Here is a 115,343-nt window from a genome sequence, read left to right as displayed (position 1 = left end):
GATCACCGTCCGGCTGAACTCGATGTTCTGCACCGTGTCGGAGGACTGGTCTTCAATCAGCAGCTTATCCTCCGGAATCCCGTTGTACTGTAAATATTCGTACATCGCCCGCGCCTCGCTGATCTCCTCGCCCGGACCTTTTCCGCCGGAAAGCACCAGAACCGTGTTCGGATATTCCTCCGAATACTCGATCGCCCGATCCAGACGCTGCTTTAGGGAATTGCTGATCTTGGTGCCGCGCACACGGGCTCCCAGCACGATCACATAGTCCGCCGGCTGTCCCGTCGCCGTAATGGCGCTCCAGCCGATCAAAACCTCCGTGATCACCAGAATCAGAAATCCCGCCGCACATACTGTCCCGACGGAAACGCCGATCCACACGGGGATTCTGCCCTCATGCTGGCTGCCAAACCACCATCCTGCCGCCAGAAGTCCCAAAACGATCGCCAGGCAGGGCCAGATCAGAGCAAATGAAGTCGAAACACCCGAATAAATAACGATTATGATATAATATAACAGGCACAGGACCGCCGTTCCTCCTAAAAACCAAACCATCTGTCATCCTCCTGATGTCCTTCCAGCCGCACCTTTACAAATCCAGCGCTTCGTCCTCACGCCGCAGGATATCCTGCGGCTTTGCCATGCCGCCTAAGTCTACCCAGAGCTGCTGCTTCGGGTGCGGTGCGCTCTCCTGCGCGGTTCCATCCTCAGTAAAGATGCCTTTCACTTCCACACGCAGGTTACGTCCGTCCGGCTTCATGATCTCGATCGTCTCTCCCACGCTGAATTTATTCTTCTGCTCCAGATGAACCAGGCCATCCCCGCGCACAGCGCCGACCGTTCCCAGATAGGTGTACGGTTTTACATAAGTATTGCTTCCGTATACCTGCGACTCGGTACCCGGTTTATGGAAATAAAATCCGGTGATGTATTCCCGGTGGGTACATTTGCGGATCTCACTCTTATACCACTCCATCTTGGACTGGTATTTTTCCGGGCTTTCCAGATAATCGTCGATTGCGATTCGGTAGGTTCTCGCCACGGTTGCCACATAGAGTGCTGTCTTCATGCGTCCCTCGATCTTGAAGCTGTCGATTCCTGCTTCGACCATCTCCGGAATGTGCTCAATCATGCACAGGTCGCGGGAGTTGAAAATATAGCTGCCGCGCTCATTTTCATAGACCGGCATCCACTCGCCCGGTCTTGTCTCCTCCGCCACCGCATATTTCCAGCGGCACGGATGAGTACAGGCGCCCTGGTTCGCGTCGCGCCCCGTCAGAAAATTGCTGAGAAGACATCGTCCTGAATAGGAAATGCACATCGCTCCGTGGATGAAGCTCTCGATCTCCATATCCTCCGGAATATGTTCGCGGATCTCGCGAATCTCCTTCAAGGACAGCTCCCGCGCCGTTACCACGCGCTTCGCGCCCTGTTTATACCAGAAAAGGAACGTCCCGTAGTTTGTATTATTTGCCTGTGTGCTGATATGGATCTCCATCTCCGGGAGAATGCGTCTGGCAATCTCAAAAACACCCGGATCGGAAATAATCAGCGCATCCGGCTTGATTTCTTTCAGTTCTGTGAAATATTCTTCCACACCGGCTAAATCATCATTATGTGCAAAAATATTTGCTGTAATATATACTTTGACGCCGCGCTCATGGGCGAACGCAATGCCCTCTTTGATCTCTTCGTTCGTAAAATTCTTCGCCTTTGCCCGCAGACCAAACGCCTCGCCGCCCAGATAGACCGCATCGGCTCCGTAAAGGACCGCCGTCTTGAGGACGTCCAGGCTGCCCGCCGGGATTAAAAGTTCCAGTTTTCTCATGTTTTTCCTTTCTTTTATCGCTTTACACTTAACGCCACGCCATCCCCGATCGGAATGACAGACGTCTCAAATTCTTTCATGTGTGTCAGTTCATATAAATAATCGCGCATCCGCGTGTGGATCGTCCGGTTGCGGCGCTCGACCGCATAGCGGGATTCCACGATATCGCCGTCCTGTAAGACATTGTCCGACAGAAGAACGCCGCCGGACGGCAGCAGACGCAAAATCTGAGGCAGCCAGTGCATATACTGCCCCTTAGCCGCATCCATAAATATAAAATCATAAGGGCCGGAAAGCGTCCCCAGTATCTCTTCCGCATCGCCTTCCAGTAAAGTAATGCACGGCTCTTTTCCTGCCCTTTCAAAATTGCGCTTGGCAATCGGTATTCTTTTTTCGTACTTCTCAATCGTCGTGATCCGGCAGTTTTCCGGCATCACACGGCTCATCAGTAAAGCCGAATAGCCCACAGCCGTTCCTACCTCCAGAATCGACTGCGGGCGCTTGAGAGCAATCAGTGTTTTCAGAAATGCGGAGGTCTCCCTGCGGATGATCGGCACGCAGTCAGCCAGCGCTTCTTCCTCTATCGAGTCGAGCAGCGGTCCGTTGCCCGCGTCCAACGACTGGATATAGGCGGTAATTCTGTCATTTACTATCACTTTTATCCTCCTCCGGGCTGGCGGCAGAAGCTGCCGCCTCATCCATCTCCTTCAGCATCTCCAGAGAAGTCTGGGCGGTGCTGAACTGATAGGTTCCCGGATATATCTTGTATTCATAAATCTTTGCCTGCAGCACAAAGACCACGCGGCTTTGAATCAAACCGACGCGTTCCAGCGCTTCGCCTGCCTCGGAGGTGCTTTCGCTTTCCTCGATGGTAACCGTTCTCATTCTTCCCGGCTCTGCCTCAACTGCGGTCGGGTTAAATATCTCATGCCCCAGCCAGTAACCCTTCGTTGCGCCCTCATAGAGCAGAAACAGTGTCAGTACCAGAAAAACGATCCGGAACACACTGTCCAGAATTGATACTGCGATATGGGGTTCCCCAGATGTCCGGCTCATATTCCACCTCCGTGCTGCTTTTGCAGTCTTCTACACTTCCATGATGATCGGAAGAATCATCGGATTTCTCTTCATCTTCTTCCATAGGAAATCACTCAGGCTGTCGCGGATAATGTTCTTGATCTTGCCCCAGTCGCTCACGTGCTTCTCAAGACAGCCTTGTACGGCTTCATCCACGATTCTCTGTGCCTCTTCCATCAGATCCTCGGACTCACGCACATAGACGAAACCTCGGGACACGATATCCGGTCCCGCTAAGAGCTGGTTGCTGTATTTCTCCAACGTCAGTACCACAATAATGATACCATTCTGTGCCAGGTTCTGGCGGTCGCGCAGAACGATATTTCCGACATCACCGATGCCCAGACCATCGACCAGGATGCCGCCCGCCTGTACATGGTCGGCAACACGGTAGCCTTCGTCCCCGATCTCGATCACATCACCTGAGCGCATCAGGATGACATTTTCCTTCGGAATGCCCATTGAAATTGCCAGGTTGCGCTGCGCCATCAGGTGGCGGTACTCACCGTGTACCGGAATCGAGAATTTCGGACGAACTAAGGAGTACATCAGCTTGATCTCCTCCTGGCAGGCATGTCCGGATACGTGGGTATCCTGGTTGATAACCTCTGCGCCCTTCATCGACAGCTCGTTGATAACTCTTGCAACGGCTTTCTCATTGCCCGGAATCGGGGTGGAACTTAAAATAACCACGTCACCCGGCATGATCGAAACCTTCTTGTGCAGGTCTGCCGCCATACGGGACAGGGCCGCCAGAGACTCGCCCTGGCTGCCGGTCGTGATAAGGACGGTATCCTCTTTCTTATAATTTTTCAGATGTTCAATGTCGATCAGTGTATTTTCCGGAATATTAATGTATCCAAGTTCGCTCGCCGTGCCGATGACATTGACCATGCTTCGGCCCTCGACCACTACCTTACGTCCATAGTGGTATGCCGTATTGATGATCTGCTGGACACGGTCTACGTTGGAAGCAAACGTCGCAACGATGATCCGGTTGTTCTTGTGCTCTGCAAAAATCGAATCAAAGGTCTTGCCGACGGTGCGCTCCGACATCGTAAATCCCGGACGGATCGCGTTGGTACTGTCACACATCAGCGCCAGCACGCCTTTCTTTCCAAGCTCGGCAAAACGCTGCAGATCCGCCGGTTCACCGAATACCGGTGTGTAATCGATCTTGAAGTCGCCGGTGTGGACGATAATGCCAGCCGGGGAGAAGATCGCAAGCGCCGATGCATCTGCGATACTGTGGTTCGTCTTGATAAACTCAATCCGAAAACATCCGAGATTGATGGACTGTCCGTGCTTTACGACCTTGCGGCGGACGGTCTTCATCATATTATGCTCTTTTAATTTATTCTCAATCAGTCCGATCGTCAGTTTGGTGCCGTATACCGGTGCCGGAACATCGCGGAGTACATACGGCAGCGCGCCGATATGGTCCTCATGCCCGTGCGTGATCACAAAGCCCTTGACTTTGTCAATGTTGTTCTTTAAATATGATACATCCGGGATAACCAGATCGATTCCCAGCATATCGTCGCTCGGGAATGCCATACCACAGTCTACTACAATAATGCTGTCTTCATATTCGAAGGCAGTCATATTCATACCGATCTGTTCCAGACCACCGAGCGGTATGATCTTTACCTTATTATGATTTGTTTCCTTTCTCAATCAATGCACCTCCAAAAATTCAATTTTTAGATTTTTATTCGATATCAACGCCCAGATCGCTCATCAGCTCCGCAAACACCTTGGACATATACTCCAGTTCTCCGTCATCGTCCACAAATTCGTAAGCTGCTTCTGCATCCTCCGGCTTTGATGTATCTCTCAGCAGATAGCACTCTCCATCGCCGTCCTTCGTATCACTTGCCAGCAGATAGGACTCGCCATTTAACTTTGTCTCTTCCAGGACATACAGCTTCACTTCCTCGCCGTTCTCATCCCTCAGTGTGATGCTGTTTTCCATATTGTTCAGTTCATCTAACATTGAATCCATATTTCCCATTCTATGATTCTCCTTCTATTCTTTATTTTCAATCATTGATTTTTATCACTGATAACTTATTCTTCCGCTTTTCCCTGTGCCTGCAGATCTAAATATCCCTGCAAAATCAATACCGCCGCAATCTTATCGATCACGCTCTTCCGGTTTTCCCGGCGCACGCCGCTCTCGATCAGGATCTGCTCCGCCGCATTCGTCGTCAGGCGCTCGTCCCACATAACGACCGGAAGGTTCGTCCGCCGTTCCAGCATCTCTTTAAATGCCAGCGTCTTTTCAACGCGCTCTCCCAGCGTATTATTCATATTTTTAGGATACCCCAAAACAATCGTCCCAACCTCGTATTCCCGGATCAGCTCTTCAATCCGGGCGCAGGTCTGGCGAAGTTTGTTCTCATCCTTCCGTGTGATCGTCTCAATTCCCTGTGCTGTAATGCCTAACGGATCGCTGACTGCCACTCCCGTGGTCTTCGATCCAAAATCAAGCCCCATAATTCTCATATTCTATTTTCTCCATAACAAAACAAGCTGGCAGCCCGTCAGATATTGGACTGTTGTCGCCAGCTGTTTTTACTCTTCCGCTTTTTAATTGCCGTGCTGCATCCACTCTTTACTGAAGCTTCGTCTCAATATATACCTTCACAAGCTCTTCCAGAATTTCGTCACGCTCCACCTTCATAATCAGGCTTCTGGCACTCTTGTGGCTGGTAATATAGGTCGGATCTCCAGACATAATATATCCTACAATCTGATTGATCGGGTTGTAACCCTTCTCCGTCAGCGCTGTATATACCTGTTCCAGAACCTGGCTTGCCTCCAGCTTCTTCTCTTCCTGTACTGCTCTAAAAAACTGTGTATTGCTGATATCACCCATTTTGTCTTCACGTCCTTTTAAATACCCGCCACGATTTGCCACTCTGCTGATCCATGCGTGCAGGTAAATTACTCTTTTTTATTTTACTCTACTTTACCCCATTCGGCAAGTTATTTTTTATCATTATAATCATCCAGGAAATTGTATGTCCAATCGTCCTTGTGGTAACCGATCACAGTCTTTAAGTTGATATTGTGGACACTCTTAAAGATATTTTTCTCGATCACATCGCTCTCCTTGCGGAAATGGGCGATCAATTCCTTCATCTCATCGCGCTTAGAACCGCGTCCGCCTCCGCAGCTCACGCAATTTTCAGTAAAACGGCACGCGCACTGTATAAACTGCAATCCGTTGTAATCGCGCCACGCCTTGACCGCATCTTCCTTGATAAGGTACATCGGGCGGATCAGCTCCATGCCCTCGAAATTCTGGCTGTGCAGCTTCGGCATCATCGTCTCAATCTTGCCGCTGTACAGCATTCCCATGAGGATCGTCTCGATCACATCATCAAAATGATGTCCCAGCGCAATTTTATTGCAGCCCAGCGCTTTCGCCTGTGCATAGAGGTGACCGCGGCGCATTCTGGCACAGAGGTAGCACGGATTCTGCTCGATCGTCGCCACCGTGTCGAAAATATCGCTCTCAAATACCGTCAGCGGAATGCCGAGAAGTTTCGCATTGTCCTGGATGATCTTCCAGTTATCCGCATTGTAGCCCGGATTCATCACTAGAAAAACGGTTTCAAACTGGAATTTTCCATGTTTTTTCAATTCCTGGAAAAGTTTCGCCATCAGCATGGAATCCTTGCCGCCAGAGATGCAGACTGCGATCTTGTCGCCCTCCTGAATCAGATCATAGGTGTTGAGCGCCCGCGTAAACGCCCGCCAGATCGGCTTGCGGAATTTCTTTATAATACTCTGCTCAATTCTCGCCCGTTTTTCCTCTCGATCCGCCTCGGATTCTTCACCCACGAAGCGGGACAGGGAGAGGCGCAGCCACGCGCGGTAACCGCCGTCCACATTGACCGCGTCAAATCCGTCCCCGGTCAGACGACGCACCCACTCCTGGCTCTTCTCACCGGTATGGCACATCACGTACACTGGATGCATTTTGTCTAACCTGGCTGTTTCTTCCTCATACTGCTCTTCCAGCCGGAACGCCGGGAGGCTTACCGCCCCCGGAAATGTTCCGCGCATATACTGGTCCTGCGGGCGGATGTCCACGATCGTCTTCTCCGCATCCTTTAACGCTTCCAGCTCCTCAATCGTAATCGTTTTCATTGTATATTCTCCTGTATCCGTTATCTGCAAAATCCTTTTTAAGAAAAAATGTAAAAAATGTGCCTACCCGTGTGCAGTAACCACAATTCTCATGAAATGAAACAAAAGCACAGGATCCGCGCTGACAGTGCTCTGCCAAACAAACGGGTCCTGTGTTTTTCTGCTGTTTTGTTACCGTTCACGCGCACGTAACCAGTCACTCATTTTCTGTTAATTATAACACTCTCCCTGCATTCTGGGAAGTCCTATTTCTATAATTAGTCTCTTATAATTAGTCTCTTAGTCCTCTGTAAAGAGTGGTGTGGAATAATAGCGGTCACCGCTGTCCGGAAGAATCGCTACGATGGTTTTCCCCTTATTTTCCGGGCGTTTTGCCAGCTCAATCGCACCATGCAGGGCTGCGCCGGAGGAAATACCGACTAAGATGCCCTCTTTGTGTGCCAGAAGTTTTGCTGCCGCAAATGCATCCTCATTCTCCGCCTCGAAAATCTCATCATAAATCTTAGTGTTCAGTACATCCGGCACAAATCCGGCGCCGATACCCTGAATCTTGTGTGCGCCGCCCTTGCCTGTCTTTAATACCGGGGATGAAGCTGGCTCCAGCGCTACGACTTTCACATTCGGGTTCTGGGATTTTAAGTATTCGCCGGTACCTGTCAGAGTTCCGCCGGTACCAACACCTGCGATCAGGATATCAACCTTTCCGTCGGTATCATTCCAGATCTCCGGACCAGTGGTTGCTCTGTGAACCGCCGGATTGACCGGATTGACAAACTGACCGGCTAAGAAGCTGCCCGGTGTCTCTTTTGCCAGCTCTTCTGCCTTCTCGATCGCGCCCTTCATGCCCTTTGCACCCTCAGTCAGGACAATCTCTGCACCGTACGCTTTCAGAATGTTGCGGCGCTCCACGCTCATCGTCTCCGGCATCGTCAGGATGATGCGATATCCCTTCGCTGCTGCGATGGACGCCAGACCGATACCGGTATTGCCGGAAGTCGGCTCGATGATGACAGAACCCTCTTTCAGGACACCTCTCTTCTCTGCATCCTCAATCATGCCTTTTGCAATACGATCCTTCACGCTTCCAGCCGGGTTTAAATACTCCAATTTTACCAGAACCGTTGCTTCCAGTCCCAGCGCTTTCTCAACATTCACAACCTCAACTAACGGTGTGTTTCCTACCAGCCCCAGTGTTCCCTTATAAATGTTTGCCATGATGATTTCCTCCTAATATCTGTGATGATTTTTATATTTTTTAATTTTTATAGATTTCTATAGATTCTTCTTTTTTCCAGAACTCATTTCCAATTTGAAAAACTCGCTCCAAAAGAAGTTTAAAATGCGAAAAGAGCCCATCCTCTATACACATTTCCCACCCGTCCAATCCAGCTTTTCTGCCGCCTGTCCTGCTTGTTTTTCTGTGTACGCGGATGCGCTCTTTCTATATCCTTAACCCTTATGAATAAAAAGATTCACGAAACCCGTTTTCCCCGGAAACCCCGCTTACCGAAGTCCAGCTTTCTGGTTTTCGCGTACACAAATGCGACAACAACATCGATCCATACAGGTACAAACATTGCTGCAACACATCGTATTCATCCAAAAACCATTGACTGCTTTCATGATCTTCACTCCTTTTCTTTTTTCCTATCGACTTAGTAGGCATATTATCACTTTATGCAATATCTGTCAACCCTTTTTTGCCCGTTGTTACTGTTCACGCACGCGTGCCCAGTAACGGAATTTGCCGTGGCTTCGCATTTAAATACGGCAAATTCCTGCTGCCACCACGTTTTCTTACGGCACTTTCGGTTCCAAAAGTGCCCACCCGTGAACAGTAACGATTATTTGCACACTTTGTTACGTTTCTTCATGTCTTTCTTGACAAACGCAGACCGCACCTTTACAATAAAATACCGAACTGATGGGTAAAAAACGTTCAGAAACAGAGCCTGCTATTATTTAGTATAGCACAGTTGTGACTGTGAAGCTACTGACAGAATATATTACAAGGGAGTATCATATGTTAAATTCATTTTCACGAACGGAACTTCTCCTCGGCAGGGATGCCATGGAGCGTTTATCAAAAGCACGCGTTGCCATCTTCGGCATCGGCGGAGTCGGCGGCTATGCGGTGGAGGCCCTCGCGCGCAGCGGCGTCGGCACGCTTGATCTCATCGACGATGACAAGGTCTGCTTAACCAACATCAACCGTCAGATCATCGCAACCACCTCCACCATCGGAAAGTACAAGGTCGATGTCGCTGAGGAACGCATCAAATCCATCAACCCGCATGCGGTTGTCCACACCTACAAGACATTCTACATGCCGGATACCGCGAAGGAATTTGATTTTTCCCAGTATGACTACGTGATCGACGCAATCGACACCGTAACGGGAAAACTGATGCTGGTAGAACAGGCAGAGGCAAGCCACACGCCGATCATCAGCTCGATGGGTGCCGGAAACAAGCTGGATCCGGCTGCCTTTGAGGTAACTGACATTTATAAGACTTCCGTCTGCCCGCTCGCGAAGGTCATGCGGCGTGAGCTAAAAAAACGCGGAATCAAGAAACTGAAAGTGGTTTATTCGAAAGAGAAACCGTTGACTCCGGGCGATGATATGGCAATCTCCTGCCGTTCCCACTGTGTCTGCCCGCCGGGAACCGCACGCAGCTGTACCGCCAGACGGCAGATTCCGGGGAGTATCTCTTTTGTGCCGTCCGTAGTGGGACTGATTATTGCTGGGGAAGTTATTAAGGATCTCGTTGGGGTTCATTGATTGCTTACTGATTAATTTGTTAAGCCGATATATTCTATTTATGTCATTTTTTTTAATTTTATATGTATGTAAAAAACCAATGAATCCCATCTTGGGGGTATCATTGGTTTTTTCGTTTCCTGTCTTTTATTCATTTTCCAGTAAAAGCACCTCTTCATTCAGTGCCTTCGTGAAGATTCCCTTCACCGTCTTATTTTTCAATCCTTCTTCGTATGGCACGGCACCTTTGACATACTGGCGGGTGTGTCCCATCATGTATTTGGTTCCGTCAATCTCGATTGGTTCTTCGAGAAGGATTTCTTCTTCGGTTCCGAGGAAGCGCCCGCGGTATTCTAAGGACTGCTGTTTTTCCAGTGCCAGCAGGATATCGCTGCGGACAGATTTGGTTCCTTCTGGTACCTGATCCGGCATATCGGCGGCGCGGGTGCCTGCGCGGCGGGAATATTTGAATATATGCATCTCGTAGAAATGGATCGTTTTTAAGAAGCGCTCTGTTTCAGCAAATTCTTCTTCGGTCTCACCCGGGAATCCTACGATGACATCGGTCGTGATCGCCGGATTGTCAAATTCTTCCCGCAGAATTTCACAGCACACCTGGTATTCAGCAGCATTGTAGCGGCGGTTCATGCGCTTTAAGGTCGCGTCGCAGCCACTCTGGAGTGACAGATGGAAGTGCGGGCAGATGGTCCGCAGACTCGCCAGCTCTTTGGCAAATTCGCGGGTTACGATACGTGGTTCAAGAGAACCAAGGCGCAGGCGCTCAATGCCCGGAATCTGATCGAGACGTTTGATTAAAGTCAGCAGATTTTCTTTCTGCTCATCCTTGAAATCGACGCCATATGAGCTTAAATGAATACCTGTCAAGACAATTTCCCTGTATCCGGCTTCCGCAATCCCGCGCACCTCGCGCTCGATGTCCTCCGGGCGGCGGCTGCGGACGCGTCCCCTCGTATATGGTATAATACAATAGCTGCAAAACTGGTTGCAGCCGTCCTGTACCTTGATAAAGGCACGCGTATGGTCAGCAATCCGGCGGATATGGAGTTCTTCGTATTCCTGTGAATGTCCGATATCCAGAATCTCACCGCTATTTTCGTGATCTGCAAAATAATCATCCAGAATCTGTACCAGATCTTTTTTCTGGTTATTGCCGACGATCAGATCGACCGCCTCATCTTTTTTTAGCTCCGCGCCTGCTGCCTGCACATAACAGCCGACCGCCACAACAGCCGCCGACGGGTTCATTTTCTTTGCCCGGTGCAGCATCTGGCGCGATTTCCGGTCGGCGACATTTGTCACGGAACACGTGTTGATAATATAAACATCCGCTCCTTCCCGGAACGGCACAATCTCATATCCTGCATCCTCTAAGAGCTGCTGCATGGCTTCCGTCTCATATGAGTTCACTTTGCAGCCCAGATTGTGGAATGCCGCTTTTCTCATTTTTATCTCCTTTAAATTGAATCCTCTCTTGACTTTTGTCAGATTACTTTGTAGTATAAAAGTATTATTGTAGATAGAGGAGGTTTTTTTCATGAAAACAGTTCGTATTTCTTTAAACTCGATCGATAAAGTTAAATCCTTCGTCAACGACTTAGCGAAGTTCGACGTAGATTTTGACCTTGTTTCCGGACGTTATGTGATTGATGCTAAATCCATCATGGGTATCTTCAGTCTGGATCTGTCCAAACCGATTGATTTAAACATCCATTCTGAGAACCAGATTGACGAGATCTTAACGACACTGGCTCCGTACATTGTATAGCAACCATTAGAACGATCGAGATGGTTCTGTTTGAAACGAAAAAAACCGCTGTTAAGCAACGCGCTTTGCAGCGGTTCTTTTTTAGATTTGGAAGAACGGCTCCAGCGGCTTCTCTGGATTATCGTTGTTCCTCCAAATCCTCTATTTTATATGACTAGCACCGGATAACCTCAACCGTATCGATCGCCTCTTTTACCAGCGCATCTATCTTCTCTTCCAGATTGCGCTCGGATTTTTCAATCAGGTGCAGGACCGGCTTGGTAACCGGGTGTTTGGCTACGAAGATGGTGCAGCAATCTTCATACGGCTCGATCGATGTCTCGTAGGTACCGATTTTCAGGGAAATATCGACGATATCCTGTTTGTCGAAACCGATCAGCGGGCGGAAGACCGGAAGTGTGCAGACTGCATTGGTAACCGCCAGGGAATGAACCGTCTGGGATGCTACCTGACCGATGCTCTCGCCGGTGATGAGTCCGAGACAGTCGTCTTTCTTCGCCAGCTCTTCCGCGATCTTCATCATGTAGCGGCGCATGATAATCGTCAGCTCCTCATGCGGGCACTGCTCGTAGATGTAGAGCTGGATATCTGTGAAATTGACTACGTTTAATTTGATCGGACCTGCGTATTTTGCTACCTGCTTTGCCAGATCGACTACTTTCTGTTTTGCACGGTCGCTGGTGTATGGCGGCGCATGGAAATAGGTTGCCTCGATGGTAACGCCGCGTTTTGCGATCATGTATCCTGCCACCGGGCTGTCGATACCGCCGGATAAAAGCAGCATCGCGCGTCCATTGGTTCCGACCGGCATACCGCCCGGTCCCGGAATCACCAGAGAGTATACGTTGATACGTTTTGCACGCAGTTCCACATTTAAAAGAACATCCGGATTGTGTACGTCTACCTTTGTCTCCGGGAATGCGTCCAGGATGACCTCACCGAGATCGCGGTTGACTTCCTCGGAGGTATGCGGATACTGTTTGTTGGCACGGCGGGTGTTTACCTTGAACGTAAAGTGTTTATCTGGGTATGCTTTGTCCACATACTCAACAATCTTCGCTTTCAGGTCGTCATAGCCGTTGTCCTCTAACTGGACCATCGGACAGATCGCCGCAATACCGAATACCTTTTTCAGTGCATCGATGACCTCATCGTAATCAAATTCTTCCGCTGCGGTCGCATAGATACGCCCTGCCTCCTTGGTTACGGTAAATTTTCCATCAAGACGTTTTAACGAGTGATGGATGTGGGACACCAGCGCGTCCTCGAATACATAGCGGTTTTTACCTTTCAGGCCAATCTCCGCATATTTAATCAAAAATGTATGAAACATGGAATTCCCTTTCTACAACAGGCTGTCATTCTTCTGCTTTCCCGCAAAAAAACTGAGCAGCCATTCTTTAAACAGCCATTTTATTTCATCTGGTAACGGCGCAGTACCGGAAGCAGTTCTCCCAGAACGCCGATCGCATAGTTTACTTCTTCCTCGGTATTCAGATCACCCAGACTGAACCGGATCGTCGAATCGAGAAGTTCTTTTTTCACGCCGATTCCCTTTAAAGTACCGCTGATGCCCGGATGATTGGACGAGCAGGCGGAACCGGACGATACATAAACCCCTTTGTCCTCCAGCGCATGGAGAAGTACCTCGCTGCGGACGCCCTCAAAGCTGGCGCTGACGATCTGCGGCGCGTTGGTGCGGTCCTCACTGCCGTTGATGGTGACGCCGCCGAGCGGTTTCAATCCCGCAATCAGGTGCTCCCGGAGTGTATACAGCTTTTCGATGCGTGCATCAAAATCTTTGTACGCCTCGCGTGCTGCCACGCCGAGTCCGACACACCCCGGCACATTTTCCGTACCGGAACGCATGCCTTTCTGCTGGCCGCCGCCAAACAAAATCGGGCGGATCTTGACACCGTCGCGGATATAGAGGAATCCGACGCCCTTCGGCGCATGGATCTTGTGTCCGCTGACGGAAAGCAGGTCAATTCCCTGTTTTTTCGGACGGATCTTATATTTTCCATATGCCTGGATCGCATCGACATGGAACAATGTCTTCGGATTTTTCTTCTTGATGCACTGGCTGATCGCCTCGATCGGCTCTACTGCTCCGACCTCGTTATTGACGTACATCACAGACACCAGGATCGTGTCCTCGCGGATAGCTTTTTCCAGATCCTCCAGAGAAATATGTCCCAGATGATCGACCGGAAGATAGGTCACCTCAAAGCCCATCTCCTCCAGAAATGACATCGTATTGTAGATCGACGGATGTTCCACACCGGTCGTGATAAGGTGTTTTCCGGCTCTGCGGTTTGCCAGCGCCGTGCCGATCAGCGCCGTATTGTTCGACTCTGTTCCGCCGGAAGTAAAGAGAATCTCCTTCTCCTGCACTTTCAGTGTATCCGCGATCGCCTTCTTTGCCTCGCGAATCAAATTTTCTGCTTCCACACCTTTTCTGTGCTTCGCCGCCGCGTTTCCGTAGTTGACGCACATTGCATCAACGACCGCATCCTTTACGCAGTCCAGCACCTTGGTGGTCGCTGAATTATCAAAATAGGCTTCCATTTTTATCTCTATCTCCTTTGTAATTTTCCAATTACACTTCCAACTGCAGCATCAGTGCCGACAGCATACACAAGCCTGCCGTCTCCGTCCGCAAAATTCTCTTTCCAAGCGTTACGATCTCCGCCCCGTTTTCCCTGGCAAGCTCGACTTCTTCGTCCTCAAAACCGCCCTCCGGACCGATGAAAACGGCGATATCCGTACCCGGCTTGACCGACGCCAGCAGTTCCCTCGTTTTCCGAATGCCATCCGCCGACTCATATGGCAGAAGAACCATATCGTACCCGGCTGCCTCTTTGACCGCCTCTTTGTAGGTCATAAGCGGCGCCACCTCCGGGATAAGGCTGCGCTTGGACTGCTTCGCGGCGCTCTCAGAAACCGCATTCCAGCGTTTTCTCTTCGCGTCCGCTTTTTTCGCATCCAGCTTGACAACCGAACGCTTCATGCTGACCGGAACCACCCGGTATGCCCCCAGCTCCACCGCCTTCTGGATGATCAGTTCCATCTTATCGCCCTTCGGAAGCCCCTGGAACAGGTGAATCCGCGCCGGAAGCTCTTTGTTTTCCCATTCTTCCAGAATCTTTGCCGAAACATACTCTGGTTCCAGTTCTTCCACGCGGCAGAAATAGTCACCGCCCTCACGGCTGCTGATCAGAATCTCCTCGCCCGGCTTCATCCGCAGAACATTGCGGATATGGTTGACATCCGCGCCCTCAATCCGGATTTCTTCCGCCCCAATCTGGTGCGGTTCCACAAAAAAATGGTACATGATTATTTCTTCCTCGCTGTGACAGAAACCCACTCGCCCTGATGGGTAATCTCTACAATCTCAAAGGCATCGTTCGCCTCAAATGCCGCCTTGACTGCCTCTTCCTTCATATCAATGATACCCGATGTAATGAAGATACCATTTTTCTTAATATGAACCGGGATCTCTTTCTGCAGCATGATGATAACGTCTGCCAGGATGTTGGCAACCGCAATGTCGTAATACTCGTATTTTACCTCGTCCTGCACTGTTTTATCGTCGATGATGTTGCCCTGTACAACCTTGAACTGCTCCGGTGCAATTCCGTTTGCTTCCAGATTCTCGCCAACGGCTGTGATCGCATTTTCATCCAGATCCGTTCCAAATACGTGTTTTGCGCCCAGTTTTAACGCCGTGATACCTAAGATACCGCTTCCGGTTCCGACATCAAGCACCTCTGAATCCGGTGTCACGTATTTCTCGAGCTGGCGGATGCAAAGCTGCGTTGTCTCATGCATGCCCGTACCAAACGCCGTACCCGGATCGATCTGAATCAGCAGCTTGTCTTTGTGCTCCTCCGGCACTGTCTCCCAGGTCGGCTTGATAAGGATGTGATCGACCGTAAACGGTTTGAAATACTGTTTCCAGTTGTTGATCCAGTCCTTATCCTCCGTCTCGGATTCTGCAAACGTGCAGGCGCCCAGATCGGTAAACGGCTTCAATTCTTCCAGCGCCTCTTTGACTTTCGCCATCATCGCCGGGATATCATCATCCTCATCGAGATAAAAACTTACCTTCGCCACGCCCTCATCCGGCGGAAGCTCCGGCAGAATGTCGATGAACATTCCCTTCGTCTCTTTCTCGGTCAGCGGGATATTGTCCTCAATCTCAATGCCCTCGATGCCGAGTTCATCCAATGTGTAGCTGATGAGATCCACCGCCTCTGTGGTGGTCGTCAGCGTAAATTTCTTCCATTTCATGTTCGTTACCTCTCTTTATTGAAACGACTTATCATCCAAACATTCACATTTCATCACGCAGCTATTTTTGCATCATTTTCACTGTAAATGTATCAAACGGCTGAATCCGCCTAATCGTTCTAATTTTCTTTTCTAATTTCCCAATAAAATCTTCACAAACAGGATCGCCAGCACCACCAGAATCAGCGGGCGCACGATCTTCTGTCCATTTCCCAATACCAGGCCGGAACCGATATAATTTCCTAAAATACTGCAGATCGCCGCAGCCAGTCCCAGCGTGTAAATGATCTTGCCGTGAATCACAAATGTGACAAACGCCGCCACATTAGACGAAAGATTGATCGCCTTTGTCGTACCCGCCGCCTCTTTCATCGTATAGCGCGCCGCTCCTGTGAGCACCAGCAGCAGGAAAGTTCCAGTTCCCGGTCCGTAAAAACCATCATAAATACCGATGATCAGCGCGGATGCCAGCGCAATCAGGAATGATTTCCGCTCCGGCAGGGTGCCCGCCAGCGAATCATCGCCCATTTTCTTATTCCGCATAACATAAAATGCAACAATCGGAAGAATCACGATCATCATATACTGTAAAATCTTATCGCTGACTAACAGAGTCAGGTTCGAACCGATCGAAGAACCGATCAGCGCCGCCACGATAAACCAGACCACCTTCTTAAACTGTATGTAACCGTTTTTGGCAAACCGCCCGGTCGCGATTGCCGTTCCCATCATGGAACTCATTTTGTTGGTTCCGAGCGCCATATGGGTCGGAACCCCGGCGATCAGGTACGCCGGAAGTGAAATCAATCCGCCTCCCCCTGCGATCGCATCCACAAAGCCTGCCAGAAATACCATCGGGCAGACGATTATAAACTGCAGTATCGTGCAATCCATGCTACATCCTCCAAAATTTTCATGCACGCCCAAATTCCTCCTGCCGTCGCAAAACAGAAATCAAAAAGCACTCCGGGCATACATTTCTATTCTTATTGCAAAAACTCCGCCAGTGCATAGGTACTGACATCCAAGCCATATTCAGTCAGGCGGATATGGCTATCTGTCTGGACCGATGCTTCCAACAATCCTTCTTTCAAAAGCCGCTCGATCACCTCGCCGTACACCGCTTCCATCGCCACGCCAAACCGGCGTTCAAACTCTGCTGTCCGGACGCCGCCGGTCAGCCGCAGCCCCAGAAACATAAATTCTTCCATCCGCTCCTGACGGCTCAGTTCGTGTATTTCCTCATACTGCGCGCCCGCTGCCAGCTCTTCTTTCGTAAACACCAGATAACAGTTCAAATCCGCCGTCACCTGAAAGCGTTTCCCGCCCACCAGCGAGGATGCCCCCAGACCAAGCCCCAGATACTCCACACCGGTCCAGTAACCGATGTTGTGGCGGCAGGCATAGCCCGGTCTGGCATAATTGGAAATCTCATACCGCTCATAGCCCAGCTTCGCCAGCGTTGTTTTCGTGTGGTGGTACATATTCCGGTCTGTCTCCTCATCCGGCAGACATTTGCAGCCTTCATACTTCGTCTGTAAACGCTTTGGCATAGAGGCGTAATCGCCGTATTTCTCCAGATCCGCGCACATCTCCCCGTACTCTTCATATAACGGCGTGCCTTCTTCCACAATCAGGCTGTATGCGGAAATATGTTCCGGTTCAAGGTCGCAGACGAACCGCAGAGTCTCCTGCCAACTCTCCTCCGACTGTCCCGGAAGCGCCGACATCAGATCGACATTGATATTGTCAAATCCAGCGTCCCGCGCAGCACGAAAACTCTGTAAAAACTGCTCCCGCGTATGAATCCGCCCTAAAAGCCGCAATTCCTCCTCCGAAGCCGACTGCAGCCCCAGACTCAGGCGGTTGACCCCTGCATTCCGGTAACCTGCTGCCGAATACGGCGTCAATGTCCCCGGATTCGCCTCCATCGTGATCTCCGCATCCGGCTCTACCCGAAAGACCTGCCGGACGGCTGCCAGAATCCGCTCAACCGCCGATGGTGGAAGCAGGGACGGCGTTCCGCCGCCGATAAAGATCGTCTCCACCGTCCGCCCTGTCAGGTTTAGCCGCGGCGCCGCATTTTCAGGGCACTGCCCTGCATCCTCTTCCGGAATGCTTTCAATCTCCCGGATCAGCCGATCCACATATTTTTCCCGCACGCACGCATCGGACGCAAACGAAAGAAAATCACAGTAACGGCATTTGCGGACGCAGAACGGGATGTGTATATATAATTCCATTATTCCTCGTCCAGCTTCAGGACGCTCATAAATGCCTTCTGCGGAATCTCTACGTTTCCGATCTGACGCATACGTTTCTTTCCTTCCTTCTGCTTCTCCAGAAGTTTTCTCTTTCGGGAAATATCGCCGCCGTAGCATTTTGCCAAAACGTCCTTCCGCATTGCCTTGACCGTCTCGCGGGCAATGATCTTTCCACCGACCGCCGCCTGGATTGGAATCTCAAATAAATGACGCGGAATCTCATCCTTGAGCTTCTCGCACATTTTTCTGCCGCGCTCATATGCCGAACCTTCGAATACGATGAAAGAGAGCGCATCCACTTCCTCGCGGTTGACGAGAATATCCAGTTTTACCAGCTTGGATTCCTCGTAGCCCTTTAACTCATAATCAAACGACGCGTAACCGCGGGAGCGCGATTTCAATGCATCGAAGAAATCATAAATAATCTCATTTAACGGAAGTTCATATTTCAGCAGCGCACGGCTCGCCTCAATATACTCCATTCCCAGGTAAACGCCGCGGCGCTCCTGGCACAGCGTCATGATCGCACCGACAAACTCGGTCGTAACCATGATCTCCGCCGACACGATCGGCTCTTCCATATAGGCAATCTCGGACGGATCCGGCAGGTTTGACGGGTTCGTCAGCTCAATCATATCGCCGTTCGTCTTGTGCACCCGGTATACAACGCCCGGCGCCGTTGTCACAAGATCCAGATTGTACTCGCGTTCCAGGCGTTCCTGGATAATATCCAGATGGAGAAGCCCCAGGAAACCACACCGGAAACCAAAGCCCAGCGCTACCGACGTCTCTGGCTCAAAATAGAGCGCTGCATCGTTGAGCTGCAATTTTTCCAGCGCGTCCCGCAGATCCGGATATTTCGCACCATCCGCCGGATAAAGACCGCAGTATACCATCGGCGTTACCTTCTTGTAACCCGGAAGCGGCTCTGCACACGGGTTGTCCAGATCGGTGATCGTATCGCCCACGCGGGTATCCTGCACATTTTTAATACTGGCAGTCACATAGCCAACCATACCGGCTGAAAGCTCTTCGCACGGAATAAACTGACCTGCGCCAAAATATCCAACCTCCACAACCTCGGCAGCCGCTCCGGTCGCCATCATTTTCATGCGTGTGCCTTTTTTGATCGTACCGTTCTTCACACGGCAGAATACGATAACGCCCTTGTAAGAATCATACAGGGAGTCGAAAATAAGCGCCTGCAACGATGCCTCCGGATCGCCCGCCGGTGCCGGGATCTTCTGCACGATCTCCTCCAGAACTGCCTCGACATTTAAGCCGGTCTTCGCAGAAATGCGCGGTGCATCTGACGCCTCCAGACCGATCACATCCTCGATCTCCGCTGCCACGCGCTCCGGATCCGCACTCGGCAGATCGATCTTATTTAACACCGGAATGACCTCCAGATCATGATCCAGCGCCAGATATACATTCGCCAGCGTTTGCGCCTCGATTCCCTGTGCCGCATCCACAACCAGAATCGCGCCGTCGCACGCCGCCAGGCTTCGGGAAACCTCGTAGTTAAAGTCCACATGTCCAGGCGTGTCGATTAGATTAAAAATGTACTCCTGACCGTCTTTCGCCTTATATACCGTGCGGACTGCCTGCGACTTGATGGTAATACCTCTCTCCCGCTCCAGATCCATGTTATCAAGCACCTGCGCCTGCATCTCACGGCTCGTTAAAAGTCCCGTCATCTCAATAATACGATCTGCCAGCGTTGATTTGCCGTGATCGATATGTGCAATGATGCAGAAATTTCTGATTTTGCTCTGATCTATAATTGCCATCCGTTCATTCCTCTCTCTGTATCACTTTGTTTGGCAGCAACATGTTTGCTGCGATATCTTATTTTTATTTAAAATCATCTTTTATAATAAATAACACCTGATCTAAATGAATATACCATTTTTTCATGTACGCCGCAAGTCCTGAAATAGAAAAAGCCTTGACTAAAAGCCTTGCCATTAGCCTGTCAGCACCTGATCCAGAAGCTGCGCCAGCGGATCCATCGCATTGACCGCCTCTTCATATGTATTCGTCTGTGCTCCGACTTCGATCAACGCCGAGCGCGGGCGTAGATGCAGATTGTAACGAAGCCCCTTTAAATAAATCGTCCGCGTAAACCCAGGATATATCTGATCGGCATTCCACTTCATCTGAAAACTGAACGCCAGATTTTCCTTCCGGCAGGGATTTGCCAGATACTCGATCGGTCCGTCCGGCGTTTCGCTGGTACCGTTGAAAAACATGATCTGTGCCGTTGGTTTCCCTTCTATCTGCGTGACTAGATGCGTCTGCTCGCTGACACCGTCCCGGTGCACATCTAAAATCACCTGAATCGACGGGTATTTCTGCAAAAGGTTCGTGACACCCTCGCAGGCATATGTATAGGCACGGCTCCGGTCTAGATGCCCCGACTTCATATCATAGGCAGTTGTATCGTGCCAGACCTGATATCCTTTCGCCCGCAGCCGTTTTGCCAGCTCTTCCCCCAGAGACACCACCGCTCCCTTTCCGTCGCTTCCCGCATAATCTCTATAATTTTCCTGCGAATGGGTATGATAAATCAAGATCTGTGGTCCGTCCGCCTCGTCCTTCCTGATTGTCAGATCCATCGACAAAAATGTCTCTGCGTTCATCAGGCTCCGGTCAATCGACGCCGTCGGGTGGATTGTAAAAAAATGCTGGATCAGATAATCATAATCTTCCAGCTTTTTCCGCAGACGCGGGCTGTCCACCAGTGCGGCAGTATTTGCCCTCTCTGTCTTTTCTCCATTCTTTCCAGCACTATACAGCCTCTCTTCGTCCGTCTCTCCGCCGCCCTGTCTCCCACTTTCATGAACAAGCCCGTTCCATTTTCCAAGTAAAGTTCCATCCACCAGCCTACTCCCGGAAAACTGTGCCAGGAAATCCATATACTCCTGCCGGACTTCCTGTTCTTCCAAATATTTATAATAGGACGGATCGGCTTCTCCCTGCGTCTGTTTCTTCCACCCGGCAAGTCTATGCCTTTTCCCCTCCTCCGAATCTGGTATATCCCGCAAATTAGTCCCCCAGACCGGGTACCAGGACCTTACCACCGCATTCTGCACAGCTGTCCAGATGAATGCACGCATCTTCCAGCCGACTGTCAGCAAAAACAGAACCATCAGGAGCCCGGCTGCCCTCTGCCACCACCGCACCGCATTCATCTCCCTTCTTTCCTGTTCTATCCTATGCGGTTAGCAAAGTGTAGTTTCCTGTTTAGTTCTGTTTTTCAATCTGGCATTTTTTTCAGTGTTATCTTTCTTCCTCCAGCCGTTCCACTGCCCGCCGGATCCCCTCGGCGATTGCTGCGCTCAGCTTGCAGATACGCTCGTCCATGTCCTGCGGGGTCACAAACATCGCTCCAAATTCAGGTTCCAGAAGTTCCCGGATCAGCTCATATTGGCTGTCCGAATCCAGTTCCCGGATGTATTCACCGTACCGGCTGCCCTCTTTTGAGGCGGTTAGTGTCCGCACTAACGCATTGACCGTCCCGTGAACGATCGCCGCCGCGCCCACAACCGTCGGAACGCCGATCGCGATTACCGGCACGCCGAGATTTTCCCGCGTCATTCCCCGGCGGTGGTTGCCGACGCCGGAACCCGGATGAATTCCTGTATCCGTCAGCTGAATGGTGCTTGCCAGACGGTGGACGTTTCGCGCCGCCAGCGCGTCGACCGCGATCACCAGATCCGGGCGGCTCTCCCGCACGACGCCGCGGACAATTTCTGCCGTCTCCATCCCTGTCTGTGCCATCACCCCTGGATGGATACCGCTGAGAACCGGATGCACCGTCCGCCCCGCTTTCTCAGCCGTATAGAGGTATGTGCCATTTCTTCTGCCTGGCTCCGTCCGCAGATGGCGGTTCATCGAAAGCCCATCCACCACGCGCGGTCCCAGCGAATCCGGCGTCACCTGCCGGTTTCCCAGTCCCGCTACCAGAATCGAAAGTCCGGCCATGGTTGAAGCACAGTTTTTCCGGATCAGGGACGCCAGCTGCCGTCCTAACTCCCCGGCAGCCGCCTCACAGTATGCGTCCTCTGTCTCCGACAGCCCCGGATCTTCCATCGTCAGGTAGGTTCCCATCGGCTTTCCCATTGATTCCGCACCTTTTTCGTTCAAAATCGAGACTTCCGTCATCCGGATCGAACTGCCATGACAGCGCCATTCCCGCAGCGCCACACCGCCGATTTCGCCCCCATCCCCCTCAAAACTTTCTCTCTCCTCCAACGCCAGATCCGTCCGATTTTCAAACATGGCTGCTCCCTTCTATCTCACAACTCAATCACAACCCGCACCACTATAAGGCTTAAATTCCATCCTGTCACTTTTTACTTCAAGATAGCCTTATTATTTTTCTCAATTCGTAACTGTTCAGTACCTTCACAGTCACGCGCAAAAATTCATTAAAAATTGCCTACGGCAATGGAATTTTTGCCTGCTGACCCATGTTTTCGTACGGTCAGCGCAGTAAATGCGCAGACCTACTGAACAGTTACCTCAATTTTTATATTTTCCAGAAATATATATTTTATTCTCTCAAAAAATCCTAACGTAAAAAACTGCGCCACCCAGCCCAGATATTTGACATCGCCCGCAAGGATAGGCGCCGCCTGATATCCGGTCAGATACCGCAGTTTATACGTTTATTTTTCGAATTTTTCTAAAACTCTATTCTATTTCTCGCCGTCCGCACTCTCCACCGGCGTTACTGTTCACACATGTGTGCTCAGCAACGGGATTTTGCCGATGCTACGCATTCCAAATCGGCAAAATCTGCTGCCGGAACTGTATCGTACGGAATTTTCAGTTCAGAAAATTCCCACCTATGAACAGTTACCCACCGGCATCTATTCCCCCGGATGTTCCACCTTCCAGATCTCCGTCTCCAGATAGTTCCAGATCTCTTCTCTGCCCTGTTTTGTCTCGGCGGAGAACGGAATCATCATCACTTCGGTGCCGACTCCCAGACCTGTTCTGAGAATCTTCAACTGTTTCTGGAGCTGGCTGCGCTTGATCTTGTCAGCCTTGGTCGCAATCAGGATCGGCTGGAAGCCCTGGGAAACGATCCAGTCGTACATGAGTTTGTCGTTTGAAGACGGCTCATGACGGATGTCAATCAGCAGGAAGACGCAGCGAAGCATCTGCGATTTGTGCAGATAATTCTCAATCATCTTGCCCCACTTTGCCTTGACCTCAACGCTCGCGCGCGCGTAGCCGTAGCCTGGCAGATCGACGTAGTAAAACGCGTCGTTGATATGGTAAAAATTGATCGTCTGGGTCTTGCCCGGCTGCGCGGATGTTCTCGCATAGGATCGGCGGTTCATCAGCGCATTGATCAGGGACGATTTGCCAACGTTTGATTTGCCTGCAAACGCGAACTCCGGCTGTGTATTTGCCGGCAGCTTACTGGTGATACCGCAGACGGTTTCCAGATTTACATCTTTTATAATCATATTTTTTCTCCTACTAAACCGCTATTTCTCCGGTACAAATGCCTCTCGGATGACTTCGTTCATCTCCTTGATGTATACGATCTCCATTCCTTTCGTGATTTCCTTCGAAAGCTCCTCGACATCCGGCTGATTTTTCGCCGGTACCAGTACCTTTTCCACCTGCGCCATGCGGGCTGCGAGCAGTTTTTCTTTCAGACCGCCGATCATCAGCACATGACCGCGCAGCGTTACCTCGCCGGTCATCGCCACACGCGGCAGTACCTTCCGTCCTGTCACCGCCGACAGCATCGCCGTTGCCATCGTGATTCCGGCCGACGGACCATCCTTCGGCACCGCGCCCTCCGGGATATGCAGGTGAATATCGTGTTTCTCGAAATAGTTCTCCTTCACGCCGTAATCAGATGCAACCGAACGCACATAGGTCAGTGCAATCTGCGCCGACTCCTTCATGACATCGCCCATCTGACCCGTCATCTGCAGCACGCCTTTGCCCGGCATGACATTGACCTCGATCTGCAGTGTATCGCCGCCGACGCTCGTCCACGCCAGACCGCGCACGATACCGACCTGTGCCTCATTTCCGGCTGCATCGAAGAAGACTTTCTCGCGTCCCAGATAATGATCCAGATTCCGCTCTGTCACGCGGATCGACGTTTTCTTCTTCTCCAGCACCTCTCTGGCTGCCTTGCGGCAGATATCGCCAACCCGGCGCTCCAGATTCCTGACTCCGGCTTCCCTGGTGTAGCTGTGAATCATTTTCTCCAGCGCCGAACCCGTGATATTTAACTGTTCCTTCGAAAGTCCATTCTTCTCCAGCTGTTTCGGAATCAGATAGTCTTTTGCAATGTGATATTTTTCATTTTCCGTGTAACTATTGACTTCAATCAGCTCCATACGGTCCAGCAGCGGTCCAGGGATCGTCTGCGTTGTATTCGCCGTCGCGATAAATAATACCTCCGACAGGTCGATCGGGATCTCCACATAATGGTCGCGGAATTTCACATTCTGCTCGCTGTCCAGCACCTCTAAGAGCGCCGAGGATGTATCTCCCTTATAATCGCTGCTGACTTTGTCGATCTCATCCAGCAGCATCAGCGGATTGGCAACCCCTGCCTGCTTGAGCCCTTCCACGATGCGTCCCGGCATCGCGCCGACGTAGGTCTTTCTGTGACCGCGGATCTCCGCCTCGTCGCGCACGCCGCCCAGACTGATGCGGACATATTTGCGTCCCATCGCCTTCGCAATCGAGCGGGCGATCGAAGTTTTACCGGTTCCAGGCGGTCCCACCAGGCAAAGGATCGGGCTGGTGCCCTTCTTCGTCAGGATGCGGACTGCCAGGTATTCCAGCACGCGTTCTTTGACCTTTTCCAGACCATAATGGTCGGCTTCCAGAATCTCTTCCGCATGCTTCAGGCTCGCGTTATCCTTCGTCATTTTGTTCCACGGCAGTTCCAGCACCGTTTCCAGATATGTCCGGATCACATTCGCATCCTGGCTGCCAGCCGGCATATTCTGGAAACGGTTGATCTCCTTGCGGATCCGCTCCTTTACTTCCACACTGGCTTTGATCTTCTTCAACTGTTCCTTCATCTCATCCGCATCAGAGACCGGATTTTCCTCTCCCAGCTCCTCCCGGATCACACGCAGCTGTTCCCGCAGAATATAATCACGCTGATTTTTATCCAGCGCCGCCTTTACCTTCGTCTGAAACTCGCGTTTCACGCGGTAAACCTCTAATTCCGTCAGCAGAAGCTGCAGCTCTGTCTCATACATCTCCGTCAGCGTCCGGCATTCCAGCACCGACTGGCGCGCTTCATAGTTCCACGGGAACTGAGCTGATATCTGGTTCATTAATTCGGTCAGATCTGGCTGTGCAATCAACGGACTTAATACTTCACGTCCCGCTGCCACATTTAATTTTCCGTATTCTTCCAGCTTTTCTTTCAGAATCCGGAGCATCGCCTCTTTCTGAATCGTGTCCAGATCGTCCTCGACCGGATCCAGAATCTCCACGATCGCAGTGCAGCATGCCTCGCCCTTCTCCATCTCCAGAAGCTCGGCTCTCTCCTGCCCTTCCACCGTGACGCGCACCATGCCGCCCGGCATCTTGACAAGCTGTTTCACGTAGCCAATCGTTCCTACCTGAAAAATCCCATCAATATCCGGGATCACCTCATCCGGCTGCTTCTGCGTCGCCAGAAATACTCGCTGATCGCCCACCATCGCCTGCTCCACCGCCGCGATGGATTTATCCCGGATGATATCGAAATTTACCGTCATCTGCGGCAGCACGGTCAGTCCGCGCAGCGCGATCATCGGCATTGTCAGTTTCTTATCTTCCATAACACCTTTATCTTTCTTAATCAAATGTATCGTTATTTCCTGTGAATAGAAAAACAGGGGTCTGCCTATGGCAGTTCGCCATCTCACAGACCCCATTAACAGCCGCCATTCTCAAGCTGCTGCATTTATTTTCCTTTACATTTACGCAATCTCGCCGGTTCTGTCTTTCTTAGAACGTCCTGTAAAAGACTTGCGGGGCACCGTATTGTCGCGATATACCAGCTCCGGCGCACTCTTTCCCTCGACTACGTCTTTGGTAATCGTGCAGATGCCGATCGTGGAATCGGACGGAATCTCATACATGGTATCCATCATCAGGGACTCCATGATAGAACGAAGTCCTCTGGCTCCCGTCTTTCTCTCGACTGCCATGTGGGCGATCGCCATCAGCGCATCATCCGTGAACTCCAGCTTCACGCCGTCCAGATCGAGAAGCGCCTGATACTGCTTGATCAGGGCATTCTTCGGCTCTCTTAAAATGCGGACCAGCGCCTCCTCATTGAGCGTCTGGAGCGATACCGTGATTGGCACACGACCGATAAACTCCGGAATCAGACCAAACTTCGTCAGATCCTGCGGCATTACCTGTTTCAGAAGCTCATCGATATCCTGATGCTTGCGATCCACAATATCGGAGTTAAATCCGATGGAACCGGCACCTAAACGGCTGTCGATGATCTTCTCCAGACCGTCAAATGCACCGCCGCAGATGAACAAGATGTTGGTCGTATCGATCTGAATCAGTTCCTGCTGCGGATGCTTTCTGCCGCCCTGCGGCGGAACACTGGCAATGGTTCCTTCCAGAATCTTTAAAAGCGCCTGCTGTACACCCTCGCCCGATACATCGCGGGTGATAGATACATTTTCAGACTTCTTCGTAATTTTATCAATCTCATCAATATAAATGATGCCGTACTCTGCCTTGCTGACGTCGTAATCAGCCGCCTGGATGATCTTCAAGAGAATGTTCTCTACATCCTCGCCGACATATCCAGCCTCGGTCAGAGTGGTCGCATCCGCGATGGCAAACGGTACATTTAAGATCTTCGCCAGCGTCTGCGCCAGGTATGTCTTACCGGAACCGGTCGGTCCGAGCATCAGGATGTTGCTCTTCTGAAGCTCTACATCCTGCGTGGACTTGGACATAACTCTCTTGTAATGGTTATAAACCGCTACGGAGAGTACCTTCTTGGCGTCGTCCTGTCCGATAACATACTCATCGAGAAATTCTTTGATTTCCTTCGGCTTCAGCAGGTTGATTCCGCTGAAATCCGGTCCTTTTTCCTGATCGGCAAATTCCTCTTCCAGAATCTCCGAGCAGAGTTCGATACAGTCATCGCAGATATATACATTATCTGTGCCAGCGATCAGTTTTCTAACCTGATCCTGTGTCTTGCCGCAAAATGAGCAGCGTATTTTGTCGTCTGTTCTGCCTGGCATACTTCCACCTTGTTCCTTTCTATTATTCCATCCAGAAATCTAATTAGTGGTTGGTAATGACACAATCAATCAGACCATACTCTTTCGCCTGCTCTGCTGTCATGTAATTATCACGCTCTGTATCACGCACGATCACGTCATACGGCTGGCCTGTATTGGCTGCCAGAATCTCGTTTAATTTCTTCTTGGTACGAAGAATATTCTCCGCTACGATCTGGATCTCGGTTGCCTGTCCTCTCGCGCCGCCGGATGGCTGGTGAATCATCACTTCTGCGTTCGGAAGTGCATATCTCTTTCCTTTGGTACCGCCGGAAAGCAGGAATGCGCCCATGCTGGCTGCCATACCCAGACAGATGGTAGATACATCACATTTGATATAATTCATCGTGTCATAGATCGCCATACCTGCGGTAACAGAACCGCCCGGGCTGTTGATATATAAGCTGATATCCTTATTCGGATCCTCTGCCTCCAGGAACAGAAGCTGTGCTACAACCAGGCTGGCTGTCACATCATTTACTTCCTCTCCCAGGAAAATGATACGATCTTTAAGCAGACGGGAGTAGATGTCATACGTCCGCTCGCCGCGGCTGGTGGATTCAAGGACATAAGGTACTAAACTCATGATTCTTCCTCCTATAATTGAGAATGAATGTTTATGGCAAAAATTGTTACAGTTCACACGCGTGCAAACTGTAACAGGATTTTGCTGATGCTTCGCATTACAAATCAGCAAAATCTGCTGCCACTATGTTATCGCACGGCACTTTCGGTTCCAAAAGTGCCTGCCTGTGAACAGTAATACAAAATTCTATGATGCCTTAGGACACCATAGAATTCTGCCTTATTTCAGTATTCGCTTTTATCGGTTTGATTAAGCAAGCTTTGCCTGCTCTACCAGTAAATCGATCGCTGCCTGAACTTTCAGGTCCTCACGGATCTGCTCTTTCTCGCGCTCACCCATCATTTCTTTCAGCTTAGCGCCTTCCAGTTTGTAGGATGCTGCGATCTCGTTGATCTGCTCGTCAAGCTTCTCATCGGAAACTTCTACGTTCTCAACTTCAACTACTTTCTCAAGAACCAGTCTGGTCTTGATTCTCTTCTCTGCTTCCGGACGCATCTGCTCCATCAGCTTCTCCGGTGTCATGCCGGTATATTTCATGTAATCGTTGATGTTTAAGCCCTGGCTCTGCAGACGGCGAGCGTAGTTCTCTACCATCTCTCTTGCCTGAGTGTCAACCATCGGCTGCGGCAGTTCCATCTGAGCGTTCTCAACTACTTTTTCGATTACGTTGTTCTCGTTCTCTACTTTAGCATCCTGCTCTTTCTTCTCCTGCAGTTTCTTGCGGATGTCTGCTTTGTACTCATCCAGAGTATCGAAATCAGATACTTCGCTTGCGAACTCATCGTTCAGCTCCGGAAGCTCGTTTCTCTTAACTTCTTTGATGGTTACAACGAACTTAGCCGGTTTGCCAGCCAGCTCATCTGCATGGTACTCAGCCGGGAAAGTAACGTTTACGTCACAGGTCTCGCCTTTTTTCTTGCCGATTAACTGATCCTCAAAGCCCTCGATGAAGGAATGGGAACCGATTACCAGCGGATAATCTGTACCAGCGCCGCCGTCAAATGTCTTGTCATCAATGTAGCCAGTGAAGTCGATGATCGTGTTGTCGCCGTCCTCGATTGCGCCGTCTTCTACGTCGATCAGTCTGCCGTTTTTCTTACGTGCTGCAGTCAGCTCGTTCTCTACATCCTCGTCTGTCACAACAGCTTCTGCCTTCTTAACTTCTACGCCTTTGTACTCGCCCAGAGTTACTTCCGGTTTCAGAGCTACGGTTGCCTCGTAGATGAATGCCTTACCTTTTTCGATCTGAGTTACTTTGATCTCCGGAGTGGAAACGATCTCTTCCTTGCTCTCCTCTGCTGCCTTCGGATAAGATGCGTCGATCACTTCGTTTGCTGCATCCTCATAGAAAATGCCAGCGCCATACATCTTCTCCAGCATAGCTAACGGTGCTTTACCTTTACGGAATCCCGGGATGCTGAATTTGTTTTTGTTCTTGTTGTACGCATTTTTGATTGCTGCATCAAACTCTTCAGCCGGAACTTCGATGGTCAGCTTTGCCATGTTCTTCTCTAATTTTTCTACCTGTAAACTCATTTTAAGGGGTCCTCCTTGCTTCTATATGTGAACCGCCATTCTACCGGGCGTTACACTTCAAGATAGCATTATAGCATATCTGCGTGCTAAATACTAGCGGAAAATATAATTTTGCGTTCACTTTTTGCGGGTTTATGAGTGGTTTTATGTGGGTTTTATGCCATTTTTGATGTATTTTCTGTGTGTTTTTTAGTTGAAACTACACCTGGTCATACTGAATTGAATCTTTGACCTGTAATGCTACCGGGCGATCGACTAAGAGCGATGCCAGCTCAATTCCCAGATCCAGCGCATATCCAAGTCCACGCGCCGTTGTGATATTGCCGTCCGTCACAACGCCCGCACCCGTCAGCTTCGCACCGGTCAGGGCATCCTCAAAGCCCGGATAGCAGGTTGCCTTCTTGTCCTTCAAAAGCCCCAGCTGCCCCAGAATGCTCGGAGCCGCACAGATCGCTGCCAGGCGTTTTCCAGCAGCATCTGCCTGCACCAGTGCATCGCAGAGCGGTTTGCACGCCATCAAATTTTTCGTTCCCGGCATACCGCCCGGAAGGAACAGAAGATCCGCTTTCATCGGATCAATCTCATGCAGCAGGGTGTCTGCATGAATGCCAAATCCATGTGCGCCCTTCACCTCTTTTTTACCCGTAATCGAAACCAGTTTTACCTTCACACCCGCGCGGATCAGCACGTCCGCCGTCGCCAGACATTCCACTTCTTCCAGTCCATCTGCTAAAAATGCGTATACTACAGCCATGATTATTTCCTCCTGTTCTTTATTCTTATAAGACTTTTTATATTAATTTTTTTATTTTTCACAAAGTAATCATTTTTTCTTTTTAGATATCAGAAAATCATTGCAACTGTTCAATTCGTTCACTTTTTTATTCTTCATGAACCGCATTCGTTGTTTTTCCAGCTTTTCCTTTTGAAAATGCCTTTACTAGTACCCACACATTCACCGCCTCGTCAAGAATCAGGCTCAAAATCCAGCCACAGAGCACATCGACCAGCGAATGCTGTTTGATGAACATGGTTGAAAGACAAATCAGAATCGTGACAATCCACGAAAGTGTACGGATCGGTTTCTTGTTCCGCACACTTGCCGCGTGGCAGATCGTCAGATGAACCGCCACAGTGCTCGATACATGGATCGACGGGCAGACATTGTTCGGCGGATCCACACTCCGCAGAAACCGCACAATCTGCGCGCAGAAATTCTGTGATGTGATCTCCTGCCGCAGATTTAAACCGTTTGGTGCCAGCAGGTAGACAAATAAGCAAAAGGTTGCTCCTGCAAACATCACAAAACAAAGCCGCAGATATGCCTCCCGATCCTTGATCATAAAATAAAGCATAAACACCGGCACCCACGCGTACCACAGAAAATACGGCAGTACAAACCATTCATTAAACGGTATCAGGTCATCGACCGCACAGTGTATAATATGAACATCCGATGGTTCATGCAGCTCCAGCAGAAAAAATCCTGACAGAAACACCAGCATATAGAGTCCTGCCAGACAGTAGCGGTGCGTTTTGATCCAATTCATTACTTGTTTTATCATTAATAATATACCTTTGTATTGTTCTTTCGTTTTTATTCTTTCGTTTTTAATACCAGGTTTTCCGCCAGCGCCAGACGGCTGTTCTGGTACTCGCCCGTAAACGTCACCTCGCGCCCGAACCATTCCGGCGGCACAAAGGCATGTGCGGCTTCCTCACTTGGAAATTCAACCTCCGCCAGCTTCAATCCCTCATATTCACCTAAAAAAATGTCCAGCTCAATCGTGTACTCCGTTCCTTCCATCGGAATCAGATAACGCTTTTTCGTCAGAATCCTGCCGTCAGCCTTCGAACGGAGATGCTCATAGGATTCCTTCGTCAGCGGCAGATTGTATTCCTCCCGCGCCATCAGTCCTTTGGATTTGTAGGTCAGATAATAGGTGTCATCCTCCTGACGGACACGCACGACCGGAGCAGTACTTAGATATGCCTGCTCGATCTGGTGGAAGGGGTATCCGGCTATATCAAATGGAATGTGACTAATTAAATATTTGCGTTCGATTTCCATAAAATTAGTTGTCCTTTTTATATTTCTTAAAAAGTCTTAACAAAAGTACCGTATTTCTCCAAAATGAGAAAGCCATTTTTCTATAATTTCTTCACTGTTGGCCTCTATCACCCGAATCATACTGTTCAAAATTTGGGCTGATATTTTGGAAGAATTGTGGCTGAGCAATGCCTTGCCCGTACTGGTTATCCACACTTTTGTCGCATTTGAAGTTGCTCTTCCCTCTGCAATATGGACATGCACCGGTTCCAGCGGCTCATTTTCATTCGACCAAAAATATACAATATATGGTCCAATCCTAAAAATTTGCGGCACTCAGAATTCCTCCCTCTTGTGAAAACTCCATAATCAAGTGTGCATTTTCCCGAATCAGTTTCTTGAAATAACTCATTTCCATATCTGAATAACCATTTATATTCTCCCACTTGTAATCTGGCAAATAGCATATGGCATTGTGAAATCCATCTTTTTCATCGGGTGTTTCTATATAAACTTTAACCCTGCCATCTGCCCGCATTTCAGAATGGGTAATTTCCGTATCATCATTTAAGGTCATAAATGGGTACATCATCTTTCTTCCTCCTCTCATTTATCCTCAAAACAGTTTTAACCACGGCTGCTTTCTACTTATTCAGCATCCCCAGCACCACAACCACCACAAACAACAATACCATCACGACAATAAAAATATCCATCGTCCGCACGGACACATGCACATGATCGTAGATGCGTTCTTTGACAGTCTTTTCCTTCATAAGTTCCAATTCCTGACGGAGTTTTTCGTTTTCAGCTTCAAGATCTTCCAACGTTTTATCGGCAGCATTTTCTGCGGCTTCTTCCACCGTTTTCTTCACCGCCTCAATCTCTTCACCCAATGCCTCTTCCAGTGTTTCTTTTTTTTCCATCACTTCGTTTTCGCTCATCCTTGTTCCTTTCAGAATATGGCTTGTTTTCTCTGCTGCTCACTCCGAAGCAGCCTCTTCTCTTATTATATCCATAAAAATAAGTTCAGGCAATCCAAAAATATTTTTCCGTCACTGTCAAAGCAAGAGCTGACACACCATCTCGTCCACCATCCCCCTGCCGATTACAACTTTTCAGATTTATACAAGAAAAAATCCTGCCCGGCAGTTTATATAATAGAAGATTCCAACGGATTATCCTATTATAAAAAACTCCCCCGCCATGCATCCATGGAGAGGGAGTTTCTGATTTCTTTTCGAACTTATATTTATGTACGGTTTCAGACGAATTTTCATATGGTACATACATTCTCGTCAGAACACAGTTAATCTTATTACTTCTTCGCAATATACTTACGGATATCCAGCGCAATCGCAACAACGATAACGATACCCTGTGCAATATACTGATAGTTCGGGTCGATGCCGAGGAACTGTAAGCAGGTCTTTAAGAACTCGAATACAAGTACACCGATGATAACACCGGAGATACGTCCGATACCACCGTTTACAGATACACCACCGATGGTACAAGCTGCAATAGCCTCCAGCTCGTAACCGTTACCGGTATTTACACCGGCACCACCAGATTTAGCTCCCAGAAGGAAACCTGCGATAGCATACAGTGCAGTAGCTGTTACATAGATGATGATCTTGGTTTTCTTAACATTTACACCAGCAACCTCTGCTGCTGCCTCGTTGCCGCCGATTGCATACATATATTTACCATGGCGGGTGTAGTTAAATACGAACCACATGATCGCGCCGATGACAAATGCAATGATGAACAGGTACGGAATACCGAAGAAGTTACCATTTGCAATGATGGTATACTCCTGACGATAACCGCCTAACGGAACGGATTTTGTGTAAACCAGGTTGATACCGTATACGATCATCTGCATACCCAGGGTACCGATGAAAGCCGGTACATTCAGGTAAGCAACTACGATACCATTGATAAGACCAAATACACAGCAGATAGCAATACAGATAAGGAGAATCAGCCATACGTTCTGCTCGCCAAATCCTTTGGTAAGTTCAAAATGTCCGCTGTAATCACTCTTCTGGAGCAGAGTACCTGCCAGGCAGGCAGAAAGTCCAACCAGACGTCCTGCAGAAAGGTCGGTACCTTTCGTAATCAGACAGCCGGATACGCCGACTGCGATGATGAAACGGCATGCTACGTTGATGGAAATGTTGCTAAAGTTGCTACGGCTGAAGAAGTTCTGTTTTGTCACACCAACAAAGAGAACCATCAACAGGATCAGAATAACGATACCGTTATTGATCAATATATCTTTTACATTCAGTTGTTTCTTATCCATTCTCTCTTCCTCCTTTAGAACTTAGTCGCGTAGCTCATGATACGCTCCTGAGTTGCTTCCTCACCCTGTACCTCACCGGTAATGTGACCATTACACATGACAAGGATACGGTTCGACATACCAATCAGCTCCGGCATCTCAGATGAAATCATGATGATACCTTTGCCCTGCTTTGCCAGGTCAATCATGATCTGGTAGATCTCGTACTTGGCACCAACGTCGATACCACGGGTCGGCTCATCCATGATGAGGATATCCGGGTTGTTGGCCAGCCAGCGGGAAATCAGAACCTTCTGCTGGTTACCGCCTGAAAGTGACTGAATCAGTGTCTTACTGCTCGGCGTCTTGATTGAAAGCTTTGCCACGTTATCCTTGACAAGCTGCTCAATCTTCTTCTTATTCAGTTTGATACCATAGTGTAAATACTGATCCAGGGAGGAAATTGATACATTATCTGCAATGGACAGACATCCCAGAATACCAGTTCCGCGTCGGTCCTCGGTAATCATACCGATACCGCCCCGGATTGCATCCTGCGGACGCTTAATGTTCATTTTCTTACCCTTAATATAAACTTCTCCGGATTTAATATGACGCATACCGAAGATACCTTCCATCAGTTCCGTTCTCTGAGCACCTACCAGGCCGCCGAATCCAAGAATCTCGCCTCTTCTAAGGGTGAAGGAGCAATCCTGGAAGGAACGATCATGGATACTGGAATATCCTCTGACATCCAGCAGTACCTCTCCGGCTTTTGTATCATTCTTCGGAGGATAGATATTGGTCAGCTCACGACCAACCATCTGTTTGACGATCTCATCATCCGAAATCTCGTCCATATGCCAGGAACCAACATAGGTGCCGTCTCGCATGATGGTAATATCATCACAAATCTCACGAATCTCCGCCATCTTATGGGAAATATAGATGAGGGATACGCCTCGTGATTTCAGGTCACGGACAATGCGGAAAAGCGCCTCTACCTCATTATCCGTCAAGGAGGAAGTCGGCTCGTCCAGAATTACAACTCTGGCATTTAAGGATACAGCCTTGGCAATCTCGACAGACTGCATCTGGGCGATGGACATGGTTCCCAGTTTTGCCTTCGGGTTATACGGCATCTTAACATCGTCCAGCCATTTTGCTGTCTCTTCAAACATCTTTTTATGGTCGATGACCTGAATCGGACCAAATTTCTTGGTTGGATAACGACCGGTGTACATATTCTCTGCTACCGTTCTCTCAGGTATCGGCTGCAGCTCCTGATGTACCATGGCCAGTCCTCTGTGAAGGGCTTCATCCGGATTGTGGATCTCCACTTTTTCTCCATCCAGATATACCTCACCTTCATCCATATGATAAATACCAAAGAGACATTTCATCAAGGTGGATTTACCAGCGCCGTTTTCTCCCATCAGTGCATGGACGGTGCCGGGACGTACTTTGAGGTTTATCTTGTCCAGAGCTTTTACGCCAGGGAAGCTTTTCGATACCCCGCGCATCTCCAATCTGTACTCTGCCATCCCATTCTCTCCTTTCATAAAATCGGGTGTGCCATCTGCACACCCGACACTTTATTCACTCCCCTGCAGGGGAGTGATATGTTCATAACCGTCCTTCTCTGAACAGCTACAATTATTTAATCATTTCCAGAATATCGCCAGCGTTCTCAGTTGTAACCTTTACATAGTCTACCATGTATACGTTGTCAACATCTTTGCCGTTTACGAAATCAAGAGCTTTGTCAGCTGCTGTATGAGCCTGTCCGAAGTAATCGTTGAATACGGTACCGGTCATCTTGTCGTTCATAACGTTCTCAACAACCTCAACCAGAGCATCAACACCTACCAGGTAGATATCTTTGTTTACAGTTCTTCCAGCTGCCTCGATAGCCTGCAGAGCACCAAGAGCCATAGCATCGTTGTTGCAGAATACAACATCGATCTTGTCGCCGTACTGGGACAGAGCGTTAGCAGTGATCTCCTGACCCTTTGTCTGATCCCAATCACCACGCTGCTTGGTCAGCTCTTCAACCTCTACGCCAGCTGCCTTTAAAGCCTCAACGGATTTCTCAGTTCTGTACTGAGCATCTACGTTCTCCGGATCACCCTGAACCATGATGTAACGAACAACGCCGTCGCCGTCTGCATCACCCTTGTTCTCAAGCTCAGCGATCTCTTCACCCTGATATGTACCGGACTGTCTAGCATCAGCACCTACATAAGTAGCTTTGATGCCGTCGTCAACCCAAGCCTGCTCTCTCTCAGCATCCGGCTCACGGTTGATGTAAACAACCGGGATACCTGCTTCGTTGCAGATGTTGGTTACATCCGGCTCAGAAGAAGCCTGAACCAGGTTGATGATCATAACATCAAATCCCTGAGTAACGAAGTTACGGATCTGGTTCATCTGCTCGGACTGGTCATTCTTACCATCCATGATGGAGATGTTCTCTGCCTTTAAGCCAAGCTCATCTACTAAATATTTCTGAAGTTCGTTTCTATACAGTGTCATGAAGTTATCAGCGAACTGGTAAATAGAAATACCAACTTTAACTTCTGCCGGATCTTTTCCTTCGATTGCTTCTTTAACAGTCTCTGCTGCGTCAGCTGCTGCTGTTGTCTCTTCTGCCGCTGCAGTTGTCTCTGCCGGTTTGCTGGAGCAAGCAGTTACGGAAAATGCCATTGCAGTTGCCAAACCAAGTGCTGCTACTTTTTTCAGTTTCATAATGTTTGTCCTCCCTTAAACTTGCGTATCCGTTTGCGCTGTCCGGATCCACCGAACAGTTAAATTTTCCGCATACACACATTATACAGTTTCGCCGATTCGTCATTTTTTCTTATCGACACCTTTATTATACGGATCGTTTGTACACTTTTCCATATAATTTTCTTGGTTCTTATATAAAATTTTTTTAGATCCTTTGTGATTTTATTCACATATTCTTGTTTTTCCGGTGTGAAACTGTGGGATTTTATGGTAAATCAGCAACAGTCAACGCTTTCTGACTGCATTGATAATAGGTTCCTTCCTCTAATTCGACCTTTTCCTGTACATTTTGACCAAGTGCCTCGGCGGCAGCTATCTCAAAAATCACTTCTGCATACTCGTCGCTGTCGCACTGGACTGTTCCATACAGCTTTCCGCTCTTAAGCCCCTCGATTCCCTGCGGGGTTCCGTCAATGCCGACCACCTTCACACCTCTTGTGTCACCAGCGCGTTCAAGCGCCTCGGCAGCTCCGAGCGCCATCTCATCGTTGTTGCAGATCACCACCTCGATCGCATCCCCGAACTGGCGGATCCACTGTTCCATCAGCGCCGCCGCCTGGCTCCGATCCCAGTTTGCCGAACCACCGGTCAGTTTTTCCAGCGGAATATCTCCGTCGCGCATCGTCTGTACCGACCACTCTGTGCGGATCAGCGAATCCTGATGGCTGCGCTCGCCCTCCAACATCACATATCCCACAGTTCCATCCTCGTTTAAATCAAGACTGCCTGGATTTTCCTGATACGCATCCACCAGAATTTTCCCCTGCAGAACCGCCGATTCCCGCGCGTCCTCCCCTACATAATAGAGGTGCTCCCATCGTTTCATGTCCTCCTCGACCGGTTCGCGGTTGAAAAATACGACCGGCGTCCCGGCATCCATCGCCTTGTTGATGACATACGATGCTGCCGAGCGATCCACCATATTAACACAGATCGCATCGTATTCCAGGGAAAGGAAACGATCTACCTGGCTGTTCTGCGTATTTTGGTTTCCCTTCGGATCCATGATTTCCAGATTAACCTTGATGCCCGTCTGCTGCTCATATTCCTTCGCCTTTTCCTCCAGACTGGAACGGATATTGTTGATAAAGGCATCCTCGCCCCGGTACAGCGTCACGCCGATACGGATGCTCTTTTTTTCTGCCGGTTTTGCCGCGCTGCATCCATTTAAAAGAAGTGTGCCCGCTGCCAGAAGCGCCAGCGCCATCTGAATGCTTTTTCCGCTTTTTTTCATTTCTCTATACCCCCTTCCCAGATTTTTAATCAATCGGGTACAGCATCTTCTCATATTTCTTTGACCGTAGCTCATCCTTCTCTATATAGTAGGATTCCAGTGAAAACTGGCTTCTCTCCTGCTCTTTTTCAATCGCCTGCACTGCTTTTTTGACCGCAAAATAGCCCGCGTCAAACTGGTTTGTCACCACCAGCCCCCGGATTGTCCCCTTGTCAAGCTGATCCAGCAGGGACGGCATCATCCCGACGCCGTACAGCCCGGAAATGTATTTTCCGTACACGCTGCTTCCGCCGACAATCTCCGCCGCCTCCGCTGTGCTGGCGAAATCCAGTGCCGCCACCACCGCCGTGCCGCTGCCCGGATAAACTGTTTTTTCAATGACGGAACGGTAAGTATCATCGGTGCCGCGCGGCACAATGGTATAGGAAAAGCCCTGTTTTTCCAGCACCTCCGTCAGCCCCTGCTTCATCTCCCCCGCCTTGCCGATATATGGGTTATCTGCAAAGATCCAGACAGGAAGATCGGGGCTCTGTTCCGCCGTAATCGCCTCGCCCAGCTTTCTCCCGGCTGCCGTCCAGTCCATATGAACCGCCCCCTTGACCTCCTCATCCGGTGATAATTCACCCAGCAGGATAATCGGCGTTCCATATGTATTTTCTTCCAGATATTGGCGGCATTCCAGCTCATCAACCGGCTCCAGTATCACTGCCCCGGCACCGTCTGCCGCTTCCCGGCGCACCAGCTCCATCTGCTGTGCCAGATTATCCTTTTCATACAGGGTAATAAAGCTGACATCTACATTATACTCAACCGCCGCCTGATCCACGCCCTTGCGGAAGTTGACGTAATCATCATCCGAAGTATCGCTGATAATCAGGGACACCGGGTAGACCTCCACCTCTTTTTCCTTGATGATCCAATCCGTGGAGGAAAGGAGATACAGCAAAATAAGTCCCACACACAGGATTCCCCAGAGCACCAGCTCCTTTTTTTTTCTCACTCCATATCGCATTGATCTGTCGCCCCCACTTTTACACTTTCTTCTCTTCCAGCACTTTCTCGTAAGGCACTGCCGGAAGATGAATCTTCACCGCGGTTCCTTCATCCGGCTCCGACTCGATCGAAAGACCATATTCCGCGCCGAAATACAGCTTGATCCGCTCGTTGACATTGCGTACCCCGATGCCGGATCCGCGCTTGGATGCCACGTGCGCCGTATCGGTAAAGAGGCTCTCGACCTGTTCCTCCGTCATGCCAAGCCCATTGTCCCGCACCTCCAAATACAGCTCTTTTTCCTCCTGCCAGGCGCGCACGAAGATCTCGCCGTCGCCGTCCATATATTCCATGCCATGGTAGATCGCATTCTCCACCAGCGGCTGCAGCATCAGTTTTAAACTTGCAAGTTCCAAAACCTCATCATCTGACTTGATCGTATAGGTAAACTTATTTTTAAACCGCATCTGTTGGATCATCAGGTAATTCCGGACGTGTTCCAGCTCATCCTTCACAGTAATTAAGCTCTTGCCGCGGCTTAAACTGATACGGAAGAACCGCGCCAGCGCCGTCACCACCTTGACCGCCTCCGTTTTCTGCTCATTTTCAATCATCCAGACAATGATATCGAGCGTATTATAGAGGAAATGCGGATTGATCTGCGACTGCAGCGTATCAAACTCCTGCTTGCGTTTCGCCTCATGCTCACGCACAATATCCTGCATCAGGAGGCGGATCTGACCCGCCATATCACTGATCGATTTTCCCAGATGGCGGATCTCATAGGAACCTCCGATGTACACCGGTGCGCTTAAATTGCCCGCCTCCAGGACGCCGACCGATTTTTCCAGCTCGCGGATCGGATTCGTGATCCTCGATGAAATATAAGAGTTAATCAGAGCCAGAATGCACAAAATGAGGGCAATGACAAATACGATAAAAAGCCGGGTTTTGATCGTGTTGAGCGACACGGCATTTTCCGGCGTCACCCCGACCACCTTCCAGCCTGTGTAGCCGATCGTCTTGACCGTCGCCATCCGCTTTTTTCCGGCAAATATCTCCTCATGATTTCCGTCCGAATAGCCGGCTGCCTGTCCATTGTTCTCCTGCACCCAGCCGGAATCCAGAAGCTGCATCTGCGGGTGGTAAAGAATCTCGCCATTTCCGCTGATCATATAGAAATAACCGCCGCGCCCCGTCGTGATGCCGCCAAAGAGCTGTTCCAGGCTCGAATAGCGAATATCGACCAGAAGGACGCCCTGCGAGGTCGAGGTTCCGTGTGTCAGTTCGACCGCCCGGGACAGCGAAATGACCCATCGATATTGATTTTCCGCATTGTCAAACACATACTGTACGTGCGGTAGGGAAAAATGCTGGTTTTCCGTCCGGTTTAAGGCGCTCCGGAACCATTCTTCCTGCGTCACATCCACCTCATTTTTCAGACGCACCGCCGGGACTGCCTCCAGAAGCGCCCCATCCTCCGAAAACAGGGCAATATTCTCCACATTATCCTTATTATTATCGTAGAGAAGCGTAAATTCACTTCCAAGCGACTGGCTCGACAGATCGGCATTCTTGATCGTGCCATAATAAAGCGAGTCGGACAGCTTCATGATCGTGCGGAGATACGACTCCACAGAGCGCCCCACCTGCGCGATCAGGTTCTGGCTCTCCTCCTGTACTACTTCCGTGACCTGCCGTGACATTCTCTGGTACAGCGACAGGGAGATCAGCACGCTCGCCGCCAGCGCCGTGATCGTAAAATAGATAAAGATCATAGACCGGATGCTGGCGTCGTCAAAAAGCTTTTTCTTCCAGATCGTCCTTTTTTTACCCATTATGCCTCCCCGCTCCGGTGTGCCGTGCGGTACCGCGTCGGGGAAACACCGAATTTTTTCTTAAATACGTAACTGAAATAGTTCTGCTCCGGGTAGCCGACCTTTTCCGCGATGATATACGTCTTGTCGTCAGTTGCCATCAGAAGCTCGACCGCGCGCCCCAGCCGGACATCGGTCAGATAGGCGATGTACGCCTGTCCCGTCTCCTTCTTAAACATCGTTGAAAAATACGCCGGGCTCATATGCAGATGGCGGCAGATCTTCTCCACCGACAGCTCCGGATCTTGAAAATTGTCCTGAATGTACTGCTTCGCCTCGCGGATCACGTTTTTTGTCGTATTGCTCCGCTCTTCTTCCATTCCGGCATTCATCTTGAGCGCCACCTCGGTCAGGTACGGGCGGACATTCTCCATCTTCTGGACGCGCCCCAGAATCTCGAAATAATCATTTTCCACGCCAAACATCTCGCTGATCCGCAGATCATACTGCTGGGAGAGCTGTGTCAGCACATTGATGATCGCAAGCACATACGCCTGATACTGGCGGTAATGCACCCGCGCATCCTCCATCCGGCTCACAATCCCGTCTATCACGGAACGGATCTTTTCCTTCGGTCCAAACTTGACTGCCGCTATAAGCTCCGACTCCATCCGGCTGTCGAACCGGAGTTTTTCATGCCCGGACGGCTCCATATCGCCGATGCAGATCACACCGCCGGAACCTGTGATCGCACGGTAACCGAGTGCATTGAGTGCCGTGTGGCACGGGCGGCTTAAATCCGTCAGCGAACTGCAGCTCTCACCCACGCCGATCGTAACCGATACCTCCAGAATTTTCTTCGTCTCCTTGCAGATATCGCCCAGCAGGGCAATCAGTCCGGTCTGCGTATTGTCTTTGTCGATCGCCACCAGAAGGATCGTCTCAAAGGAAGAGTGGAACACAATAAAACGGTACTGCCCTTCCAGTTTTTCCTCAATCAGATTGCGGACGGAAATCGGAATCAGCTCCCGCTGCTGATGCAGCGAAACTGCCTTGTCCACCTTCTCATCCGGTTCCAGATGGATCGCCGCAATCACCCATTTGACCGCACCCGCAACGTCGATCGCATATTCGTTCAGTTTTTCCTCAATCTGCGCTTCCTCCATGCCGCCGTGAATCAGGTCATTCAAAAAATGTTCCCGGATCGCCGGAAGACTCTTGATATAACTTTCCCGAAGCAGGGTAACATTCCGCTTCTGCTCGATCTCCTCATCGAGATTTTTCTTGATTTTCTTTAAAATCGCCGTCAGCTCTTCGACATTGACCGGCTTTAAAATATATTCGATCACATTGAGCTTGATCGCCTTTTTGGCGTACTCAAATTCATCAAAACCAGAAAAAATCACGATCTTGATGGACGGATATCTCTGCCGTATATTCTCCGCCATCTCCAGCCCGTCCATATATGGCATCCGGATGTCTGTCAGCACAACATCCGGCTCATTCTGCTCGATCTTTTCCAGCGCTTCCTTCCCGTTCTCCGCATCCCCGATCACCTCGAATCCGGCATCCTGCCAGTCGATTTTGCGTATGATGCTTGTCCGTACTTCCTCCTCGTCATCTACCAGCATGATTTTATATGGGTTCATATGGATTCGTCCTTTCAGTTCCTGATGCAATGTTGTTGTGAGCCAGTTTGTCTTAGGACTCTGGAGCTCTGCTACGGTATCCCCATTCCAGCTTTCCCTGACACCTCATGAGGAAGTGGCTGGGCAGGCTGGAATGAGGGGAATTTCTTTCTTTACATTATACCACATCTTTCTTTATTTGTGAGTTTGTGATTTTTCACTGGCAGGTTCCAATTTCTGTAAAGGCGTGCTTCGTCCCCGGGTGCGGGAACCCGGTTCCACACAGCGTCTGCATCCAGTCCGCCGTCCGCGGCAGGCGAGACAGTCTTCATCTATTTCATAAACGGCATTTCCATCAATGATCAGCCGGGTGTTCATAGCTCTGAATCCTTTTCTTTCTTATTTTTTATAATATACTATATGTGGTTTTTCCTGTCCCGGAGCTTTTTTTCTTTAAACATTCCCGTTCTTTTTCGATTCCAAAAGTGCCTACCCGTGAACCAAAACGTCTTTTTTTCCTCTCATCTGCATATATTGAGACAAAGATTTGGGAGGTTTTTTTCGTGAACCAAGATGTTTCTCTCAAAATGACCGAGTTAGACCGCTTGACCTCACTCCCACATATGCAGCTTGTCAAGGCGGCGCTTCCCTATATTCACATCCCGGAACAGCGTTTTTTCTCCCTGTTTGTGAAATTCCGCGAACTAGAAAAGACGATGCAGCTATTTGCTGATCCGGCCGACGGTGAGATCGGAATCTGCTCGGTGGGCGAACGCGACAAGGATTCGCCGGTTGATATGCTGAAAGCGATCAAGCCGTATGGCACAGAGGAAGAGCAAAGTTCGATCGATCTGGTCTTAAATTTTATCGAAGGTTCCCGCCTCTATGAATCCTACTGGCAAAATATGCCGCAGACAGCATCCTTTCCGACTTCGCAAGATATCCAGAATGATTCACCCAATTCTGATGCAGTTCCGGCATCTGTCCTTTACCCGCAAGCCGAATATTCCCGCAGACAGAAAAAAACCACAGACCGTGCATCTGGCACATCCACTTCAAACAGACAGGAGGCACACACTATGGAATTTCAAAACTGGAAACAGGATCCGAGACTCCGCTCCATGGATCCAGACAAAATAAAACAGATGGAACAGTTAGCCGATCAGGCAAGAAACACGCCGCAAGACAAGCTTCTGCCGCTTCTCATGAGTCTCCGGGGCAGCAACGGTTCCCCGCAATTCTCAACCTCAGAAATGGACACTCTTTTTTCGATCCTGACAGACCAAATGCCCCCAGCGCAGAAACGGCAGGCGGAAATGCTGCGGATGCTGAGCCGGCAGATGGGCGGGGCAAATAAATCATAAAACCAGAGTTGCCATTGCTATTTTTTTCCAAATCATGCTACAATTCATTTCGATAATGGGGAGCTTGTGATGCAGGCTGAGAGGGAACCAAAAGTTCCGACCCAAAACCTGATTTGGATAATGCCAACGTAGGGACAAATATTTTGAGACACCTGAGCGCCGGATATTGTCCGGCGTTTTTGGGTTTCATTAGGAAATTATGTCCTATGAAACAAAAAAACTCATCTGGGGGTTCCTATCTGCTTCCAGATAAAAATCCCCAAATGAGATCTGACTCTCACAGCCTATCTAATTAGTAATTTGCTAAATCGCTCTCATCCTGCACCACCACAATCTTCGTCCCGGTATCCACCTGGCACACAACCTGTTTCATATCTTCCTCCGGAATACTGATGCATCCGGAAGTTCCCGTATTATTCCAGCTCTTCGGGCAATGCAGAAAGATCGCCGATCCCTTTCCCGGTGTACACTCCGGATTATAATCCAGTACCAGGCCATAATTATACTGCGGCGCCTGCGCCATCAGATCCTCCGCCGAATTCCAGTCCTTCTGTACCTGCTTCGTATTTGCCAGCTTGTTATAATACTGGCTGTTTCCGTCATCTACATAATAATCGCCGTCCACGATCTGGTGATACGGCAGAATCGTTCCCGGATTTGCCTTCAGGCCAAATGCCATCGTAAAGCGGTACACACCCGCCGGCGTCTTCTTATCGCCCTCCTGCTTCTGCATCGTGATACCGTTCATGCCGCTGACCGCTTCTTTCGACATCACCTGCACCAGTTTTCCATCTGCATCGCGTTTATACCAGTCCAGACGGCTCTTCGCCGGATCCTGGCGGTTGCCAATCACCACTATCAGCTGCGTTGCATCCTTCGCTGCCTCCAGTGTATTTACATCCCCGTTGTAGCTTGCCGTAAGCGCCGGTCCTGTCGCTTTCTCCGCCGCCATCGCAGCCGCCGGAGCTGCCGCACTCATCAACATGGCTGCTGCCAATACTACCATTGCTTTCCGCTTCATTCTCAATTTCATCTTATTTATCTCCTATTATTTTATGTATCTGAATTTCACTCAAAAATCGGCTGCTTTTATCTTTCGCACACCTTTTTCCACACACTCTGTCAGTTCCTGCCACTTTCCAGTCCAGCCGCCTGCAGCATCGCCTTTCCAAAAATATGATGAAACAGCGCAATCACGCGCCCCACCAGCACGACAGCACAGACCGTTCCAATGCCGATTCCCACCGGTTTTCCCGCAAACAAAAGCCCCATGAGCAGTGACAAAACGATACAGGTTGCATCGACACAGTTCTTCATCAGACCTGTGTCGATTCCAAAGGTGTCCGCCAGCACCTGCACCAGACCATCACCCGGATTTGGCACCAGCCGCATTGACAGGGACATCGCTGCGCCGACGCCTGTAAAAGTCAGGGCAAGCACCAGCACGCCCAGGCGTCCTAAAAGTCCAGAAGCCGCCGGTCCACATTCTTCCAGCGGCGGTATGCACGCTGAAAATACATTCAGAAATCTTGTAAATGCAATACTCAATGGAAACTGCAGAGCATCTTTCATAAGCAAGCTGCGTCCTGCTTCTCCTTTCTCCCGCAGATGAATCGCCGCCTGAATCAAGACAAAGATACCATACAGGACAAAGGTCATATCACCAAAATTCCGGTTCCAGATCACGGATGCCGCATACGAAAGTGAAATAATCGGCGACACTCCGAGTCCAGCTTTGGTATTGAGTGTAAGCCCCATCGCCAGAATCAGAAGCCCCATCAGATAGAAGCTCCACCGTGCTACCCCGCTTCCCGTCGGTTTCTCCGTCATTTCCATGTTGTGATTCAAGATTTCCTCATCCCTTTTTCTTAATATTCGTTAAATCGTAACTGTTCAGTCCCCTCACAGTCACGCGCAAAAATCCATTAAAAATTGCCTATGGCAATGGGATTTTTGCCTGCTGGCCCATGTTTTCGTACGGTCAGCGCAGTAAATGCGCAGACCTGCTGAACAGTTACATTAAATCTATTCTATTATAGATCCTTCTCTTTCCACTTGACAAGCGCTTTCCGTTCTCTTTACTTTTTCCATCCTCTATGCTACACTAAACTCATGATTTTAGCTGTATCAAAGGAGTTTTATACATATGAAAAAAGATATGACCGAAGGGCGGGAATGGTCCTCCATCCTGCTCTTTTCCCTGCCTATCATGGGGGCAAACCTGCTGCAGGTTTTGTACAACCTCGCTGACAGCGTGATCGTCGGAAACCTCATCAGCGCAACCGCCCTTGGAGCCGTCGGACTAACCAGCTCCATGATCTGGCTTCTGACCGCCATCTGCACCTCCATCGGTGCCGGTGTCAACATCGCAGTTGCCCAGTATTTCGGTGCCAAAAAAGAGACAGACATACAGGAATCCATCTCCGTCTCCTATCTGATTGCCATAATCGCAAGTATATTTTTAACCGCCGCCTGCTTTCTGGCAGCCCGTCCAGTTATTTTCGGTTTTTTGCAGGCACCGGAGGAAATGCGTTTCGACAGTATGGCATACTTTCTGATCTACAGCGGTGGAATTATTTTCCAGCTGCTCTACAATGTTACCTATGGCATCCTGCGGGCACACGGTGATTCGCGCGGCGCACTCATTTTCCTGATGATCTCCGCCGCCCTGAACATCGTGCTGGACTGTGTGTTTATCTCCATCTTTCATATGGGTGTCTCCGGCGCGGCTGCCGCGACCGTGATCGCACAGGCAGGTTCCGCCATCGCCAGTTTCCTGTATCTGCGGCACATTTTCCCGGATCTGCTGCCGAAACGGCGTTATCTCTACGCCTGGAAGGGACAGGGGGCGCTGCTGATGCGCCTGAGTATTCCGATCATGCTGCAGACGGGCGTCAATTCAATCGGCTTCCTCATCCTGCAGCGTCTCATCAACTCCTTCGGCGCTCCCAGCATCGAGGGCTACGCTGCCATGCTGAAGGTCGAACAGCTCGCGCACATCCCGTCCCAGAGCTTTAACGTCGCCATTTCCAGCTTCGCCGGACAGAATATCGGCGCTGAAAAACTGGACCGTGCCCGCCGCGGCTACCGCACCACCATCCTGATGGGCGTCCTGATCAGTATCTCCATCAGTATCGTAGTTCTGCTTTTTGACCGGCCGCTTCTCCAGATCTTCAACATCACCGGAGAGTCCCTGCGGCGCGCAAAGGAACATCTCGACATCCTGATGTTCTTCATCTGGACCAGCACGATCACCAACATCACCTGCGGTTTTCTGCAGGGTGCAGGCGATGTCAAGATCCCGGCAGCTTCCGGCTTCATCAACCTGGGCATCCGCCTCGCGCTCTCCTTCCTGCTGGCGCTCACCCCGGTTGGCTTCCGCTGCTACTATGTGAGCATGCCGCCCGCATGGCTGATCGCCTGCTTCGTAGTTGTGATGCGCTACCGGAGTGGAAAATGGAGGGAGTTTCGGATTGTAAAAGAGTAAAGAAAAGGGATGGAAGAATTCACTTTGGGGGTGATTTCTTCCATCCTTATTTCGTTTAGAGCTCTTTTTCGCGTTTTACCCGCTCCTAAAATTTTAGCACACTACTATCTATAAAACACAAACTCCATTTTTACCATGCACATTCCACTCCACGCGCACACCGCTGCTGCCAGTGCCCGGTATGTAAACACGATATGGATATAAGAATGATTCACAAACACACTATACCAGGCAAACGGAATCAGGCAAATCATAAGATATGGCAACATACATAGGAAGAGCTCCCGCCAGCCACTCCGAACATGCAGGCTTTGTCTATTTCTCCACAGCATAAAAATCGTCAACAGAAGAAAGACAACCGCCGCTAATACCAGAACACCTATAAATCCGGCACCTATATTCCGCATAAATACCATCACTCTGGAAAAATGATTTTCTCCATAGCTGCTGGAAACGCGGACCTGTGCCTGCGAAACGGCATCTGCCAAAACATTCTGACGTAAAATAATCGAAGAAATCAGCCATTTTCCTGCCCACATGCCAAAATAGCCAAATCCCCAAACGACTGAACCAGCCACAATCTGCCGAATCTTCTCTGCAGGCGCCGTTTTTTCCTGAATCATCATAAAAACAGTCAGTAATACCCCTAATGAAGCGACCGGATATGTAAGCAAATCCGCGTATGCAATCACAATCCCATTCATCAAAAACAGATAAAGAAAATGTCCCTCCCTGCACATCCATTTCTGAAAATAAATACACACAATAACCGACAGCATCGTCGGGTAAAATACCGTCGAAAGCTGCAGCGAATGAATAATCGCTAATGGACGCAAAAATAAAATCGTAATCCCCAACGGCAGGAACAACTGATATTGTTTTCTTTTTATTATAACCAACACCAGTAATAATATTGTAACCGCAAAAAAGACTGTATTAATTGACCGTATACCCAAATAATCGGTTACCATCAAAAGTGGCCTAAGCGCCACCAGATAGCCATGCCAATAACGCGGGTACGCAATACTGCCAACGTCCTCCTCCGCCTTCACGTATGCATCTAACGAAGTAATCGGATCTCCATTCTGATAATCTGGTCGGTAGGCTGCAGCCGCGCGGTTCAGCGCACTGGCATCTTCTTTCTGATAACAGGCATTTCCAATCATAAGCGCATCCGTCCAGTTATCCAGCTGATCCGCATATGTATAACCAATCGCCGCACCTATCCCTTCATAAGAAAATGTTTCCGCCGATCGGGCTGCATGCGTCTGGGTCAAACGATCCGGCAGCAAAAATACGCACCATAGTAAAAATATGCCTGCAAACAGACTTGCAAGCAGCATCAAACATAATTTTGCACTTATCTTTAGAAATTTCATACTCTCTCCCAACTATTGACATAGCATCAAAAAAGAAGCCCACCTACAAATCGTATACGATTATAGTAAGCGGGCTGATCAACATTATGCTTCTTTCAGTTTCTCAACCACTACTTTACATCTCTTTTTGTAAAAAGCGATGCCATAAAGCATTATATTATGGCGACCATCATTTTTCAGATACTCAGAATACCTTCGATCTCTGATTTGCTTGAGCGCTCTTTCACAGGTCTTATCTAATCCTGACACTTCCTTGGAATGCTTAAATTCAAAGATAATGCCATTATCCGGATTTTGCGGTTCAATGATAATATCAGCATATGTATAACCAACCGCCGCACCTATTCCTTAAACTTTTCCAAAATATTCCTAACTTCATCCACATCTATTTTCATCTGTTCTGCAATCTGGTTTTCTGTATATTTATCTCGATATAATCTATAAATTCCAAACACTCGTTCTTCACCCTGCTTCTGACCTTCCTTTAATCCTTCCTTCTTACCTTCCGCATACTCTGCCTTCCGAATCAATTCCTTTTCCCGTTTCTCATCATATTCGAAAATACACACCTCTATCGCCTCCGTTCGATTCTTTCTCAGGAAATCAGCCAGTATATTTTCCTCAATACATTCCGTCACAGCCTGCTCTGCCGCCCGGTTTATGCCCTTATACTCTGCCGCATATTTACGAATCTTGTCAACCAGAAGCATATACTCTTTCAACAGGCAGCAAGTTTCCAAAATCCTCTGTTTTTTATCCAGATTAATATTCAATACCTTCACTATCAATTCCAGCTCTGGTTCATCCGCCTTCTGGCAGAATGAATGTGACAGTTTCAGAACACTTTCCGCTTCCCGCTCCTCTTCTCCATTGTAAAATACAACAAAGTGTGGGGTCGGCAATTCTACCAGCGTTGACGCATACAGCGTTTGATTCCGAATGAGCATCTGGTATTCTTTCGTCACATAAATCAGAAAACGCAGCGGCATATTCGGATTCCAGGTTGACTGATGTTCATACAAATTCAACTGCATATCCAGCAAAAATGCCTGGTCATTTTTCATATTCATATAAACTGCATTTTCCAGCGTCACGATCTCCAACTCTTTTGCATCCGTATAATGTGAATGATTTACCGCATTATACAGACTCAACAGGTTCTCCCTTGTACTGAAAATCATCCGAAACAACGTATCCTTGTGATCCCGCCTTACTTTTACAGAATTCATATTTCTCATTCATTCTCCCTTCTGGCAGGAGAATTTCCACTTTTCTTTTAACCCTTTGAAAATCTCCTGCTCTTCAATTGTTGTTGACTTGGATAAGCATAAGATTTCTCAGATTAAAATTAGAATATTAGATACCGCTTAAATTGCTGATAAAGAAAAATATATGCTTGATAAGATAAATGTAGCATATCCGCATATAGGATGCAAGAAGAATTTATTTCTTTTACATTCTTATTTTATGCCCCAGTTACTGTTCACGCATGCGTGCCCAGTAACGGAATTTGCTGTGGCTTCGCATTCAAATACGGCAAATTCCTGCTGCCACCACGTTTTCTTACGGCACTTTCTGTTCCAAAAGTGCCTACCCGTGAACAGTAACTGCCCCAGAACATTCCCAAATACCGTTTCCGCATTTCCATATCCAACGGTGCATCTGTCATAACTTTCGTATTCAAATAAGGAGTGCCCTCCCTCCGAAAGACACTCCCGTCTAAGCTAAAAATCATTTAAATCGTTCCAAAATTTTCCGTACTTCTTCTACATTCATCCCCAGCTTCTCTTTAATCTGGTTTTCCGTGTAGTTCGCGCGAAATAATTGGTAAATATTAAATATCCGTTCGGCTTCTTCTTTCTTTCCAGCTTCCCGTCCAATCCTTTCTCCCTCTTTCATACCTTCCGCATACTCCGCCTTCCGGATCAGCTCCTTCTCCCGCTTATCATCATATTCAAAAATACACATTTCAATCGCCTCCGCCCGATTCTTTCTTAAAAAATCAGCCAGTATATTTTCCTCGATACACTCCGTCACTGCCTGTTCGACTGCCTGATTAATATCTTTATACTCATCCGTATATCTACGAATCTTATTCACCAGAAGCATATATTCTTTCAAAAGCTGGCACGCCTCCAACACTTCCTGTTTCTTATCAAGGTTAATATTCAACACCCTTACCATCAATTCCAGCTCTGGTTTATCCGTCTTCTGCTGAAACGAATGCGACAGCCTCAGAATCGTCTCCGCCTCCTGCTCCGTCTCCCCATTATAAAACACAACAAAATGCGGTGTCGGCACCTTTACCAGCGCCGATGCATAAAGCGTCTGATTCCGCACCAGCATCTGGTACTCCTTTGCCACATACATCAAAAAGCGCAGCGGCATATTCGGATTCCAGGTGGACTGATGTTCATAAAGGTTCAGCTGCATATCAAGCAGAAACGCCTGATCATTCTTCATGTTCATATAAACCGCATTTTTCAGCGTCACAATCTCAAGCTCCGATGCATCTGTGTAATGCGAATGATTCACCGCATTATAAAGACTCAGCAGATTCTCCCTCGTGCTGAAAATCATCCGAAACAGCGTATCCTTGTGATTCCGCTTCACTTTTACAGAATTCCTACTTCTCATTCATTCTCCCTTCTGGCAGGAGAATTTCCACTTTTCTTTTAACCCTTTGAAAATCTCCTGCTCTTCAATTGTTGTTGACTTGGATAAGCATAAGATTTTCTTAGATTATTTTTAGAATATAGATAAATATATGAAATGTGGTAAAGAAAAATATATGCTTGTTATGTTAAATGTAGCATATCCTTACAGGAGATGCAAGCAGAATAACATCCTTTTTTAACAAACTTTTGATGTTTCAAATTCATGTCCTTCTTCCCTTCTTCCCAGACATCCCCGCCATCACAATAACAAACCAGAAAAACGGCTGCCTGCAGTTCATCAGCGTAAAACTCTCTGCCAGAAGTGCCAGCACCGCCGCCCTCTGCGCTTTCTCACACCGAATCACATTTTTCACAATCCAATACACCAGAAATGTGGTAGGAATCAGTCCATACGAAAACCAGACATCAAAAAAGCTGGAATGAATCTCATTAACATGAAAAACATCAAACACGCCCGGACTCAGAAGTTTTTCAAATCCATCATACGGAATAAAACGTTCAAAAAAGCCCTCTCCCGCTCCATAAAACAGATACTGAGGCGTCAATACCAGCCGTTCCGCACTTCTGTCATACAGCAGATCATAGAGATTTCCATTTGCCAGTTTCCAGATCTTCTGCTGAATTCTGGAAAGAAGCGTATAATCCGTCTGCGAAACATCAAAATTTGCCCCTGGCCAGATCAGATAGACGCCCAGCGCCAGCATCACTACAACAGCTGCCCCGCCGAACCACCAGAGTTTTTTATACTTTGAGTGCGTGCATCTTTCCCAGAAAAACTGCCATGTCAATATTACAAAAAAGACAAGCAGTCCCACAAACATACCGGTTGATTTTGCTTTTCCAATCAGAAAAACTCCCAGAAAAAACATTCCCCAGCACGCAATCCGTGTCTTGACTGTATACTCTGCCTTCCGCCGGTATTCCATAAAAAGCACCAGAATCATCGTAAAAATGAAAAATGCAAACTGGTTCGGATCATTAAACGTTCCCATAAACCGGGAACCGCCCCAGCTCTCATGAAAATAGCGTCCGCGTCCGGAAATCAAAACAATTGTCTGAAACACCAGGTTGATCCGGCACATCCAGCAAAGTCCCCGCATAAACGAATCCGAATAAAGTGTCCGGAACGTCCAGATCAGGAATGCAGAATAAATCCAATAAAGCGTATGTAACGAAAAACTTCCTTTTCCTGTCCGAACAAAATAAATGCCATTAATGACAGCTGCAAATATCAGGAAGACCGCCCATGGAAAATCTTCCTGATAGCAGATTTTTTTACCACTTCTCCGGGCCAGGGCAAATGTCAGAACACCTGATAAGGCGAAAAACAAATCCGCGATGCCGATGCTGCCGCTGGGGAGAAGGTAGAATTGTTTGGTGAAGACGGCTATGTAAAATAGTCCTCTTAAAAATATGTCTTTATTTTTCATTAATCTTGCCAATCTTACTTATATTTTACGCAACGATATGTCTTCAGAACATTATTGTCAAATGTAAAAGCAAAAATATGTTTCTTCTGTTGTAAAGTTTATCTCTGACATATTAAGATAATTATCTGAACGCTGCTGAGTTCTAAATTTCCCCTATCCTATATTATTTTGTGCTTTTTGCATAATCTCACAAAGTCCATTCTTCTATGTTGTGTTCCGATTGCTTCCAAGGTCTTGAATTTCTCTTATGTACCGCACAATAATCACAAAATGATGTTCGATGTGTACAAAACTCTGCTATTTCTTCAAACGATTGAGCCTGATAAATATCAATGTATGCATCGTCTTTCACTTCCAAATTTTTATTAAAATATTCGTTAAAATAATGAGAGTACGGGATCATCGGGCAAGTATATATTTTTCCATCTCGCAACACAATGCTCTCATTAAACTGATAGCAACTAATCCATCTAAACTTTTCTTGATTTCCTGTTAAATCAAATGGATGTTTTACCGAATGTTTAATTCCCTTATATCCCAAAGCACCAATTTCCGAAAAGATCCAAAGCCGTGCTCCTTTTTTAAATTCTGGCGGATCAAATGTAACTGGAACTCCATACTCTTTTGCAACGTTTACTATCTTTTCCATTGTCAACGGAATCGGATATTGTGTCATGCGTATTTCAATCTCATATTTAAGCACAGCATTCCATATATTTTTTTCTCCTTGGTACCCCCCCCACTTAGATAAAAGCACTCCATCTGTAAATAAACAAATATGTGACTCCGGAAAAGATTCTCTCGTAACGCGTATATAATCAATTAATCGTTCATTCAACAATGGTTCTCCACCTTGTAATTTCATCAGTCCGATTTTTCCATCCGTCAAATAAGCTAATCTTTTAATATCTTTCACATACTGTTCAAAATCCAAAAATGTTTTTGACGCTATCGGCGAAAAATGATCACAACACTGACAATTCAGATTACAATGGTCCGCTAAATTTACCTCCAAATAAAAATCATTCAAAGATCTTGGCATCATTTTCTTCTCAATAGTTCTTTTGTTCCATTCACTCACAATATATACATTTGATATTCCGATCATTTTCAGCATTTCAATAATTTGATTTCTTTCATCATCTAAACATGGAAGTATAACGCCTATTTTCCTTTTTCTTAAATAAGGTAATTTATTTATACTTGCTATTGATTCTACAGGAAACGGTTCATTGTACCGATCGCAATCTCTTACAATCGTCATAATGAACCCATTTATTTTAATTTCAGCCATAAACAAGTATTTGGATATCAACATAGATTGCATCGTATGTCCCCAAATATAAATATCTTCGAACCTATCACAAAAACCTTTCATTTCTTCCAATTCAATCATTTTCGGATTATCTTCTACCATTTTTTCTTTCCTCCACCTTATATTTTCTTGCATTAACAAATGAATGAACAATACACTTTTGCAACATATTCATATCATCGTAATCCCAACATATTTCTTTAATATTTCTCCCTATTTTCATTTTTTCAAATGAACAAAATTCGTATACATTAGAATTAAAAATCAAGTAATCCGGATAAATAATATACTTAAAAGCTTCCGCATTACATATTAAATCGCAAAATCCACTTCTTAATCCCAAGAAATAACCTGCATAGTTCAAAACAGCCTCTGCCAATTCTAATGGAAATGGAAATGCTTTTGCTCCATTTATTGCCTTTTCTCTTCCAGCACAATTTGTACAAACATCAAAGCCTTCTTTTTTTAATTTTTCAACCACCTTTTCCCAAAACAATGGCTCATATCCTATAATTGTATTAGCATATGGGGAAATAATAACCGTATTTCCTCTTTTCAAATCGTGTTGTTCAAACATTTTACATATCTGGCTTTCTTCTATGTTCAATTCAGGATAAGCAACCTTCGGAGTTTCCAGCGAAAACATCGTATAGCTATACGCCTCTAACATATTTATTTTTTTACCATATAGATAATGTGAATAAAAATCCGTATATAAGTTTGCTGGAAACGGTGTCATAGGATGTATATTTAATTTTTCTTCTGCAAGTCCTGCTAAATATGTTAAAGTTTGTGATTCTTTTTTTGTTAATTTGATAACAGTAACCGTGTCCTCCATATTAAACAACTTTGTAACACGTACACTAACTCCCCCTACTACCGTCAATAACATCCCATTCGGAGCAATTTTTTCTATATTCATTTTTAATAAAAGACAAAAAACATAAACATCTCCCATTCCTGAATAATCATATACATAAATGGGCTTATCTTTTTCATGATATTTTATTCTTATGTCTTTATAAATTTTATATCCAACTATTAAATCGACGATTTTTTTTGTATACGTTTTTAACGCTTTTATTTTCCCTTTGAATTTTTTGTAGACTATTTCTATTTGTTTTATCGATGTGTTGATTAAAAAAACAATATCTTTTTTATTCTCAAAATCGACAAACAAATTTTTTCCTCTAATATACCCATTTTTTTCAATTTCATCTCTATATTCGCGGTATGTAAAACGATCTATAAACACACAAGGCATCGAATTATTTTCTATAAAATCTTTCAAACTAACCACAGGAATTCCTAAATATTTTTTACCTTTTTGATTAACAAAAACATTCACTATTGCCGTCGGAAAAATTCCATTATTTTGAAAAATTTTCGCTGCCTCATAATATTCGTCATTTAATGAACACAATCCAATCTGATTATTCACCAAATTATATTCATCAATTAATCGTTCAATTTTTGTTTTAATATCATTCATCATTTATCCTCAAATCATTTTGACATACATAGTTATAGAAATCTGGATCTTTATAGATTTTTTTAGGAATTCTTGGACGTGTCTTTCTATTGATTTTTCCTATTTTCAAATCATAGACTCCATCAGCTACTAATTCTTCAATAGATAGCTTAGATTTCAATAAAACTTCACAACCTTTTCTTCCTGCTATTCCACTATATTTTCCGATCAATAGCCTATCAGTATATGGATAAACTGAATAATATGTAACAACATTATCTAATTCTTCCTTTTTCAAAATTTCAACTTTTGTCACTCTGCGAGATAACATTTTAGCATATTTCTCAACATTTCCATCATCAGTCAACACAAAAAACTTCTCATTTCTTCTTATTACGGGCACATTTTGTTTTTCTAACCAATTTTTTCTTAATTCTAATTTTTCAATAAATTTATTAAGATATAAAAGTGTATAATACGCACATTGCTTATCATCCTTACTAACCAACACAACAAAATCATATTTCAAATCAACTTTGTTTTTTGAAATTATCTTTTTCCACAATTTTCTTCCGCATAAAGCCTGTTTTAGTATATCTAATATAATATTTTTCATATTTTCTTTCAAAGCTATAATTCACTATTCACTTCTATGAACAAATCATTTTTTTCATCTCTATCTTTGCACACAGCATAAGCCATTGTCAGACCAGATGGTTTATTATCATTTATAAGAATTCTTTCCCCGTATGGTGCTTCATAAATGATTGTGTCATATCTAATTCCATTTTCATTCAAAAATGTTTCTGTTACATCTGCATATTCCTTTTTTCGAGATGTCAGAAAAACAATCATATCTTCCTGTGGAATAGAGCAAAGAAATTCCTTTGCTCCATCCAAAAAAACATCTTTCCCGTACATTTTATATCCATTATGCACTACTATTGTTCCGTCCAGATCCAAGATCCACGTGTGCGGTAATGCAGATAATGTTAGTTTCATATTTTTTCTCCTCTTAATTTAGCTCCTATTCCACCACCTGGATGATTGACTTTAAAATCATCTAATGTAACGCCTCTTTTTTTAGCAATCTGCATTGCTAAACCCTGAAGAAGAATTAAATATACAGTAGTCGAATTGTTTGGAACAATATTCCATTCGTCTCCCTCATTTTTTAAATCTAAAATAAGATGCTCCTTTAAAATCGGAATCAATTTAGACTGTTTACTAAAACTTAGCAGCCATGTTTCAGCTCCTCGTTCAAGTAAATAATTGGCCAGCATAACTGATTCAACCGTATTTCCGCTTTTGGAAAGAAGAAGCACAATATCATTTTTTCCGACCATTCCCAAGTCACCATGCACTGCTGTATTAGTATGTAAAAAACGCGCATCCATACCGAGAGAATTCATTGTTCCAACAAACTTCTCGCAAATCGGAACATTTTTACCTAAACCACTAGCAACAATTTTACCTCCATTATCGATACATTTTATGCAATGATCAATTAACCGTTCAAACTGTTTTACATCAAGTGATCTTAATGACTCCTCACATGTATTCATAATATCATTAAAGTATTCTAACATTATATTTTATCTCCTTTACTATAAAATTTCCTCTAATAAATAAGTTCCCTGATAAAAAGCCCCACATATAGAGTCAAAGTCTTCCCATGCATATGTAGTTAATGAAAGCCAAATCAAAGCATGTAAAAACTTGATTTTTTCAGGTTCAACATTTTCTATTTTACTTAAATAGTAATCTGCCACATCTTTCCAGCCATTAGTTTCTATCTGCAATTTAACTTGACCTTCTTCTATTTCCAGCTTGAATTTTTTATTATTAAACTGATCATAGTCTCCAGCAATTGAATAATATGCTTTCGCCCAATCATATTTTTCATCGCCATATAATTCCTTAAATCCAAAATATCCTCTTGGATCTAAGAAAATAATGTTAAGAGATTTATCTACCATTGTATTTGAAAATGTACAATCACCGTGAATTAAAGCAAACTCTTTTTCATTGCATAATTCATTTTCAACCTTATCTCGTATTGACGCCTTATAAAAATATGGATTTCTGCAATTTTTACCATTAATACGAATGTACTCTCTATCTGCAAACGGTATTAAATCTCGAACACTTTCTAAACGATTCATCGTCTTATGATAATATGCCTCTACCATACTAAATGCATCTGCAGAAACCTTTTTCAATGAATGCAATTTATTCAATGAATCAATCAAATTATCAATTACTATCTTCTTTTCATCTAATGTCAAATCTACCTGGTAAATATTTTTTCCATCTATCTTTTCCATTGTTAATGGATTTAACTCATATAATGTTGGAATTTGCTTAAAATTATATTTACTTACTTCTTGATACCAATTTCTTTCTCGAACAGCCAGCTTTTCTCCCTGCTCATCCACCGGTCTTTTTATTAAAATATTACCTTTCTCTTCCATTGAATTAAACGGACGGCATCTGTACTGTATTTGTGATGTTTCTTCAAGCGCAAGTAAAGTTCCTACTTCTCTAGTTCCATTCAACGGAAACTCTTTAAATTGGATTTCTGTTGTTCCTAACCAACGCACAAATTCTCCTTCGGCTGGTACATTTCTCAGCAACGCTTTTTCTTTGAAAACAAACATTCCTGCTACACCATGCTCCTTTGATGGAGATTCTTGAAAACTTTCCTGTTTATAAGACCATCTGCATTCAAAGTCCTTCGAAATACCGATAAAATTATCATCTATGCACTGCTCGATATTTATACTATCTCCTAATATCAAATCCGACCAAATCAGCATAAATGAATGTTTATCCGGTATATACTGTAATGCTTTCTCTATTCCTGCACATGTACCTGTTTTATCTGCTTTGACTGTAATATATTTCACTTTACAAAACGCTTCTAAATATTCTTCCAAAATTTCATGCTTATAATCACCAATAATAATAAAATGTTTATTAGGATATTTTCGAAACAAGTGAAAAATAATCGGCAAATTATTAACTGGCACTATTCCCTTAGGTTTATTTTTTGTCAAGTGCTTTAATCTTGTTCCTTTTCCTCCCGCTTGAATAACAATATAGTCTACTGCCATTTTTCTCCTCCAATAAATTTTTTTATTTTTTTTACTTCTGTTTCTAGTTCTTCATTTTCAAACACCTGAAGCATATCTGCTTTTGTATTAGGTAATGATTTTAAATCAAACAAAGAAAAATACTCCTTATCCGGATATATCGTCACAATTCTCCCTGGTATATATGCAAGCAAATCAAACAATCCACTTCTTATACCAATTACAACTCCTCCATTAAAAGTAAAATCACATACTTCTTGCAATGACATTTTTTTACTTTGTGTTCTCGGAAGTGCTTTCTCATCTTTAAATGGTGTATTAGTATAAATTGAATATCCGCCTTTTATTAATTCCTCTACTATTTTTTCTAAGAATATATTATTTTCTTTTTTCCTTAAGAATTGAGCATCTGGGCATATAAGAACCTTCTTTAATTCGTTTTCGTTATTTTCTTTTATCCTGACCTTTGGTACCACAAACTCTTCTTCTTTTTTTAAATGAAATATTCCATATTTAATACAATCATGAAGAGAAATATTCGGAAAATATTTTATATACTCAAAATATTCCAATACAAACGCATTGCCTGGATTTACAAGTGTTATATTGGGCATCTTTAATAATGCATGACAACCAAATTTAGTCGACCCAATTTTCAGAATTTCATACAATTCTTGTATGTCCAGAATTTTATATGCATCAAAATATTCCGAATAATTTCTTAACAGCGGAATAAATTTCTGCGTGATACAGATAGTAATATGCTTTATATTATTCTTTTCTCTGTATGCCTTTATATATCCCATTGTTATCAGAAAATCTCCAATATGATCACATATAACAATGTAATGAGTATGTACGTTGCACAACTTTTTTTTGCATTTTAATATTCCTTTAGGCACTTCATACATGGAGTATTTTGCGTTATCATAAGCAACTTCAATCGCTCTTTTTATTAAATGTACTTTATTACTCATGTGTACATTCTCCCATATATGCATTTGCTACCGATTCCACATCTCCAGCCATTCTAACAACTCCCTTATCCAGCCACAGTGCGTGGTCGCATACTTCTCTAACCGAATCAATCGAATGCGATACATACAAAAGCGTTGTTCCCTCTTCTCTCATCTGATTCATTCTTTTTTCACATTTCTGCTGAAAGGCATAATCACCTACTGATAATACTTCATCGCAAATAAGGATATCTGGTCTTACAACTGTAGCAATCGCAAATCCCAATCTGGCAGCCATACCGGACGAATAATTTTTTATAGGCATTTCCAAAAAATCTTTCAACTCTGCAAATTCTACAATTTCATCGAAATGCTCTTTCATAAATTTTTTATCATATCCCAGCACAGCACCATTTAAAAAAATATTTTCGCTTGCAGTTAAATCACCATCAAATCCAGCTCCCAACTCAATCATTGGAGCAATTTTCCCGTTTACCTTTACACTTCCTTTATACGGTTTTAATATTCCACATATCAGTTTCAAAAGGGTCGATTTTCCCGAGCCATTTGTTCCGATTATTCCCCAGGATTCTCCTTTTTTCACAGAAAAGCTAACATCTTTTAATGCCAAAAATTCTTTGAACATCAATTCCCTTTTTATCAATTTAATAAAATATTCTTTTAAATTATCTATTCGTTCAGATGCGATATTAAATCGAACGACTGCATGTTCTACTTCCACTGCATATTGTTCATTATCCGCCACAATTTTTCCTCCGTTTTTAAATATATAAAATAAAACGATCCTGATTTTTCATAAAGCATAGAGTTCCAATCAGCAATACTGCCGTACTTACTAAACATCCATTAATAATTAAAGTCATATCTGGCATAACCTGATTCAATACAATCTGCCTAAATTGTGTAATATATAAATATAATGGATTAAATGTTCTTATCCCCCATGCAAGTTCATCTGGTAATTGACTTAATGGATAAAAAATCGGTGTTACATACATCCAAGCTGTTACAAAAGCTGAATATATATATTGAATATCGCGAAAGAAAACGTTTCCCTGTGATAAAAACATTCCCATGCCAATGCAAAACACATATAATTGCAATATAATCACTGGAATGAACAGCATATATACATTTAGCTTTACCTTGCATACAACAAATACGATCAACATTGCACCTAATGAAAAGATAGTATTTACGCAAGCACTGGTAACCTTCGATAAAGTAAAAATATATTTAGGAACATACGTCTTCTTCAACAATGACGCATTTCCCGTAATCGACCACATTGCCTGATTCGTCGATTCAGATACAAAATTGAAAATAGTTTGTCCAATAATCAGATACACGGGATAATTCTCTATATCAAACCGAAACATATTGGAAAAAACAGCCACCATGATGATCATGATCATCAATGGATTCAGAATGCTCCATACATATCCCAAAAAACTTCTCCTATATTTCAATTTAATATCTCGTTCTACCAGTTCCTGCAATAAATGCCTGTACTGATAAAATCCATTTAGCTGTCTCTTAAATCGATTCATTTCTTATCTTCAGATAACGTTTCCAGGCATCCTCCCTCGTTATCTTTTTTACCCCTTTCCTGTACGCTTCTTCTGCCTGTACCAATTTTTTCAAGTTGATTCCCGTACTGATATACATGCAAACCGCCTGTACCAGTTTTGAGTATCTCCTGCTTCCAACCAAACATTTTCCTGAAAAAGGCTCAAATAAAACGATTCTATTTCTTCGAAATGCATCAAACGGCGGATCTATCGGAGACAGCGGTATCACTTCCTTTTTCGCCGGAAGAAGCCACCCATTAAACGTTACTTTCTTTATCAGCTTCGTCATTTTTCGTGCTGGGCTGAAATAATTCCTTACATTTTTCATTCCATAGGAATCTTTGTACTCCTGGATATACTGCCGAATCCGAAGATATTCTTCTGCTGTCAGCTCTTTTTCCAAGTCTTGAATCGGTTCCATCTTAACCTGATCTCTGAGCCAATTATTCAACTTTTCCGCATCTGTCTTATAAAGCCATTCCGGTCCCTTGCAAAAATCCCGAAATGCCTGATACACCAGTTTCATTTCTCCATATCGAAATTCAATCACAGACACGGTAATTCTCTTCCAAACCCACTTCAGGATCTCCCAGCGGCTTTTTTCAGGCTGTGTTAAGACTGTTGTAATTAACGTATTTCTAACATCATAATAGGTATTCACTCCCGGAAATGTCAGTTCAAATCCTTTATGCCAGACTCCAAAACCATTCAAAAAGACGATTCCATTTTTCTGGTTTCTGATGCCAAACTCGATATCATCGTGATGCAGAAACAGCGGTATCGGCAGATTATCTTCTCTTACTACATTCAGACTCATGCAACAGCACCACCAGCCGGAATACGGTGTATTCTTATGAGCAGCTTCACACATATAAGACTCCGTACAAGTCTTATAATCTCTCAAATCAGCAAGCGGAAAATCATTCTGAACTGCAAAATCTTTAAACCATTCTCCAGATGCCTGCTGAATATACGGAAAATCTTCCCGCAAAAGACTTCCTCCCAGCGTGATGTCCTCCCACTCATCCTTCCGCATCCCCAGGAACCCATACGCCCGCACAAACAGTTCTGGATCCATAACAGCATCATCGTCCATCATCTGGACATGTGTTAAGCCAAGACGTTCTTTTTCTTCAATCGCCTCGATCATGCCTCTGGTAAAACCGCCTGCGCCGCCGACGTTACGGTTTGGTATGATCCGAATTGTGTCTGGATATCGGACCGCCAGACGGCTGATCTCTTCATGTTCTGAAAGAGTTCGACCATTATCTACCAGCCAGTAGCAGAGGTTCAGAGAAGCATTTTCCGGCTCTTCCAGAAAACGGAGAACACTCTTCAAATTTCGAAACACATAGGGCTCCCGTTTGAACGTGCAGACGACTGCCGCGATCCGCACCGGCTTTTCGTTCTGGCAGGTTCCTTCATACCAGCCCTTTACATGCGCAGATATATCGCAGACACTATTTTCTTCTGTCTTCGCTGCTGATTTTTCGAATGAATTCTCTGCCCCGGAGCTTTTCTCTATTTTGACCGAAAACCAGAAAACTCCTTGCTCTGTCTTCGAATATGGGAACTCCATCTCCAGAGTTTCTTTCCCACCTGTCAGCGTCTTTTCCTGAATGATATTCTCATCCAGCATCAGACGAATTGCCTGACAGCCATTCAATTCCAGGTGCAGCGTCAAACTTTCCTGGTTTGTGTACTTCTTTCTTTTTTCGATATAGAAAAGGTTGAAATATCCATTGAAATCGATCCATTCTCCATTCCGATGGAAATACAATTCTTCTTCCCTGCAGATATCTGCTTCCGGAAATCGTATATTTTGTAGACGCATCCGCTGTGTCTCCTTTTCAGTCCTTTTAGGAACTGCCGTTCCTCATTCCATGTTTTGGGATTATATAGTTTCTAATCTGTCTTTATACCTCTGACGGATCTATCTTCATTTTTAGAATTTCCTTCCGCTCCGTCCAAGCGCCCACACCGCCGCCCGGTACAGCCCATACCGGCTTACCCGCAGCAGCTTCACCGCCTTATTTCGGTTCGCATGGTAAACTTCCGGATAGTCCCGAAGTAATTCATCTTCAAACTGCACCAATGCATGCTTTACTTCCTTGCCTGCCGGAAGGCTCAGAAGTATCTTCACTCTCCCAGCTGCCACCCTGGCGATTCCATTTTCAAGATACTGTAGCTTTTCCTGGCTGCATGGAAGCTTCTTTCCGTCTTTTCCGGTAAGTGTTCCGCCCTGATACAGCCGATAAAATGACAGCAGGGATTCCATCACCCGGTCATAATTTTCCTTATTTCTGATCATCTTCTCCGGGCTGACACTCTGTCCTTCCCGACCGATCCGGTACTGATAGACAAAGTCCGGGATAAAGGATACGGTCTTGACCCACGGAATCGGATACAGGATGTATTCGGCATCAACGTAATAGCAGTGTTCATCGATCGAAAGCGGCATCTGCCGCAGAATCTCCGTCCTCCAGGTAATTCCATGCATTTTCATATAAATCTGATCCGCGATTCCATCGAATTCATAGGAAATCCCATATTTCACCCCTGAAAATGGTTCTGGAATTTCTGCTTTTTTCGGAAAGGAGCTTTCCTCTCCGCTTCCGTTGTCAAATCGCCAGTAGAAACCGCTGACCAGCACATCATCCCGACAGTTTTTCAGCGCAGCAATCAGATGATCCAATGCCTCCGGATCCACCCAGTCATCGGCATCGACTACTTTCATATATCGCCCCAATGCATTCTGGATGCCGCAGTTGATCCCAGATCCATGACCGCCATTTTCTTTATGAATGACACGGACAACGGTCGGATAGCGCTCCGCATATTGATCGGCAATCGCACCGGTTTGATCCCTTGATCCATCGTCTATAATCAATATTTCCATGTATTCGGACCAATCCATACCTGGTTGAAAATCAGGCGTTCTTGCTGATACGGTTTGAATGTTTGATTCCGTTTCATTTCCTGTCCAGCTCTGATTTTTCTTTTTCAAATCCCGGTCTCTGCACCCTGCGCACAGTGAATCCAGGGTATATGTGATATATTTTTCTGCGTTATACGCCGGGATGACGACTGTCAGAAGCTTTTCCATTGTCTGCGACTCCTTCCGTACTCTCTTTGAGCATCATGATCTTCGGTGTCATCAGGATGAGCTTCAGGTCAAGAAGCAGAGAGTAATTTCGTATGTAAGTCAAATCCAGTTTCAGTTTGTCATAGGACGTTGTATTGTATTTTCCATAGACCTGCGCATATCCGGTCAGTCCGGCTTTCATCTTTAAGCGGTAGCAGAATTCCGGGATTTCTTTCTCGATCTCCGCCGCCAGCTCCGGGCGTTCCGGACGCGGTCCTACGATCGACATCTCACCTTTCCAGATATTGAAAAGCTGCGGCAGCTCGTCCAGGCGGGTTCTCCGAAGGAAATGTCCCACCGGCAGGATCCGGTCATCGTGTTCCGCTGCCAGTCTCGCCCCGGTTTTTGCCTCCGCGTTCTGGATCATCGTCCGAAATTTGCAGATCTGAAATTCTTTTCCGCCCTCTGTGAGACGGGTCTGCTTGTAAAAGACCGGACCGCGGTCGGTCAGGTAGATCGACAGCGCCACCAGAAGGAAAAATGGGGATAATACCACGATTCCGATGCTCGAACAGATGAAATCCATCGCCCGCTTAATAAATCGCTGAAGATCCGATATGCCATCATTTCTCGATAATAGCAGAGGACTGTCAAAGATATCTAATTCCTGGGAAGTCCGGATCAGAATGTCCGATAATTTCGGCACCGTGTAGGTCCGGATATCCTGCTCAAAACATTTCTTTAAAAGCGCATTTCGATCCTTCGCCGGAATATCTCCGATGATCAGAGCGTCGTATTTTTTTGCTTCTTCCAGAATCGCTTTCATGCCAACCCGGATATGAATGGCTGTTTCCAGATAGTATTTATCTTCTCTGGAATGAATCTTTTCCATCAGATGAAAGGCCGGACGGTCTCCGCATACCAAAAGCATTCTTCTTGGCGGAAACAGAATCCTGTATATCTGCTGAAACAGGAACGTCCAGATCAGTGCAATCAAAAGCTGGACAACCGTCATCCCAAGCAGTATCCGGGGATCATGAAATTTTTTATCTAACAGAGAAATCTGAATATACGTAATCAGATTTAAAAGTCCGATCGAAAGGATCTGAGAACAGAGCAGATTTCCTTTTTTCAGGTATCCGATCCGGAATCCCCCGTAAGTCAGCAGGAAAAATAGTAATAGTCCCGCATACAGGGCGATCATCAGCCAGTTTCCTCTTCTCCAGAACGGAAATTCGATCATTTTGTTGAAATATCCGTTCCAGACATATCCATAAGCGCCAACTTCTGCCCCCATCAGGAGCAGCGCACCTATCAGACGGAACAGTCGTTTGAATGGTTCATATTGTCTCAAAATAGTTCCTCTTCTTTTTGTTTTTATTCAGGCCGAACTCCACAGAACCCAACGTGTAATTCTATTCCAGGTAATCTGCCTGTTTCTTTTTATAGGAACACTAAGCATCCTCAGAAAGCGTTCCTCTCAATTTTTTCTGATAGAGTATTCCACGCACGGATGCCGGAATCAGACTTGCAGTAACGCGGATCACGCAGTTTCGCAGATACTCTCTTCTATTTAAAAATCCACTTTTAAAAAACGTTTTCTGCAGATTCAGAGCGGCCCTGGCATAGGACAGACCGCCGCGGCGTTTGATCATCCCATTGTCCGTTCTCGCATACACCAGAATATCCGAAAGATTTTCTGCTTTATATCCTGCCTGCAAAAGACGGACCCACAATTCATAGTCCTCCGCCCCCGGAACCGGATGATAGTTTCCCACCGCCAGCACAGCTGAACGCCGCATCATGACGGCCATATGGTTCATCGGATTGCGCTTTCTGGCAAACGTTAAAATTTCTTTATATTGGCAGGGAAGTGACCGAATTCCAGTGATTCTGCCCGGCGGAAACAATTTTCCATTCATCCCACTTCCAATTTCACCTCTATCTGGCGCATTTAGGTTATCTACATTTTCCTGTTCTGGCACTTCTGCTGCGGCAAATTCTGCAATTTTTCCGCTCAGAAATCCGAGTTTTCCCTGTTCTGCTTTCTTTCCTAGCGATTTGCCCACTGCTTCTTCTGCATATCGTCTCAGCTGCTTTTCACAGCGATCCGGACAGGCAATATCATCACTGTCCATGCGGGCGATCCATTCATTTCGGCACGCTTCTACACCTGCTGCCAGCGCCCGTGCGATTCCGCCGCATACAGGAAGGCGAAGCACCTGCAGAACTCCCGGCCATTCCCGGTCAATCGTCTGGATCGTTTCATCCAACACTGGTGTCAACGGTCCATCGCATACCAGGACAAATTCATCTGGAGGAATCGTCTGATTCATCATGCTGGCTGCCGCCTGATAGAAATACGCTGGATTTTCTTTGTGATATACCGGCATCAGAACCGAATATTTCATACACTCATACTCATTATTCTGCTGCCAGCTTTGTTCCATCGTTCTCCGCTCCATGTAATCTTGTTATCTTTTTTGAGGGGTTCTTTCCAGAGACCGATACCCGGCTAAAATCGTTTTCCTGGAAATCTCCTGAAAGATTTTTAGGGTTCAGGGTTCCTTTCTTTTGGAAAACTGCCTCCGGATCATCTTCCATCCGGATTGCCAGCTCTACCTGTCGTGCTTCGTTCAGCAGTTCTGCCTGAATCGTCACGATTCGTTTCCGCAGCCGCTTCCGGATGATCTTTGGCAACATCTCACCAAGCACTCCTTCCGCCCATTCGATCTCCCCCGCGTCATTTGCCCGCACCAGAAATCGCCGGACGGTGTGAGAAGAATCCTCCCGAAGAAGTTCTTTCAGAAATTTCTCTTCCTCTTTTTTTAAGGGGACTGCCGTTCCATATGGATGCGCTTCCGAACCAGCATTCAGAAATCGAACCAGCCCCGCCAGACATTTCACTCCGTCTTCCAAAACCGGCTCATCCGCCGTGTCCACAAACACATAGCCCGGAAACATGACTTCCGTATCTACATAGTAGACACCGCCCATCCGCCAGGTCCGTTCTTTGGACAACACAAAACAAGGCTTTTCAGCCTTATCCCGATAAAAATGATTCAGTTTTTCTGCCGCTTCTGCCTCGCGTCCCACAGGTGTCTGCACCACGTACCACATACAGGCGTTCTCCCTTTCATGTTTGCGATTTTCGCAGAATATCTAGTTCTGCGAAAATAAAAGGTTTTATATGCAGAACCCAAATGCCGTATTGACAAAAACTTCAAAAGCAAAGGGAAATATTATATGAGAATTTCAGAAATTTTTGTTCAGAAATGATGACTTAATAATTTCATAAGAGATTCTTGGGAGAAACTTCTATTGAATTAACCTTGAAAGTATCGTATAATGATTGAAGATTTTCGCAGAACTAGATATTCTGCGAAATTTTTTATTCTGATTTTTCTAGCTACAAGCTATTATGTTGCATTTATGATATAAAATTTATCTTTTGAATTGGTAGACTTTTTAGACAATTTTATTGAACGATAGCACTCCACACCTTCGCTTCCTCCCAGAAGCGCCATATGGAATGTTTCGTATAGACAGCAAAAAGCATTCCAAATGAGTTTTTCCTCATCAAGAATGCTTTTTGCATTCAGGGCTGATTGAAATGCCGAATTGTCCGGGTTGACAAATATTCCCATATTCAATTTAATTTTATCATTTAAGAAATCAAATAGCAGGCACGTGAAAAAGGAGCGGGCAAAAAAACAGCGGCCACACAGTTTTTCTCCCCTGTATGGCCGCTGACCTTATCTGCACAGAAAAGTCACAGATTCTTCTGCTTCTTCCCATGCCATTTCTATTTATTTCATAACAATATTCACAATCCGTCCCGGAACGTAAATTTCTTTTACGATATTTCCAGTCAGCTTGTCCTTGATAGCCTCTTTACCAGCGGCGATAGCATCTTCTTTGGAGATGTCTGCCGGTACGGTGATGGTCGCACGGACTCTGCCGTTGATCTGAACGGCTACCTCTTTCTCGTCATCCTTCATCTTCTCTGCGTCGCACTCCGGCCAGGAAGCATGGAAGACACTGTCGGTGCCGCCGAGCTCCTGCCACAGCTCTTCACCCAGATGCGGTGCGAACGGTGCCAGCAGGATAGTGAAGGTCTTGAGGGTTTCTTTGTCGATGCCGCCCTCTTTCTTCGCCAGATCGATGAGCTTGTTGTTGTACTCCATGAAACCGGAGATAACGGTATTCAGGCTGAACTGCTCGAAACGCTGCTCAATGTCGAATACCAGTTTGTGGCGCAGTTTAACCATTTCCTTGGTCTCTTTGATGTCTTTGTCCTTGCTGGTCATAACCAGGTTGTAGAAACGGTTCAGGAAACGGGATACGCCCTCGATACCGCGGTCATCCCACTCTGCATCCAGTTCCGGCGGTCCTACGAAAAGCTCATAGAGACGCAGGGAATCGCAGCCGTAGTCGCGTACCAGATCATCCGGGGATACGACATTGCCTTTCGACTTACTCATCTTGATACCATTCTTACCAGTGATCATACCCTGGTTGAACAGCTTCTTGAACGGCTCGTCGAAGTCAATAACACCGATATCGCACAGGAACTTAGTGTAGAAACGGGAATACAGCAGATGCAGTACTGCATGTTCAACACCGCCGATGTACATATCAACCGGCAGATATTTGTCTGCTTTCTCACGGGATACCAGTTCTTTATCGTTCTTGTTATCTACATAGCGCAGGAAGTACCAGGAAGATCCAGCCCACTGCGGCATGGTGTTTGTCTCACGTTTTGCCGGAGCGCCGCAGCACGGGCAGGTGGTGTTGACCCACTCGTCGATGGCTGCCAGCGGGGATTCGCCGGTACCAGTCGGCTGATAGCTTTCTACCTCCGGAAGTTTTAACGGAAGCTGATCCTCCGGAACCGGTACGTTGCCGCACTTCGGGCAGTGTACGATCGGGATCGGCTCGCCCCAGTAACGCTGACGGGAGAATACCCAGTCACGCAGCTTATAATTGACTCTCTTGTGACCGATACCTCTCTTCTCAATCATTTCCGGCGCTTCTTTTTTCAGTACGGAAGATTCCATACCATTCCACTCGCCAGAGTTGATCATCGTGCCGGACGCCTCGGTATACGCCTCAGTCATGTTCTCGATCTCTTTGCCATCTTTTGCGATAACCTGGATGATCGGGATATTAAATTTCTTTGCAAACTCGAAGTCACGGTCATCGTGTGCCGGTACGCACATGATAGCGCCGGTACCGTAGTCAGCTAATACATAATCAGACAGCCAGATCGGAACCTTCGCACCGTTGATCGGGTTGATTGCATAAGTTCCGGTAAATACGCCGGTCTTTTCCTTATCCTGCAGACGGTCTACGTTGGAACGCATGGATGAATCGAAAATGTATTTCTCTACTGCCTCGCGGGTCTCATCGGTTGCCAGGCTCTTTGCCATCGCGTGCTCCGGAGCCAGTACCATGAAAGTTGCACCGTACAGGGTGTCCGGGCGGGTGGTGTAAACGGTGATCTTCTCATCGCGTCCCTCTACGCCGAAATCAACCTCTGCACCGTAAGATTTACCGATCCAGTCAGTCTGCATCTTTTTAACCTTCTCCGGCCAGTCCAGTTTGTCCAGATCATTTAAGAGGCGGTCTGCGTACGCGGTAATCTTGAGCATCCACTGGCGCAGGTTTTTCTTGGTAACCGGGGTACCGCAGCGCTCACAGCAGCCGTTGACAACTTCCTCGTTTGCCAGACCTGTCTTACAGGACGGGCACCAGTTGATCGGGAATTCTTTCTCGTATGCCAGGCCTTTTTTGAACATCTGGACGAAGATCCACTGGGTCCATTTGTAGAATGCCGGATCTGTGGTATTTACTTCCATATCCCAGTCATAGATGGCTGCGATCTCGTTGATCTGACGTTTAATATTTTTAATGTTGGACTCGGTCGAGATAGCCGGGTGTACGCCCATCTTGATCGCGTAGTTCTCTGCCGGCAGACCAAATGCGTCCCAGCCCATCGGATGGATCACGTATTTGCCGCGCAGCAGCTGATAACGGCTCCATACATCTGAAATAACGTAGCCTCTCCAGTGACCAACGTGCAGACCACTTCCGGACGGATATGGGAACATATCCAGGCAGTAATATTTTTCTTTCTTTCCATCGTTTACATTGATGGGATGTTTTTCCCAGTTCTCGCGCCATTTTTTCTCAATGGCGGTATGATTGTACTGTGACATCTTTGTTCCTCCTGTTTTCTGCTTAACCCACGCTGATTTTTTGCTATTTCCTGTCAAAATCCGGCTCCAGTCTCTAAAATGATAATTCATTATTGCAATCGACTGGTCCGTTGGCAGTTGCATAACATCCAACCCTTGCGGACATTCTTTCAATCCGGTAACGTCAAAAACGCCCTGCGTCTCTACATTACCTGTATAGAGACGCAGGGCGAAAATTCCAACTGCGCGGTACCACTCTATTTCACACGGAATCCGTGTGCTCCTCATCGTCCTGTAACGGCGGATGACCGGCTCTGTCTACTCGGGTATTCAAAAACACTTCTTTCAACAGGCTGCTCCCGGACCAGTTCGGCGGCTTCCTTCCGCTGCCTCACACCATCCGGCAGCTCTCTGTAGAAATTTCGCGGCTTACTACTTCCGTTCATTGCATTTGTGCTATTTGATAGAATAGCATAAATGGGAAGAAATGTCAAGTAACGTGACCTTCTCAAACTTGCACGTGACAGATTCGACGTTCTTTCAATACATGACATTTTCGACAATCTTTCAATCACCGTCAAACCTACACCTGAATCCGCTCTGCCACTTCATCGCCCAGTGCCAACCGAACCTTTCCATTTCCGATGATCAGACCATCCAGCACACGTCCAAGGACCCGGATACGGCTTCCTTCTTTGATTCCATAGCGCTCCAAAAAGTTCATCACATCCGCATTTCCAAACATCCACTTGATTTCACAGGACTCTCCCGCCTGCACCTTTGCCAACGACTGCATACAACGACCTCCTGACTGATATTCCGCTTTCTGTAACTGTTCAGTACCTTTACAGTCACGCGCAAAAATCCATTAAAAATTGCCTACGGCAATGGGATTTTTGTCTGCTGGTCCATGTTTTCGTACGGTCAGCGCAGTAAATGCGCAGACCTACTGAACAGTTACCGCTTTCTTTACTATTATTATACGCAGTCAGACTATTGTTAGTCAATGGTAATAATTGTTAGTTAATTCTAACAGTATTTAGCCGTTACCGTGAACCATCTCCACACTTCTCCGTCCATCTCCCGGCGGATTCTGCCGCGCAGGCGGAGGTAGTCCAGATGCGCCATGCACTCGCCCACCGCAAACCACTTCTGGGACGGCGGAAATTCTTCCCAGCTGGCGGCACGGATCTTCCAGCGCATCTTTCCAGCCGTCTCATATGCCGTCATACCCGGATGTTCGGCAAGCAGCGCCTCCGTCTCCGCCAGACGCCGCTCATGGTGTGCCAGCAGCGCCTCGATGCGCGCCGCATAATCGCCTGTCTTCCGGTGTCCCGGCAGGGCAAGGCGGACCGGATATTTTCTGGCGAGGCGCAGGCTGTCGAGATAATCGCCTAATGAATCCTCCGATTCCAGCCAGGAAGTAATATTCGGCGATATATCAAACAAGATATGATCGCCCGTGAACATGATGCCCTGCTTCTTTGCCCAGAACATCGCATTGCCCGGCGTATGCCCCGGCACGGAGATCATTTCCAGCGTGTAATCTCCTACCGTGTATTTCCAGCCTGCCTCAATCGGAACAAAACGGTCATCAACCTGATCCAGCTTATAGCGGACTGCCGGATTGAGCGCCTGCGTTTTCTTCATTTCATCCTCCGGAAATCCACCGGCACGGAATTGCTCCGCCAGCCGAAGCGGGCGCTCCGGTGTAAAACCGTCCTTTAAGATCGCCAGATCGATCCCGCTGATATAGATGCGGCTGTCCGCCCCTGCCGCCTCCCTGGCAAGTCCTGTGTGATCCGAGTGCAGGTGTGTCAGAAGAATTTCCAGCCGTTCCGGGCTGCTGCCAAGCGCCCGAAGCCCTGCAAGCAGCGCCTCCCGGCATTCCTCGCGCCGAAATCCGGTGTCAATTAGAAGATCACGCTCGTTTTCTTTTCCCTTGATCAGGTAACTGTTGAGTTCCCGCAAAGGATTCTGCGGCAATTCCACACCGATCCGCCAGATTCCATCTGCCACCTGTTCTACAAGGGCTTCCCTCTTCTCTATGTTCTTTGTGATTTCTTCTCTTTTATTTTCTTTAAGCATATTTTTCCTTATTGAATCTATTGAATCTTCTCAGCCTTCTGCTTTCTCTTCTCTATGATCCATCGTCCGGAACAGATGTGCACAAATCAAAATCGCCACCACAATCGACAGATAATCAGCCGCCGGCTGTGCATAGATAACTCCATCCAGGCCAAACATCGCATTCAGCACGAAAATCAGCGGAATAAAAATCAGTCCCTGGCGGCAGATCGTAAGAATCAGCGATGGAAGCGCTTTTCCCATTCCCTGGATCGTATTGATGCAGAGGAATAAGATACCGAGGAGTGGCGCAGAAAGCTGCAGGGCAACCACCATCTGAATACCATACTGGACAACTTCCGCATCATTAATAAACATCTGAATCATTGTCTTTCTTGCGACAATCATAATCAATGTCAGAATCGTTCCCATAATAACCGATACAAGTCCTGTAAATTTGAATACCGACATCAGGCGTTTCTTGTTGCGCGCTCCATAATTATAACCGACCAGCGGCTGGATTCCCACGCAGAGACCAATCTGCAGCAGGACAACAAGCATATTAGATTTCATCGCAACACCCATCGCCGCTACCGGTGTGTCACCGTAGCCGACCAGCGCCTGGTTCAGGATAATATTGGCAAAGCTCATCAGGATGTTATTTAAGGAAGCCGGAATACCGATCCCTGCCACGCCGGAAGCGATTCCATCTCCCATCTTAAAATCACGGAAATGAATCGACAGTGTCGATTTGCCCCGCAGATAATAAGCAATATAGTAAAGACAGGCCGCAATATTGCCGATAATCGTCGCAAGCGCTGCACCGGTCACTCCCCAGCCAAGCGTCAGGATCATGATCGGGTCCAAAATAATATTTACTACGGTACCTAACAGGTTTCCGACCATCGATTCCCTCGATGCGCCTTCTCCCCGCAGAATATTCGCAAATGCAGTTGAAAACATAATAAACGGCGCGCCGATTGCAATAATCGCCAGGTACTGTCTCGCAAAACCGATCGTATTTACACTGGCACCGATGAGATGCAGAATGGTTTCCATTCCAAGTACAGACAGGATAGCCACTATCACGCCCAGCCCCAGGGAGCCATAGCAGCAGAATGAACTGATATGACATGCCCGATCTTTATGGCGTTCTCCCAGTGCTCTCGATATCGCTGAGCTGCCGCCGATACCGAACAGATGGCCTAATGCCATAAAAATCATAAAGACCGGCGTTGCCAGCGAAACTGCCGCCACCTGCAGCGGATCCTTCGTCTGACCGATGAAAAATGTATCCGCCATGTTATAGATAACAACCACCAGCATGGAAATCATGGTCGGAACCGCCATGGTTGCGACCGCCTTCGGTACGGGTGTTTTTTCAAATAAATCCGTATTTGTTTTCATTTGTCGTAACTCCTCTCTTTCTATATTTGTTGTATTCTTTACAGTCACATTCTCGCGCCGAGCGCGGTCGCTTGCGACATGTTTCTGCTTCGCGCAAGTGCACATCATTGGCACGTTAGTGCCTTTTTGTGTAATAGGGGATTCCAAGGAATTTCCTATTACATAAAAATACAGGCACTTCTGCCTGCTGTGTAAAAGATCAACTCTTACTTATAAACACTTAATTTTATCATAAACACCTATTTTGTCAACTATTTCCGTATTAAACTTATCTTAAAACCCAGCTTAAAAATTGTCTTTTGGAATTGTCTTTGGAAGTTGCAAAAAAGCGCTTTCTGGGATATGATGGAAACTAGAAAATTATGAATTTCATACCGATGGAGGATTTTTACTATGTCTAACAATTACGCAGGCAAATTTGTAAGTGCTGAGACCGCCGTCAAGGCCGTTCAACCGGGCGACTGGGTGGATTATGGCTTTGGTGCTGGATTTCCGGAGCTTCTCGACCGTGCGCTGGCAGCACGCAGGGATGAGCTGACCGATGTCAAGATCCGCGGCGGTTTAGTCATCCGCCCGCGCATCGAGGTTGTCGAAAGCGACCCGGAGCAGAAAGCATTCAGCTACTACAGCTGGCACATCGGCGATTATGAGCGCAAGCTGCAGACCCGTGGGCTCTGCAAGTTTATGCCGATGATGCTGCGTTCCCTGCCGGAAATGTACCGCCACCACATTCGCGTGGATGTTGCCTTTGTACCGGTTTCCAGACCGGATGCGGACGGCTACTGCGGACTGGGTATTTCCAACTATGCATGGCGCACCATCTTTGAGAATGCGCGCACCGTCATCTTCGAGATCAATGAGCGCCTCCCGCGCTTACAGGGCGTCGATGGTTCCCACCGTGTCCACCTCTCAGAGGCAGATTTCATCGTCGAGGGCGAGCATGAGCCGCTTCCGATCCGCACCTACCGCGATCCGAGCGCCGTTGATATTGAAATTGCCAAACGTGTCGTTGAGGAGATCCCGGACGGCGCTGTCCTTTCCCTGGGCGTCGGCGGCGTTCCGTTTACCGTTGCCAATATGCTGGCACAGTCCGACAAAACCGACCTCGGCTGCCACACCGGCACCATCAGCGATGCTTTTTTAGCCCTCTATAAGGCTGGCAAGCTGACCAACAAGAAGAAGGAAATTGACAACGGTTATTCTACCTGGAACCTTGCCATGGGCTCTCAGGAATTATATGACTGGCTGGATAATGAGCCGCAGCTCTTCCATCCGGCTGACGTCGATTACGTCCACTCCCCGTACCGCATCGGTGAGATGAAAAATGTCATCAGTATCAACGGTGGTGTCGAGCTGGATCTGATGGGACAGGAAAATGCCGAGTCTGCCGGCACCCGACAGCTCTCCGGTATCGGCGGACAGATGGATTTCCTGGAGGGCGCATTCCGCTCCGAGGGAGGCAAGGGCTTTATCTGCCTTGCTTCCACCCACAAGAAAAAGGATGGCTCCTTAAAATCCAACATCGTACCGTTCATTCCGGGCGGCAGCACCGTATCTGCACCGCGTACCATGATTCAGTACGTGGCGACCGAATACGGTATCGCAAAACTGACCGGGCTTACCTTAAAAGAACGAGCGGATGCCATGATCGCCATCGCACACCCGGATTTCCGTGATGAGCTGCGCCGGTATGCGGAGGAGAATTTTAAATAAAAATTGGAAAGATACATCGGAACCGAAACATCAACATTCCATGTTATCTTTGATTATTTGAAAACCAGAATTTTCAACATAGAAAAGCCGTAACCTTATACTTTCGCTCATGAGTTTAATCCCATGGGCGAGTATATCTGATTACGGCTTTTTATTTTTTATGCCTCTTTCTTCGCCCCTATAACAACCATAACCACCATAAACCGGCAGACCAGAATAATCATAGACGCAAAGAGCTGCCACAGCGCGATATGCAGAATCAGGCTGACTGCGTACCCACACAGTGCTGCTCCCATTACCATAGCATATCCACAGCACAGTTCGGAGTGATAGGAATGTCTGGGCGAACCTGCGGTGTAGCTTTCCATCAGTCCATAGAGCACCACATATTCCAGCATACACGGAATCAGCGACCAGATGGTTCCGTCCGGTCGCCTCCAGAACATGGACAGGAAGCTAGAAAAAGCAGTCACCAGCACAAGCGCCGCCCCTGCTGCCCGGTACACTCTCATCTCTTTTACATCCATCTGGAAAAATCCAGCCTGCCGCTCTTTCTGGAGAATCCCGATATATAAAATCAGGAACCCGATGCAGGGCGGCAGCAGCATCACATGGAACAGATTAATATGAATCGAAGCAAGAATCAGACCGGCTAAAATCTTATGATCTCCCGTTTTCACTTAAATGCCTCCTCTTTCAGCAGATATTTCCACACATCAATAAAGCGAAGCTCCCTTCTCTTCCTGTATTCATTTTCAAATGAAAGAACCTGCTCCCCGCCATCTTTGCCAATATATGAAAACACTGCAACTCCTGAATGAAATACCTGCGGCGACTGGTCTTCCTCTTTGCCAATCCAATGGCTCTGGAACGTCAGCACATCACCCGTTTTTACTGTCATCCGTTTCGGCTCTTCCCCTTCTTTTTGGGCTGGGATGGGCTCTCCATTTAAGGTCATCGAAAAATTTTCCATCTCCCCGGCTGACGCAATGCAGCCTTTTACTTCGATGGTTCCATCTTTCTGAACGGTGTAAACCTGTGTGGCCGTTCCATCTGAATTGGCGCTGGAACTTGGATTTTCCAGGGCGCTCCCGCCCTCCGGATTTGCAATCAGTACCAGATTACCAATTTTTACGTCCGCTGTGTTTCCATCTGAATAGAGCACCTGCGCCCGCGTCAGGATTCTCCACTGACGGATCCCGTTATGCTGCGGATCTTCAATCGAAAGCGTAGCATCCAGGCGATGAAGCGCATACTGTCCCGCTGACTGGACTGTCTCCCGCATTTCCTGCATTTGAAGTTCAGGCAACTCTGAAAAACGAATTTCTCTCACACAGATCTCATCCGTCACATCCGTCAGATAGGCAAAATTTACCTGTGTATACCATACATCCGAAGTTTCATCTGTCTCATCCACACTTTCTTCCCCCAGTGCATACAAAGACACTGTATTCTCCAATCCCATATCCGCATTCAGGTCTTTCACACCTTCGTCTAAAACTCCAACTTTCACATCGGAATCGGTACTTTCTTCTTCAAGCGCCTCACTTGACACAGATGAAACGATTCCATCCTCCGAAGTTTCTACTCCGTCCAGCCCACAGCCCAGATAAGCCGACTGGCTGTAGTGCAGAAACAGCGGTTCTTTCAGCCGGAACGTATACTGGGCGATCAGACCCGCCAGCAGACAAATAAGCGCCAGCACCAGCCAGATACGCACGATCATCCGTTCCGGGTGTTTCCGAACTGTTTTTGCCTGTTCTTTTACTTCCATGAGTTCCCCGCTTTTCTCATTTTTCTCTATCATAAAAAGGCCACCCACCTGTCTGTATAAGTTGTTCTCTTTGCAACATTATACCTTTTTACAGGTGGGTAGTCTTTTCTATTTTCTTACAATTTATAGCCTTCTTTTTGAAAATTGCAAAAGAACGCAATTCGTAGCAATTTGGCATCCGCATTCACTGCCTTAACCTCTCGCCTGTCCCATCGATAACATTCGCAGCGCTTTGTTCAATTCAAGCACAGCCTATAACCATATCGATCCGAAAGGTCTTCCAGAAAGAGAAAGCCGCCGCTGACAGCCTTGATGAATCGGTATCGATCCACTCAGCCGCCTGCGGCGGTTTTCTGCTTATTTATATAAGAATATCATATTTTTGACCGAAACGGTAAGCACTTCATCTGCCATTATTCAGCTTCTGCCGCTCTCGCCTCCACTTCTCTCTTCTGTACATCGCCCGGAGCCTGCTCGTAGCGGCTGAACTCATAGGAGAATTCACCGATACCGCCGGTCATGGAACGAAGGTCGGTGTTATAACCAAACAGCTCGGACATCGGGATATCTGCCTCGATGATCTGTTTGCCGTGATGGTTGGAGTTCATACCGAGAACACGACCTCTTCTGCGGTTCAGATCGCCCATAACGTCGCCGGTGAATTTATCCGGAACGGTTACTTTCAGAGATGCGATCGGCTCAAGGAGAACTGGATTCGCTTCCATGAACGCTTTCTTGAATGCCAGCGTCGCTGCCATCTTGAATGCCATCTCGGAGGAATCAACCGGATGATAGGAACCATCTAACAGGGTTGCTTTCACACCGACAACCGGATATCCAGCCAACGGACCCTTCTGTACGCATTCCTGAACACCTTTCTCAACTGCCGGGAAGTAGTTCTTTGGAACGGCACCGCCAAATACCTTCTCTTCAAATACATATGGTGTCTCCAGATCGCCGGACGGCTCGAAGGACATCTTAACATCGCCGTACTGTCCATGTCCACCGGACTGTTTCTTATATTTGCCCTGTGCTTCTACTTTCTTGCGAAGTGTCTCGCGGAATGCAAATTTCGGTTTGCTGAGCACAATGTCTACTTTATATCTTGCCTGCAGCTTGCTGACAACAACTTCGAGCTGCTGCTCGCCGATGCCGTAAAGTAAGGTCTGACGGTTCTCGGTATCGCTGACGCTTCTGAGTGTCAGATCTTCGTCCATCATCTTCGCCAGTGCACTGGAGATCTTGTCCTCATCGCCTTTGGTCTTAGCTGCGTATGCCATGTAGGTATACGGGGTAGAAATCTTCGGTTTGTGGTATACAATCGGAGCCGTGCGGACTGCGATGGTATCGCCGGTCTGAGTAACGTTTAATTTGGCAACCGCGCCGATATCGCCCGCCTTTAATTCCGGAACCTCGATGACATCCTTGCCGCGGAGAACATATACTTTCTGAACTTTCTCTTCAGCATCTTTGTTTACATTGTAGATAACGGTATCTGGTTTTAAGGTACCGGTACAAATCTTCATCAGGGAGTATTTGCCGATGAACGGGTCAACCACAGTCTTGAAAACACGTGCCGACAGGGATACATCGTCATTATATTTAGCGGTAAAGCGCTCTGCGGTCGATACATCGACACCGACACACTCGAACTTGTCCGGTGACGGGAAGTATTTATCGATCGCCTGCAGCAAATATGCGAAGCCCTGTGCATTGACACCGGAACCCATCATAACCGGAACGATGTTGCCCTCACTTACGTGCTCGCGCAGCGCCTGTGCGATCTCTTCCTGTGTAAATTCTTCACCGGAGAAATAGCGCTCCATATATTCTTCACTCGTCTCTGCCACTGCCTCGATCAGCGCATCACGGATGATGCCGAGGTTCTTCTTGGTGTACTCCGGAATCTCGCATTTCTCATATTCGCTTAAATGGGTGAAACGGCGGCCTTCCATCTTTACCGCATTGACAAAGCCGACAAATTTTTCATTTTCACGGATCGGCACCTGGAACGGCGCGATCTTACGGCCAAACTGTTTCTCCAGTTTTAAGATCAGCTCACGGAAGCTTGCCTGATCGTCATCCATGTTGGTAACGAAGAACAGGCGCGGCAGGTTGTACTCTTCACAGAGTTCCCATGCCTTCTCGGTTCCGACTTCGATGCCAGCCTTGCAGTTTACAACGATGATTGCTGCATCTGCTACACTGATAGCTTCCTCTACTTCTCCCACAAAATCAAAATAGCCAGGGGTATCTAACAGGTTAATCTTGATCGGTCCATCTTCTCCCTGATACTCCAACGGAATCAGCGTGGTGGAGATAGAGAACTGTCTCTTGATTTCTTCTTTATCATAATCGCTGATGGTGGTTCCTTCCGGAACTTTTCCCATTCTCTTGGTAGTACCTGTTACCAGTGCCAGCGCCTCTGCTACCGTTGTCTTGCCGGCACCGCCGTGCCCCAGTAACACTACATTGCGGATTTGTTTTGTCCCATACACGTTCATAGTTAAGTCCTCCCGTCTATTTATTTTGATGTTTTTTTCTTGTATTTTAACCTCTTTTCATATTGTACAAGAAAATAGAGAAAATTTCAAGCAAAACAACACCTTTATACAAAATTTATTCGTTTTATTTTGAAAAGCATTGAAAATGCGACAATTTCCCTGTTCAAAGGCGGTGAAATCAATCGCATTTTCGCAAATTTAGTAATAAACAGATGTAAAAAAATTTCTTTTTCACTTCAACGCGTAAAATCGTTGACAAGTGACTTGTTCTATTCTACAATAATTTCTAGTTTCATTTTTTACTATACTACCTATGAAAGAGAGCGTAATTGCTATGAATACACCGATTAATCATCTTACCGCCGGTTTCATCGGACTCGGTCTGATCGGCGGCTCTATCGCCAGAGGTTTGAAACGCAGCGCACCGGATATTCAGATCATGGCTTATATGCGGACCCGCGAAAAATTGGAACAGGCACATGCAGACGGCATTGTTGACCTGATTCTGGACGGCGTGGACGAGCATTTAAGCGAGTGCGACATCATTTTCCTGTGCACACCGGTTGAATTTAATGAATCCTATCTGCGCCAGATCCGACCGTTCTTAAAGGAAGGCGCGATTGTGACTGACGTCGGAAGCACCAAGACCAGCATTCATGAGACCGTTGCCGCGCTTGGCATGGAAAGCTGCTTCGTCGGCGGACACCCGATGGCTGGCTCGGAAAAGACCGGCTACGAGAGTTCAACCGACCATTTGCTGGAAAATGCATACTATATCATTACCCCGACACCGCACACCCCAGCTTCCCACACTGACCGTATGGTGGATGTGGCAAAGGCGATCGGTGCGCTGCCCCTGGTGCTGGATTACCATCGTCATGATTTCATTGTCGCGGCGATCAGCCATCTGCCGCACCTCATCGCCTCCAGCCTGGTCAACCTGGTACACGACTGCGACAGCGAGGATCAGATGATGAAACGGCTGGCTGCCGGAGGTTTCAAGGATATCACCCGTATTGCCTCCTCTTCTCCGGTCATGTGGGAACAGATCTGCATGACGAACACAGGCAATATCACTGAGGTGCTGGATCGCTACATTGATTCCCTGACGACATTGCGGGAAGAACTGTCCGACCACCAGTCTAGAGCCATCTACCAGCTGTTTGAGTCCTCCCGCGACTACCGGAATTCGTTTGCAGAAACTCCAAAAGGATCGATACAGCCGGAATACACCTTCTCCGCCGACGTGGTGGACGAGCCAGGTGCTATCTCCATCATTTCCTCGATCCTCTCCGGTAAAGGAATCAGTATCAAAAATATCGGCATCAGCCACAACCGTGAGCATGGCGAGGGCGCGCTGCGGATCAGCTTCTACGACAAGGCTTCGATGGAAGCGGCGTGGGCGCGTTTGAAGAAATACAATTACACGCTGTTCGCGTAGACTGCAATGTATGTTTCAAACTTAACTTTCAACATTAATGTTTAGGCAGGTACAACTATGAACTCAATGAAATTTACCCATACATCTTCTCTCCGGGGCGAACTGACCGTTCCGGGAGACAAGTCCATCTCCCACCGCAGCGTCATGTTCGGCGCTCTTGCGGACGGACTGACCGAAATCCACGGCTTCCTGCAGGGCGCAGACTGTCTCTCCACGATCTCCTGTTTTTCCAAAATGGGAATCTCGATCGAAAATCAGGGCGAGACCGTTCTCGTCCACGGACGTGGACTGCACGGGCTGACTGCCCCAGACTCCGTTTTAGACTGCGGCAACAGCGGCACCACAACGCGCCTGATCTCCGGCATTCTCTCGGCCCAGAAATTTGACACAACACTGACCGGCGACGCTTCCATCCAGAAACGTCCGATGAAGCGCATCATCGATCCTCTCTCTCAGATGGGCGCAAAGATCGAGAGTGTCAATGGAAATGGCTGCGCGCCGCTCCATATCACCGGCTCACCGCTGCACGGCATCCATTATAATTCTCCGGTTGCCTCCGCCCAGGTCAAATCCTCGATTCTGCTGGCAGGTCTGTATGCCGACGGAGAAACCCGCGTGACCGAACCGTACATCTCCCGCGATCACAGTGAACGGATGCTGTCCGCATTCGGCGCAGACATCCACACAGAAGGAACCACCGCGATTTTACAGCCGGCAAAACAGTTCTATGGGCAGAAAATTCAGGTTCCGGGCGATATCTCCTCCGCTGCCTTTTTTATCGCAGCCGGACTCATCGTACCGGATTCAGAAATCTTAATTAAAAATGTCGGTATCAACCCGACCCGCGACGGCATCCTGCGCGTCTGCAAGGCGATGAACGCGGACGTCGAACTTCTCAATGTAAACACCGCCTCCGGCGAACCGACCGCCGACCTGCTCGTCCGCTCCGGTAAGCTGACTGGAACCGCGATCGAGGGTGCGATCATCCCGACTCTCATCGACGAGCTTCCGGTGATCGCTGCGATGGCGTGCTATGCCGAGGGAACCACCGTCATACGCGATGCCGCGGAACTGAAGGTAAAAGAGTCAAACCGCATTGCTGTCATGGTAGAGAATTTAACTGCTATGGGCGCGGATGTGACCGAGACCGAGGATGGCATGATCATCCACGGCGGCAAGCCGCTGCACGGTGCTGTGATCGACAGCAAGAAGGATCACCGCATCGCCATGACCTTCGCCGTTGCCGCACTCGGCGCTTCCGGCGAGACCGAAATTCTGGATGCAGACTGCGTGAACATCTCCTATCCGGGATTCTATGGGGATCTGAAACGGCTGTGTAAATAAAATGTGACTATGCATATTTGAGACAAAAAGGGCAGGAAAAGCTTCAAATCGCTTTCCTGCCCTTTTTTCTTTGTTCTACTGCCCATATTTCGCAAAATACCGATCCAGCACCTGTCTTGCGATCGGCGCAGCGACCGCACCGCCGGAACCGGACTCTTCTGCCAGCACGCAGATCGCCACCTTCGGCTTGTCTGCCGGAGCGAAACCAACAAACCAGGAATGTGTCTCCTTACCTGCCTCAAACTCGGCGGAACCGGTTTTTCCGGCCACCGTATAGGATGCCCCCCGCATCGCGGAACCCGTACCAATCTCGACCACCTGGCTCATGAGATGCGTTAGAAACTGTGCGTCATTCGCAGACATCAGGGTTCCATAGGCGGACGGAAGGAACTTCTTGACCGTCTGACCACCCACATTTTCAACATGATCGATCATATATGGCTTCATCAGCGTGCCGCCGTTGGCGATCGCCGATACGATCATCAGGTTATGCAGCGGCGTAATCTGGGTTTTTCCCTGTCCGATCGCGGTCTGAAGCTTTTCCCAGTCATCCGAACTGCCGTCGAGCGAAAACGTGCTCTGGTTGTACGGAAGTGTGTACGGAAGCTCCGAATTAAAGAGCATCTGATTTGCCAGCGCCCGGAATTTTTCTGAATTAATCTGCATTCCAATCTCCGCAAATGCACCGTTGCAGGAATTGGCAAATGCCTGAATCAGGTTCTGCGCCCCGTGTGCCGTCCCGTGGTAACATTTAATCGTATAATCGCCATTCTGGTAAGAGCCATTACAATTATACACATAGTCCTGCCAGGTATTCGGGTTCTCTTTCATATATTCCAGCACCGTCAGCATCTTGAACGTCGATCCCGGCGGATATAAGCCCTGCGTCGCGCGGTTGACTAACTGCGCCTTCGTATTGTCCGGCGATATCAACTCTGCCCAGCGCTCATCGACGAGATTCGCATTGAAATTCGGCTGGGAAACCATCGTTAAAATCTTTCCCGTATCCGGTTCCATGACAATCACCGCGCCCCGGTGTTTTCCGATCGCGTCGGATGCCGTCTGCTGCAGATCCACATCGAGCGTCGTAATCACATTGTCGCCCAGATTTTTCTTCCCCTGAAATTCATTGATCGTTTTCTCAATCAGATTCACATGGGAGGAAAGCAGGTAGAAATTCGCCAGCGACTCCAGACCTGTTTTTCCATTTTTGCCGGAATATCCGACCGAATGGACAAACAGATAATCATACGGATAATAGCGTTTCTCGCTTCCGTCACTTGCAACGTTCGTCTGCGCCAGCACCGTTTTATCATTGCTCATAATCGAACCGCGGGTCACCCGGTCTGAGAGGAGATCGAGCCTCGCATTATAAGAGCTGCCGATCACATTTTCACTCTTAAACTGGATAAACCAGCCAAAATAAACGGCCATCGCGATAAAGAGCGCCGCAATCCCATAGGTCAGCCACAGAATATGACGGTTTGAACGCGCTCTCGCATTTTCAGTTCTTTCCATTTCATCCTTCTGCCTCATCAAACTGCTGCTCCTCCTCTTCTTCCTCATTCCGTTTCAGAACATATAGTCCCTGTATCACGCCAAACAGGATAAATGTGCTGAGAATCGAACTGCCTCCATAACTGACAAGCGGCAGCGTCACGCCGGTGGACGGAATAAACTTGGTCACGCCGCCGATCGTCAGGAACACCTGCACCACATACTCAATTCCCAGACCAAACGCGATCAGCTTGTAAAATAATGCCTGCATCCGGGTCGCAATCAGCATGAACTGCATGAAGCAACCCAGACAGATCAGGAGAATACAGAGCGCATAGATGCCGCCCAGCTCCTCCGAGATCGCCGCGAAAATGAAGTCCTTCTCGACAACCGGGATCTTCTTCGGCATCCCCTGGTAAAGTCCCATGCCAAACCAGCCGCCTGTGCCGATCGCAAAGAGCGCCTGCGTAACCTGATATCCTTTTCCTGCGATGTCACTCCACGGATCCTGCCATGCTTCCACGCGGACACGCACATGCGAAAACAGCTTATACGCCAGCATCGCAGCCGCACAGCCGCTTCCAAGACCGCCTGCCAGATACAGCCAGTTGGAGGTTGCAATAAACAGCATCAGGACATAGGCGAGGAAAAAAATCAGCGCACTTCCCAGATCCTTGGATAACACCAGAATCAACACGTGCGCCGCCGCCACGCCGGTCGTGATCGCCACATTTTTAAACTCCGTTGAGCGGTAAAACATCGTCGCCACGAAGAATACAAAGCTGATCTTAACAAACTCGGACGGCTGGAACGAAAATCCGCCGATACTGATCGAAAGCTGCGCGCCGAAGCTGGTATTGCCGATCACACAGACAACCAGCAGCAGCGCCAGACCTATCAGGCCGTACACCCACGGTATCTTAGCGAGCTGCCAGGTTCTATCTATCACATATGGTATAATCATTGTGATAACCGCCGCAACTGCCATGATGATAAACTGGCGGACCGCCTTGTCCATCGAGATGCGCGTCAGCATGATAAAACTGGTGCACAGAAGCATACACGTGTTGTTCAGCAACAGTCTCGACGCATTCCGGTAAAACAGCCGGTATAAGAGCTGGTACAGGACAAAAAAGACAAGCTGCGCGCCGAAAAACAGCACAACTGCCTCATCCTCGGTTTGTAGATAAATGATCGTACCCGACAGAAGAAATATCAAAAACAGCGGTACATTCTGCAGACGACAGAGCCGGAGTTTCGACTCGTCATCCGGCAGTGAAAAAAAGCGGAAATTATAATATGTATAAATCAGTATCAGCAATATCATCAGATACCTGGACATCGTTGTCACAAGATTTATCATGGTGATCCTCCTTTTCATGTGTACCCGGAAGATTCCCGGTACACACGCTACTCTACGCCCCTCTTAAAATGACCTCTTGTAAATTCGCCCTCCAGCTCCACCGGTTCCTGATGGAGGAAGGTCTTCACGTAGGCATCCAGCACTTCCCCGGTCTGTGCCGCACTCTCCGACGTAAATGCCAGACGCAGCACCTCCGGCTGCAGGCGGTCTATCTGCTTTTTATCCTTCAAAAGCGACAGGGGGCTTGAATTGTAGATCGTATTGCAGCAGAAACGGCACTGGTTCCTTACCGGAAATACCTTCTTTTTGCGATCCCGCAGATACAGATATTCCGGACATTTACTGCATCCTTCCACTGTTTTCCGGATGCACTGGGCGGTTACCATGACCGGGATCGAACCATATACGAGAAGTTCCCGTTCCCGGCTGTCGCGCGCCTCCAACTCCCGGCTGTTGAGCTCGACCGGAAGGGTAAAACGCATCGAAAGCTCCGGCGCCATCTCCCGCACAAAATCCTCCGCCCGGTGATTCATCGTATAAATACCATAATCCATCACAAGCGGGATGGAAATCTTCCACTCGCGCACCAGTTCCAGCTCTTCCCATGCCCGGATGACAAGACCGTCAAATCCCGCCGATTCCAGCCTGGAACGATGTGTTTCAAAATATTCCTTTGCCCGATCGCGGAAAATATGCGGCATTACCAAAAGACACTGCTTGTCTGCCTCATGGCAGCGCGATACCCATTCGTTCCACTGTTCGACGCCAAATTCAGCACTATCCAGATAGATGGCTCCGACTTCCGGTACGGATAACGCCACTTTTAACTGTGCCGGGTGTTCAACCGAAACGTGGATGTGGTACAGAGCTGTTTTATTCCCTTTTTTATTCTCAAACAGCGTTTTCTGGCTCTGTACAGGTAAATCTGCTGTGAGTTCAACGTCCTGAGCCGGGCTGGTTTTTTCTGATTCCGAACCTGTCTGGTTATTTTCTTCCAGATTCTTTTCTTCCGGATTTTGCCATCCTTTTCCTGTCCCGCACGCCCTATTTTCCGGTATCTCCCGGCGGTATGGACGCAGTATCTCCTCGGTCAGCTGCTCAAACGCAGAGCGGCGGAGTTCATTTAACTCCTGCACCGGCACAAAGGGGCTGCCGCCTGTCTCCACATCCAGATTTTCAAAATAATACGGCGTATTTCCCGTTTTTCCGAGCTGTTTCTCAATCCGTTCCTTGCTCATCGGCTGTTTCACTGCCGTCTGGACAACTGCTCCGATTCCGCCTGCCATCCGGCTTTCTCCCGTCAGCGGATCTTCGTATTGAAGCGTCAGCTGCAGCGGTTCGCCTTCACAGACACGCGCAAACCCCTGAACCGGTTCTTTCACCTCTGCTTCCACATACGTTTTGTCCAGATACTGGTAAAGTTCCCGGTTTTCCTGGCGGAATGCCGGTTTCTCATGGCAGACCACCATATCGCGTCCATTGTGCTCGGTATAATAGCCTAACGTCTGACCGCCGCGGTCAAACAGATCCAGCAGCTCCTTCCGGTCTTTCGGGTCAACCCGGTAACCTTTTCTGCCATTCTTTAAATATAAATCTACATATTTCCGGTACAGGCGCACCACGCCTGCCGTATAGCGCGGACTCTTCATGCGTCCCTCGATTTTCAAGGAATAAACGCCTGCTTCCAGAATATCCGGCAAAATATCCAGCGTACAAAGATCCTTGAGACTGAGCACATACTTGGAATCGCCCGGATTTAACACGCCATTTTCTTTCTTTTGTTTTTTGTTTTCATTCGGGTTGTTCTCATCCAGCCGCCGAAGGACATCAAACGGAAGCCGGCAGGTCTGAGCGCATCGTCCCCGGTTGCCGCTTCTGCCGCCGATCAGGCTGCTGAACAGGCATTGTCCCGAATAACAGTAACAGAGAGCCCCGTGAACAAAGCTCTCTATCTCCACGCCCGTCTCCTGATAAATGCGGCGTATCTCTTCCAATGAAAGTTCACGCGCTGTGACGATGCGGACCGCGCCCATTCTAGTCATAAGCGCCGCGCCCTCCGGTCCGGTAATCGTCATCTGTGTGCTCGCATGAACCGGCAAATCCGGAAAATGCTCCCGGATATAAGAAAATACGCCCATGTCCTGCACGATCACGGCATCCAGTCCCGCCTGGTAATACGGAAGCAGATAGTCGTATAAGTCATCCATCTCGTCTTCCTTTACCAGCGTATTGACCGTCATATAAAGCTGGCGCCCATGCAGATGCACGTAGTTGATCGCTTCCAGCATCCCCGTTTCATCCGGATTTTCCGCATATGCCCTGGCTCCGAAACGGCTGCCGCCCATATAGACTGCGTCCGCCCCCGCAGCAACCGCCGCTTTCATGCTATCGAAGGAACCCGCCGGTGCCAGAATTTCCACCTTTTTTTTCATATCATTTCACCCATTATAACCGCAGAATTGCATCTTTCAGTTCCACCGTTCCCTGTCTCTTGGGAAATGGCTTCCGCTTCATATATGCCTCCACCTGTGCCTGACGGACAGCTGCCAGTTCCTCACGTGCTGCCCCTGCCTCCTGGAGGCTCTCTTCCAGATCTTTCTTTATCGTCTGTTTTTCCTGCTCCAGCTGGCTCAGCTGCTCTTTTACACTTTGTTTTTCCTGTTCCGTCTGCATCAGACGTGCTTCCAGCTGCGATTTTTCCGTCTGCACAGCTGTCGCCGCCTGTCTTGCTTCTTCAAGCTGTTGTTTGAAAATCTCCAGCTTGTCCTGCAAAGAAGCGATTTCACTCTGGGATGACTCGACCGCCAGACGCTGATCTTCTGCCTCCTGTTTCCAAACCTCTGCTTCTCCACGGAAATCGTTTGCTTCCTTCTTTGCATCCGCAATCTGTTCCAATGCCTCTTTCTTTGCAGCTTCTGCCTGCTCCCGGGCTGTCTGCTCCGCCCTGGCAGCGCGATCCTGGGCTGCTTTTTCCGCGGATTCCACGCGATCCTGTACCTCTCTCTTCGCACGTTCAATCTGCTCCTGCGCTTCTTTTCTTGCAGACTCAACCTGTTCCTGTGCTGTTTTCTTCACAGCCTCGATCTGTCCCTGCGCTTCTTTTCTTGCAGACTCAACCTGTTCCTGTGCTGTTTTCTTCACAGCCTCGATCTGCCCCTGCGCTTCTTTTCTTGCAGACTCAACCTGTTCCTGTGCTGTTTTCTTCACAGCCTCGATCTGCCCCTGCGCTTCTTTTCTTGCAGACTCAACCTGTTCCTGTGCTGTTTTCTTCACAGCCTCGATCTGCCCCTGCGCTTCTTTTCTTGCAGACTCAACCTGTTCCTGTGCTGTTTTCTTCACAGCCTCGATCTGCCCCTGCGCTTCTTTTCTTGCAGACTCAACCTGTTCCTGTGCTGTTTTCTTCACAGCCTCGATCTGCCCCTGCGCTTCTTTTCTTGCAGACTCAACCTGTTCCTGTGCTGTTTTCTTCACAGCCTCGATCTGCCCCTGCGCTTCTTTTCTTGCAGACTCAACCTGTTCCTGTGCTGTTTTCTTCACAGCCTCGATCTGCCCCTGCGCTTCTTTTCTTGCAGACTCAACCTGTTCCTGTGCTGTTTTCTTCACAGCCTCGATCTGCCCCTGCGCTTCTTTTCTTGCAGACTCAACCTGTTCCTGTGCTGTTTTCTTCACAGCCTCGATCTGCCCCTGCGCTTCTTTTCTTGCAGACTCAACCTGTTCCTGTGCTGTTTTCTTCACAGCCTCGATCTGCTCCTGCGCTTCTTTTTTCACACGCTCGATCTGTGCCTGTACCTCATTTTTAGCAGCTTCCGCCTGCTCAGCTGCCTCTTTTGCCGCCTTCTTTGCCGTCTCCAGTTCTTCCTCGCTGACGGTGCGCTCATTGCGGAGACTCTCGAGTTTCATCTGGGTGCTGACCATCTCATGTTTCAGACGGTATGTCTCTTTTTCCATGCTCTCTTTGTCAGATGCAAGTGCCTTCGCACTCTCTTTTTCTTTAAAATAATCATCCGCCAGATTCAGATAAGTCATAATACTCTGGTAGTCTTCCGGCATTTTTAAAAATCCCGGCTGCGCCTTGAGCTGGAAAATCTTCCCATTCAGATACGTGGCAATCTGCTGTACATATCCTTCCGTCTCACTGCCGCCCAGGCTATACACTTTTCCATCAATTAATACATCTATATACTGTTTTGCCATCGCATTCTCTTCTTTCTATCTATAATAAATATGGTTCGACGTTGTCACGTCACCCACACAGAAATACCACCTTCAAATCAATCAAATATCAAATCTCAGAAATACCGTTTTTTGCTTGATTCCAGGTATACCCGAGATGCCGATACGCTGCTTCGGTCGCCATCCGCCCACGCGGAGTCCGGTTGAGCAGACCGTTCATCAGAAGATACGGTTCATACACATCTTCCAGTGTCCCAGCATCCTCGCCCAGCGCTGCCGCCAGCGTCTCCAGTCCGACCGGACCGCCGGAAAACTTGTCGATAATCATATGTAAGATCGCACGGTCGTTGTTGTCAAGTCCCAGCTTGTCCACATCAAGGATATCCAGTGCAAAATCCGCGACTTCTTTCGTAATCACGCCGTTGTACTTGACCTGTGCAAAGTCCCTCACACGTTTTAACAGGCGGTTTGCCAGACGCGGCGTTCCTCTCGAACGTCTCGCAATCTCATAGGCGCCCGTCTTATCAATCTCCACATTCAGAACTCCCGCCGTCCGCAGGACAATCGTCTGCAGCTCTTCAGGCGTATAAAAATCCATCTTCTGCACGATGCCGAAGCGGTCGCGCAGCGGCGCCGTCAGAAGCCCCGCGCGTGTCGTCGCGCCTACCAGCGTAAATTTCGGCAGATCCAGACGAATCGAGCGCGCCGTCGAATCTTTTCCCAACATGATATCGATCGCATAGTCCTCCATCGCCGGATAAAGCACCTCTTCCACCTGGCGGTTTAAGCGGTGAATCTCATCCACAAAGAGGACGTCTCCCTCCTGGAGCCCGTTGAGAATCGCCGCAATCTCCCCTGGTTTCTCGATTGCCGGACCGGAAGTAACCTTCATACGGGTTCCCATCTCATTGGCGATAATGCCGCTAAGTGTCGTCTTTCCCAATCCCGGCGGTCCATAGAAAAGAACATGGTCAAGCGCCTCGCCGCGGGATTTCGCCGCATGGATAAATACCTTTAACGTCGATTTGATCCGCTCCTGACCGATATATTCGTCTAAGGTCTGCGGGCGGAGACTTCCCTCAATCCGCTTATCCTCCTCCGTCACCTCGGTTGTAATCGTCCTTCTGCTCATACTTGTTTCCTGTCTTTCCTGTTTTTCTCTCTCATTCAATTAAGCCATGACAGTTCCATTTTCTCATATCTGCCACACATTCCAAATTTTCATCTGACGCACAAGCACCACTATTTTTTATGATCCTGCAATTTCGAATGTCCGACACATAGGTTGTTTTACAAAAACGCCAGATATTTCAGTGATGCCTTCAATACCGCCTCGGAATCCATCTCTTCCGTCACATTGGCGCTCTTGACCGCCTTCACCGCCTCGGCATTCGTATATCCCAGCGCCACCAGCGCCTCCACGGCTTCCTTCACCGCATTGCCTGAAAGCCCGTTCCCCGCAGCCGGCGAAACCGCCGCACTGCCATCTAACAGCGGTGTCAGCAGATCCTCTGCCTGTACTTTATCCTTCAAATCGAGAATGATCCGCTGTGCCGTCTTTGCCCCAACGCCCGGTGCACGGGAGATCGCCTTCGCATCCCCAGTCATAACCGCAAGACGCAGATCCTCCGGACGCAGCGCCGACAAGATGCCAAGTGCCCCCTTCGGACCAATGCCGTTGACCCCCAGAAGCTGGCGGAACATCTCCAGATCCGAACGGCTTAAAAAGCCGTACAGGCTCATATCATCCTCCCGCACCTGCAGGTGCGTATATATCTTTACCTCTTCCCCGAGCGGCGGTAAAACTTCCAGCACCGACATCGGGACAAAAATCCCGATCCCCATCATGCCGGACTCGACCACGATACGGTCCTTTGCTTTCTCCGCCAGGATGCCTTTTACATACGAAATCACGGTAAATTCCTTTCTTTTCTCACTGGTTCAAGATCTGGTTCAAACAAAAAAAGAACGCTTCAAAATGCCTCCAAATCTTCTTTTCAGTATACCATAGCACAGTTTTCATTGCAAGGAAAGTGCGGAATTTCGAACATATATTCTGCCCGATTGATTGAATTTCATTTTTACACATTATCGGGAACCTATAAATGAAAAAGCTTTTCAATTGTAATATCAATGATTACAGTCAAAAAGCCTTTCCATATCTTTTATTTACTTGTTATGCTTAGATAAACTATGTAATATTTCCTGATTACACCTATATAATTCATCAAATAGCTTTCTAAATGGCTTGTATAACTCATGCCTCTCTAAATCCGGCTTATAAATACATTTCTTTTGGATTACTTGGCGCAAATCTGAAAAACCTTGGTAGAATCCGACTCCAATCGCTGCCATCAGTGCATCTCCATAAGCTGCCCCTATGTCTTCCTTTGGTGTTTCTAACGATACCCCTGCTATATCCGCCACCATCTGCATCCAAACTGCGTTTTTCGTTCCTCCCCCCGCCGCTGCAATCCGTTTTACAGGCAAACCATTTTCACGGAATATGTCAATATGCTGTGCAACTGAATACCCAATTCCTTCCAGTGCCGAGCGATACAAATGTCTTTTTGTATGGCTCAATGAAAGTCCCACAATCATTCCTCTTGCGTCTGGATCATTCAGCGGTGTCCTTTCTCCCGCAAAGTAGGGTAAAGTTATCAAACCATCCGATCCGGGTGCAATCTCAGAAATTCCTTTCATCATTTCTTCATATGCATTCAATCCTGGTGTTTTTTCCTTTTCCAAGCATTCAGAAAATAACTGTTCCAAATACCATTTTTGAAGTGTGCCTCCATTATTAGTTCCTGCTGCTACACTATAAGTTTCTGGAATTAAAAATGGATTTCCGCGCACTCGCTCATCCTGAATCAGCCGATCTGCACAACAATAGAAAAATAAGGACGATCCAAACTGTACCATCAGATCGCCTGGTGCAAGTACTCCTACACTGATTGCCTCAGCTGCTGAATCTCCAGTTCCAGTAATAACTGGCGTTCCTTCTTTGAGTCCTGTCTCCTTAGCTGCCTGCTTTGTTACCGTTCCACAAATATGGGTAACCGGCATTCCTTCTGCCAACTGCTCCGGCATACAAATCGGTTTACACATTTCTTTATGGATGCTCCCATCCGGATAATACAGCGGACGAAATGAAGCCATCCCCAAAAATGTATCTATTACATATTTTCCAGTTAGTTTAAATGTTAGATAAGAAGAACCTGTCAAAAACTTGTGTGTGCGTCTATATACCTCTGGTTCATGATTTTTTATCCATAAAATTTTAGCAGATACATCTCCACTGCAAATTGGACGTCCAAATAGTTTTTTTACTTTTTCTGTGCCATAATACTGTGAGAGATACTCCATTTCTTCCACGCAACGTGCATCAATACCATATAAAATTGCTTTTCGTAAAGGATGCCCGTCCTTATCAACTGGAAGGCAATCTGCTCCCAATGTGCTTCCCCCTACACAAGCAATTTTTTCTGGTTCTACACCACTCTGCTGTAAGAGCATTTTTGACAAAATGCAAAAATCATTCCACCATACCTTATCCGCGTCCTGCTCATAATAACCAGGTTCTGGATTTTCCATTCCGTGATGAGTAACTGCCCGACTTACCACCTTTCCAGACTCATCTGTTAGAACTCCTTTACTTGAATATGTACCAACATCAATTCCTAAAAAATAATGCAACGTCTATACGCCTTCTTCCATTGTACAGCGATACGCCTTAACTACATCCATAAACTCCATGACTCTCTGTTTTTCAACAAAATTCTCAAATTTACCATCTTTCTTAAAAGCAGTCCCTACACAGGCGCCATCACATTCACTAAGTTTTTCAACCACATTTTCCTTCGTACACCCTGTATTACAGAAAACAGGAACAAATCCAGAAACTGCCTTGACCCTGCGTACCAAACTTGAATCCGTTTCCTGACCAGCACTACTTCCAGAAACACAAAGACCATCTGGAAAGCAATGAAAAATCATGGATTTTGTTATTTTTTCCAGACTTCTCTCTGCTAGATATACATCCGACTCTGGATTTACCTTATATAGCAATTTCATTTTATCTAGTCCAAGTGCTTTTTTTCTACGCAAGACTTCTGGAATATTCGTATCTGTAATTCCATTTTCACCTATATAGGCACCCGTAAATGTACTTCTTACAAAATCTGCCTCGACTGCTGCTGCCAAATCGATCGTCGCCAATGGATTAGAAACAATATTGACACCAAATGGAACTTTTATCTCTTTTTTTAATTCTCCCACAATCCGTCCCATCGCTGCCACAGTTACGTAGGAAACCTTTTTTTCATACGGAAGGCTGAATTCATTGGCAATCAAAATTCCATCTACTCCTCCCTCCTGGAGCGCCTGAAGCTCTCTGGCTGCCTTTTCAATTACCTCTCCCATCGTTGCATCTTTTTCATACAGAGGATCCCCCGGCAGCGCCCGCAAATGCAACAGTGCAATGATCGGTTTTTTTACATGAAATAATTCATCTGTCCACATATTCTTTCTCTCCTCTATTCCATGTACATTCTCAAATTCTGCACATTTCTTTTGTCATAACGAAATGGATCCAGGTAATACGCCGGTGCTGTCAGTTCCTGCGTAAAATATCCCTCATATCCATTTTTTACCATGTCCTCTAAATCTTTTCTTAAGTTTCTCTTCCCTTCACCCCAGATGTAATGCCCATAGGGATCACAATCCTGAAAATGTGCATGTACAATGTTTTCCTTTCCAAAAACATCAAACCACTGCTGAATCGTTTCACCAGAAACCGACATTGCTGTCAAATCAATCATAACTTTAAAGCGCGGATGATCGACTAAATCAAATAACTGTTTCATTTGCCGCAAACTATACCCAATTCTTGATTCCTGCGGCCGTAAAGACTCTGCCACAATTGTCACGCCATTTTCCTCTGCGACCTCACAAAGTCTCTGATGCATCTCAGCTGCCCGTTTCAATCCATCCTCCTCCGCTTCATCCCAGTAACCCCATCCAGAATTTGCTTCCATCTTGTCTGCCCCCAGCGCAGCTCCCAGACGTATCGCATTTGCAAAAAATCCGAATGTTTTTTCTCTCAGTTCTGGTTCTTTTACACCAAATTGGTAACCAAACCGGCAATTCTGTGGTGTAAATACTGGACACTTCAAGCCGTGTTCCTTTAATTTTTTACGAACCGGCTCCGGATCCTGATATTCCTTTGGATCCAGCCAAAGTCCTTGATGCCCTCCCAGCAATTCTACATTTTTGATTCCCAGTTCCTGCATACAATCCAGGAAATAATCCAACGTATATTGGCAATAATGAAGATTCAATACCGAAAGTTTATCAAAATCAACTATTTTCATTTTCGCTTCCTCCTCATACAATTACTCCATTAATCCATTATAAACGGTTCTAATTCACGCATATTCTGCCGATCGGCTGCAGCCGGATCCTCCAGGTAGCGTGCATCATTCAGTGCCAGGCTTAGCAATCCTTTATATTTGTACTGATCCAGACAAATCAATTGATCCTCTAACGGTCTCAAACCATCTCCCCATGCAAGGCATCCCTGCGGACGTCCATCCACAAAACGGATATGGTATATTTTGTCTCCAAATGCTTCAAACCAGTCTTTCATCGACTCTCCTGCCACTCCAGCACTCGTCAAATTCAGGGCAGCCTGTATCTGTGGCTCATTAACCGACTCCAAAAGTTTTTTTAGTTCTGGAAGCATATTAGTAACCGTTGCGTCTTCTGGCCGTACTGTTTCCACTGCAAGAACAACCCCCTCTTCCGCAGCCGTTTTTGAAAGCCGACGCAAGGTTTGAACCGCACGTTCAAAAATACGTCTCGGATCTTCATTTCTTGCACCACCGCAGCAATTGAGTACCATCACTTTCGCACCAGCTTCTGCCGCTGCACGGATTCCATTTTCAAAATATCCGATTGAATGCTTTCTTGCCGTCTCATCATGACAGCAAAGTGCATAATTATAAATCGTACACTCCGGTGAAAAAGCTCCGATTGTCAATCCATAATCCGCTGCATTCTTTTTTAATTCAGCCGCATCCTCAAACCCATAATCATCTAGCAGGAAATGCGGTCTTGCACACCAAAACTCTATATTTTTTATTCCGAGAGCCTGCTGCGTTTTAAAGAAATAATCCAAAGTTCTGTATTTATAGTGCATATTCATTCCTGCAATCTGTTCCCGCCTTATCTTTATCATCCAGTTGTTCCTCCTCTCTACACACAAAGGCACTGCAAAAACCTTCACTCTATCAGATTTCACAGTGCCCGCTTATTTACAGATTACATTTATATCTTTTTTCTTTCCCTAAAGCTCACTTTCATCCCATGCTTTACCTGGATGTTTATGCCACCATTTGAAGACAACTGGGACAATGCAAAGCGCTGCCAGGTAAATCAAAATTGGTGTTACAGCTGCAATCCAGTTTCCCTGAACACAGGCAACCGGAACTGCCGCTAATGCAAAAATTTCAATAATTGACTCAATCGGTGTTACAATTGCTGCATCATCCAGTGTACAGCTCTTATTCTCCGGATCTACAATTCTTAAAAGTGCCATGCCGATTGCTGTTACACCGGTCGAGTAACCATATACATAGATACCTCTCTCAAACCACTCCTGTTTTAAGAGTCTCGGCGCAATCACTGTAAAGTGGAATACAACCCAGACAATTCCAAATAACATCAGCAGACCAAACGGAACTGCGTACTCAATAACAACCGGAATCTTAATTGATGCCACACCGAAAAATACAAGGAAATCAGTTGCACAGCTTCCCATACGGGAAATGATGCGGTTATCTACATATTTATCGGCTTTTATTCCTTTTAATACAAAATGAAATACAATTGCTACCAGGAAGCCGACAGAGAAACTCGGAACGCCAAGTCCGGTTGCTCCCTGAATTACATTTGTTAAAAGATATCCAATACCGGTTGGAATCAGAATCAGAAGAAGATGCCATGCCAGCGGATCAATTGCCATCGGTGAAACGGTTTCTTCGCCTAATACCGGGCGTTTTCCTTCTTCAATGAGTCCCGTGCGCATATCGTTAGGAAGCTGGCTGAAATCTTTTACAAACTTAGTATAGTTTCTTTTTGTTCCAAGTTTGATCAAAATAATTCCACCAAAAATACCGGTTAAAATACCCACCGTTGCACTTGTCATCGCCAGATCCGTTGCATCTTCCCATCCAAGTGTGCCGAGTGTCGCGCCAAGTGCTGCTGCTGTACCATGACCTCCCTGAAAGCCTGCAGGAATCAACATTCCAAATGCCGGATTTAAATCAGGAGCAAACATTTTCAGGACTACCATTGCAAAAATAATCGGCATTGCATACTGAAACGCCCAGCCAATATTGCGGAAGCAGTAGTAGCTGCCAATCCGATCAAAATTTGTTTTCCAGCCACCAGCTGAAAAATTAAAGCCCCTCAGCCCAATTGATACAAATACTGCAATAATCAGCAGACCTGCATAAGAACCAAACTGTGAAGAAAAACTGATAATTCCAAAACCATTCTGTCCTAAGGCAAGCCCGATAAATCCAGCCAGCAGACTGACCGGAACAAACAGGCTCTGCAGAATCTTGATTTTTTCCCTCAGCATTTTCGCCACAAACAGGAAAATACCTGCCCACATGAAATCCACCAACATGGAATACGCATTAAACTCCATCTTTTGTCCTCCTCATTTCTTTTTTATGATGCTACTGCAATGCTTTTTTTGCTTTTTCCCTAACCATACTCAATTCCACTTCTGTCATATCACAGTATTCGCTGTTTTCTGTTGTCGTCCCCGCATCCTGCACATATATCAGCTTTGTATCCTTCTGTGTGATCGTATTAAACCATGTTCCCTGCAAAACATTGTAAACTTTATTTGGCTCCATCGGAATTACATCAATCTTAAATGCATCATTCTCGCGGGACGCTGTCAAAAGAACTGCTTTTCCCTGAACCAGAATAAACTGCTCATCGGTTGCGTGATGCACTTCCAGATACTGAATCTTCTCAATATCATTATTAGGCTTCCAGTTTTTAATACATACGACCCATTTTTTATTGTCATATACACACTGAATACCTTCCCCTTCATACTCAAACACATCTGCTTTCATGACATTTCCTCCTACCTTCTTTTCAAATTCTTCTTGTTCCTGCAGGTTTCAAGCGAATCACTTCATATCATGTCATTATAATACATCATATATCATTATATTGTCAATGCTAATTTGTCATTTTACATATTTTTTTTTAGGGGTCAGCCTCTCTCCCTATCATATTTTTATTACGTTTTTTTTTCATCACACACATCCATATCAATTTTCACAATTTTTTTCACTTGTCTGTTATCTTTTTCAGCAATTCTTTGATGCCAAACGTTCTGATTTTTTACTTACACTATGCTCACTCTAAATTAACTTGCCCGTATGGACAAAACAGCGAAGTCTGCTCCATACGGTCAGGCCTCGCTGTCTGTCTAAGAAAATATTTAATTGGAGGATCTTTAGTATTCCACTTTCCACATATAACGTCTTTCATCCATAGAATGGCCACGCACTTCCGCCATCTGGGAAACATAGTATCTCTCAATCGGAATCATAACAACCGGATTAAAGAATTCTACGACGCTCTTATCGATTTTACCGCCATTTAATTTTTCAAAATCAATTACAATATAATTTTCCGCATAAGTGCGCAGGAATTTTAAGCAGCGTTCATCCAATGCGCGGGTTCTTCCCTCACTCATCAGAAGGATCATCGGAAGCTTCTTATCCGTTGTTTCAAATGGACCATGGAAGTACTCACCCGTATGCAGGCACACAGCATGCTTCCACTGCATCTCCATGAAATGACAGCAGCACATGGAATATGCAACTCCATAGTTTGAACCAGATGCCAGCACGTAAAATACAGGTTCATCTTTATATTTTTCTGCCCAGGCTTTTGCATCCGCCAAAACATTTTTCTTGCCTTCTTCTATAATTTCATCAATGTAACGGTATGCTTCCATCGCCTTGTCATAATTCTCCCAGTTTTCAAACTGTTTTAACAGCTCAAAACCAATCCGAAGGGCGTTCGCCTGGTTAGAATCACTATATACCTGATCATCTCCATTTGAATATGTCACAATATACTGTCCAACTTTTGCCATACCTGTCTGCATATTTCCTGTCATAGCGATTGTCACTGCACCTGCAGCATTGGCTGTTTTTACTGCCTCTACGGTCTCAGGCGTTGCCTTTAATGAACAAATAACTGCAACGCACCGCTCATCCAGTTCTTTTGGTGTTGCATGAACAAATTCATTGCTGGTATATGTAGTAGCGCTAAAAGTTTTTGCCTCACTCTGAAGAAGGTACAGCCCTGGGAAAATAGCTGCCTTAGATCCGCCGCAAGCTACAAAATACACATGCTTTAATCCACCCAGTTTGTCCATCTTTTCTTTGATCTCTGCTACAATTTCTTTTACTGATTTTTCCATCTTTCTGATCTCCTTTTCTTTTTTTGTATCAATTATTTATCAAAATGACTTTCCATGTCCAAAAGCCCCCTGAACCATACAGGTTTTCGAAGAAAACTCTGCCCCTGCTTCCAGTGCTTTCCTTATCTCTTTTTCATAAATGCTTTCTTTCATCTGTATGCCATACTTTTTCCGGCTCTCCAGAAACGAAAGCAGAAATGCCGTTGCAAATGAATCCCCTGCTCCCAGCGTATCTACTGCTTCAACCAGATGCGGCGGCTGCTCATAAAACTGCGTTCCATCAAATAGAACTGCTCCATAGCTTCCTCTTGTTGCAATTACCATTGGGCATCCAGCACGAAACATTTTCTTACAAATTTCTTCCGCATCCTCTCTCGAAACGGAACCACATGAAAGAAACGCATACGTAATATACGGAGCAACCTTTTTTACTCGTTCTTCATCGATCCACTGACCCGAAAAATCATACGATACAGAGATTCCCTGTTCTGCCAATTTAGGAAGCTGTTCATCAAAATAGCTATTATTGGTCGTGTGTACATGATCAAATGTTTTAATATACTCCAGATCTTCCACGTCCAGATTTAACGGATTTTCTTTTAATACGCCGCCTTTGTTGCTTCCGAGAAAAACACGGTCTCCGTCTACCAGCGTAACCCTCGCATAACCATTTTCTCCTTCATACTGACGGCACCGGCTGTGTTCTACCTGCAGCTCATCGAGTGTTGCTATCACATGTTCTGCAACCTCATCCCGTCCGAACACTCCCATATAAGCTGACTCTGCCCCCAGCATCCCTGCATAAACCGCAAAGTTTGCAGCCTGACCTCCCGGAAACATAAGCCTGAGATGTTCATATTTGTCGCACACATTGTCCCCAATTCCAATGACCCGCATTTTTTCATCTCCTTTGGATTGATTATATATCATTATATAATGTTATGATATCATATTATACTTATGTATGTATTTTGTCAAGTGATTTCTGCATTTTTTTACATCACTTTTTTCTAGGTACTGTTCACGCATACGTGCCCGGTAATGGAATTTCTATCATCTCCGTTTCCATGTTCCTGATAAAAAGAAAAGGCTGACTCCTGTTAGCGCAAATTTTTCTTGCTTCCTAACCTGAATCAGCCTTTTCTTTTCAATTAATTTACTCGATTCCTATTGTAGATTCACAGACATAAAATGAGCATTTTTCTCCATTAAACACCTGATGCCCTACATAAATGGGTTCCTTCTCAGCCGTATATGCCACACTTTTGATAAAAAGCATCGAAGTTCCTTTCGCCATCTGCAAAAGCTCTGCTTCCGCTGCTGTCGCCTTGCAAAGTTCAATCCATTTTTCTGAAATTGCCACTGCTGTATGAGAGTGTTCCTTCAAAAATGTAAACAATGAATTGTCATCAAATCGTTCTTCCAGAAGAAATGCATATTTAAGTGGAAAATAGTTACGCTCAATCGCCATCGGCATACCATCCGCATAGCGGACTCTGGATATATAGATAACCTGGCTGCCTTTTTCCACATTCAAAAGCCGGGCTATCTTTTCACTCGCCGGTTCCAGCCTGTTTTCAAGCATACGTCCTCCGGCCTTCATTCCCATATGAGCACACATTTCCGAAAAACTCTGCAATTTTTTCATATCTTTAGTTACTTTGCGCTGGCAGACAAATGTTCCTTTTCCTTGCTTTTTTTCTACAAGTCCTTTTTCCACCAATTCGCTGACTGCTTTTCGAACTGTAATGATACTGACTCCAAACGATTTTGCCATTTCACCTTCCGTTTGCAGCTTTTCTCCTGGTTTATATTCACCATTACTTATTTTTTGTTCAATTTTTTCTTTTAATTGGACATACAGAGGCACTGCGGCACTACTATTTAACATTTTCTTTCTCCCTGTTCCTAATAACATGAATGATATAACTCTTTATATAACAATATAAACTATATCTAAATAAAAAGCAATCCTACATTGATGCCAATGGAAAATCTACTTCCAGGACTATTCGAAAACTTGGCACCTTAAAAGAATTGCTGGTTGAACACGATCCTACAAGAGATGACGTTATGGCTTGGGCAAAAGAACAGGCCCGGATTGAAACAGACTATGAATTTATCACAAAACGAAAAAGCACCGCCGGAAAAGCTATATAGAATAAGCCTTTCTGCGGTGTTTTTCCAAACATTACTGTCAAAGACGGGAATATACCACCCTTTTCCAATTTTGTCAACGTCACTTTTGTCATTTTGCACAATAAGCAATTTTCTTTTTTGACAAGAAAAAGCATTTTTCACAGTTCTTTTTTACGAATCTTTCCACTTTCAGTCTTTGGAAACTCCTTTAGAAAGACAAATTCGCGTGGAATCTCATAATCTACCAGTCTTTCTGCCAAAAATTCCCGAATTGCCATATTGGTACAACCACATTTTCCGCTGTCACTTCCGGCAATTTCTTCCCTTTCAGCTTCTTTCTCCCACACAATCCACACTTTCAGATAATCGCGCCCATGCTCATGGACTGCCTTCACTGCCGTCTCTGCCACTCCCGGAAATGTCCGCACCGCCTCTTCGATCCGGAGGGATGACACTTTTCTCCCATTTATGTTGCAGATATCATCATCCCGCCCATCAAAATAGAAGAGTCCCTCTGCATCTGTGTGACCGCAGTCCCCAATCACCGCGTCATTTCCAATTCCAAGGATTCCATACCGCGTTTTTACATGAAAATGGTCGTTTTCAATCCAGACATCCACCTCTGGAAATGCACGGCCAACCAGCGTCGTATCTTCTTTCATCTCACTTCCATGGATATAGGTAATATAGTTCAGCTCGCTGGCGCCATAATACAATGTAATCTCCGCTTCGGGAAATGCCTTTTTAAACTGTACTGCCTCCGCACCGCCCATACTCTGGGAGCCGCTGACAAAAGAAATAATCCGGTAATTGACCGCCTGTTCCCGCTCATAGATACGCCGCAGCGCCCGCAGCTTGACAGGAATCAGATAGACGCAGGTCGCCTGTTCTGCCTCGATCATCCGCTTCCAGAGGCGCGGATCAAAGGAATCCGCCGCAACGACGCTTCCGCCGGACGCAAGCTGCGCCATATAAAGGTTCAGGTTGCCCGTAAACGCCAGGCTCCCCTGCATAAACGTAATGCTTCCCTCTCCCATTTTGAAAATTTTATTCTGAAGCTTAAAAAAATCGTGCCAGCTTTCAAAGGAGCGGAACAATACTTTCTGACGACCGGAGGTTCCCGACGTCATCACACCCATATATGCCCCTTCCGGAGGTGTCACGTCACGCAATTCATCGGAAATTTTTACATCGGACGGTGCAATCACCGGAACCGTATTTCCGTCTCCATATGCCAGAAACTGAATAAGCTGATGCGCGATCGTCGGTTCCTGGATCCAGTGGATGTGACGTTTTCCCTGTTTTTCTTCTATCTCTTTCGGATGTTTCCTTACACGTTCTGCCGCCTCGATGAGCTCCCCGAACGTATAGCGCTCTTTCTCCGTGATCAGGGCTTCCCACTCTGGCGGGTATGCCCGGAGCGCATCCAGATATGTATTTATACGTTGTGTCTGTATTTCTTTCATGATTAATTCCTGTCTTTTACTTATTTTTATGTAGAACTTTTTACCAATTTGAGCTTTTAAATTTACCACATTTACTTTTTATATCATTCAAGCACTGTCTTCATCTACTTCATTACTTTCTCCACCAGAATACTGCTTCCGATCCCTCCGGCGGCTGCCACGCAGCACATTCCCAAATGCCCATTTTTATGTTCCAGTGCTTTCATCAGATGCAGCAGAATCATTGCGCCGGAGACTCCATATGGATGCCCATAGGCAAGTGCCCCGCCCCAGATATTATAACGGTCTTCAATCCCCGGAAATGCACGTTCAAATAGAACATCAATAACGGCAAACGCTTCATTGACCTCAAAAGCATCGATCTCCTGATAAGAATGCCCCGTTTTTGCAAGTATCGCCTTAGCAGCGCTGACGGCTGATTTTGGGCTCATCATCGGATCATCCCCGATCGCTGTACCAAACCGGAAACGGCATTCTGCTTTCCGTCCCTGTTCCCGCAAAAACCGTTCCGAACAAAGTACCACAAATGCCGCGCCATCGTGCATCAGGCACGCATTTGCCGCCGTGATTTTCGTGCCATTTGGAAGCAGATACGGCAGGCGGTCGATCAGACGCTGGCTCATTGTCGGACGGATTCCCTCATCCCGGCTGCTGCCGTCGATGGAAACCGTTATATCCTCCAATATTCCCTCTTTGCGCGCCTGCGCCGCCCTCTTATGGCTCCGGAGCACCCAGGTGTCCATCTCTTCCTTAGAGACATTTTCCCGGATCGCAGTCTCCTCCGCGCCCTCTAACATAACCTGCTCGCCGCGCTTTCCCGGCACAAACTGTGCAACCGTATACACCTTTCCACCGTCATACTCCGGATGGTTCGGGGACATCATGCGGTACGGCTGTACCGAAGAACTCTCCATTCCCCCGGCAATGACCAGATCCGCCATCCCGCTCTCAATCTTGGCTGCGGCCGCGCTGATCGCCTCCAGCGCCGACCCGCACTGCAGATCCAAAGTAACCGCCGGAATCCGCTCTGGAAACCCTGCCGAAAGTGCCGCCAGACGCGTGATATTGCCGCCTCCCCCGACCGCATTTCCTCCTATTATATAGTCGATCGCATCGGTTGGAAGCTCAAATCGCGAAACCACCTCCCGCAGCACCTCCGCCCCCAGCTTTTCCGCCGGGATATGACGGTACATTCCATCTTTCACCCCGATGTAACTGCGCAAACCGCCCAGAATATATACGTGATTCATACTTTTCTCCTGTTTTTCTTCTATTCCTAATTAAAATTAAAGGGATGCGGCAACGGACTCCTCATGCCTCCTGGCTGCATTTCTGCACTAAAAGGCTGATTCTGTTCACTACCACATCCCATCTTTATTTTCTATCTAATTTCCAAATAAGCCCGTCCGCTTCAGCGCCTTTCCAAGTGCTACCGCTGCCACACACTTAACGATGTCCAGCGGAATAAACGGAATTATCGACTGCACGATAACTGCACCCCACGGCTGTCCGGTCACGTGTTTCATCCAGCCTGCACCGAATGCGTAAATCACCGGAATACCAACTACAATCAGGAACGCTGTCTGGAATGCAACATTTTTCCATTTCCGGCAGAACAGGGAAATCAGGAACGCTACAACCAGAAATCCGATATAGTAACCGCCGCTCGGTCCAAGCAGTTTTCCCGGTCCTGCGCTTCCGCCGCTGAATACCGGCACGCCGCATAAGCCTAACAGCAGCCAGCTCGCCATAACTAAAATGGTATCCTGTGGTGCAATCAGCAGACCGATCAGGTTGACAATCATCGTCTGCGCTGTGATCTTTGCATCCGAAAACGGAAGCGGAATCGCAATATACGAAGACACACTGATAAGAGCCAGCATCATCGCCAAAAGTGTAAGCCGCTTCGCGCTCCATGCGCCGTGTACGTTCACTGCACTTGTCTCTGAACTCATTATATATACCTCCTCAGTGATAAAATTCTAAGCCGTGTAATGCATTTTCCTATGAATCACACACAGAGAATCTTTGCTAGAAAAGAGTATATCGGAATTTCAGTGGATTGTCAACCTTGTTTTTATAAATGGTTTACATATGCACCCATAGCTCCTCTGCACCCACTTTATCATCGGCATCCCTATTTTTCTGTAATCGAAAGAATTTCCTTTCCCTCTTGCTTCGTTCTCAGATACACCGCGTTTCTTCCCTCCTGCCCCGAATCCGACAGATATACCTCCTCATCAGGACGAAGTGGGGCAAGAAAACGTACTTCCAGAGCGGTCTGTCCCTTCATCCAGCCCTTCTTCCACAGACGAAGCAGGCAGGCATTCATAACAGGAAACCCCGGCAGAACTGCCGCTTCTCCCTGATGGATCGGATTGGTATCTGCCGCCTCCCGGAGATATTCTTCCATCTGGCTGCGGCTAAATACCAGCGTATCATCATCCTCACTGCCCAGTTCCGTAATTGCTTTCATGAGCGGCATTTTCTCTTTTTCCGGGACAAGGACGCTCTGGCGCGGTTTTACCAGCAGCACTTCCATCTCCTCATTTTCCCGTTCCTTTTCCTCCTCCGCTGCCGCTATGCGGACCCGGATTGCCGAGCGGCCTTTTTTGATGATTTCTGGAGTTAATTTGGTATGGCAAAACTCATTCTCCCCCTGTTTGGGCTGCCAGTCCAGATGAAGTGTAGTTGTGCCTATCATCCAGCCCTCGTATCCTTCCAATGTGGAGAGAGCGCGCTCAAAGCAAAGAAGCTTCTTTTTCAATCTATCATTCACGGTATTTTCGACCTCTTCGTTATAAATTGTAAATCTGACTCGCATGCACTTTTCTATGCTCATTATACTAGATCTGTTCCTGAATCACAATATCCGAATCTCCCGCGTCTCCCCCTGATCCACCGGAATAAATCGGTCTTTTAAGCCCGGTGTCAGCCAGATCGTGCCGCCCTCGTCAACCAGGACTGCCTCATAGTCCTGATGCGCCGCCCAGTGTGCCGCTGCCTTTTCCCGTCCCATGACGAACAGGGCGGTCGAAAGCCCATCGCAGCGCAGTCCGCACGGTCCGATGATTGTCACAGAAATCAGCCCGCTATGCGCCGGCGCCCCAGTGGACGGATCCATGATATGCCAGTAAATTGTTCCGTCATCATCCGTGAAATAGCGCTCATAGCCGCCGGAGGTAATGACCGCCTCATCCTGCACCCTGACTCCGCCCAGATAGCCGTCGCTCTCCGGATCCTTGATACCGACATACCATTTCTCGCCATCCGGTTTTGTTCCGATCGTCTGGATATTGCCTCCAAGACTGAACAGTGCGCTCGTCACGCCGTCCTCCTTCATAGTCTTTACCACCTCATCTCCGGTAAATCCCTTTCCGACACCGCCTAGATCCACCATCATTCCTGGCTCGATCGATGCCGTATCTGCTTCTAAACCGACCAGACGATAATCGACCGATTTAAGCAGGCTTTCCCGCTCGCTCTCACTGGGGACCCGGTAATTTCCCGTTGTAAATCCCCAGCTTTGCACAACCGGGTAAATCGAAATATCGAGCGCACCATCTGTTTCCGCTCCCAGTGCCAGCGCCTCCTGCATCAGATAACGCGTATCATCGGAAAGTTTCGCTGTTTTCTCCTGATTTAGATAGAAAATATCGCTGTTTTCCTGCGTTGTCGAAAGCTCCCCTTCCAGCTCCTCCACCCGCCGTTTCACTTTTTCCTGCAAATTTGCACTTCCGCCGTAGGCGTCAAACTGCATCACAGTATCCATCGCAAACACTGTCCAATTCTGCCCTTCTCCCGGATTCTGGTTCGAATTTGAGGGATTTTTCTCTAAATTTTCGTTTTTTTCTACTGCTGCCACATTTTCTGCCGTCTCTTCCATAGATGCAGATAAACGAGGACGGTCATTCTGGACCGTCCCCGTTTGATCCGGCTGCGATGAAGCACCGCAGCCACACAGCAGCAGAGTTAATAAAATCCACCACTTCTGTTTCAATTTTTACTCCTTTAAATACAACTACTCTTCTTCAGAAACAGACTCTTCTTTCTCAGAAGTATCGCCTTTACCTCCGTCGGATTCTTCCTTATCAGAAGTATCATCTTTTACGTCACCGGTCTCATCCTTCTTGGAATCATTGTCCTTAGATTCATCCGTTTCATTCTTCTTGGAATCGTCACCAGTTTCGCCGGATTCATCTTTCGAATCATCCTTGTCAGCATCGCCTTTATCTGAAGTTTCGTCTTTCTTCTCATCCGAAGTATCCTTGGACTCGTCCGAATCCTCTTTCTTGTCCTCGTCTACTTCCGGTGCCTTGTTCGCATCGTCTGTCTCGTTCTTCTTATCGCCATCCGGTACATCTGCCTTGTTTTCGTCATTCGTCTTCGGCTCTTCCGGTGTTTGCTCCGGTGTGGTGACTTCCTCGGTTGGGGTGTTGACGATCTCATCTGGGAGAACTTCGTCGGCGATGAGGGTGGTCTCTTCTTTGATGAGTTTGTAATTTTCATCAATTTCAAAAGTCAGTGTTCCATATCCTGTTGCCGTAATTTCGATAGTTGTATTTCCTTCTGTACTAAATTTACTGGATGAAATCTTTAAGCTATCATTACCATTATAATTAATCGAATTCAATGCATACTGATCCTCACCCATAAAGCTTGCATATCTTGCTTTTTCATATTGATTACCATTTACTTTAACTTCGGTAACAGCATTCAGATATGCCTCCACATCTTTAACGCCATTAAAACTTACAATATAATTCGCTGTTCCAGAACTATATTGTTCTTTTACAAAACTAGAAACCTCAACTTCTTTAGTTTCGGAATTTTTCACTTTAACCCGAATTGTCTGATCCTGATAGCCATCTGCCTTAATCACAATCTCACTCGCACTTCCATCTGGTCCTGCGGTTAAGACACTTGTCTCGATAATTAATTTATTATTCTTAACCTCGTATTTAAGTTCTTTACCATCTGATGTTACCGTGTTGATTGCCTTCAAATATTTCGCAAGCTCATCCGCATTATCGCTTCCAGTCAGAGTTAAATTATCTCCTTCGGAAATCTTTTCCGGTCCGATCAGCGTCGGTGCATCAAGAAATTCCTTGTCATCCTGTTTGAGATTTCCATTTTTATCAACTACAATCTTTACTTCTGGATAATCTCCATCTGCATTAATCGTAATTGTGGTATCCCCATCCGTATTAAATGCACTGTCAGAAACAAGCAGGCTATCTTTATAATTGTTATGTGCATCATCATAAATATCTGACGCATATTCCTTATCTCCTAATGTCCAGCTTGACTGTGGAGAATACGTAGTTGTTCCTACCACTACTGAATTGATGCTCTTTACATATTCTTCTAATGCTTTTTTGTAGGCAAAATCAGAAGGTTTCATACCAGTTCCATCAGAATAGGTAAACTGTATTACATATCCCTTTTCACCATATCCATTTGCCTTTCTGATTTCCGAAGCACCAATCTCAATCTCCTGCTCATCTGGGATTTCTTCCTCTTCCTTCTCAACCACAAATTCACATCTCAGCGCCTCTGTGTAGTAATTCGAACGAAGAGTCAGCTTATAGCTTCCCGGCTGAACCTGATGAAGAATCAGCTTCTTGCCATCCCCGGATACTTCATAGTAAACCTCGTTGCTGCTGGACACGCCTTTCTTGTAGATATTTCTCTCAACAGCATCCTCCTCATCGGGAAGCAGAGTAACAGATTTCAGGTTCTTCAAGAAATCTCCCTCGCTGCCCTCAACGGTAAATTCAGCGTCTGCAAAGTAGTATGTATTCTTTCCATCTACTGTCTTCTTTGCTGAAAATGCATTTTTAGCATCCGCATAATCAACCTTCAGCGCCAGATCACTCTCCAGCACCTTATCGTATGTAAATGCAATGCTCTGGCTCTTATATCCCGTTGCATCGACAGTCAGCTTGTACTCCTCACCAGCCTTGAATACATCCGCCTCTATGGTAATGGTGCCAGCTTCTTTATCGATGGAATATTTGTCCTCGCTGAGTGCCTGCCAGTTTCCATTGACAACGATACCCTGAACTGCCTTGATATACTCTGTATCCGCTGTCTGCAGAACTACCGGAGCACCTTCTTTGTTCTGTACAACTGTAATCGCCGGTGCATCCTGACGGGAGAAGTTTCCATTGTACTGGATATCGCCGAGCAGACCATCTTCAAGAACCTCTTTTGCCGTTGCCGGATGGTTCGGATCCAGTGCTCCATTTTCACGGTAATCTGCAAATGGGAGCATTCTGTTCTCTTCGTATTTCTGATTCTCGCTCTTATTTATGTAGTCTGTCCATCTGAAGAAATCATCATCTCCAGTATCAAAGACTGCATCCGGAATCGCATTGTACCACCACTCCATCACTGCCTTGGACGCATCATTTTCCATCTTGGTCTGTTCAAGGAGATGTGCATTTACAAGCAGATCTGAATCAAAAATCAGGTTTGCAGAGATTGCAGAGCTTCCTGAGCTGCTGCCGCTGGAGCTTCCACTTCCGCTGGAACCGGTCGATGCGGTGCTGATACCGTCGAATCCGTATGACGCCATTTTCTGACCATTGGTCTGTTCCTTCTCTTTTACCGGCTCTGCGCCCGTTTTCACCTTGAAGCTCTTGGAGAATGACTGGAAACCATTTGCATATACAGTGATCTTGTAATTGCCCATGTATGGCAGATGGTCTGTATTATCATTGTACAGAACAAATAAATCCTGACTGTAGAGATACCAGTCATCGATCATCTTAAGGTCGCTTACTGTTCCGCTCGGATCTTCCAGTGTCACACGCTCGATCGGTGTCTCAATTGCGTATACCAGATCGCTGACTGCAAAATGGAGGTTCTTTCCGGACTGTGGTGTTTCCTTAAGCTCCAGCGTCGGTACTGTCTCATTGACAACATGAATCGGAACGAGCGCGGAACCGCCCGCCGACGATACAACCCGCACATAATAACGTCCATTATTGAAGAAATTGCTCTGTCCTGTCTGGATGGTCAGCTGTCCAACGCGTCCCTGTCCGTGCGCTACATTCTTTTCACTGTCAAATACGAGACTCGAATTAATTGTGTTCTTCTGCTCATTGTATTCAACCAGTTCCAGTTTGCGGATGCCGTCAAACCACTCTTTTTCCTCATCTGTATTATAGTTAAACAGAATGGTAACGGCTGCTTTTCCATTTTTTGGAAGAACCGCATCCGGCGAATAGCTCGGATGAGTCTGTTTCTCTTCATTCAAGTTATACGTAGTCTTTTTCGGAGAAATGCGGGCATTTCCGTTTTCATCGTAATTGGTCAGATAATAGTCCCAGTAAGCAACCGGCTCATGCGTCAGAATCTTCTCAGGCAGATAGCCGTCGTTTTCCTCATATACAGCATCTTCCTGGCTCTCATTGCTCAGAACCACCGTCTCTTCCTTTGCCGCATCTTCTTTGCTGCTGACGGTTACTTTGCCCGGTGTGCCAAGAAGCGCCAGTTTTGCCATACGTCCGTCATCTGTGATCGGAGTTAAAAGATTGGTTACATCTTTTCCATCGACCTTAACGACCGTATTGCCTGCATTGTATCCCTCATCAAATGCGATCGGAAGCCACCAGCCCAGGGAATTTACTTCGGTAAGCTTTGTCTTCGTCTCATCTACCAGCGAAACCATCTGCGGCTTGTCTGGATTTTCAGTGTTTCCGTTATCTCCGGCATTTCCGCCATTCTGATTTCCGTCATTCCCGGAATTACCGTTATTTCCAGAATTACTGTTATTTCCGGAATTACTGTTATTTCCAGAATTACTGTTGCTTCCAGAGCCCCCCGAATGGCTGCCGCCGGAACTGCCGGAATTCCCCGAACCGCCTCCTGATACGCTGCTTCCGTTGCCGTCTGCTGCCGGGCTGCTCGCGTAACCTCTATCCGCACGGGTCTGGACCTCTCCATTTTCATTGACCCACTGTCCATCCGCATTGACGCTGTAGCCGTCCGGCGTCCGACCTTCGGTGTGCATCTGACCAAAGTTTTCTGCACTCAAGTTATCAAAATAATAGCATTTTCCATCAATCCACTGCCATCCTGTCACGGTCATACCTTCCGTTCCATCGGATGCAGTGCTGAAGAAATACCATTTTCCTGCATTGTCCTTCCACCAGCCGCGGCGCATCTGTCCTTCCACGCCATCGGCTGTTGTGTTCATATAGTACCGGCGTCCATCGACGGTGATCCATCCAGTCATCATCCGTCCGGTCTGCGGATCCAGATAATACCAGCCGCTCTCGGTCTTGACCCATCCAGTCTTAAGCGTTCCGTCCGTTCCCTGATATTTCCAGTCCTGTCCTTCCTGAATCCAGGCGCCGGTCTGTACTCCGGACTCCGATGCCGGTCCAGTTGAAGCATAAGCAGTACCTGCCTGCGCCGCCGCTAACACGGTCACCGCTGCCAGAATTGCCTGCCGGGATCTTCCCTTACCTTTCATGCATATTCCTCCATATAATCTTTTGTAGTATCTTACTCTCCGCACCGGATTAGGCATCCCTAACTCAGGCAGCCGAGGAGGTTAGTATAAACTAATCTAATAAAATCTGTCAACTATTTAAATCTATTTAAAAATGAGAATTTTTATCTATTTTAATTGAATTTTATTCTCAATAAAGCATTACTTTTTTAGTTGCTAAAACTAACATGCAAATTTCTTTTTCCATTCAGTACATGTTAAGTCTCTTTTTGCAGCGATTTTTTCCGCCTTTTTCCCTGATATTGCCTCGCTTGCCATGAATTTAAAAAAAACATATTTTGAGAATTTTTTTCTGTTTGCTTCATTTCGTATATTTTTATCCTTTTCGCACATACTCCATCTGTAAACATTTTGTCCCATTCCAGTCCCTTCGCGGTCACTGATATTGGCTTCTCTGATAGGAGATTTACACGATGCAGATTTCTTCATCCATTGAAAATAACCGGACTTTTTTTCAAAAAAAGCTCCGACCGGACATCAGTTTTGATGTCGTAGATCGGAACCTGATGATCGGCGGGCGCGATGCCTGCCTCTACTGTATTGATGGTTTTACCAAGGACGATACGCTTTTAAAAGTGCTGCAGGCGATGAGCAGCATTGAAACCGCCCAGATGCCTGACAATGCAAACGATTTTGCCGCCCTCTACCTCGCCTACGGCGAAATCGGGCTGGAAACGGATTCGGACGCGCTGATTATCCAGCTTCTCTCCGGTGTTCCTTTTCTTCTGATCGACGGGTATGCACAGGCACTCACAATAGACTGCCGCACCTATCCCGCCCGCGGAGTCAGCGAACCTGAAAAGGATAAGGTATTGCGCGGCTCGCGCGATGGTTTTGTCGAAACGCTTGTGTTCAATACGGCTCTGATCCGGCGGCGCATCCGCGATCCGAAGCTGCGGATGGAAATCATGAATATTGGGGAAAGTTCGCACACCGATATCGCCATCTGCTACATGGAAAACCGGGTGGACACCGAACTTTTAAACCGCATCCGCACCCGGATTCAAAAAGTGCATGTCGATGCCCTCTCGATGAACCAGGAAAGCCTTGCCGAATGTATTTATCCGCACAAATGGTTCAATCCGTTCCCAAAATTTCGTTTTTCAGAGCGTCCGGATACCTCCGCTGCCTCGATTCTGGAAGGAAATATCATCATTCTGGTGGACAATTCGCCATCCGCAATGATTCTGCCATCCTCTGTTTTCGATATCATCGAGGAAGCCGACGACTACTATTTTCCACCGCTGACCGGCACCTATCTGCGCCTGTCGCGGACGGTCATCTTTTTCCTGACCTTATTTCTGACACCGCTGTGGCTGCTTTTTATGCAGAATCCCGGCTGGATCCCGGAATGGCTCGCTTTTATCCGTGTCACCGACGAGATCCATGTGGCGCTGATCTATCAGCTTCTGATCCTGGAATTTGCCATCGATGGTCTGCGGCTCGCGGCAGTCAACACCCCCAGCATGCTGACGACACCGCTCAGTGTCATCGCCGGTATCGTGCTTGGAGAATACTCGGTCAAATCCGGCTGGTTCAACAGCGAGACGATGCTCTATATGGCGTTCGTCACGATCGCCAACTACTCGATGACGAGCTTCGAACTCGGCTACGCACTCAAATTCATGCGCGTCCTGCTCCTGATTCTGACCTTTTTCCTCAATCTCTGGGGCTTCATCGCCGGAACACTCATTGCCGTCGGCTGCCTTGTCTTTAACCGGACAATCGCCGGAAAAAGTTATATTTACCCGCTAATTCCATTTCACTGGAGTGAATTAAAAAAGCGGCTGCTCCGGAACCGGCTGCCGCATGAGGAGAAAAACGGGTAAGAATGTCGCATAAAATGTCCGCATACCCACAACTACCCGGATGGTTCCGGGTACTGGCTGTGGTTTATGCGGACATTTTAACTTCTATATCTATCTTCTATTTTTCTTTCTTATACACTACCTCTTTCAGCACCTCCAGCGCCTCCTCATACCGCTCTGCCCCCATCGAGGCACAGGACAACAGGAGCTTCGGATATCCCTCTTGAAAATGATGCTCCTGTTTTTCCAAAAGACTCCCGACCGACTCCACCGGGCGGACGGCGACGCCTGCCTGTGCCGCACGCCCGGCAATTTCCGCCGATGTAAGCGGGCTGTCAAGCTCCATGAGAACCAGAAAACCGGCATCGCCCAGATGCGTTCGCGCTTTTTCTCCAAAAATGCGCCGCACCGCATCACACAGACACTTTGCCTTTGCCGCGTACAATTTCTTGGACTTTCGGATCTGGCTTTCCAGATGTCCGTCCCGGATAAACTGGCAGAGGGCAATCTGCTCTGCCTTGGACGCCGTCTGGTTATAAAAACGCCCCCGCTCCTGATACCGTTTCAGCAGATCCGGCGGCAGGACCATGTAGCTCATGCGGATCGATGGCAGAAGCAGCCTTGAAAATGTCCCCAGATACACGACGCCCCGCCCGCCGGAAAGCCCCTGCAAGGACGGTGTCGGGCGGTTATAATAGCGGAACTCACTGTTGTAATCGTCCTCAATAATCAGCATATCCTCGCGCGCCGCATCCTTTAAAAGCTTCATCCGGTCGCCCACCGGCATGACCTCGCCCCAGACTGTCATCTGAGAAGGCGTTAAATAGCAGACACTTTTTCCCGTGGATTTCATTGTCTCTGATGTCTGTTCAAATGGCATTGTTTTCATTTCTTTTGCACATACATCTGACTTTTCCGTTCCACACAAATCCATTTTAAAGGATCCGGTCCTCATCTCATTTTTTTCCCAATACGCTCTTATATCTCCGGTCCGAAACCCATAATCCTCAAAAATCTGGCGTCCCTGCCGGAACGACGGATTAAAAAACCATGCGCTGTCCCGCTCTCGCAGCATCGGGCACAAAATATGCAAGAGACTCTGCACACCCGCCCCTACTACGATACTGTCCGGCGTACAGATCACATTGCGGTGGCGCCCCAGATACGCGCAGAGCGCCTCCCGGAATTCCCGCTCTCCCTGCGGTTCGCCATAAGAAAGCAGCCGCTCATCCTGGCGCAGGGCGCTCTTGACATAGCGCCGCCATAAATCAAACTGGAAGCTCTCCCGATCCACATTTGAAGACGCAAAATCATACCGGATTTCCGGGCGTTCCTCCTGATGTGGCACACCGTGCTCTATTTCCTCCCGGTTTGCAGCCGCCAGCACCGCATCCGTTACATAAAACCCGCTCTGCGGACGCGAAATAATATAGCCATCCGCCGCCAGCAGCATATACGCCGTCTCCACCGTCGTCCGCGAAAGCTGCAGCTGCAGGGAACATTTGCGGATCGACGGCAGCTTCGCTCCCGGCTTCATCTGCCCGGACACGATCAATTCTTTGTAATATTCATATACTCTCAGATACCGGCTCTGTCCCGGTTCGCTTAAATTCAGTTCCATCGTATTTCCTCTATCTATTTATGTAAACGGCGATGCACCGCATCGATCATCCGCATCATCCCATATCCCAGACAACCGCCCATCTTTCCGTCTTCACAATATTTTTCATCTCCACCACTTGTCCCCCTTATACCCAACTGCCTTCCTCAATTATACCGTTTTCTCCTGCTTATAGGCAATCCCCAAAATTGAGTACTGTTACTGTTCACGCATACGTGCCCAGTAACGGAAATTCCGAGGAAGAAATCAAAGAGCCGCTTCTTCCTAAGAAAGAAGAAATCCCCGCATGATTCCTGCTGAAGTTGGTCTGGCATACTGCAACAAGCTTTTCTTTTTGGAAAAGCTGTTCCGTGACCTTACTCCGGAAGAGCGAAAAGACAGACGTCTGGAAACAGAAGTGCCGGTATGGGAAAGCTTTTATGCATGGTTAGAACAACTCAATCCTGTAAAAAGAAGTAAGCTGGAAAAAGCTGTGATATACGCAAAAAACCATAAAGAAACACTGCCTGTTTAAGGCGAAGGATA

The 115,343-nt window shown here is 47.1% G+C and carries 99 protein-coding genes, 1 riboswitch and 1 other annotated feature (1 of these 101 only partly in view); of the genes, 9 read left to right on the top strand and 90 right to left on the bottom strand.

All coding sequences use genetic code 11. The features are described from left to right. The 10 genes from DXB70_RS07100 to cysK all read right to left on the bottom strand — a co-directional run. A protein-coding gene (locus DXB70_RS07100; RefSeq protein WP_118672969.1) for a YdcF family protein crosses the window boundary here: on the bottom strand, positions 1-555 show its 5' portion. 258 nt of this gene lie to the left of the window's left edge; only the first 555 of its 813 coding nucleotides appear in the window; its start codon is at positions 553-555; the stop codon falls past the left edge of the window. Between the two features lie 34 nt (positions 556-589). Continuing rightward, positions 590-1,828, bottom strand: a complete 1,239-nt coding sequence (locus DXB70_RS07095; protein ID WP_118467416.1) for a U32 family peptidase — start codon at positions 1,826-1,828, stop codon at positions 590-592. 14 nt (positions 1,829-1,842) lie between these two features. Then, positions 1,843-2,484, bottom strand: coding sequence for an O-methyltransferase (locus DXB70_RS07090; RefSeq protein ID WP_022359735.1), 642 nt, complete (start codon positions 2,482-2,484; stop codon positions 1,843-1,845). Beyond that, on the bottom strand, positions 2,471-2,884 hold the full coding sequence (locus DXB70_RS07085) for an aminodeoxychorismate lyase (RefSeq protein ID WP_118472453.1): 414 nt from the start codon (positions 2,882-2,884) through the stop codon (positions 2,471-2,473). The genes DXB70_RS07090 and DXB70_RS07085 overlap by 14 nt, the downstream gene beginning before the upstream one ends. A gap of 30 nt (positions 2,885-2,914) precedes the next feature. Continuing rightward, positions 2,915-4,582 carry a ribonuclease J gene (locus DXB70_RS07080; RefSeq protein ID WP_118672968.1) on the bottom strand — a complete coding sequence of 556 codons (1,668 nt, stop codon included), beginning with the start codon at positions 4,580-4,582 and terminating at the stop codon, positions 2,915-2,917. Positions 4,583-4,616: 34 nt separating this feature from the next. Continuing rightward, on the bottom strand, positions 4,617-4,910 hold the full coding sequence (locus DXB70_RS07075) for a DUF1292 domain-containing protein (protein ID WP_118673056.1): 294 nt from the start codon (positions 4,908-4,910) through the stop codon (positions 4,617-4,619). A gap of 65 nt (positions 4,911-4,975) precedes the next feature. Beyond that, the gene (gene ruvX / locus DXB70_RS07070; protein WP_118293431.1) at positions 4,976-5,413 is read right to left on the bottom strand and encodes a Holliday junction resolvase RuvX; all 438 of its coding nucleotides are present in this window, start codon (positions 5,411-5,413) and stop codon (positions 4,976-4,978) included. Between the two features lie 109 nt (positions 5,414-5,522). Then, positions 5,523-5,786, bottom strand: a complete 264-nt coding sequence (locus DXB70_RS07065; protein ID WP_022359731.1) for an IreB family regulatory phosphoprotein — start codon at positions 5,784-5,786, stop codon at positions 5,523-5,525. Between the two features lie 110 nt (positions 5,787-5,896). After that, positions 5,897-7,066, bottom strand: a complete 1,170-nt coding sequence (locus DXB70_RS07060; protein WP_118672966.1) for an ATP-binding protein — start codon at positions 7,064-7,066, stop codon at positions 5,897-5,899. A 279-nt stretch (positions 7,067-7,345) separates the two neighbouring features. Beyond that, the gene (gene cysK, locus DXB70_RS07055) at positions 7,346-8,281 is read right to left on the bottom strand and encodes a cysteine synthase A (protein ID WP_107001595.1); all 936 of its coding nucleotides are present in this window, start codon (positions 8,279-8,281) and stop codon (positions 7,346-7,348) included. Between the two features lie 808 nt (positions 8,282-9,089). Between cysK and DXB70_RS07050 the strand changes: the two genes are divergently transcribed. Next, on the top strand, positions 9,090-9,848 hold the full coding sequence (locus tag DXB70_RS07050) for a tRNA threonylcarbamoyladenosine dehydratase (protein WP_107001596.1): 759 nt from the start codon (positions 9,090-9,092) through the stop codon (positions 9,846-9,848). 126 nt (positions 9,849-9,974) lie between these two features. Here the strand turns inward: DXB70_RS07050 and mtaB are convergent, their stop codons facing one another. Beyond that, positions 9,975-11,291: a tRNA (N(6)-L-threonylcarbamoyladenosine(37)-C(2))-methylthiotransferase MtaB gene (mtaB, locus tag DXB70_RS07045; protein ID WP_107001597.1), complete on the bottom strand. Its 1,317-nt coding sequence runs from the start codon at positions 11,289-11,291 to the stop codon at positions 9,975-9,977. A gap of 91 nt (positions 11,292-11,382) precedes the next feature. Here mtaB and DXB70_RS07040 point away from each other — a divergent pair, with 91 nt between their 5' ends. Then, on the top strand, positions 11,383-11,613 hold the full coding sequence (locus DXB70_RS07040; RefSeq protein WP_022359725.1) for an HPr family phosphocarrier protein: 231 nt from the start codon (positions 11,383-11,385) through the stop codon (positions 11,611-11,613). Between the two features lie 154 nt (positions 11,614-11,767). Here the strand turns inward: DXB70_RS07040 and thiI are convergent, their stop codons facing one another. From thiI to DXB70_RS14210, 28 genes are all read right to left on the bottom strand, one after another. Next, positions 11,768-12,946: a tRNA uracil 4-sulfurtransferase ThiI gene (gene thiI / locus DXB70_RS07035; protein ID WP_117795086.1), complete on the bottom strand. Its 1,179-nt coding sequence runs from the start codon at positions 12,944-12,946 to the stop codon at positions 11,768-11,770. An 80-nt stretch (positions 12,947-13,026) separates the two neighbouring features. Beyond that, positions 13,027-14,181: a cysteine desulfurase family protein gene (locus tag DXB70_RS07030; RefSeq protein WP_118472451.1), complete on the bottom strand. Its 1,155-nt coding sequence runs from the start codon at positions 14,179-14,181 to the stop codon at positions 13,027-13,029. 31 nt (positions 14,182-14,212) lie between these two features. After that, on the bottom strand, positions 14,213-14,947 hold the full coding sequence (locus DXB70_RS07025) for a 16S rRNA (uracil(1498)-N(3))-methyltransferase (protein WP_117795082.1): 735 nt from the start codon (positions 14,945-14,947) through the stop codon (positions 14,213-14,215). 2 nt (positions 14,948-14,949) lie between these two features. Continuing rightward, positions 14,950-15,906, bottom strand: coding sequence for a 50S ribosomal protein L11 methyltransferase (prmA, locus tag DXB70_RS07020; protein ID WP_022359722.1), 957 nt, complete (start codon positions 15,904-15,906; stop codon positions 14,950-14,952). A gap of 132 nt (positions 15,907-16,038) precedes the next feature. After that, positions 16,039-16,800, bottom strand: a complete 762-nt coding sequence (locus DXB70_RS07015) for a TSUP family transporter (protein WP_107001602.1) — start codon at positions 16,798-16,800, stop codon at positions 16,039-16,041. A gap of 92 nt (positions 16,801-16,892) precedes the next feature. Then, on the bottom strand, positions 16,893-18,149 hold the full coding sequence (gene hemW, locus DXB70_RS07010) for a radical SAM family heme chaperone HemW (protein WP_118672964.1): 1,257 nt from the start codon (positions 18,147-18,149) through the stop codon (positions 16,893-16,895). Next, positions 18,149-19,963 carry a translation elongation factor 4 gene (gene lepA / locus DXB70_RS07005; RefSeq protein ID WP_022359720.1) on the bottom strand — a complete coding sequence of 605 codons (1,815 nt, stop codon included), beginning with the start codon at positions 19,961-19,963 and terminating at the stop codon, positions 18,149-18,151. Before lepA ends, hemW begins: the two co-directional genes overlap by 1 nt. Before the next feature lie 177 nt (positions 19,964-20,140). After that, positions 20,141-21,367, bottom strand: a complete 1,227-nt coding sequence (gene spoIIP, locus DXB70_RS07000) for a stage II sporulation protein P (RefSeq protein ID WP_118672962.1) — start codon at positions 21,365-21,367, stop codon at positions 20,141-20,143. Positions 21,368-21,455: 88 nt separating this feature from the next. Further along, positions 21,456-22,457: a GPR endopeptidase gene (gene gpr / locus DXB70_RS06995; RefSeq protein ID WP_118472448.1), complete on the bottom strand. Its 1,002-nt coding sequence runs from the start codon at positions 22,455-22,457 to the stop codon at positions 21,456-21,458. Between the two features lie 593 nt (positions 22,458-23,050). Beyond that, on the bottom strand, positions 23,051-23,656 hold the full coding sequence (gene yihA / locus DXB70_RS06990) for a ribosome biogenesis GTP-binding protein YihA/YsxC (RefSeq protein WP_118672960.1): 606 nt from the start codon (positions 23,654-23,656) through the stop codon (positions 23,051-23,053). 21 nt (positions 23,657-23,677) lie between these two features. Further along, a complete protein-coding gene (gene lon, locus DXB70_RS06985) occupies positions 23,678-25,999 on the bottom strand; it encodes an endopeptidase La (RefSeq protein ID WP_118673054.1) in 2,322 nt (773 codons plus the stop codon). A gap of 141 nt (positions 26,000-26,140) precedes the next feature. Next, positions 26,141-27,439 carry an ATP-dependent Clp protease ATP-binding subunit ClpX gene (gene clpX / locus DXB70_RS06980; protein ID WP_117795072.1) on the bottom strand — a complete coding sequence of 433 codons (1,299 nt, stop codon included), beginning with the start codon at positions 27,437-27,439 and terminating at the stop codon, positions 26,141-26,143. Between the two features lie 43 nt (positions 27,440-27,482). Beyond that, positions 27,483-28,064, bottom strand: a complete 582-nt coding sequence (gene clpP, locus DXB70_RS06975; RefSeq protein WP_022359226.1) for an ATP-dependent Clp endopeptidase proteolytic subunit ClpP — start codon at positions 28,062-28,064, stop codon at positions 27,483-27,485. 249 nt (positions 28,065-28,313) lie between these two features. Beyond that, positions 28,314-29,600, bottom strand: a complete 1,287-nt coding sequence (gene tig / locus DXB70_RS06970; RefSeq protein WP_022359227.1) for a trigger factor — start codon at positions 29,598-29,600, stop codon at positions 28,314-28,316. 199 nt (positions 29,601-29,799) lie between these two features. Continuing rightward, entirely contained in the window at positions 29,800-30,354 is a 555-nt protein-coding gene (locus DXB70_RS06965; protein ID WP_022359228.1) for a DJ-1 family glyoxalase III, read from the bottom strand. Positions 30,355-30,481: 127 nt separating this feature from the next. After that, the gene (locus DXB70_RS06960; RefSeq protein WP_182448430.1) at positions 30,482-31,150 is read right to left on the bottom strand and encodes a phosphatase PAP2 family protein; all 669 of its coding nucleotides are present in this window, start codon (positions 31,148-31,150) and stop codon (positions 30,482-30,484) included. Between the two features lie 47 nt (positions 31,151-31,197). Continuing rightward, complete coding sequence (locus DXB70_RS06955) at positions 31,198-31,671, bottom strand: CYTH domain-containing protein (protein ID WP_118467392.1); 474 nt, start codon at positions 31,669-31,671, stop codon at positions 31,198-31,200. Positions 31,672-31,707: 36 nt separating this feature from the next. Beyond that, positions 31,708-31,986, bottom strand: a complete 279-nt coding sequence (locus DXB70_RS06950) for a DUF4160 domain-containing protein (protein ID WP_107001610.1) — start codon at positions 31,984-31,986, stop codon at positions 31,708-31,710. Continuing rightward, entirely contained in the window at positions 31,970-32,242 is a 273-nt protein-coding gene (locus DXB70_RS06945; RefSeq protein ID WP_107001611.1) for a hypothetical protein, read from the bottom strand. Before DXB70_RS06945 ends, DXB70_RS06950 begins: the two co-directional genes overlap by 17 nt. Positions 32,243-32,294: 52 nt before the next feature. Beyond that, complete coding sequence (locus DXB70_RS06940) at positions 32,295-32,594, bottom strand: hypothetical protein (protein ID WP_243099923.1); 300 nt, start codon at positions 32,592-32,594, stop codon at positions 32,295-32,297. A 374-nt stretch (positions 32,595-32,968) separates the two neighbouring features. After that, a complete protein-coding gene (locus tag DXB70_RS06935) occupies positions 32,969-33,961 on the bottom strand; it encodes a beta-methylgalactoside transporter (protein WP_107001612.1) in 993 nt (330 codons plus the stop codon). Between the two features lie 14 nt (positions 33,962-33,975). Then, complete coding sequence (locus tag DXB70_RS06930; RefSeq protein WP_107001613.1) at positions 33,976-35,484, bottom strand: sugar ABC transporter ATP-binding protein; 1,509 nt, start codon at positions 35,482-35,484, stop codon at positions 33,976-33,978. A 112-nt stretch (positions 35,485-35,596) separates the two neighbouring features. Then, positions 35,597-36,688, bottom strand: a complete 1,092-nt coding sequence (locus DXB70_RS06925; protein ID WP_181357250.1) for a substrate-binding domain-containing protein — start codon at positions 36,686-36,688, stop codon at positions 35,597-35,599. A 247-nt stretch (positions 36,689-36,935) separates the two neighbouring features. Further along, positions 36,936-37,964 (bottom strand): galactose ABC transporter substrate-binding protein, encoded by a 1,029-nt coding sequence (locus tag DXB70_RS06920; RefSeq protein WP_118672957.1) that lies wholly within the window; start codon positions 37,962-37,964, stop codon positions 36,936-36,938. Positions 37,965-37,989: 25 nt separating this feature from the next. After that, complete coding sequence (locus DXB70_RS06915; RefSeq protein ID WP_118673050.1) at positions 37,990-38,964, bottom strand: substrate-binding domain-containing protein; 975 nt, start codon at positions 38,962-38,964, stop codon at positions 37,990-37,992. Positions 38,965-38,995: 31 nt separating this feature from the next. After that, a complete protein-coding gene (locus DXB70_RS06910) occupies positions 38,996-40,795 on the bottom strand; it encodes a sensor histidine kinase (protein ID WP_117795062.1) in 1,800 nt (599 codons plus the stop codon). Beyond that, positions 40,795-42,423, bottom strand: coding sequence for a response regulator (locus DXB70_RS06905; RefSeq protein ID WP_118472438.1), 1,629 nt, complete (start codon positions 42,421-42,423; stop codon positions 40,795-40,797). The genes DXB70_RS06910 and DXB70_RS06905 overlap by 1 nt, the downstream gene beginning before the upstream one ends. A gap of 174 nt (positions 42,424-42,597) precedes the next feature. Then, on the bottom strand, positions 42,598-42,780 hold the full coding sequence (locus tag DXB70_RS14210; RefSeq protein ID WP_107001618.1) for a hypothetical protein: 183 nt from the start codon (positions 42,778-42,780) through the stop codon (positions 42,598-42,600). Positions 42,781-42,965: 185 nt separating this feature from the next. Here DXB70_RS14210 and DXB70_RS14375 point away from each other — a divergent pair, with 185 nt between their 5' ends. Further along, entirely contained in the window at positions 42,966-43,766 is an 801-nt protein-coding gene (locus tag DXB70_RS14375) for a hypothetical protein (RefSeq protein WP_233430273.1), read from the top strand. 46 nt (positions 43,767-43,812) lie between these two features. Then, a riboswitch (TPP riboswitch) is annotated at positions 43,813-43,918 on the top strand. A gap of 140 nt (positions 43,919-44,058) precedes the next feature. On the opposite strand, the gene DXB70_RS06890 is transcribed toward DXB70_RS14375, so the two are convergent. After that, complete coding sequence (locus tag DXB70_RS06890) at positions 44,059-44,799, bottom strand: L,D-transpeptidase family protein (protein WP_243099922.1); 741 nt, start codon at positions 44,797-44,799, stop codon at positions 44,059-44,061. A gap of 89 nt (positions 44,800-44,888) precedes the next feature. Then, positions 44,889-45,614 (bottom strand): DUF6198 family protein, encoded by a 726-nt coding sequence (locus DXB70_RS06885; RefSeq protein WP_243099921.1) that lies wholly within the window; start codon positions 45,612-45,614, stop codon positions 44,889-44,891. 298 nt (positions 45,615-45,912) lie between these two features. Here DXB70_RS06885 and DXB70_RS06880 point away from each other — a divergent pair, with 298 nt between their 5' ends. Continuing rightward, positions 45,913-47,253, top strand: coding sequence for an MATE family efflux transporter (locus DXB70_RS06880; protein ID WP_118467380.1), 1,341 nt, complete (start codon positions 45,913-45,915; stop codon positions 47,251-47,253). Between the two features lie 104 nt (positions 47,254-47,357). Here the strand turns inward: DXB70_RS06880 and DXB70_RS06875 are convergent, their stop codons facing one another. The 22 genes from DXB70_RS06875 to DXB70_RS06760 form a co-directional block, all read right to left on the bottom strand. After that, a complete protein-coding gene (locus DXB70_RS06875; protein WP_118672955.1) occupies positions 47,358-48,632 on the bottom strand; it encodes a hypothetical protein in 1,275 nt (424 codons plus the stop codon). 341 nt (positions 48,633-48,973) lie between these two features. Continuing rightward, a complete protein-coding gene (locus DXB70_RS06865; RefSeq protein ID WP_118672953.1) occupies positions 48,974-49,870 on the bottom strand; it encodes a transposase in 897 nt (298 codons plus the stop codon). Positions 49,871-50,363: 493 nt separating this feature from the next. Continuing rightward, positions 50,364-51,269 (bottom strand): transposase, encoded by a 906-nt coding sequence (locus DXB70_RS06855; protein WP_117795045.1) that lies wholly within the window; start codon positions 51,267-51,269, stop codon positions 50,364-50,366. A 241-nt stretch (positions 51,270-51,510) separates the two neighbouring features. Next, positions 51,511-52,740: a hypothetical protein gene (locus DXB70_RS06850; protein ID WP_118672951.1), complete on the bottom strand. Its 1,230-nt coding sequence runs from the start codon at positions 52,738-52,740 to the stop codon at positions 51,511-51,513. 187 nt (positions 52,741-52,927) lie between these two features. After that, positions 52,928-54,157: a 4Fe-4S cluster-binding domain-containing protein gene (locus tag DXB70_RS06845; RefSeq protein ID WP_182448428.1), complete on the bottom strand. Its 1,230-nt coding sequence runs from the start codon at positions 54,155-54,157 to the stop codon at positions 52,928-52,930. Beyond that, the gene (locus DXB70_RS06840; RefSeq protein WP_118672947.1) at positions 54,144-55,547 is read right to left on the bottom strand and encodes a hypothetical protein; all 1,404 of its coding nucleotides are present in this window, start codon (positions 55,545-55,547) and stop codon (positions 54,144-54,146) included. The genes DXB70_RS06845 and DXB70_RS06840 overlap by 14 nt, the downstream gene beginning before the upstream one ends. After that, positions 55,540-56,142 (bottom strand): hypothetical protein, encoded by a 603-nt coding sequence (locus tag DXB70_RS06835; RefSeq protein WP_118672946.1) that lies wholly within the window; start codon positions 56,140-56,142, stop codon positions 55,540-55,542. Before DXB70_RS06835 ends, DXB70_RS06840 begins: the two co-directional genes overlap by 8 nt. Before the next feature lie 14 nt (positions 56,143-56,156). Next, a complete protein-coding gene (locus DXB70_RS06830; RefSeq protein ID WP_118672944.1) occupies positions 56,157-56,528 on the bottom strand; it encodes a hypothetical protein in 372 nt (123 codons plus the stop codon). After that, a complete protein-coding gene (locus tag DXB70_RS06825; protein ID WP_118672943.1) occupies positions 56,525-57,115 on the bottom strand; it encodes an SIS domain-containing protein in 591 nt (196 codons plus the stop codon). The genes DXB70_RS06830 and DXB70_RS06825 overlap by 4 nt, the downstream gene beginning before the upstream one ends. An 18-nt stretch (positions 57,116-57,133) precedes the next feature. Continuing rightward, positions 57,134-58,642: a sugar phosphate nucleotidyltransferase gene (locus DXB70_RS06820; protein WP_117795033.1), complete on the bottom strand. Its 1,509-nt coding sequence runs from the start codon at positions 58,640-58,642 to the stop codon at positions 57,134-57,136. Continuing rightward, the gene (locus DXB70_RS06815) at positions 58,633-59,598 is read right to left on the bottom strand and encodes a hypothetical protein (protein ID WP_117795031.1); all 966 of its coding nucleotides are present in this window, start codon (positions 59,596-59,598) and stop codon (positions 58,633-58,635) included. Before DXB70_RS06815 ends, DXB70_RS06820 begins: the two co-directional genes overlap by 10 nt. Continuing rightward, positions 59,591-60,343 (bottom strand): ABC transporter ATP-binding protein, encoded by a 753-nt coding sequence (locus DXB70_RS06810; RefSeq protein WP_243099920.1) that lies wholly within the window; start codon positions 60,341-60,343, stop codon positions 59,591-59,593. Before DXB70_RS06810 ends, DXB70_RS06815 begins: the two co-directional genes overlap by 8 nt. Before the next feature lie 16 nt (positions 60,344-60,359). After that, positions 60,360-61,148 carry an ABC transporter permease gene (locus DXB70_RS06805; protein WP_117795029.1) on the bottom strand — a complete coding sequence of 263 codons (789 nt, stop codon included), beginning with the start codon at positions 61,146-61,148 and terminating at the stop codon, positions 60,360-60,362. After that, a complete protein-coding gene (locus DXB70_RS06800) occupies positions 61,135-63,003 on the bottom strand; it encodes a glycosyltransferase (RefSeq protein ID WP_118672941.1) in 1,869 nt (622 codons plus the stop codon). Before DXB70_RS06800 ends, DXB70_RS06805 begins: the two co-directional genes overlap by 14 nt. Positions 63,004-63,114: 111 nt before the next feature. Then, positions 63,115-64,068: a glycosyltransferase gene (locus DXB70_RS06795; protein WP_347559606.1), complete on the bottom strand. Its 954-nt coding sequence runs from the start codon at positions 64,066-64,068 to the stop codon at positions 63,115-63,117. Between the two features lie 169 nt (positions 64,069-64,237). Beyond that, positions 64,238-65,608: an exopolysaccharide biosynthesis polyprenyl glycosylphosphotransferase gene (locus DXB70_RS06790; protein ID WP_118467352.1), complete on the bottom strand. Its 1,371-nt coding sequence runs from the start codon at positions 65,606-65,608 to the stop codon at positions 64,238-64,240. Positions 65,609-65,708: 100 nt separating this feature from the next. After that, entirely contained in the window at positions 65,709-66,704 is a 996-nt protein-coding gene (locus tag DXB70_RS06785; protein WP_182427364.1) for a glycosyltransferase, read from the bottom strand. Next, positions 66,679-67,374: a transcription termination/antitermination NusG family protein gene (locus DXB70_RS06780; RefSeq protein WP_118522960.1), complete on the bottom strand. Its 696-nt coding sequence runs from the start codon at positions 67,372-67,374 to the stop codon at positions 66,679-66,681. The genes DXB70_RS06785 and DXB70_RS06780 overlap by 26 nt, the downstream gene beginning before the upstream one ends. Positions 67,375-68,063: 689 nt before the next feature. Beyond that, positions 68,064-70,475 (bottom strand): leucine--tRNA ligase, encoded by a 2,412-nt coding sequence (gene leuS, locus DXB70_RS06775; RefSeq protein WP_022360162.1) that lies wholly within the window; start codon positions 70,473-70,475, stop codon positions 68,064-68,066. Positions 70,476-70,670: 195 nt separating this feature from the next. Next, positions 70,671-70,909, bottom strand: a binding site (T-box leader). A gap of 128 nt (positions 70,910-71,037) precedes the next feature. Next, entirely contained in the window at positions 71,038-71,250 is a 213-nt protein-coding gene (locus DXB70_RS06770; protein WP_022360163.1) for a ferrous iron transport protein A, read from the bottom strand. A 233-nt stretch (positions 71,251-71,483) separates the two neighbouring features. After that, complete coding sequence (locus DXB70_RS06765) at positions 71,484-72,542, bottom strand: MBL fold metallo-hydrolase (RefSeq protein WP_118672938.1); 1,059 nt, start codon at positions 72,540-72,542, stop codon at positions 71,484-71,486. 30 nt (positions 72,543-72,572) lie between these two features. Continuing rightward, the gene (locus tag DXB70_RS06760) at positions 72,573-73,928 is read right to left on the bottom strand and encodes an MATE family efflux transporter (protein WP_118672937.1); all 1,356 of its coding nucleotides are present in this window, start codon (positions 73,926-73,928) and stop codon (positions 72,573-72,575) included. Between the two features lie 393 nt (positions 73,929-74,321). Between DXB70_RS06760 and DXB70_RS06755 the strand changes: the two genes are divergently transcribed. Beyond that, positions 74,322-75,641, top strand: a complete 1,320-nt coding sequence (locus DXB70_RS06755; RefSeq protein ID WP_022360166.1) for an acetyl-CoA hydrolase/transferase C-terminal domain-containing protein — start codon at positions 74,322-74,324, stop codon at positions 75,639-75,641. Positions 75,642-75,799: 158 nt separating this feature from the next. Here the strand turns inward: DXB70_RS06755 and DXB70_RS06750 are convergent, their stop codons facing one another. From DXB70_RS06750 to DXB70_RS06740, 3 genes are all read right to left on the bottom strand, one after another. Continuing rightward, positions 75,800-76,321, bottom strand: a complete 522-nt coding sequence (locus DXB70_RS06750) for a hypothetical protein (RefSeq protein ID WP_107001643.1) — start codon at positions 76,319-76,321, stop codon at positions 75,800-75,802. Further along, positions 76,318-77,448, bottom strand: coding sequence for a hypothetical protein (locus tag DXB70_RS06745; protein ID WP_118672936.1), 1,131 nt, complete (start codon positions 77,446-77,448; stop codon positions 76,318-76,320). Before DXB70_RS06745 ends, DXB70_RS06750 begins: the two co-directional genes overlap by 4 nt. Before the next feature lie 380 nt (positions 77,449-77,828). Next, on the bottom strand, positions 77,829-79,919 hold the full coding sequence (locus tag DXB70_RS06740) for an elongation factor G (RefSeq protein ID WP_118672935.1): 2,091 nt from the start codon (positions 79,917-79,919) through the stop codon (positions 77,829-77,831). A 334-nt stretch (positions 79,920-80,253) separates the two neighbouring features. Here DXB70_RS06740 and DXB70_RS06735 point away from each other — a divergent pair, with 334 nt between their 5' ends. Then, the gene (locus tag DXB70_RS06735; RefSeq protein WP_118523852.1) at positions 80,254-81,360 is read left to right on the top strand and encodes a prephenate dehydrogenase; all 1,107 of its coding nucleotides are present in this window, start codon (positions 80,254-80,256) and stop codon (positions 81,358-81,360) included. A gap of 66 nt (positions 81,361-81,426) precedes the next feature. Beyond that, positions 81,427-82,704 carry a 3-phosphoshikimate 1-carboxyvinyltransferase gene (gene aroA / locus DXB70_RS06730; RefSeq protein ID WP_118673042.1) on the top strand — a complete coding sequence of 426 codons (1,278 nt, stop codon included), beginning with the start codon at positions 81,427-81,429 and terminating at the stop codon, positions 82,702-82,704. A gap of 75 nt (positions 82,705-82,779) precedes the next feature. On the opposite strand, the gene DXB70_RS06725 is transcribed toward aroA, so the two are convergent. From DXB70_RS06725 to DXB70_RS06620, 22 genes are all read right to left on the bottom strand, one after another. Then, a complete protein-coding gene (locus DXB70_RS06725; RefSeq protein ID WP_337551082.1) occupies positions 82,780-84,222 on the bottom strand; it encodes a penicillin-binding transpeptidase domain-containing protein in 1,443 nt (480 codons plus the stop codon). 1 nt (position 84,223) lies between these two features. Beyond that, the gene (locus DXB70_RS06720; RefSeq protein WP_117795001.1) at positions 84,224-85,564 is read right to left on the bottom strand and encodes an FtsW/RodA/SpoVE family cell cycle protein; all 1,341 of its coding nucleotides are present in this window, start codon (positions 85,562-85,564) and stop codon (positions 84,224-84,226) included. A 47-nt stretch (positions 85,565-85,611) separates the two neighbouring features. Further along, the gene (locus DXB70_RS06715) at positions 85,612-87,996 is read right to left on the bottom strand and encodes a DUF3656 domain-containing protein (protein WP_118672933.1); all 2,385 of its coding nucleotides are present in this window, start codon (positions 87,994-87,996) and stop codon (positions 85,612-85,614) included. Between the two features lie 13 nt (positions 87,997-88,009). Beyond that, positions 88,010-89,758 (bottom strand): cell division protein ZapA, encoded by a 1,749-nt coding sequence (zapA, locus tag DXB70_RS14150; RefSeq protein WP_182448426.1) that lies wholly within the window; start codon positions 89,756-89,758, stop codon positions 88,010-88,012. An 88-nt stretch (positions 89,759-89,846) separates the two neighbouring features. Next, positions 89,847-90,869, bottom strand: a complete 1,023-nt coding sequence (gene ruvB / locus DXB70_RS06705) for a Holliday junction branch migration DNA helicase RuvB (RefSeq protein ID WP_117794997.1) — start codon at positions 90,867-90,869, stop codon at positions 89,847-89,849. A 158-nt stretch (positions 90,870-91,027) separates the two neighbouring features. Beyond that, positions 91,028-91,651, bottom strand: coding sequence for a Holliday junction branch migration protein RuvA (gene ruvA / locus DXB70_RS06700; RefSeq protein ID WP_022360178.1), 624 nt, complete (start codon positions 91,649-91,651; stop codon positions 91,028-91,030). Positions 91,652-91,906: 255 nt separating this feature from the next. Further along, on the bottom strand, positions 91,907-93,433 hold the full coding sequence (locus DXB70_RS06695) for an FGGY-family carbohydrate kinase (protein WP_118672932.1): 1,527 nt from the start codon (positions 93,431-93,433) through the stop codon (positions 91,907-91,909). A gap of 3 nt (positions 93,434-93,436) precedes the next feature. Further along, a complete protein-coding gene (locus tag DXB70_RS06690) occupies positions 93,437-94,258 on the bottom strand; it encodes a BtpA/SgcQ family protein (RefSeq protein WP_118672931.1) in 822 nt (273 codons plus the stop codon). A gap of 14 nt (positions 94,259-94,272) precedes the next feature. After that, entirely contained in the window at positions 94,273-95,109 is an 837-nt protein-coding gene (locus DXB70_RS06685) for a sugar phosphate isomerase/epimerase family protein (protein WP_118672930.1), read from the bottom strand. Positions 95,110-95,138: 29 nt separating this feature from the next. Continuing rightward, positions 95,139-96,038 (bottom strand): sugar phosphate isomerase/epimerase family protein, encoded by a 900-nt coding sequence (locus DXB70_RS06680; RefSeq protein WP_147354047.1) that lies wholly within the window; start codon positions 96,036-96,038, stop codon positions 95,139-95,141. A gap of 45 nt (positions 96,039-96,083) precedes the next feature. After that, on the bottom strand, positions 96,084-97,451 hold the full coding sequence (locus DXB70_RS06675; RefSeq protein WP_117794985.1) for a sodium:glutamate symporter: 1,368 nt from the start codon (positions 97,449-97,451) through the stop codon (positions 96,084-96,086). A 31-nt stretch (positions 97,452-97,482) separates the two neighbouring features. Then, on the bottom strand, positions 97,483-97,893 hold the full coding sequence (locus DXB70_RS06670; protein WP_022360184.1) for a hypothetical protein: 411 nt from the start codon (positions 97,891-97,893) through the stop codon (positions 97,483-97,485). A gap of 389 nt (positions 97,894-98,282) precedes the next feature. Continuing rightward, on the bottom strand, positions 98,283-99,260 hold the full coding sequence (locus DXB70_RS06665; protein WP_107001657.1) for an SIS domain-containing protein: 978 nt from the start codon (positions 99,258-99,260) through the stop codon (positions 98,283-98,285). 39 nt (positions 99,261-99,299) lie between these two features. Next, a complete protein-coding gene (locus DXB70_RS06660; RefSeq protein WP_022360186.1) occupies positions 99,300-100,157 on the bottom strand; it encodes a fructoselysine 6-kinase in 858 nt (285 codons plus the stop codon). Positions 100,158-100,416: 259 nt separating this feature from the next. Continuing rightward, positions 100,417-101,151, bottom strand: a complete 735-nt coding sequence (locus tag DXB70_RS06655; protein WP_118653276.1) for a GntR family transcriptional regulator — start codon at positions 101,149-101,151, stop codon at positions 100,417-100,419. 406 nt (positions 101,152-101,557) lie between these two features. Continuing rightward, entirely contained in the window at positions 101,558-102,865 is a 1,308-nt protein-coding gene (locus DXB70_RS06650) for an AMP-binding protein (RefSeq protein ID WP_118672928.1), read from the bottom strand. A gap of 104 nt (positions 102,866-102,969) precedes the next feature. Beyond that, entirely contained in the window at positions 102,970-104,115 is a 1,146-nt protein-coding gene (locus DXB70_RS06645) for an acetyl-CoA C-acyltransferase (RefSeq protein WP_107001661.1), read from the bottom strand. 135 nt (positions 104,116-104,250) lie between these two features. Further along, entirely contained in the window at positions 104,251-104,820 is a 570-nt protein-coding gene (locus tag DXB70_RS06640) for a biotin transporter BioY (RefSeq protein ID WP_022360190.1), read from the bottom strand. Between the two features lie 182 nt (positions 104,821-105,002). After that, the gene (locus tag DXB70_RS06635; protein WP_147354046.1) at positions 105,003-105,644 is read right to left on the bottom strand and encodes a hypothetical protein; all 642 of its coding nucleotides are present in this window, start codon (positions 105,642-105,644) and stop codon (positions 105,003-105,005) included. Positions 105,645-105,728: 84 nt separating this feature from the next. Further along, positions 105,729-106,865: an FAD:protein FMN transferase gene (locus DXB70_RS06630; RefSeq protein WP_243099919.1), complete on the bottom strand. Its 1,137-nt coding sequence runs from the start codon at positions 106,863-106,865 to the stop codon at positions 105,729-105,731. A gap of 21 nt (positions 106,866-106,886) precedes the next feature. Beyond that, a complete protein-coding gene (locus tag DXB70_RS06625; protein ID WP_118672926.1) occupies positions 106,887-111,350 on the bottom strand; it encodes a hemoblobin-interacting domain-containing protein in 4,464 nt (1,487 codons plus the stop codon). 201 nt (positions 111,351-111,551) lie between these two features. Next, the gene (locus DXB70_RS06620) at positions 111,552-111,749 is read right to left on the bottom strand and encodes a hypothetical protein (RefSeq protein ID WP_118672925.1); all 198 of its coding nucleotides are present in this window, start codon (positions 111,747-111,749) and stop codon (positions 111,552-111,554) included. A gap of 53 nt (positions 111,750-111,802) precedes the next feature. Between DXB70_RS06620 and DXB70_RS06615 the strand changes: the two genes are divergently transcribed. Next, the gene (locus DXB70_RS06615) at positions 111,803-113,218 is read left to right on the top strand and encodes a spore germination protein (protein ID WP_022360194.1); all 1,416 of its coding nucleotides are present in this window, start codon (positions 111,803-111,805) and stop codon (positions 113,216-113,218) included. Between the two features lie 97 nt (positions 113,219-113,315). Here DXB70_RS06615 and DXB70_RS06610 read toward each other — a convergent pair whose 3' ends face one another. Continuing rightward, the gene (locus DXB70_RS06610; protein ID WP_118672924.1) at positions 113,316-114,818 is read right to left on the bottom strand and encodes a PLP-dependent aminotransferase family protein; all 1,503 of its coding nucleotides are present in this window, start codon (positions 114,816-114,818) and stop codon (positions 113,316-113,318) included. A 14-nt stretch (positions 114,819-114,832) separates the two neighbouring features. Further along, positions 114,833-114,955, bottom strand: a complete 123-nt coding sequence (locus DXB70_RS14550) for a hypothetical protein (protein WP_279221345.1) — start codon at positions 114,953-114,955, stop codon at positions 114,833-114,835. 149 nt (positions 114,956-115,104) lie between these two features. On the opposite strand from DXB70_RS14550, the gene DXB70_RS06605 reads away from it, so the two are divergent. Beyond that, the gene (locus tag DXB70_RS06605) at positions 115,105-115,332 is read left to right on the top strand and encodes a transposase (RefSeq protein ID WP_118672923.1); all 228 of its coding nucleotides are present in this window, start codon (positions 115,105-115,107) and stop codon (positions 115,330-115,332) included. Positions 115,333-115,343 lie beyond the last annotated feature (11 nt).

It is taken from the genome of Clostridium sp. OM05-5BH (assembly GCF_003481505.1).
GTDB classification, from domain to species: domain Bacteria; phylum Bacillota; class Clostridia; order Lachnospirales; family Lachnospiraceae; genus Otoolea; species Otoolea fessa.
This window is presented reverse-complemented; position numbering and strand designations above follow the sequence as displayed.

What these genes read in the sequence shown, in the direction of transcription:
- DXB70_RS06690 (WP_118672931.1), bottom strand. Translation starts at nt 94,258, where the DNA reads ATGTGGACAGATGAATTATTTCATGTAAAAAAACCGATCATTGCACTG.
- zapA (WP_182448426.1), bottom strand. Translation starts at nt 89,758, where the DNA reads ATGGCAAAACAGTATATAGATGTATTAATTGATGGAAAAGTGTATAGC.
- DXB70_RS06880 (WP_118467380.1), top strand. Translation starts at nt 45,913, where the DNA reads ATGAAAAAAGATATGACCGAAGGGCGGGAATGGTCCTCCATCCTGCTC.
- DXB70_RS06905 (WP_118472438.1), bottom strand. Translation starts at nt 42,423, where the DNA reads ATGAACCCATATAAAATCATGCTGGTAGATGACGAGGAGGAAGTACGG.
- leuS (WP_022360162.1), bottom strand. Translation starts at nt 70,475, where the DNA reads ATGTCACAGTACAATCATACCGCCATTGAGAAAAAATGGCGCGAGAAC.
- prmA (WP_022359722.1), bottom strand. Translation starts at nt 15,906, where the DNA reads ATGAAATGGAAGAAATTTACGCTGACGACCACCACAGAGGCGGTGGAT.
- clpX (WP_117795072.1), bottom strand. Translation starts at nt 27,439, where the DNA reads ATGCCAGGCAGAACAGACGACAAAATACGCTGCTCATTTTGCGGCAAG.
- DXB70_RS07050 (WP_107001596.1), top strand. Translation starts at nt 9,090, where the DNA reads ATGTTAAATTCATTTTCACGAACGGAACTTCTCCTCGGCAGGGATGCC.
- DXB70_RS07015 (WP_107001602.1), bottom strand. Translation starts at nt 16,800, where the DNA reads ATGGATTGCACGATACTGCAGTTTATAATCGTCTGCCCGATGGTATTT.
- DXB70_RS07040 (WP_022359725.1), top strand. Translation starts at nt 11,383, where the DNA reads ATGAAAACAGTTCGTATTTCTTTAAACTCGATCGATAAAGTTAAATCC.
- DXB70_RS06735 (WP_118523852.1), top strand. Translation starts at nt 80,254, where the DNA reads ATGAATACACCGATTAATCATCTTACCGCCGGTTTCATCGGACTCGGT.
- DXB70_RS06685 (WP_118672930.1), bottom strand. Translation starts at nt 95,109, where the DNA reads ATGAAAATAGTTGATTTTGATAAACTTTCGGTATTGAATCTTCATTAT.
- DXB70_RS06765 (WP_118672938.1), bottom strand. Translation starts at nt 72,542, where the DNA reads ATGCTTAAAGAAAATAAAAGAGAAGAAATCACAAAGAACATAGAGAAG.
- DXB70_RS06825 (WP_118672943.1), bottom strand. Translation starts at nt 57,115, where the DNA reads ATGTTAGAATACTTTAATGATATTATGAATACATGTGAGGAGTCATTA.
- DXB70_RS06955 (WP_118467392.1), bottom strand. Translation starts at nt 31,671, where the DNA reads ATGGAAATCGAACGCAAATATTTAATTAGTCACATTCCATTTGATATA.
- DXB70_RS06875 (WP_118672955.1), bottom strand. Translation starts at nt 48,632, where the DNA reads ATGAAATTTCTAAAGATAAGTGCAAAATTATGTTTGATGCTGCTTGCA.
- DXB70_RS06820 (WP_117795033.1), bottom strand. Translation starts at nt 58,642, where the DNA reads ATGGCAGTAGACTATATTGTTATTCAAGCGGGAGGAAAAGGAACAAGA.
- DXB70_RS06890 (WP_243099922.1), bottom strand. Translation starts at nt 44,799, where the DNA reads ATGAAATTGAGAATGAAGCGGAAAGCAATGGTAGTATTGGCAGCAGCC.
- cysK (WP_107001595.1), bottom strand. Translation starts at nt 8,281, where the DNA reads ATGGCAAACATTTATAAGGGAACACTGGGGCTGGTAGGAAACACACCG.
- DXB70_RS06815 (WP_117795031.1), bottom strand. Translation starts at nt 59,598, where the DNA reads ATGAGTAATAAAGTACATTTAATAAAAAGAGCGATTGAAGTTGCTTAT.
- DXB70_RS06925 (WP_181357250.1), bottom strand. Translation starts at nt 36,688, where the DNA reads ATGAAACTGAAAAAAGTAGCAGCACTTGGTTTGGCAACTGCAATGGCA.
- DXB70_RS07030 (WP_118472451.1), bottom strand. Translation starts at nt 14,181, where the DNA reads ATGGAAGCCTATTTTGATAATTCAGCGACCACCAAGGTGCTGGACTGC.
- mtaB (WP_107001597.1), bottom strand. Translation starts at nt 11,291, where the DNA reads ATGAGAAAAGCGGCATTCCACAATCTGGGCTGCAAAGTGAACTCATAT.
- gpr (WP_118472448.1), bottom strand. Translation starts at nt 22,457, where the DNA reads ATGTTTGAAAATCGGACGGATCTGGCGTTGGAGGAGAGAGAAAGTTTT.
- DXB70_RS06855 (WP_117795045.1), bottom strand. Translation starts at nt 51,269, where the DNA reads ATGAGAAGTAGGAATTCTGTAAAAGTGAAGCGGAATCACAAGGATACG.
- DXB70_RS06960 (WP_182448430.1), bottom strand. Translation starts at nt 31,150, where the DNA reads ATGAATTGGATCAAAACGCACCGCTACTGTCTGGCAGGACTCTATATG.
- DXB70_RS06745 (WP_118672936.1), bottom strand. Translation starts at nt 77,448, where the DNA reads ATGATAGAGAAAAATGAGAAAAGCGGGGAACTCATGGAAGTAAAAGAA.
- DXB70_RS06930 (WP_107001613.1), bottom strand. Translation starts at nt 35,484, where the DNA reads ATGGCAGAGTACAGATTGGAGATGCGCGGGGTATCGAAAAGCTTCCCT.
- DXB70_RS06625 (WP_118672926.1), bottom strand. Translation starts at nt 111,350, where the DNA reads ATGAAAGGTAAGGGAAGATCCCGGCAGGCAATTCTGGCAGCGGTGACC.
- lepA (WP_022359720.1), bottom strand. Translation starts at nt 19,963, where the DNA reads ATGGCAATTATAGATCAGAGCAAAATCAGAAATTTCTGCATCATTGCA.
- DXB70_RS06865 (WP_118672953.1), bottom strand. Translation starts at nt 49,870, where the DNA reads ATGAGAAATATGAATTCTGTAAAAGTAAGGCGGGATCACAAGGATACG.
- DXB70_RS06850 (WP_118672951.1), bottom strand. Translation starts at nt 52,740, where the DNA reads ATGAAAAATAAAGACATATTTTTAAGAGGACTATTTTACATAGCCGTC.
- DXB70_RS06615 (WP_022360194.1), top strand. Translation starts at nt 111,803, where the DNA reads ATGCAGATTTCTTCATCCATTGAAAATAACCGGACTTTTTTTCAAAAA.
- lon (WP_118673054.1), bottom strand. Translation starts at nt 25,999, where the DNA reads ATGGAAGATAAGAAACTGACAATGCCGATGATCGCGCTGCGCGGACTG.
- DXB70_RS07065 (WP_022359731.1), bottom strand. Translation starts at nt 5,786, where the DNA reads ATGGGTGATATCAGCAATACACAGTTTTTTAGAGCAGTACAGGAAGAG.
- DXB70_RS06910 (WP_117795062.1), bottom strand. Translation starts at nt 40,795, where the DNA reads ATGGGTAAAAAAAGGACGATCTGGAAGAAAAAGCTTTTTGACGACGCC.
- DXB70_RS07085 (WP_118472453.1), bottom strand. Translation starts at nt 2,884, where the DNA reads ATGAGCCGGACATCTGGGGAACCCCATATCGCAGTATCAATTCTGGAC.
- DXB70_RS06800 (WP_118672941.1), bottom strand. Translation starts at nt 63,003, where the DNA reads ATGCGTCTACAAAATATACGATTTCCGGAAGCAGATATCTGCAGGGAA.
- DXB70_RS06835 (WP_118672946.1), bottom strand. Translation starts at nt 56,142, where the DNA reads ATGAAAAATATTATATTAGATATACTAAAACAGGCTTTATGCGGAAGA.
- DXB70_RS06740 (WP_118672935.1), bottom strand. Translation starts at nt 79,919, where the DNA reads ATGAACGTGTATGGGACAAAACAAATCCGCAATGTAGTGTTACTGGGG.
- DXB70_RS06610 (WP_118672924.1), bottom strand. Translation starts at nt 114,818, where the DNA reads ATGGAACTGAATTTAAGCGAACCGGGACAGAGCCGGTATCTGAGAGTA.
- hemW (WP_118672964.1), bottom strand. Translation starts at nt 18,149, where the DNA reads ATGGAATTATATATACACATCCCGTTCTGCGTCCGCAAATGCCGTTAC.
- DXB70_RS06845 (WP_182448428.1), bottom strand. Translation starts at nt 54,157, where the DNA reads ATGGTAGAAGATAATCCGAAAATGATTGAATTGGAAGAAATGAAAGGT.
- DXB70_RS06945 (WP_107001611.1), bottom strand. Translation starts at nt 32,242, where the DNA reads ATGATGTACCCATTTATGACCTTAAATGATGATACGGAAATTACCCAT.
- DXB70_RS06660 (WP_022360186.1), bottom strand. Translation starts at nt 100,157, where the DNA reads ATGCGGGTCATTGGAATTGGGGACAATGTGTGCGACAAATATGAACAT.
- ruvB (WP_117794997.1), bottom strand. Translation starts at nt 90,869, where the DNA reads ATGAGCAGAAGGACGATTACAACCGAGGTGACGGAGGAGGATAAGCGG.
- DXB70_RS06805 (WP_117795029.1), bottom strand. Translation starts at nt 61,148, where the DNA reads ATGAATCGATTTAAGAGACAGCTAAATGGATTTTATCAGTACAGGCAT.
- DXB70_RS06645 (WP_107001661.1), bottom strand. Translation starts at nt 104,115, where the DNA reads ATGAATCACGTATATATTCTGGGCGGTTTGCGCAGTTACATCGGGGTG.
- DXB70_RS06620 (WP_118672925.1), bottom strand. Translation starts at nt 111,749, where the DNA reads ATGGGACAAAATGTTTACAGATGGAGTATGTGCGAAAAGGATAAAAAT.
- DXB70_RS06675 (WP_117794985.1), bottom strand. Translation starts at nt 97,451, where the DNA reads ATGGAGTTTAATGCGTATTCCATGTTGGTGGATTTCATGTGGGCAGGT.
- DXB70_RS06605 (WP_118672923.1), top strand. Translation starts at nt 115,105, where the DNA reads ATGATTCCTGCTGAAGTTGGTCTGGCATACTGCAACAAGCTTTTCTTT.
- DXB70_RS06760 (WP_118672937.1), bottom strand. Translation starts at nt 73,928, where the DNA reads ATGAAAACAAATACGGATTTATTTGAAAAAACACCCGTACCGAAGGCG.
- DXB70_RS06795 (WP_347559606.1), bottom strand. Translation starts at nt 64,068, where the DNA reads ATGGAAATATTGATTATAGACGATGGATCAAGGGATCAAACCGGTGCG.
- DXB70_RS06670 (WP_022360184.1), bottom strand. Translation starts at nt 97,893, where the DNA reads ATGAAAGCAGATGTGTTTGAGTATGAAGGGGAAGGTATTCAGTGTGTA.
- DXB70_RS06725 (WP_337551082.1), bottom strand. Translation starts at nt 84,222, where the DNA reads ATGGAAAGAACTGAAAATGCGAGAGCGCGTTCAAACCGTCATATTCTG.
- yihA (WP_118672960.1), bottom strand. Translation starts at nt 23,656, where the DNA reads ATGATTATAAAAGATGTAAATCTGGAAACCGTCTGCGGTATCACCAGT.
- DXB70_RS07025 (WP_117795082.1), bottom strand. Translation starts at nt 14,947, where the DNA reads ATGTACCATTTTTTTGTGGAACCGCACCAGATTGGGGCGGAAGAAATC.
- DXB70_RS06755 (WP_022360166.1), top strand. Translation starts at nt 74,322, where the DNA reads ATGTCTAACAATTACGCAGGCAAATTTGTAAGTGCTGAGACCGCCGTC.
- DXB70_RS06940 (WP_243099923.1), bottom strand. Translation starts at nt 32,594, where the DNA reads ATGAGCGAAAACGAAGTGATGGAAAAAAAAGAAACACTGGAAGAGGCA.
- DXB70_RS07075 (WP_118673056.1), bottom strand. Translation starts at nt 4,910, where the DNA reads ATGGATTCAATGTTAGATGAACTGAACAATATGGAAAACAGCATCACA.
- DXB70_RS06935 (WP_107001612.1), bottom strand. Translation starts at nt 33,961, where the DNA reads ATGGATAAGAAACAACTGAATGTAAAAGATATATTGATCAATAACGGT.
- DXB70_RS06650 (WP_118672928.1), bottom strand. Translation starts at nt 102,865, where the DNA reads ATGAAAGAAATACAGACACAACGTATAAATACATATCTGGATGCGCTC.
- ruvX (WP_118293431.1), bottom strand. Translation starts at nt 5,413, where the DNA reads ATGAGAATTATGGGGCTTGATTTTGGATCGAAGACCACGGGAGTGGCA.
- DXB70_RS06720 (WP_117795001.1), bottom strand. Translation starts at nt 85,564, where the DNA reads ATGATAAATCTTGTGACAACGATGTCCAGGTATCTGATGATATTGCTG.
- DXB70_RS06785 (WP_182427364.1), bottom strand. Translation starts at nt 66,704, where the DNA reads ATGGAACAAAGCTGGCAGCAGAATAATGAGTATGAGTGTATGAAATAT.
- DXB70_RS06715 (WP_118672933.1), bottom strand. Translation starts at nt 87,996, where the DNA reads ATGAAAAAAAAGGTGGAAATTCTGGCACCGGCGGGTTCCTTCGATAGC.
- DXB70_RS06920 (WP_118672957.1), bottom strand. Translation starts at nt 37,964, where the DNA reads ATGAAAAAAAGCGGAAAAAGCATTCAGATGGCGCTGGCGCTTCTGGCA.
- spoIIP (WP_118672962.1), bottom strand. Translation starts at nt 21,367, where the DNA reads ATGAATGCGGTGCGGTGGTGGCAGAGGGCAGCCGGGCTCCTGATGGTT.
- DXB70_RS07060 (WP_118672966.1), bottom strand. Translation starts at nt 7,066, where the DNA reads ATGAAAACGATTACGATTGAGGAGCTGGAAGCGTTAAAGGATGCGGAG.
- DXB70_RS06640 (WP_022360190.1), bottom strand. Translation starts at nt 104,820, where the DNA reads ATGAGTTCAGAGACAAGTGCAGTGAACGTACACGGCGCATGGAGCGCG.
- DXB70_RS06830 (WP_118672944.1), bottom strand. Translation starts at nt 56,528, where the DNA reads ATGAAACTAACATTATCTGCATTACCGCACACGTGGATCTTGGATCTG.
- DXB70_RS07095 (WP_118467416.1), bottom strand. Translation starts at nt 1,828, where the DNA reads ATGAGAAAACTGGAACTTTTAATCCCGGCGGGCAGCCTGGACGTCCTC.
- aroA (WP_118673042.1), top strand. Translation starts at nt 81,427, where the DNA reads ATGAAATTTACCCATACATCTTCTCTCCGGGGCGAACTGACCGTTCCG.
- thiI (WP_117795086.1), bottom strand. Translation starts at nt 12,946, where the DNA reads ATGTTTCATACATTTTTGATTAAATATGCGGAGATTGGCCTGAAAGGT.
- DXB70_RS06840 (WP_118672947.1), bottom strand. Translation starts at nt 55,547, where the DNA reads ATGAATGATATTAAAACAAAAATTGAACGATTAATTGATGAATATAAT.
- DXB70_RS06665 (WP_107001657.1), bottom strand. Translation starts at nt 99,260, where the DNA reads ATGGAAAAATCAGTAAAAGAAATTGTAGCAGAGATCAAAGAAAAGATG.
- DXB70_RS06770 (WP_022360163.1), bottom strand. Translation starts at nt 71,250, where the DNA reads ATGCAGTCGTTGGCAAAGGTGCAGGCGGGAGAGTCCTGTGAAATCAAG.
- DXB70_RS06655 (WP_118653276.1), bottom strand. Translation starts at nt 101,151, where the DNA reads ATGTTAAATAGTAGTGCCGCAGTGCCTCTGTATGTCCAATTAAAAGAA.
- clpP (WP_022359226.1), bottom strand. Translation starts at nt 28,064, where the DNA reads ATGAGTTTAGTACCTTATGTCCTTGAATCCACCAGCCGCGGCGAGCGG.
- DXB70_RS14210 (WP_107001618.1), bottom strand. Translation starts at nt 42,780, where the DNA reads ATGAACACCCGGCTGATCATTGATGGAAATGCCGTTTATGAAATAGAT.
- DXB70_RS06965 (WP_022359228.1), bottom strand. Translation starts at nt 30,354, where the DNA reads ATGGCTGTAGTATACGCATTTTTAGCAGATGGACTGGAAGAAGTGGAA.
- tig (WP_022359227.1), bottom strand. Translation starts at nt 29,600, where the DNA reads ATGAGTTTACAGGTAGAAAAATTAGAGAAGAACATGGCAAAGCTGACC.
- DXB70_RS06780 (WP_118522960.1), bottom strand. Translation starts at nt 67,374, where the DNA reads ATGTGGTACGTGGTGCAGACACCTGTGGGACGCGAGGCAGAAGCGGCA.